Annotated in this window: 86 protein-coding genes and 1 tRNA gene (2 of these 87 cut by a window edge); 47 read left to right on the top strand and 40 right to left on the bottom strand. The window is 48.5% G+C overall.

Going from position 1 to position 115,343, the window contains the following annotated elements:
* Together LMG33818_RS04165 and LMG33818_RS04160 are read right to left on the bottom strand one after the other, a co-directional pair.
* Positions 1 to 924, bottom strand: the 5' portion of a protein-coding gene (locus LMG33818_RS04165) for a phosphotransferase family protein (RefSeq protein WP_442322084.1). Its footprint begins 99 nt before the window's first position; the window shows 924 of its 1,023 coding nt (coding positions 1–924); the start codon lies at positions 922 to 924; its stop codon lies beyond the left edge, outside the window.
* A 363-nt stretch (positions 925 to 1,287) separates the two neighbouring features.
* A complete protein-coding gene (locus tag LMG33818_RS04160) occupies positions 1,288 to 2,229 on the bottom strand; it encodes a tRNA dihydrouridine synthase (protein WP_442322183.1) in 942 nt (313 codons plus the stop codon).
* 856 nt (positions 2,230 to 3,085) lie between these two features.
* Here LMG33818_RS04160 and LMG33818_RS04155 point away from each other — a divergent pair.
* Together LMG33818_RS04155 and LMG33818_RS04150 are read left to right on the top strand one after the other, a co-directional pair.
* Entirely contained in the window at positions 3,086 to 4,099 is a 1,014-nt protein-coding gene (locus LMG33818_RS04155) for a DnaJ C-terminal domain-containing protein (RefSeq protein WP_442322083.1), read from the top strand.
* 5 nt (positions 4,100 to 4,104) lie between these two features.
* Positions 4,105 to 4,437 (top strand): chaperone modulator CbpM, encoded by a 333-nt coding sequence (locus LMG33818_RS04150; protein ID WP_442322082.1) that lies wholly within the window; start codon positions 4,105 to 4,107, stop codon positions 4,435 to 4,437.
* A 152-nt stretch (positions 4,438 to 4,589) separates the two neighbouring features.
* Here LMG33818_RS04150 and LMG33818_RS04145 read toward each other — a convergent pair whose 3' ends face one another.
* Together LMG33818_RS04145 and LMG33818_RS04140 are read right to left on the bottom strand one after the other, a co-directional pair.
* Entirely contained in the window at positions 4,590 to 5,216 is a 627-nt protein-coding gene (locus LMG33818_RS04145; RefSeq protein WP_442322081.1) for an IMPACT family protein, read from the bottom strand.
* A complete protein-coding gene (locus LMG33818_RS04140) occupies positions 5,216 to 5,692 on the bottom strand; it encodes a LexA family protein (RefSeq protein ID WP_442322080.1) in 477 nt (158 codons plus the stop codon). Before LMG33818_RS04140 ends, LMG33818_RS04145 begins: the two co-directional genes overlap by 1 nt.
* Positions 5,693 to 6,431: 739 nt before the next feature.
* Between LMG33818_RS04140 and ccmA the strand changes: the two genes are divergently transcribed.
* The 12 genes from ccmA (at position 6,432) to LMG33818_RS04080 (ending at position 20,252) form a co-directional block, all read left to right on the top strand.
* Positions 6,432 to 7,115 carry a cytochrome c biogenesis heme-transporting ATPase CcmA gene (ccmA, locus tag LMG33818_RS04135; protein WP_442322182.1) on the top strand — a complete coding sequence of 228 codons (684 nt, stop codon included), beginning with the start codon at positions 6,432 to 6,434 and terminating at the stop codon, positions 7,113 to 7,115.
* On the top strand, positions 7,116 to 7,814 hold the full coding sequence (gene ccmB, locus LMG33818_RS04130) for a heme exporter protein CcmB (RefSeq protein ID WP_442322079.1): 699 nt from the start codon (positions 7,116 to 7,118) through the stop codon (positions 7,812 to 7,814).
* A gap of 192 nt (positions 7,815 to 8,006) precedes the next feature.
* A complete protein-coding gene (locus LMG33818_RS04125) occupies positions 8,007 to 8,759 on the top strand; it encodes a heme ABC transporter permease (protein ID WP_442322078.1) in 753 nt (250 codons plus the stop codon).
* The gene (gene ccmD, locus LMG33818_RS04120) at positions 8,756 to 8,956 is read left to right on the top strand and encodes a heme exporter protein CcmD (RefSeq protein WP_442322077.1); all 201 of its coding nucleotides are present in this window, start codon (positions 8,756 to 8,758) and stop codon (positions 8,954 to 8,956) included. The genes LMG33818_RS04125 and ccmD overlap by 4 nt, the downstream gene beginning before the upstream one ends.
* Before the next feature lie 186 nt (positions 8,957 to 9,142).
* Positions 9,143 to 9,676, top strand: a complete 534-nt coding sequence (ccmE, locus tag LMG33818_RS04115) for a cytochrome c maturation protein CcmE (protein WP_442322076.1) — start codon at positions 9,143 to 9,145, stop codon at positions 9,674 to 9,676.
* 146 nt (positions 9,677 to 9,822) lie between these two features.
* Positions 9,823 to 11,802 carry a heme lyase CcmF/NrfE family subunit gene (locus LMG33818_RS04110; protein WP_442322075.1) on the top strand — a complete coding sequence of 660 codons (1,980 nt, stop codon included), beginning with the start codon at positions 9,823 to 9,825 and terminating at the stop codon, positions 11,800 to 11,802.
* Complete coding sequence (locus LMG33818_RS04105) at positions 11,799 to 12,329, top strand: DsbE family thiol:disulfide interchange protein (RefSeq protein ID WP_442322074.1); 531 nt, start codon at positions 11,799 to 11,801, stop codon at positions 12,327 to 12,329. Before LMG33818_RS04110 ends, LMG33818_RS04105 begins: the two co-directional genes overlap by 4 nt.
* Positions 12,329 to 12,865 carry a cytochrome c-type biogenesis protein gene (locus LMG33818_RS04100; protein ID WP_442322073.1) on the top strand — a complete coding sequence of 179 codons (537 nt, stop codon included), beginning with the start codon at positions 12,329 to 12,331 and terminating at the stop codon, positions 12,863 to 12,865. Before LMG33818_RS04105 ends, LMG33818_RS04100 begins: the two co-directional genes overlap by 1 nt.
* Positions 12,865 to 13,773 (top strand): c-type cytochrome biogenesis protein CcmI, encoded by a 909-nt coding sequence (gene ccmI, locus LMG33818_RS04095; RefSeq protein ID WP_442322072.1) that lies wholly within the window; start codon positions 12,865 to 12,867, stop codon positions 13,771 to 13,773. Before LMG33818_RS04100 ends, ccmI begins: the two co-directional genes overlap by 1 nt.
* A gap of 255 nt (positions 13,774 to 14,028) precedes the next feature.
* Positions 14,029 to 17,559 carry a chromosome segregation protein SMC gene (gene smc, locus LMG33818_RS04090; protein WP_442322071.1) on the top strand — a complete coding sequence of 1,177 codons (3,531 nt, stop codon included), beginning with the start codon at positions 14,029 to 14,031 and terminating at the stop codon, positions 17,557 to 17,559.
* A 226-nt stretch (positions 17,560 to 17,785) separates the two neighbouring features.
* The gene (locus LMG33818_RS04085) at positions 17,786 to 19,972 is read left to right on the top strand and encodes a cell division protein ZipA C-terminal FtsZ-binding domain-containing protein (RefSeq protein WP_442322070.1); all 2,187 of its coding nucleotides are present in this window, start codon (positions 17,786 to 17,788) and stop codon (positions 19,970 to 19,972) included.
* A 127-nt stretch (positions 19,973 to 20,099) separates the two neighbouring features.
* Positions 20,100 to 20,252: a GFA family protein gene (locus LMG33818_RS04080; RefSeq protein WP_442322069.1), complete on the top strand. Its 153-nt coding sequence runs from the start codon at positions 20,100 to 20,102 to the stop codon at positions 20,250 to 20,252.
* Here the strand turns inward: LMG33818_RS04080 and LMG33818_RS04075 are convergent.
* A complete protein-coding gene (locus tag LMG33818_RS04075; RefSeq protein ID WP_442322068.1) occupies positions 20,227 to 21,183 on the bottom strand; it encodes an alpha/beta hydrolase in 957 nt (318 codons plus the stop codon). The two genes, LMG33818_RS04080 and LMG33818_RS04075, sit on opposite strands and share 26 nt — an antisense overlap.
* Before the next feature lie 246 nt (positions 21,184 to 21,429).
* Complete coding sequence (locus LMG33818_RS04070; RefSeq protein ID WP_442322067.1) at positions 21,430 to 23,616, bottom strand: TonB-dependent siderophore receptor; 2,187 nt, start codon at positions 23,614 to 23,616, stop codon at positions 21,430 to 21,432.
* Positions 23,617 to 23,910: 294 nt separating this feature from the next.
* Between LMG33818_RS04070 and LMG33818_RS04065 the strand changes: the two genes are divergently transcribed.
* From LMG33818_RS04065 to LMG33818_RS04055, 3 genes are all read left to right on the top strand, one after another.
* Positions 23,911 to 24,495, top strand: coding sequence for a GNAT family N-acetyltransferase (locus LMG33818_RS04065; protein ID WP_442322065.1), 585 nt, complete (start codon positions 23,911 to 23,913; stop codon positions 24,493 to 24,495).
* 126 nt (positions 24,496 to 24,621) lie between these two features.
* A complete protein-coding gene (gene ligA, locus LMG33818_RS04060) occupies positions 24,622 to 26,661 on the top strand; it encodes an NAD-dependent DNA ligase LigA (protein WP_503128949.1) in 2,040 nt (679 codons plus the stop codon).
* A 2-nt stretch (positions 26,662 to 26,663) separates the two neighbouring features.
* The gene (locus tag LMG33818_RS04055) at positions 26,664 to 26,915 is read left to right on the top strand and encodes a YheU family protein (protein WP_442322064.1); all 252 of its coding nucleotides are present in this window, start codon (positions 26,664 to 26,666) and stop codon (positions 26,913 to 26,915) included.
* Positions 26,916 to 27,297: 382 nt separating this feature from the next.
* On the opposite strand, the gene LMG33818_RS04050 is transcribed toward LMG33818_RS04055, so the two are convergent.
* The 8 genes from LMG33818_RS04050 to LMG33818_RS04015 form a co-directional block, all read right to left on the bottom strand.
* Entirely contained in the window at positions 27,298 to 27,795 is a 498-nt protein-coding gene (locus tag LMG33818_RS04050; protein WP_442322180.1) for a DUF6990 domain-containing protein, read from the bottom strand.
* 174 nt (positions 27,796 to 27,969) lie between these two features.
* Positions 27,970 to 28,275 (bottom strand): hypothetical protein, encoded by a 306-nt coding sequence (locus LMG33818_RS04045; RefSeq protein ID WP_442322063.1) that lies wholly within the window; start codon positions 28,273 to 28,275, stop codon positions 27,970 to 27,972.
* Entirely contained in the window at positions 28,272 to 33,431 is a 5,160-nt protein-coding gene (locus LMG33818_RS04040; RefSeq protein ID WP_442322062.1) for a two-partner secretion domain-containing protein, read from the bottom strand. The genes LMG33818_RS04045 and LMG33818_RS04040 overlap by 4 nt, the downstream gene beginning before the upstream one ends.
* A gap of 51 nt (positions 33,432 to 33,482) precedes the next feature.
* On the bottom strand, positions 33,483 to 35,201 hold the full coding sequence (locus LMG33818_RS04035; RefSeq protein WP_442322061.1) for a ShlB/FhaC/HecB family hemolysin secretion/activation protein: 1,719 nt from the start codon (positions 35,199 to 35,201) through the stop codon (positions 33,483 to 33,485).
* A gap of 340 nt (positions 35,202 to 35,541) precedes the next feature.
* Positions 35,542 to 37,641, bottom strand: a complete 2,100-nt coding sequence (locus LMG33818_RS04030; RefSeq protein ID WP_442322060.1) for a S9 family peptidase — start codon at positions 37,639 to 37,641, stop codon at positions 35,542 to 35,544.
* A gap of 195 nt (positions 37,642 to 37,836) precedes the next feature.
* Positions 37,837 to 39,993, bottom strand: a complete 2,157-nt coding sequence (gene mnmC1, locus LMG33818_RS04025) for an FAD-dependent 5-carboxymethylaminomethyl-2-thiouridine(34) oxidoreductase MnmC1 (protein ID WP_442322059.1) — start codon at positions 39,991 to 39,993, stop codon at positions 37,837 to 37,839.
* Between the two features lie 418 nt (positions 39,994 to 40,411).
* Positions 40,412 to 40,711, bottom strand: a complete 300-nt coding sequence (locus tag LMG33818_RS04020) for a YciI family protein (RefSeq protein ID WP_442322058.1) — start codon at positions 40,709 to 40,711, stop codon at positions 40,412 to 40,414.
* Between the two features lie 56 nt (positions 40,712 to 40,767).
* Positions 40,768 to 41,325, bottom strand: coding sequence for a septation protein A (locus LMG33818_RS04015; protein WP_442322057.1), 558 nt, complete (start codon positions 41,323 to 41,325; stop codon positions 40,768 to 40,770).
* A gap of 336 nt (positions 41,326 to 41,661) precedes the next feature.
* On the opposite strand from LMG33818_RS04015, the gene LMG33818_RS04010 reads away from it, so the two are divergent.
* Positions 41,662 to 42,627, top strand: a complete 966-nt coding sequence (locus LMG33818_RS04010; protein ID WP_442322056.1) for a PHP domain-containing protein — start codon at positions 41,662 to 41,664, stop codon at positions 42,625 to 42,627.
* Positions 42,628 to 42,662: 35 nt separating this feature from the next.
* Positions 42,663 to 43,283: an L-threonylcarbamoyladenylate synthase gene (locus tag LMG33818_RS04005; protein ID WP_442322055.1), complete on the top strand. Its 621-nt coding sequence runs from the start codon at positions 42,663 to 42,665 to the stop codon at positions 43,281 to 43,283.
* Between the two features lie 296 nt (positions 43,284 to 43,579).
* Here the strand turns inward: LMG33818_RS04005 and LMG33818_RS04000 are convergent, their stop codons facing one another.
* Positions 43,580 to 44,488 carry a CYTH domain-containing protein gene (locus tag LMG33818_RS04000; protein WP_442322054.1) on the bottom strand — a complete coding sequence of 303 codons (909 nt, stop codon included), beginning with the start codon at positions 44,486 to 44,488 and terminating at the stop codon, positions 43,580 to 43,582.
* Positions 44,489 to 45,007: 519 nt separating this feature from the next.
* Here LMG33818_RS04000 and argA point away from each other — a divergent pair.
* The 3 genes from argA (at position 45,008) to LMG33818_RS03985 (ending at position 48,731) form a co-directional block, all read left to right on the top strand.
* A complete protein-coding gene (gene argA / locus LMG33818_RS03995) occupies positions 45,008 to 46,351 on the top strand; it encodes an amino-acid N-acetyltransferase (RefSeq protein WP_442322053.1) in 1,344 nt (447 codons plus the stop codon).
* 67 nt (positions 46,352 to 46,418) lie between these two features.
* Positions 46,419 to 47,912 carry a HAMP domain-containing sensor histidine kinase gene (locus tag LMG33818_RS03990; protein WP_442322052.1) on the top strand — a complete coding sequence of 498 codons (1,494 nt, stop codon included), beginning with the start codon at positions 46,419 to 46,421 and terminating at the stop codon, positions 47,910 to 47,912.
* 255 nt (positions 47,913 to 48,167) lie between these two features.
* Complete coding sequence (locus LMG33818_RS03985; RefSeq protein ID WP_442322051.1) at positions 48,168 to 48,731, top strand: hypothetical protein; 564 nt, start codon at positions 48,168 to 48,170, stop codon at positions 48,729 to 48,731.
* 122 nt (positions 48,732 to 48,853) lie between these two features.
* On the opposite strand, the gene xseA is transcribed toward LMG33818_RS03985, so the two are convergent.
* Positions 48,854 to 50,317, bottom strand: a complete 1,464-nt coding sequence (xseA, locus tag LMG33818_RS03980) for an exodeoxyribonuclease VII large subunit (protein ID WP_442322050.1) — start codon at positions 50,315 to 50,317, stop codon at positions 48,854 to 48,856.
* 562 nt (positions 50,318 to 50,879) lie between these two features.
* On the opposite strand from xseA, the gene guaB reads away from it, so the two are divergent.
* The 8 genes from guaB (at position 50,880) to LMG33818_RS03940 (ending at position 68,060) form a co-directional block, all read left to right on the top strand.
* Positions 50,880 to 52,346: an IMP dehydrogenase gene (guaB, locus tag LMG33818_RS03975; RefSeq protein ID WP_442322049.1), complete on the top strand. Its 1,467-nt coding sequence runs from the start codon at positions 50,880 to 50,882 to the stop codon at positions 52,344 to 52,346.
* A 57-nt stretch (positions 52,347 to 52,403) separates the two neighbouring features.
* Positions 52,404 to 53,978 carry a glutamine-hydrolyzing GMP synthase gene (guaA, locus tag LMG33818_RS03970; protein ID WP_442322048.1) on the top strand — a complete coding sequence of 525 codons (1,575 nt, stop codon included), beginning with the start codon at positions 52,404 to 52,406 and terminating at the stop codon, positions 53,976 to 53,978.
* Between the two features lie 199 nt (positions 53,979 to 54,177).
* Entirely contained in the window at positions 54,178 to 54,522 is a 345-nt protein-coding gene (locus tag LMG33818_RS03965) for a zinc ribbon domain-containing protein YjdM (RefSeq protein WP_442322047.1), read from the top strand.
* Positions 54,523 to 54,758: 236 nt separating this feature from the next.
* A complete protein-coding gene (locus tag LMG33818_RS03960; RefSeq protein ID WP_442322046.1) occupies positions 54,759 to 58,586 on the top strand; it encodes a hypothetical protein in 3,828 nt (1,275 codons plus the stop codon).
* Positions 58,587 to 58,897: 311 nt separating this feature from the next.
* Positions 58,898 to 62,149 (top strand): helicase-related protein, encoded by a 3,252-nt coding sequence (locus LMG33818_RS03955; RefSeq protein WP_442322045.1) that lies wholly within the window; start codon positions 58,898 to 58,900, stop codon positions 62,147 to 62,149.
* Positions 62,142 to 62,972 (top strand): DUF4391 domain-containing protein, encoded by an 831-nt coding sequence (locus LMG33818_RS03950; RefSeq protein WP_442322044.1) that lies wholly within the window; start codon positions 62,142 to 62,144, stop codon positions 62,970 to 62,972. Before LMG33818_RS03955 ends, LMG33818_RS03950 begins: the two co-directional genes overlap by 8 nt.
* 41 nt (positions 62,973 to 63,013) lie before the next feature.
* Positions 63,014 to 65,020, top strand: coding sequence for a site-specific DNA-methyltransferase (locus LMG33818_RS03945; RefSeq protein ID WP_442322043.1), 2,007 nt, complete (start codon positions 63,014 to 63,016; stop codon positions 65,018 to 65,020).
* Between the two features lies 1 nt (position 65,021).
* Positions 65,022 to 68,060 carry a type III restriction-modification system endonuclease gene (locus LMG33818_RS03940; protein WP_442322042.1) on the top strand — a complete coding sequence of 1,013 codons (3,039 nt, stop codon included), beginning with the start codon at positions 65,022 to 65,024 and terminating at the stop codon, positions 68,058 to 68,060.
* Between the two features lie 509 nt (positions 68,061 to 68,569).
* On the opposite strand, the gene LMG33818_RS03935 is transcribed toward LMG33818_RS03940, so the two are convergent.
* Positions 68,570 to 69,514 (bottom strand): bile acid:sodium symporter family protein, encoded by a 945-nt coding sequence (locus LMG33818_RS03935; RefSeq protein ID WP_442322041.1) that lies wholly within the window; start codon positions 69,512 to 69,514, stop codon positions 68,570 to 68,572.
* 167 nt (positions 69,515 to 69,681) lie between these two features.
* A complete protein-coding gene (locus LMG33818_RS03930) occupies positions 69,682 to 70,083 on the bottom strand; it encodes a hypothetical protein (RefSeq protein WP_442322040.1) in 402 nt (133 codons plus the stop codon).
* A 126-nt stretch (positions 70,084 to 70,209) separates the two neighbouring features.
* Here LMG33818_RS03930 and LMG33818_RS03925 point away from each other — a divergent pair, with 126 nt between their 5' ends.
* From LMG33818_RS03925 to LMG33818_RS03880, 10 genes are all read left to right on the top strand, one after another.
* The gene (locus LMG33818_RS03925; protein ID WP_442322039.1) at positions 70,210 to 70,416 is read left to right on the top strand and encodes a tautomerase family protein; all 207 of its coding nucleotides are present in this window, start codon (positions 70,210 to 70,212) and stop codon (positions 70,414 to 70,416) included.
* A 338-nt stretch (positions 70,417 to 70,754) separates the two neighbouring features.
* Positions 70,755 to 72,257 carry a glycine betaine/L-proline transporter ProP gene (proP, locus tag LMG33818_RS03920; RefSeq protein ID WP_442322038.1) on the top strand — a complete coding sequence of 501 codons (1,503 nt, stop codon included), beginning with the start codon at positions 70,755 to 70,757 and terminating at the stop codon, positions 72,255 to 72,257.
* A 145-nt stretch (positions 72,258 to 72,402) separates the two neighbouring features.
* Positions 72,403 to 72,921 carry a GNAT family N-acetyltransferase gene (locus LMG33818_RS03915; protein WP_442322037.1) on the top strand — a complete coding sequence of 173 codons (519 nt, stop codon included), beginning with the start codon at positions 72,403 to 72,405 and terminating at the stop codon, positions 72,919 to 72,921.
* 74 nt (positions 72,922 to 72,995) lie between these two features.
* A complete protein-coding gene (locus LMG33818_RS03910; RefSeq protein WP_442322036.1) occupies positions 72,996 to 73,877 on the top strand; it encodes a DMT family transporter in 882 nt (293 codons plus the stop codon).
* Positions 73,878 to 74,058: 181 nt separating this feature from the next.
* Complete coding sequence (locus tag LMG33818_RS03905) at positions 74,059 to 75,243, top strand: lactonase family protein (RefSeq protein WP_442322035.1); 1,185 nt, start codon at positions 74,059 to 74,061, stop codon at positions 75,241 to 75,243.
* Positions 75,244 to 75,742: 499 nt separating this feature from the next.
* Positions 75,743 to 77,125, top strand: coding sequence for an amino acid permease (locus LMG33818_RS03900; RefSeq protein ID WP_442322034.1), 1,383 nt, complete (start codon positions 75,743 to 75,745; stop codon positions 77,123 to 77,125).
* Between the two features lie 447 nt (positions 77,126 to 77,572).
* On the top strand, positions 77,573 to 79,438 hold the full coding sequence (locus LMG33818_RS03895; protein WP_442322033.1) for a TonB-dependent receptor domain-containing protein: 1,866 nt from the start codon (positions 77,573 to 77,575) through the stop codon (positions 79,436 to 79,438).
* A 165-nt stretch (positions 79,439 to 79,603) separates the two neighbouring features.
* Positions 79,604 to 80,533 carry a cobalamin-binding protein gene (locus LMG33818_RS03890; protein WP_442322032.1) on the top strand — a complete coding sequence of 310 codons (930 nt, stop codon included), beginning with the start codon at positions 79,604 to 79,606 and terminating at the stop codon, positions 80,531 to 80,533.
* Complete coding sequence (locus tag LMG33818_RS03885) at positions 80,533 to 81,513, top strand: FecCD family ABC transporter permease (protein WP_442322031.1); 981 nt, start codon at positions 80,533 to 80,535, stop codon at positions 81,511 to 81,513. The genes LMG33818_RS03890 and LMG33818_RS03885 overlap by 1 nt, the downstream gene beginning before the upstream one ends.
* Positions 81,510 to 82,280, top strand: coding sequence for an ABC transporter ATP-binding protein (locus LMG33818_RS03880; protein ID WP_442322030.1), 771 nt, complete (start codon positions 81,510 to 81,512; stop codon positions 82,278 to 82,280). Before LMG33818_RS03885 ends, LMG33818_RS03880 begins: the two co-directional genes overlap by 4 nt.
* 124 nt (positions 82,281 to 82,404) lie before the next feature.
* Here LMG33818_RS03880 and LMG33818_RS03875 read toward each other — a convergent pair whose 3' ends face one another.
* A complete protein-coding gene (locus LMG33818_RS03875; RefSeq protein ID WP_442322029.1) occupies positions 82,405 to 83,232 on the bottom strand; it encodes an EamA family transporter in 828 nt (275 codons plus the stop codon).
* A gap of 21 nt (positions 83,233 to 83,253) precedes the next feature.
* Positions 83,254 to 84,174 carry a LysR family transcriptional regulator gene (locus tag LMG33818_RS03870; RefSeq protein WP_442322028.1) on the bottom strand — a complete coding sequence of 307 codons (921 nt, stop codon included), beginning with the start codon at positions 84,172 to 84,174 and terminating at the stop codon, positions 83,254 to 83,256.
* A 174-nt stretch (positions 84,175 to 84,348) separates the two neighbouring features.
* On the opposite strand from LMG33818_RS03870, the gene LMG33818_RS03865 reads away from it, so the two are divergent.
* The gene (locus LMG33818_RS03865; RefSeq protein WP_442322027.1) at positions 84,349 to 85,395 is read left to right on the top strand and encodes a cupin domain-containing protein; all 1,047 of its coding nucleotides are present in this window, start codon (positions 84,349 to 84,351) and stop codon (positions 85,393 to 85,395) included.
* 112 nt (positions 85,396 to 85,507) lie between these two features.
* Here the strand turns inward: LMG33818_RS03865 and LMG33818_RS03860 are convergent, their stop codons facing one another.
* Positions 85,508 to 86,068 carry a YcgJ family protein gene (locus tag LMG33818_RS03860; protein ID WP_442322026.1) on the bottom strand — a complete coding sequence of 187 codons (561 nt, stop codon included), beginning with the start codon at positions 86,066 to 86,068 and terminating at the stop codon, positions 85,508 to 85,510.
* 440 nt (positions 86,069 to 86,508) lie between these two features.
* On the opposite strand from LMG33818_RS03860, the gene LMG33818_RS03855 reads away from it, so the two are divergent.
* Positions 86,509 to 87,705 (top strand): MFS transporter, encoded by a 1,197-nt coding sequence (locus LMG33818_RS03855; protein ID WP_442322025.1) that lies wholly within the window; start codon positions 86,509 to 86,511, stop codon positions 87,703 to 87,705.
* 87 nt (positions 87,706 to 87,792) lie between these two features.
* Here LMG33818_RS03855 and LMG33818_RS03850 read toward each other — a convergent pair whose 3' ends face one another.
* The 9 genes from LMG33818_RS03850 to LMG33818_RS03810 form a co-directional block, all read right to left on the bottom strand.
* Complete coding sequence (locus tag LMG33818_RS03850; protein ID WP_442322024.1) at positions 87,793 to 88,017, bottom strand: hypothetical protein; 225 nt, start codon at positions 88,015 to 88,017, stop codon at positions 87,793 to 87,795.
* Positions 88,018 to 88,690: 673 nt separating this feature from the next.
* Positions 88,691 to 90,217, bottom strand: a complete 1,527-nt coding sequence (locus tag LMG33818_RS03845) for a DHA2 family efflux MFS transporter permease subunit (protein WP_442322023.1) — start codon at positions 90,215 to 90,217, stop codon at positions 88,691 to 88,693.
* A gap of 3 nt (positions 90,218 to 90,220) precedes the next feature.
* Positions 90,221 to 91,474 (bottom strand): HlyD family secretion protein, encoded by a 1,254-nt coding sequence (locus tag LMG33818_RS03840; RefSeq protein WP_442322022.1) that lies wholly within the window; start codon positions 91,472 to 91,474, stop codon positions 90,221 to 90,223.
* Positions 91,474 to 92,937, bottom strand: a complete 1,464-nt coding sequence (locus tag LMG33818_RS03835) for an efflux transporter outer membrane subunit (protein WP_442322021.1) — start codon at positions 92,935 to 92,937, stop codon at positions 91,474 to 91,476. Before LMG33818_RS03835 ends, LMG33818_RS03840 begins: the two co-directional genes overlap by 1 nt.
* A gap of 388 nt (positions 92,938 to 93,325) precedes the next feature.
* Positions 93,326 to 95,125 (bottom strand): ABC transporter ATP-binding protein, encoded by a 1,800-nt coding sequence (locus LMG33818_RS03830; protein WP_442322020.1) that lies wholly within the window; start codon positions 95,123 to 95,125, stop codon positions 93,326 to 93,328.
* Positions 95,126 to 95,437: 312 nt separating this feature from the next.
* Positions 95,438 to 96,283, bottom strand: a complete 846-nt coding sequence (locus LMG33818_RS03825) for an aldo/keto reductase (protein ID WP_442322019.1) — start codon at positions 96,281 to 96,283, stop codon at positions 95,438 to 95,440.
* Positions 96,284 to 96,331: 48 nt separating this feature from the next.
* Complete coding sequence (locus tag LMG33818_RS03820) at positions 96,332 to 97,072, bottom strand: YebC/PmpR family DNA-binding transcriptional regulator (RefSeq protein WP_442322018.1); 741 nt, start codon at positions 97,070 to 97,072, stop codon at positions 96,332 to 96,334.
* Positions 97,073 to 97,224: 152 nt separating this feature from the next.
* Positions 97,225 to 98,538 (bottom strand): FAD-dependent oxidoreductase, encoded by a 1,314-nt coding sequence (locus LMG33818_RS03815; RefSeq protein ID WP_442322017.1) that lies wholly within the window; start codon positions 98,536 to 98,538, stop codon positions 97,225 to 97,227.
* 97 nt (positions 98,539 to 98,635) lie between these two features.
* Positions 98,636 to 99,535, bottom strand: a complete 900-nt coding sequence (locus LMG33818_RS03810; protein WP_442322016.1) for a LysR family transcriptional regulator ArgP — start codon at positions 99,533 to 99,535, stop codon at positions 98,636 to 98,638.
* 279 nt (positions 99,536 to 99,814) lie between these two features.
* Between LMG33818_RS03810 and LMG33818_RS03805 the strand changes: the two genes are divergently transcribed.
* On the top strand, positions 99,815 to 100,429 hold the full coding sequence (locus LMG33818_RS03805; RefSeq protein WP_442322015.1) for a LysE/ArgO family amino acid transporter: 615 nt from the start codon (positions 99,815 to 99,817) through the stop codon (positions 100,427 to 100,429).
* A gap of 193 nt (positions 100,430 to 100,622) precedes the next feature.
* On the opposite strand, the gene LMG33818_RS03800 is transcribed toward LMG33818_RS03805, so the two are convergent.
* Positions 100,623 to 101,174, bottom strand: a complete 552-nt coding sequence (locus LMG33818_RS03800; protein ID WP_442322014.1) for an isochorismatase family protein — start codon at positions 101,172 to 101,174, stop codon at positions 100,623 to 100,625.
* 346 nt (positions 101,175 to 101,520) lie between these two features.
* Here LMG33818_RS03800 and copM point away from each other — a divergent pair, with 346 nt between their 5' ends.
* The gene (copM, locus tag LMG33818_RS03795; protein WP_442322013.1) at positions 101,521 to 101,916 is read left to right on the top strand and encodes a CopM family metallochaperone; all 396 of its coding nucleotides are present in this window, start codon (positions 101,521 to 101,523) and stop codon (positions 101,914 to 101,916) included.
* A 99-nt stretch (positions 101,917 to 102,015) separates the two neighbouring features.
* On the opposite strand, the gene LMG33818_RS03790 is transcribed toward copM, so the two are convergent.
* From LMG33818_RS03790 to LMG33818_RS03770, 5 genes are all read right to left on the bottom strand, one after another.
* On the bottom strand, positions 102,016 to 102,864 hold the full coding sequence (locus LMG33818_RS03790) for a metal ABC transporter permease (protein WP_442322012.1): 849 nt from the start codon (positions 102,862 to 102,864) through the stop codon (positions 102,016 to 102,018).
* Between the two features lie 3 nt (positions 102,865 to 102,867).
* Positions 102,868 to 103,773: a metal ABC transporter permease gene (locus LMG33818_RS03785; protein ID WP_442322011.1), complete on the bottom strand. Its 906-nt coding sequence runs from the start codon at positions 103,771 to 103,773 to the stop codon at positions 102,868 to 102,870.
* Between the two features lie 208 nt (positions 103,774 to 103,981).
* Positions 103,982 to 104,770, bottom strand: coding sequence for a metal ABC transporter ATP-binding protein (locus LMG33818_RS03780; protein ID WP_442322010.1), 789 nt, complete (start codon positions 104,768 to 104,770; stop codon positions 103,982 to 103,984).
* Between the two features lies 1 nt (position 104,771).
* Positions 104,772 to 105,728 carry a metal ABC transporter solute-binding protein, Zn/Mn family gene (locus LMG33818_RS03775; RefSeq protein WP_442322009.1) on the bottom strand — a complete coding sequence of 319 codons (957 nt, stop codon included), beginning with the start codon at positions 105,726 to 105,728 and terminating at the stop codon, positions 104,772 to 104,774.
* Between the two features lie 446 nt (positions 105,729 to 106,174).
* Positions 106,175 to 107,350 (bottom strand): porin, encoded by a 1,176-nt coding sequence (locus LMG33818_RS03770; RefSeq protein WP_442322008.1) that lies wholly within the window; start codon positions 107,348 to 107,350, stop codon positions 106,175 to 106,177.
* A gap of 575 nt (positions 107,351 to 107,925) precedes the next feature.
* Between LMG33818_RS03770 and LMG33818_RS03765 the strand changes: the two genes are divergently transcribed.
* Positions 107,926 to 108,390 carry a phosphate-starvation-inducible protein PsiE gene (locus LMG33818_RS03765; RefSeq protein ID WP_442322007.1) on the top strand — a complete coding sequence of 155 codons (465 nt, stop codon included), beginning with the start codon at positions 107,926 to 107,928 and terminating at the stop codon, positions 108,388 to 108,390.
* A gap of 422 nt (positions 108,391 to 108,812) precedes the next feature.
* Here LMG33818_RS03765 and LMG33818_RS03760 read toward each other — a convergent pair whose 3' ends face one another.
* Both LMG33818_RS03760 and LMG33818_RS03755 read right to left on the bottom strand, forming a co-directional pair.
* Complete coding sequence (locus LMG33818_RS03760) at positions 108,813 to 109,712, bottom strand: polysaccharide deacetylase family protein (RefSeq protein WP_442322006.1); 900 nt, start codon at positions 109,710 to 109,712, stop codon at positions 108,813 to 108,815.
* On the bottom strand, positions 109,709 to 110,974 hold the full coding sequence (locus LMG33818_RS03755; RefSeq protein WP_442322005.1) for a purine-cytosine permease family protein: 1,266 nt from the start codon (positions 110,972 to 110,974) through the stop codon (positions 109,709 to 109,711). Before LMG33818_RS03755 ends, LMG33818_RS03760 begins: the two co-directional genes overlap by 4 nt.
* 868 nt (positions 110,975 to 111,842) lie before the next feature.
* Between LMG33818_RS03755 and LMG33818_RS03750 the strand changes: the two genes are divergently transcribed.
* Positions 111,843 to 112,754: a LysR family transcriptional regulator gene (locus LMG33818_RS03750; RefSeq protein ID WP_442322004.1), complete on the top strand. Its 912-nt coding sequence runs from the start codon at positions 111,843 to 111,845 to the stop codon at positions 112,752 to 112,754.
* A 93-nt stretch (positions 112,755 to 112,847) separates the two neighbouring features.
* Here the strand turns inward: LMG33818_RS03750 and nemA are convergent, their stop codons facing one another.
* Together nemA and LMG33818_RS03740 are read right to left on the bottom strand one after the other, a co-directional pair.
* Positions 112,848 to 113,957, bottom strand: a complete 1,110-nt coding sequence (gene nemA, locus LMG33818_RS03745; RefSeq protein ID WP_442322003.1) for an N-ethylmaleimide reductase — start codon at positions 113,955 to 113,957, stop codon at positions 112,848 to 112,850.
* Positions 113,958 to 114,555: 598 nt separating this feature from the next.
* Positions 114,556 to 114,632: transfer RNA gene (locus tag LMG33818_RS03740), tRNA-Arg, on the bottom strand.
* Between the two features lie 168 nt (positions 114,633 to 114,800).
* Here LMG33818_RS03740 and LMG33818_RS03735 point away from each other — a divergent pair.
* A protein-coding gene (locus LMG33818_RS03735; protein ID WP_442322002.1) for a methyltransferase domain-containing protein crosses the window boundary here: on the top strand, positions 114,801 to 115,343 show its 5' portion. 225 nt of this gene lie beyond the right edge of the window; the window shows 543 of its 768 coding nt (coding positions 1–543); its start codon is at positions 114,801 to 114,803; the stop codon falls past the right edge of the window.

The raw sequence follows: 115,343 nt of genomic DNA, 5'->3' as shown, positions 1-115,343 counted from the left end.
GTCGGCCAGTAATGCAAAAGACATCCATTTTTCAGGTAAAGGAAATCCTGCCCGGTTAAAAGCATCCCGAAGCGGGATGATAAACGTGTCTTGGTTGAGTGCCTGGATACGTAGCAAATTCCCCAAATCCGTTAGAAGGGAACCAAACGAGGCAAATTCCCAGTCTACCAATGCGGTAAGGTGTGTTTGAGTATCCCCCTGAGATACCAATAGATTTGATCCGCCGAAATCGCCATGTGCAATGCCATCCAGATGTACATAATCCTCAAGGCAGGAAGCGTAATGTTTCATTGCCTTTTCCAATGTATGCCGAAGGCTTTTATCCAGACGCTGTTTTACCCAAGTATTGGCCAACAGCGCGTCCATTGCCTCAGGCAATTGGGTTATGGACGATTGGGGAAGCTGGATGGGGCAGGATTCTTTTAGCTGAATACGGATGATACAGTTTTCGGCGATACTTTTTGCAAGGGCGCAACTATCAAAGGATGACCGTAGGGCTTGTGAGAGGGGCATGCCATCACGCCATTCCAGTATTTCCCACGGGTAGCCCAAGACGCTGTCTGGTTCATAATGCAAAAGAGCGGGAGCCAGCGATGCCTCAGTCAGCCATGCCAACAACCGTGCTTCCCGCCTGAAAGCGTCATGGTCGCGCGCGCTGACACGTAATACTCCTCTTTCAATCGTGGCCCCTGATGGTCCTTCTTGTGGCTTCTCTTGTAGATCCCCTGACGGCTCCGGTTGTTCCCAGCGAAGAGCCCAACTTCCATTTGCAAGCCCATCGGGTAACGCGGAATAGGCGCTCAATTCCCCACGGGGAGAATATTGCTTAAGACACCCCTCGATTTGCACCTGATCAAGCTCAGGCGCTGCTGTTGGCCGTTCCCACAGGGTTCTGTCTATCTCGGAATGGTCCTGGTGGCTCATAGGGGAATTGTCTTGTTGCTGAGGGATATGGGGTGCACGCGTAGACATTCAGTCTTCGCATGGGTTTGAACATCAATGAATAACGTTTTTGTATATAGTTTGTGCTGCAAGTGTACTACTGAAAAGTGACGCTGTTTAGTAATCCGAGACATTCAATGCATGTTTATCCAAATGACGATAACGTGGGAAAAATATCGTTACAGGCTTTTTGGGCGTCCGGTTAACAACAGGGAGAAGCATTCTTACAACCATGTACCCATACAGGATATTCCGTGATCAATAATCATGGCTGGAAGAAGGCAGGCATGGACAAACCCACCATCACGTATGATTCATGGATATTCGTGAGGCGAAAGGTGATGGTCACGATGAGCGAGGTGAATGTGCACTTTTCTCCAACGCATGAAGGAACTCAGGCAAATCCTTGATGCGTTTAAGGGTTAGAAAGTGATCATGTGCTTCTACGTTATGCTGCCGCATAATAGCCATCCACTGTTTCAGTAAAGACACGATTACCTTGTCGAGCGCTTCTGCTGACAAGGCTTCCGCAAACTTTATCAGTATTGCGGCTCTCTGCCTCCAGCGTGTTTCAGGTAACCGTTCTCCGTACTCTACCCAATGTTTTATGCGTTGGGCCAACCACGGATCGGCCAGTAAACCACGACCAATCATGACATCCTGACAACCCGACAGAGTGCGAGCCTTCCAGTAATCTTCCAATGTCCAAATATCACCATTAACGATCACGGGAATACTCACGTGGCGTCTGATATCTGCGACCCACTCCCAGTGTGCTGGTGGTTGATATCCCTCGCGTTTGGTTCGTGCATGGACGGTTAAATGATCTGCACCCGCTGAAACGGCAGCTTCGGCACAGGCAACGGCCAGCTGCTTATTATTAAAGCCCAGCCTGAGCTTGGCACTCACAGGAATGTCAACGGCGTCTGTAATACCCTTCAGGGCGGTATATACGTGTTCAGGATTCTGTAACAACATGGCACCCCCACCATGCCGATTCACCAGTTTTGCCGGGCAGCCAAAATTGATATCAAGATGCGTTGCGCCACACTTGACCGCCTGTTGGGCATTCTGCCCAAGTGCCTTTGGATCTGAACCCAATAACTGGAGTGTCACAGGCGTTCCGTTTTCCGTTATCGAACCCTGTTTGAGCTCGGGGCAAATGCGGGTAAATACGCGAGCGGGCAGGCGAGCATCCACGACCCGGACAAATTCAGTCACGATCCAGTCCAACCCCGGAATCTGACTCAGGAGATGGCGCGTGTGAACATCGATCACACCCTCCATCGGCGCCAATCCGATTCGTGCGGGTTGATCAGGGCGTGCGGAGAATGTCATCAGCGTTGTTTGGACCTTGTATGAGGCAGGAAGTGGATGAATCAATCGGCGTACCGTTGAGGGGGGGCATATTATAGGGCTTGAAACATTATTCTGTAAGGCATCTTTTGCCCATAATGTAATTATTGCACTAACTGCGTTGCCTTGTTGTTATAGAGGCTGTTGTTATATGGACTGTTGCTATATGGACTGTTATATGAGCAGTCTTTATATGAATGGCCATTATATGAGTTGTTGCTATACAAATTGTTGTTGCATGAAAAAGGTTGTATGGAAGAGTTAGTTGTATGGAATAGTTAAATGAAAAGGCCGTAAGGAAAGTTGATTGTAGGGGGAGTGGGTTGAACAGGAAGCAGTTGCAGGGGGGGATTGAGAGAGGTCCTCGCCTGATTTTAAATGCCAAACGTATATTGAATGAGCGTTAAGTATTGAGTTTTGCCTTGATCACACTCATATATAAAGATAGACACATAACAGAATGATACTCCGGATATGCCTGGACGTTGATTACCGGTTTTTATGTTTAAGCATTTTGGTATCACGCAAGGTTATCCTGATGGCTGTTTTCCCTGACTAATAAACGAAATGAGAAAAGCCAGCCATTCCCCTGCAATAGCATGGGGTGGTGGGCAATGTGATCCTTGAAAGACGAGGCATACGGGTAGGTTATTGGACAATTCGCTATCGATCATGATCGTAGGTGTTTTGAAATAATGTGTTCCCAGCATAGTATGCAAAAAAGGATCACCCCTATTGATGATCACGTTCGAGCAAAGAATGTGGTTCCAACGGAATAAGAGGGCATATGGAATTCAAGGATTACTATGCTGTTCTTGGTGTCGCAGAAGATGCCGATACCAAGGATATCAAGAAAGCGTATCGTAAATTGGCGCGCAAATATCATCCCGATGTGAGCAAAGAGGCGAATGCCGAAGAGAAATTCAAAGAGATTGGTGAAGCCTACGATGTCCTGAGTGATTCTGAAAAACGCGCTGAATATGACCAGCTGAAACGCTATGGCAACCGAGGTGGCGAGCAATTCCAGAGGCCGCCGAATTGGGAATCGGCCGGTGCGGGGCAGGGTGGATTTACTGGCGGTGCAGAAGATTTTTCCGACTTCTTCGAGTCCGTTTTTGGCGGTCGTGGTGGCCGTGCTGGTGCGCGAGGATTCGGCGGAGGAGGTTTTGGTGCCGAAGACTTTGGGTCAGCCGGATTCGGTGGTGGAGGGTTTGGCTCTCAATCTCGCTCACAGGCCGGGCAGGATGTCGAGCTTGAGCTACCGGTCTTTCTGGAAGAAGTGGTTTCCAATGAACCCAAAGAGGTGCGCTTCACGCTACGAACACAAGATGAACAGGGGCGCCCCAAGGATATAGAAAAAAGCCTCAAGGTTCGTGTGCCCAAAGGTGTCAGCGATGGTGAGCGTGTTCGCCTAAAAGGGCAGGGTGGCCCTGGTATCAACGGTGGTGAGGCGGGCGACCTTTATCTCAAGGTCAAGTTTGCTCCGCATCCCGTGTTCGACGTTAATGAGCATGATTTGATTTTGACCGTGCCGTTGGCACCCTGGGAAGCGGCATTGGGAACCAAGGTAGAAATTCCGACGTTGAGTGGTCACCTGCAATTGACTATTCCTCCCAATAGTCGCTCCGGGGCGCGGATGCGTTTGAAAGGAAAAGGATTACCGGGGCGCAAAGGGGATGGCGATCTTTATGCACAGCTGAAGATTGTGTTGCCTGAACGTGGTGCTGAAGGGGATGAAGAGGCCTGGAAGTCGCTGGCTGAACATCACAAGCACTTCAACCCACGTGAAAAATGGAGTTAATGGTCATGGCTTTTACATCTACAGATTTTACAACCTCAGTAGAGCGGGTTGATTTCGATGAGTTACGTCGCCGCACTGCGGTACCCAGCGCTACCCTCATTACTATCGTGGAGCACGGTATCATTGAGCCTGTCGGACACGAACCAGAACAGTGGACATTCGGTGTGGACGCTGTGGTAGTGGTACGTCGGGTGCTAAGGTTACGGCATGAGCTGGAGCTGGATTGGCAAGGGGCAGCGTTGGCCGATGAGTTGATCGAGGAGAACCGGCGCCTACGTATCGCCAATGAACGCCTGGAGCAACGTTTGTCCCGCTGGGTGGATTTATCCTCTGAATGAGAGGGTGCATGGTGCTTCTGATGCTATTGGAGCGAGGTTCCACCAGCGGTAGACGGAACCCACTAAGCTTATGAGTCAGGGGCCTTACCCGTATCAGGTATCGAAAAGCTCGAGGCAAAATGCTCGGGCTTTTTTACGTTTGGCCAGGGATATTACTCCAGCAATACGGCCGGTTGGTTTAATTCCAGATTGAGATCATTAATATCCATTGGCGTATCGCTGGGCCAAACGAGCTGTAAGGTAGCCCCTTGGGCCTGATAATCAACGGTGTTAATGATACCGCCGTGACGTTCGATCCAGCGTCTGGCGGTATATTCGTCGCTGAAATCTGTCAGGAGTTGTTTTTCTTCCCGGCGGACAAAAGGCACAAGGGGTAGTGTCTCAAGCGCCATCAGGGCTGCTTTGGTATAGGCACGCACAAGGCCGCCTGTGCCCAGTTTGATCCCGCCAAAATAGCGAATGACAACACAGCCTACCTGCCCCAGACCACTTCCTTCCAGCACCTGGTAAATGGGCCGTCCGGCGGTACCTCCGGGTTCACCATCGTCCGAGAAGCCAATAGCGGTTTGCTCCCCCGGAGGGCCTGCGATGAACGCACTGCAGTGATGGCGCGCATCAGCGTAATGTTCACGTGCCAAATGAAGCAGTGCATGAGCTTCTTCTACTGATTCACAACGCGCCACCCAGGCAATGAAATGGCTTTTATTGACTTCAAATGCTGCGGTATGCGGGGTTTCCACTGTTGCCCGGGGAACGTCAAATCGGTAAAGGGTACTCATCAAGCGGCCTGTGCAGGACGGCGCGCCACTCCCATTACCAGACCCAGCACCTGAATATCCCCATTTTTCAGATAAATGGGGCGCATGGATTGATTGGCAGGCTGAAGGCGAACGCCCGTCTTTTCGATATAAAGTTTCTTGAGGGTGACTTCCTGATTATTGATCAGGACGACAGCCGTTTCACCATTTTCGGCGGACTCTGTCTTTTCAATGATAATGATATCACCATCGAAGATGTTACAGTCGATCATCGAGTTGCCGCGCACTTTCAGGGCATAGGTATTTCGACGCACGAGCTCTGAGGGGACGGCAATACGTTCTTCATTCAGGCAGGCTTCAATGGGCATACCCGCCGATATCGTTCCCAATAACGGGATATCCGTCAATGTTTGGGCATCTATAGGGCACCATGCCTCAGCATTCAGGGGGACATTCTTTTTGCGGTTATAAAAAAGAGACTCAGTTGCCATGTTCATCAGATTCTCCATAAGGTGTAAACACTAAACCGGCGTCAAAAGCGCTGCGATTTACTGAAACCGTGTCCTGGCGGGGCAAATGACATGAATAACGAGTGCAGTGAGTGCCTGACACGATGCTGGAGCACGCTGGTAGAAAGAAGCATGCTGACAGGAATGACATGCTATGACGATCCTGTTTGAGATACAGAGTACTGTATGGGTAAACAGTTGTCGAGAACGTAAAAGTAAAAATTATGGGCGCTGGTTCCACGCAACTATCTTCATCGGCATTAAAGTCCTTATATATGAAAACGTTATGTTTTCTTTGGACGAAAAAAGCCTCTTTGAAAACATTCACAAAAATCATGGTCAACGTGCAGGATGTGAGAGGGTTCTGGAAAAGTCTGTTTTGGATAGGTGCCCATACCTACAAGTTCACGTCGTTGAAAGTAATCGTCCAGGCGACTTTGCTGAGTGATGACGTATGTATTTCATCAAGTATTAGCGAAATATAATCTTTTTTAAGTTAATGGCGCCTTGTGCATTTACATCGGGTAGAGAGCCGAGAAGAATAGGCGTATTATTGGCAGCCAATTTGAATTTATCCTGTTTTGAATCTGTTAGCTGTTGCCATGGTAGTTCATGTTTGGTGAGGTTTACCTGCTTTCATCATGCAGTGTGTGCATCTCGCAAAGTTCTGATACTGAGCTCCCTCTGTATGACTCAGCCTTTTTCCAGTGGAGTTTACCTTTTGACCGTGCATTTTCGTGCTGAGTCGTTGGGGTGTGAACGTGATGACCGTCCTCTTTTTACTGATCTGAATTTTACATTCGAATCAGGGCAGTTGTTATGGATCGAAGGGCCCAACGGAAGCGGTAAAACTACCCTGCTGAAAATCCTGAGTGGGCAATTTGCCGACTATCAGGGCACGTTGTTCTGGAAAGGAAAGCCGCTGAATCGCTACGCACAGGCACTGAAAAGTGACCTCCTTTATTTGGGCCATCACTCTGGTGTTAAAGGGGTATTGAGCCCGCTGGAAAACCTCGAGTGGTATCAGGCCCTTGGTGAACACAATCCATCCACGGCTGAAGCACTGCGCTGGCAGGCACTGGAAAAAGTGGGGCTTTTGGGGTTTGAAGAAGTGCCAGTTGAGCGGTTGTCAGCTGGGCAGCAGCGCCGTGTGGCTCTGGCGCGTTTGCACCTTGAGGAAAAGGCCTTGTGGATACTGGATGAGCCCTTCACGGCAATCGATATCCATGGGGTGGCGTTGTTGGAACGCTGGATTGCAGAGCACCGCGATAAGGGGGGGGCTGTGTTGGTTACAACACACCATCCTCTGGGGCTGGATGAACGAGTGGAACGGATACGGCTTGATGGACGAGGTGGACATACACTGGAAAACAGCCATTCCGTTCAGATTCGAGTAGGGGAGGCGCACTGAATGTCCACCTCCGAACCTCGAATGGGGCTCAGGCAAGCGTTTATTGCTGTGTTGAAGCGTGAGTTACTCCTCCGTTTTCGTCATCATCAGGATCTGGTCGGGCCTCTGCTGTTTTTTGTACTGGTGGTTATCCTGTTTCCATTGGGATTGGGGCCAGATTCTCATCAATTGAGGAATATTGCGCCTGGGCTCTTATGGGTAGCCGCCTTGCTCGCCATGTTGCTTTCACTTGATGGACTGTTCCGTTCGGACCATGAAGATGGCACGTTGGAGCAGCTATTGTTGTCGGCGCATCCGGTTGCGCCGCTGGTACTGGCAAAGGTGATAGCCCACTGGCTGGTAACAGGTTTTGTACTGGCGATTTTCTCACCCATATTCGGCAGTATGTTGGGATTGCCTTTCACTGATGGCTGGGCGTTGGTGGTAACGCTATTGCTGGGAAGTGCCACGCTCAGTTTGGTTGGGGCCATTGCGGCTGCGTTAACGTTAGGCATCAAACGGGGCGGTCTTTTACTTTCCCTCATGGTATTACCCCTTTATATCCCTGTACTGATATTTGGCGCGGGAGCCGCACAGTTGGCGATCGAGAATGTACCTATTGGGCCGCAATTGGCGATAATGGGGGCCATGTTTGCGATTGCGTTGGGGCTGGCTCCCTGGGCGACTTCCGCCTCATTGAGGCTAACGCTTGCCGATTGACAAGAGCGTATTTGTAGAAATTGATTCATAGAAAAAGGTATCGCATTGCTGTCGAGAGCGCTGCATGCCGAAGAAATAAAAGTGGAAAATAAAAAATTGCGGGCCGCAGCAGGCAACGCAAGAGACAAATCAATCCTTATAATGACCAGGATTGATAAAACGTGAAACTGGCAGCGCAGGATATGATGGTCGATGTGGCAATTCATACATAAATGGGGCTCTCCCAAATGGTTTTATACGAAAACGGGCCCCTGGTTACCGTGGTTGTGGGGAGCGTCCCTGATAACTATCCTGATCGGAAGTGTATGGGGGTTAGCGATCGCCCCACCTGATCGTTATCAGCACGATTCCGAACGCATACTTTATGTTCATGTGCCAACAGCGATGCTGGCGCAGTCCTGTTTTGCCGTAATGGCGGTCGCTGCGGTTATTTATCTGGTCTGGAAGATCAAACTGGCTGATGTTGCTGCCTACGTTGTCGCACCTTTTGGCGCCACGATGACATTCGCGGCCCTTTTCTCCGGCTCGGTGTGGGGTATTCCTACTTGGGGAACCTGGTGGGTATGGGATGCCCGGTTGACCTCCATGCTGATCCAGCTCTTCATTTATTTGGGAATTATCGGGCTTCGTGCCAGCTTTGCGAGCCGTGATAGTGGTGCCAAGGCGGCTGCCATTCTGACGCTAGTGGGGGTCGTCAACCTTCCGATCATCAAATATTCGGTTGTCTGGTGGAATACATTGCATCAGACCGATACTTTCAGCCTTACTCACAAGCCTGATATGCCTGCTTCGATGTGGTTACCTCTGTTGTTTACCATGCTGGGGTTCTATTTCTTCTTTGCGGCACTGACACTGACACGCATGCGCAATCAGATATTGAAGCGTGAATACCGGTCCCGTTGGGTGCGTGAGATTACTCTGCCCACAGAGAAGGGAGGAGCATGATGACCATTTACTTCAGCAGCCTCTCTGCCTTTTTGGACATGAATGGTTACGCGCCCTATGTTTGGCCGGCCTGGGGTATGGTATTGGGGCTATTACTTATTCAGGTTGTCATGGCGAAGCGGGAGCGGCGCCGTATTTTGACTGAAATCCGTCGTCTGGAGCGTCGCAAGAAGGCACAGCAGCGAATGGATACCTGAGTTGGATCGATATCACCAATGTTCGTGGAAGACAGGATGATAAGCTTTATGAGCACATTAAGGGCGCCACGAGCACTTTAAGAACACCGGATCGTATGTAAAAAGTCTGTACGATAAACACTGTATGACGAACACCACACGGTTATTCACCTACATACGTTACCGACACAACCACAGGGAAAGGGTATGAATCCCAAGCGGCGTCAACGACTTTTATTGGTAATCGGGCTGGTAGTTTTAGCTGCTGTCGCAATCGGATTAACACTGTATGCCTTGCGTTCCAATCTGAATCTATTTTATACACCCAAACAGATTGTAGCCGGACAGGCGCCCGTGGGGCGGACATTACGGGCGGGTGGCGTAGTACGCTTCAACAGTATCGAGCATTCGGCTCAGGGGGTGGATGTCAGTTTTGTCATTACCGACTTCGATGCCAATGTCAAAGTAGATTTCGATGGCATATTACCGGATCTCTTTCGTGAGGGATCGGGTGTAGTTGTGGTAGGTAAGCTTGAGCCTAATGGTGTTATCAATGCCTCGCAGGTGCTTGCCAAGCATGATGAAAAATACACACCGCCTGAGGTAGCTTCTGCACTGAAACAGGGCGGTCAGATTCCTGAAAAATACCGACTGCAAATGGATGCAGGATTTTCACCTCAGGCCATCAGAGGGGTTGCCCGAGTCGGTAATCTGGGGTCCGCGACCAACTCGGCACAGTGATAATGGATTTCAGGTGAGGTATGGATGCGTTTCTGAAGCGGTATGACGTCCGCTACTTTGTATGCCTCACCCTGTGGACGGCATGATGAATCAAAAATAAACCGGTTGTGACCGGATATTCTTACCGTTTGATGATGAGTGATTCGATGTTTTTAGCATGGTTACCGGAGTTGGGGCTGTATTCGCTGATACTGGCTTTTTTTGCCAGCCTGATGCAGGCCGTCATTCCCTTGTGGGGGGCCTGGAAGCGCAAGCCCTTATGGATGGCATTTGCCCAGCCGATGGCATTGGCACAGTTTTTCTTTCTGTTGATCGCCTACATCATTCTGACGATCTGTTTTCTGAATGATGTTTTCAGCGATGCGTACGTTGCCGAAAACTCCAATACGCTGTTGCCCTGGTATTACAAGATATGTGCCGTATGGGGGGCGCACGAGGGTTCCATGCTCCTCTGGGACTTGCTGCTCTCCTTCTGGGGCGTAGCCGTTGCCCTTTTTTCGCGTAGGCTCCCACGTGATTTTCTGGCCCGTGTGCTGGGTGTGATGGGGGTTATTTCGCTGGGCTTCCTTAGCTTTATTATTGAAACCTCCAGCCCGTTTCAGCGTATTTTGCCCAATCCTCCTCAGAATGGGGTGGATCTTAACCCCATGCTGCAAGACCCGGGGCTGATCGTTCATCCGCCCCTTCTTTATATGGGCTATGTTGGCTTTTCGGTGGCCTTTTCCTTTGCCATGGCTGCATTGCTGGGTGGGCGGCTGGATGCGGCCTGGTGCCGTTGGGCGCGCCCATGGACAACGCTGGCCTGGGCCTTCCTGAGCTGGGGGATCGCGTTGGGAAGCTGGTGGTCCTACTATGAGTTGGGCTGGGGCGGCTGGTGGTTTTGGGACCCGGTTGAAAATGCCTCCCTGATGCCATGGCTGGCGGGCACAGCGCTTATTCACTCGCTGGCGGTGACGGAAAAACGAGGTTCCTTCAAAAGCTGGACTGTATTGCTGGCTATACTGGCCTTCTCGCTATCACTGCTGGGCACCTTCCTTGTGCGCTCCGGTGTATTGAGTTCGGTCCATTCGTTTGCCAACGATCCAGAGCGCGGTAATTATATTCTAGTACTGCTCGGAATTACCGTTGGGGTATCGATGCTGATATACGCTTTGCGTGCGCCCAAGGTTAATACAGGCAGTAGTTTTACGTTCCTGTCGCGTGATTCCCTGCTGTTGATAAACAATATTATTCTGATGGTCATGATGACGACTGTCCTGTTGGGCACGTTGTATCCTCTGGCATTGAACTCACTGGGTTATGGTGAGATTTCGGTAGGGCCTCCCTATTTCAATATCATGTTTGTCCCTCTGATGAGCCTGATGGCGGTCTTTATGGGGATGGGGCCTGTCAGTCAGTGGAAAAACACCCCGCTAAAAACGCTGCGTAAACGTGTGTGGTGGGCTGCGCTTATTGCAATTGCCATTGGTATTTTGGCACCTCTCGTTTACTCCGGTGAATGGAGTTTTGGCGTTACCCTCGGATTAACCATTGCCTTGTGGATTGTCCTGCCCATGTTTCGTGACTATGTCGTGCAATTACGACGCGCCGGCTTACGTGGATTACGACGTTTTCCGCGAAGCCACTACGCCATGAACCTTGGACACTTTGGCTTGGCAGTCACTATTGTGGGGATTACGCTTGTTACGCATTACACAAGTCAACAGAATGTCAGTCTTGCACCAGGTACGACAGCTACCGTGGGCGAATATCAGTTCACCATGGAGTCCATGAACGAGATCAAAGGGCCCAATTGGGTGGCTGATCGCGCGACCTTAAGCGTGAGTCATAATGGTGATTTCGTTGGCATGATGTACCCCGAAAAACGTGTCTATATCGTTTCCCATCAGCCGATGACGGATACTGCGCTGGAATTCAACCCGTTCCGTGATCTTTATGTTTCTCTGGGTGGGCCATTAGAGGGGGAGGCGTGGTCGTTGAGGATCCAGATCAAGCCTTTCGTGCGCTGGATATGGGGGGGCGGTTTGATGATGGTGGCAAGTGGCATGTTGGCTGCCAGTGATAAACGATATCGGCGGAAATCAAAACAATTCAAACCCGGTATGGTTGTGGAGGGAAGCAAATGAAACGGCGACTCTACCTGTTTGTCCCACTGATTCTGTTTGTATGTCTGGCCGTGATTCTCTGGTATGGCATTGGCAGTTCGCAAAAACCGAGAGCATCGGCGCTGATCTCTACCCCTTTTCCTGAGTTTACTCTGAAGGGATTGGATAATCCGGCTGAGCAGTACTCGTCGACTATGTTCAAAGGGCATGTAACACTGGTGAACGTATGGGGCTCATGGTGCCCTACCTGTGTACAGGAAATGCCTCAATTACTTCAATTGCAACAGCGTGGTGTACGTATCGTCGGGGTGGATTACAAGGATGATCGCCAGGATGCTGATCAATTCCTGAATAACTATGGTGACCCTTTCCAAAGCATCATTGCAGACCCTTCAGGGTCATTGGGATTCAATCTGGGGGTTTACGGTGCGCCCGAGTCCTTTATTGTGGATAGCAATGGCGTTATACGCTACCACCATACTGGCTACATCACGCCGCAGGATGTCAATTCTGTCATTATGCCGACGCTGAAAAGGATTGCAGAATAATGTCTTGTCTCCGTCATTTTTACCATTTACGTGCTTTTATTTTTGTCATGTTGGCGGCCATTTTCATGTGCTTTAGCATGACAGCGAATGCGGACAACACGCCGACAGAGTTCAATAATCCGAAACTGGCAGTACGCTATGAAAAGCTGACCAACGAGCTACGTTGCCCTAAATGTGAAAATGAGAGCCTCGCCAGTTCACAGGCGCCCATTGCAGGTGATATCCGCAACCGGATCGGTTTATGGTTGAAGGCAGGCGAGTCGGATGATCAGATTCGTCAACAACTGGTTGCCCGTTTTGGTGAATATGTTCTGTACAAGCCTCGTATCGAATCCCGTACCTGGCTGCTTTGGGGATTTCCGGGTATAGCGGTCATATTGGGTGTTCTGATACTTGGCCTGTTTGTAGTACGACATCGGCGGAATCGAGTGACTGAGCTGGATGCCTCGGAACGCGAACACCTTGCTGAACTACTTAAGCGCCATTCCAGTGAAGATGGTGAAGGATCATCCGCCCAATCAGGGAGCTCGCACTAATGCTGGATTTTTATGTAGGCGCGATTCTACTGATAGCCTTTTTCCTGCTTTTTGTATTGGCAGCCTGTCGCCGCTCCGGCAAAGTGGCTGCTCTACAGTCGGATTTTGAACAGGCGGATCAGCTCAGTGCAACCAATGTTCGGCTATATCGACGTCAATTGGCTGAGCTGGAACAACAAAAAGCGGATAAACAACTAACGGAGGCTGAATACAGAAACGTTCAGCTCGAATTGGAACGTCAGCTTCTTGAGGACAGTCAGGTCGAACATCCCCGCTCGCCACTTGCTTCACCCTCCGCAGGCAAATGGCTGGCTATTGTGGGGACTCTTGGCTGTCTCGTGGCTGCCTGTGTTGTGTATCACCTGAAAGGCAGTAGTGAGGACGTTGAACTCTTCAATGTCCGTAATCAGGTGATGCAGAGCGCCCATCCGACGATACCGCACTATATTGCACGCTTTGAAGAACTGGCCCAAGAGCAGCCGGATAATCCGGATGTTTGGGCAATGCTTTACCCGTTGTATCGTGACTCCGGCCGTTACAGTGATGGTGTGGCCGCCTTGCGGCATATCATTGCGATTTCCGGTCATAATCCGGCGCTGGATGCCGAATTGGCACAGGCTGAGTTTTTTGCCTCAGGGCGTAAGGTAACACCGGAAATCAGCCAGTTGATTCACAAAGTAGAGCAGGAAGACCCACAACAACCGACGATCAATAGCCTGGCTGGGTTCATAAGTTTCCTGCATGGGGATTATGCGGGAGCCATCTCCCACTGGAGAATTTCTTTGGCAGGTCAGCAAAACCCTGACGATCAGAGCGCAATTCGTGGGGGTATTGAAATAGCCCAACAGCGCTTGCAGGCACAAAAGAACGCTCAACAGGCAACGAACGATACCTCGTCGGCTCACTAAGCCATTTTGGTTTTCATCGAGGGGTAGGACTCATTAACTCTTTGGAAGCCTCGAAAGCTTTGGCTCTCGGGGCGTTTCTCTATCCTGAGGCTCGCGTGTTGGTAAATGGGATGATAATCTTTGTCGATATACACCTGAATCCTCAGCATGATCATCATACGAATATACAATCGTATAAAGATGTGATCATGTGATGACATGATCATATAAAAAATGAAGGCGCGTTCGCGTCTGAATGTAGGTACTTGCGCGAACATGCGACTTAAATCAATCAAACTTTCAGGCTTCAAGTCATTTGTTGATACGGTCAACGTACCGTTTGAAAGCAACATGACCGCTATCGTGGGCCCTAACGGCTGCGGGAAGTCCAATGTGATTGATGCCGTACGTTGGGTCATGGGGGAGTCATCCGCGAAAATGCTTCGCGGTGAATCCATGGCCGATGTCATTTTCAATGGCTCAACCGGGCGTAAACCGGTGGGGCAAGCTTCTATAGAACTCACCTTCGACAATGATCCGGATGATCCGCAGCGTAAACTGGGGGGTGCCTATGCCCAATACGCAGAAATCTCCGTGCGTCGCTTGGTGACCCGCGACGGGCAATCCCTCTATTTCTTCAACGGTGAAAAGTGTCGGCGCCGTGATATCAGTGATCTCTTTTTAGGCACAGGTCTGGGGCCGCGTTCCTATGCCATCATCGGGCAGGGAATGATTTCCCGACTGGTAGAAGCGCGCCCTGAGGAGCTCCGTTCCACGCTGGAAGAAGCAGCCGGCATTTCCAAATACAAGGAACGACGTCGCGAAACTGAAAATCGCATGCGACGCACGGAAGATAACCTTGAGCGTTTGAATGATTTGCGTGAAGAGTTGGATAAACAGCTCGAACGTCTTAAGCGTCAGGCAGAGGCGGCAAAACGCTATCAACAGCTGAAAGAGCAGGAGCATCGCCTGAAAGGGGAGCTGGCCCTGATGCGTGGGCGAGCTTTGCGTAATCGCCAGCAGGAGGCCGAAGCTCGGATTCGCGATATCGAGATCGAGCGTGAGCGCAACCTTTATGGGGTTCGTGAAAGCGAAAGATTACTGGAAGAAGCTCGGCTTGAACATGACAAGCTGGCTGAAGAGCTGGACAGTAAACAGGCGCGTTTCTCCGAGACCAGTGCCTCGATTGCCCGCCTTGAACAGTGGCTTGATAATGCGCAAAGCCGCCAACGTCAGATCAGCGCTGATCTTGAGAGCGTTGCGCGGGAATTTTCCGAGCTGGCGAGTCTGGAGGAGCAGGATCAGGCGCGTTTGGTCGAGTTGCAGTCGCGCCTTGAAATGCTCGATCCGGAACGTGAAGCAGCCCAGGAGCGTCTCGAACAGGCTGAAGCACGGTTGGAAGAGGCCGAGCAACATCAACAGGGCCAGCAATCTGCCTGGGATGAAACCCTCGCGCAGCAGGGGCAACATGCACGGACCGTTGAGCGTTTGCAAAGTGAAGTGCAGGCGCTGGAGCGTGAATTGACCGCGCTGGCAAATGAAACGACGCGCCGTCAGCAGCAACAGAGTGAACTTCCTGTTGTGGATGAGCTGGAAAAAGAGCACAGCGCGCTTTCTGAGCAAAAAAATGAGCTCGCGTTGATCCTTGAGTCCCTGGCTGAGCAACAGGCTGAGTACCAGGAACAGCGTGCTGAAGAGGACGAGCGGCTGCGCCTGTTAAACGGTGAGCGGGAGAAGAAAGTCGAACAGCAGCACCAATTGCGAGGGGAGCAAGCCTCTCTGACGGCCCTTATTGATGCGGCATTAGCCTCTCAAAGTGAGGAATTTACTCGCTTTCTGGATGCCCACGGGATGAGTGGCCTGCCGCAACTGGCCGAGCAGCTATCAGTGACCGCCGGTTGGGAAAATACAGCGGCATGGGTATTGTCACCCTGGTTGGATGCCCGTGTCGGAAGCCACGATGTAGTGGCTCACATGGCAGCGTTTGGTGCGCTTGAATCGGGTGAATTCGGGATCATAACGGCAGACGAACCTGCAGCTGTCCCCGGCTCCTTGGGGGAACAGGTACATGGTGCGGGCGCTCTTCGTGAATGGTTGAATACCATTCGAACGATAAAACCTATTCAATCAGAAGAAGATGAGGCTTCTGTTCAAGCACAGTTAAAGAATCTTCCTCCACACCACAGCCTGATTACGCCAACGGGTACATGGTTGGGAGTAGGCTGGCGGCGCCAATTGGGGCAAACGGCGCAACAAGAGAGCATTATCAATCAGCGCCAGCGTCGTGAAGAGGTCGAGGCGATACTCGACACGCTGTACACCGATATTCAACAGCTGGATGAACACATCGCAGCAGCCCGTGAGGGGCTGGTACGTCTTGACGAACACTTGGCTGAAACCAACCGTCAGCAGCACCAGCAGGAAGCCGAGCGCGAGCGTGTTGCTATCGCAGAGGCCGCGGTCGCTTCCCGGTTGGAGCATCTGAATGGCCGTCGTGCCGAGCTGGCTGAAGAGTTGTCGCTCTTGCAGGAAAGGCGGGAAGAATCAGCATTAGCGTTGGAAGAACGGCGCGAAACCCTCGAACAGGCACAGGAAACCCTTGGCGAACATACCGAGCAGCGTCAACAATTGGAGCATGCACGTGCCTCCATGAGTGAAAGCGTGGCGCAGGCCAGGCAGGAAATTGCCCCGGCGCGTAATGCGCTGGCCGAGCTTGAACTTGAATATCAGCGCGTCAATACAGAACTTGCCGGTATGCAGCGCTCACAAGGGCGTGGTGACACCCAGCGTGAACATCTCGAAATGCGTCGCGAAGCGCTGGAAGAAGAGCGTGAAAACCTTGCTGAACCTTTCGAGGAGCAGCGCGCTGAACTGGATGAGCTGCTGGACCGCCGTAGCCTCGAGGAAAATGCGCTGTCTGCGGTACGCGAGCGCTCCCGTGAGCTTGGCGAACGCATGCGGGATCATGAATTGCATCGGCAAGGCCACGAACATGACCTCGAACAGTTGAGAACCCGCCTTGAAGAAATGCGACTTCAGGTTCAGGAGTTAACCTTAAAGGCTTCCGCACAGGATGAGCAGTTGGAAGAGGGCGGCCACAATCTTGAGGTGTTGGCATCACAGCTGGCAGAAGATGCCACCGAATCCGCCTGGCAGGAAGCGCTGGAAGCGACGGCCGAGCGCATTCGCCGACTGGGGGCCATTAACCTGGCGGCTATTGAAGAGTACGACCAGCAATCGGAACGCAGGAATTACCTTGAAGCGCAGCATCATGAATTGAGTGAGGCGCTTGACACCCTGAATCGTGCCATTCGCAAAATTGATCAGGAAACCCGCTCGCGTTTCAAGGACACCTTCGAGCGTGTGAATGCAGGCCTGGGTGAACTTTTCCCTAGAGTTTTCGGCGGGGGGGCGGCCTGGCTGACATTGACAGGGGATGATCTGCTTGAAACAGGTGTCGCTATCATGGCGCGACCTCCCGGCAAGAAAAACAGTACGATCCACTTGCTTTCGGGAGGAGAAAAGACGATGACAGCGTTGTCACTGGTTTTCGCTATCTTCCAGCTTAATCCAGCGCCTTTCTGCATGTTGGATGAAGTGGATGCGCCGTTGGATGATGCCAATGTGGGGCGCTATGCGAAACTGGTCAAGGATATGTCCGCTTCTGTCCAGTTCATCTATATTACACATAACAAGATTGCGATGGAGGCGGCGGATCGTCTGATGGGCGTGACGATGCAGGAGCCGGGTGTTTCCCGATTGGTCTCTGTGGATGTTGAAGCTGCTGCAGTGCTAGCCGAGGCGTAACACATAAATCGTAAATCCATAACGAATTTGTACGATTAAAGTGCTACGCTCACAATGGGTTACGCTATATCTATTCAAGAATGAGCAATTACATGTTTATAATTGAGCATTCAAGTTAAGTCGCGATCCTCTTTACGTTCGGGTACGCATTTTATTTTCAGAAGAAGGGGTGGATAGACAGGCAGTTTTTCTTGTCTGAGCCCATTTTAGAACAGGTCGAGACTCCATGGATTTACGTGAATGGTTGATTATTATTGGTGTAATTGTTCTGGTTGCGATCGGCATCGATCTTATACGGCGCCGTCGCAAACAGGATGAACTTTCACCTCTTGATAGCGGTGAGTCGGACACCGATTATCCTGTACAGGAATCTTCTGCCACTGATTGGGAATTCCCCAATGGTGGGTCTCGGGTGGTTGATTCCGAACGCGTGTCAACACCTGACGTTGCGGAATCTTCCTTCGAACGTCGTGGGTTGAAGACCAAATTTCCTACGCATCATAATGATCAAGAAGATGATCATCCGGAAACTGCACCTGAAGACCTGAATCATGATGACCTCGACCTCAAGCATGTTCAGGCGGAAGAGCAGTATGAAGAGCAGCAACTCGAAGAGCATGAACGTGAAGAACAACAGCGGGTCAAGTCAAAAAACGAAGACTCACGCCCCACTGATCATGATGTTGCCCATGAGACACCCTTAAATGCCACGGACGAACCTGAAGAACATCTCGATAATACGGAAGCGTTGAGCGCTTCGGGAACAAATGATGTTCCTGCTGGTGAAGAGGGTTCTGAAAAGAGCATAACGCATCATGCGCAAGCAGCAGAGCATGCTTCGGAAGAGCCGCGTGAAATAAAGGATGAAAATACTTCCACTGTTTCCGATACTGCTGATGCCTCTGCCGAAGATGATGATGAAAGCAAAAAGGGAACGGCTGAGGCGACACAAAGTAACGCTGTGAATGAGGGGGCTGATCACGATCACCCCGAGCAAAGCACTCCTGAGGGAAGTGTTGATGAAGAAAAGGCTCATGATGGAAATGACCACGAAGAGGGTGGTTATGAGGGCAATGATGACGAAGGCGATGAAGATGAAGAGAATGGCAATGGCCGCCACTATCATCGACACTTCAGTACGGAAGAAGAGCACGTCGACGACCCTCGTTACGAAGGCTTGTCCGAAATCTTGCTGCGTCGTCCGATGGATGGCGTAGCGCGGTTGCAGGAAGCGGCGGCAGAACGTCGTGAAAAACGTGCCATTAAGCGTGAGGAAGCACGCATCCGCCGTTTGGAAGATCGTGCTCGCCGTGCCGAAGAGCGTGCCAAGCGCCGCGAAGAGCAGGAACGGCAAGCTGAGATCCGTCGTCAGGAGCGCGCAGAGCAGCAACGCCTTGAGGCAGAAAAACGGCAGCAGGAAGAGCAAAAACGCCGCGAAGAAGACGAAAAACGGCGTCAGGCCTCACTGGAACGCCAGCGCAAGTTGCGTGAACAACAACAGCATGCATCCTATGATGCGCGCGATTCCCATGCGAATGCGTATTACGATGATGAAGAACGTGCTGAATACAAGCCTTCTTCCGATTATCGGGATGACCCTCAGGCCCACTATGCGCATGGAACACATCGTCCGCAGGAATCCTATCGGGATTATGACGATGAAAACGATCCCCTCTTTGCGCCGCCTCATCGGGGAAATGAACGTTACTCGGACAGTGTGCCTTATTTAGGGGCGGTAGATACGTTCGATGAAGAACGTTACGACAGCCGTGATCCTGAACCACGGTACTCTAATGACGATCATGGCATCAATGGTCGGCATGATGAAGAAGAATCCCTTTACGCAGATGATGCGCGTGATCATCCGTTGCGTGAGCCGGAGATCGCTGAGCCAGCACATCATCAATTCCATCCCATTATTGATAAAGCCCTGCGCACGCGTGTTGATGGCGATATTGTGATGGATGTGTTGAGCGATGCCGATGAACTCGTCATTATCAATGTCGTGTCCCGCGCGGGTGAAAGTTTCAACGGAATTGAACTTACCAGAATATTGTTGGCATGTGGACTGGTCTTCGCCGAAGAAGGTGAAATGTTCCACCGCTTTGAAACTGAAGACGAGGATAGTAACCTGCAGTTCTCGGTTATCAATGCGATGAAGCCCGGTCGTTTCCCCATGCTGGAGATGGAACGATTCTCGACCCGTGGGGTTTCCTTCCTGCTGCCATTACCTTCAGCGGAGGATCCCAGCGCGGCATTTGAAGCCATGTTGGGTACGGCCAAGGTATTGGTACACCACCTGAATGGCGACCTTAGGGACGAAAACCAAAGCGTCATGACATCCCAGACCATCGAGTTTATTCGCCAGAAGGTGCGTGAATTCGAACGCCGGATGCGATTGCATCGGTACTGATTATTATGGGAAAGAAAAAACGCCAGCCTTGTTACAGGCTGGCGTTTTGTTTGTGGGAGAGGTTTTCCTGTAGAAAATGTATAAATACCAAGGCTACAGGTTCAATTGAAGAGAGCGGAGTAATCAAATGTCTACAGCTGTGGCATGTTTATGTGGTGCCAATCAGTTTCAATTGAAGGGTAATCCCGCTGCAAAGGCGTATTGCCATTGCCAGAGCTGCCGCGACATGTATGGTGGAGATTTGCTTTCCTTCCTTATCTTTTCAACAATCCAAACCTGATCGCGTCACTCAATGCGCCCGCGATTTCCGTCCCGTGATCTTCATCAGGAAATATTTTGTACTCCACGTGAATGTCGGGCAGTGTCGATAATTGTTTGGCCAATTGGTGGCTGCGGCCAATCTGATCCCGTTGACGCTCAATTCGGGCCATGGCTGCCAGCGTTTTTCCATGGGGGGGTGTGGCCCATGGGGCAGGTGTTTCTTCATACTGACTGACCATTAGCAATACGGAGATTGGCGCTAGCTCCGAATTTTGCTGTGCCAGTGTATGGACGACAGCCTTGGCCGTTGTTCCCTTGTCCCACCATAGCGAGGGGCTGGCGACCATATATCTTGAATAGGCCTGTGGGTGATGAGCCAGTACGTATAGCGCCCACAATGCACCGAATGAGTGCCCAAACAAATATTGTTGATGTTGATTAATCTGCGTTTGTTTCTGGACCATCGGCTTCACTTGCGTTTCAACAAACTGATAAAAGCTTTCCGCCTTACCGTTTTCCCGTTGAGGATGCATTGTAACGGCTGATGCCTGTTGTTTTGGCAACGGAGGGGTTAGATCGCGTGAGCGCGCATTGACCACATTTTCTTCGGGCGGATAGCCAATCCCCACGATAACCATGCCAGCACCGCCTGAATGATCAGGCCGATGCCCAAAATTATTGGACAACTGACTCGCCAGGGGAAACAGGGCATTCGCATCGGTCATGTACATGACGGGGTAGCCTTCCCTGGGAGGTCGACCGGAAGGCACATACATGAAGATTCTATATCGGTGTCCGGTGGCAGAAGTCATGTCCCACTGGTGACTATTGGTCATCATTACAGGCTGTTCATGAATCTCCTGTGGCTGTTCGGCATGAACGGGCACGCTGAGCAGTGTCATTGCACATGAAAACAGGAAACACATCTCTTTTTTCAACAAATATTTCATCGGTCTTGATCCCCACTGTCATACAGGGTTGTTGTGATTGTTTTTTTATTGTTGTGGTTCTTGTCGGTGTAGCTCCAGTAGAACAACACTGTAAATTGTGGCTGTGTACCGCTGATGGATACCATTGTTGCCTCATGGATGCTTGCGACATTTGCATGCCATCGTTGTCGATCAAGGCTTTTCATCAATGTTATTTATTGACTCACGTTATCCACCAGCGGTCTTCAATGCCATGATGTCACTGAACTACAACTTGTAGGTTGCCGTAGCAAAAATGCTTCTTGGTTCCCCATACATGTCGAACGTGGATTTGCTGCCGACACGCTCATAATATTTTCGATTGAAGATATTGTTGGCATTCATTTGCAGTCGTAGCCTTGGCGTGACATCGTAGGCGGCCATCAGGTTGGTGACGGCATAGCCGGGGGCATGTACTTCATTGTTTTTGGTGCTGGAACTAAAGTCGCTCACCGCATTGATACCGGCACCTACCGTCAGATGATTCAACGGACCCTGATGGAAACGGTATGTTGTCCATAGATTGGCCATGTGTTTGGGCATCAGCGTAAATACCGCATCGTCATTGGAGGAACCTGAGGTTTCAACCTTGGTATTCAGATAGGTATACCCTGCGATCACACTCCAATAGGGCGTGATATTGCCGGTAAGCTCCAGCTCGACCCCCTGATTACGTGTTTTTCCCAACGCCGTGTATGCAGCCGGATTATTAACCAGTGGTGCCGCACGGTGCTTGTCATACATCCGATATAGGCTGATGCGGCTATTCAGGCGTCCATTCATGAATGAACTTTTGATACCGGTCTCATATTGATCGCCGGTACGGGGTTTGATCATGCTCCCCTGCGCATCCGTTTCAGTTTGTGGGTCATAGACTTGGGAATAGCTGGCATAAAGTGAAGTAGAGTCACTCAAGTCGAATACAAATCCTCCATAGGGGGTGACTTTCGCATTGCTTGAATGATGTACATTAACACCTGTCAGCGCATTGTTATTCTGTTGTTTGAATGCACTAACACGTGTGCCGGCAATCAGGGCCAGACGCTCCCATGGGCGGAAAGTCAACTTGCCATAGGCACCGTATTCATCGAGTGATGTGATGGTATGTGTATGTCTATAGCGAATCTTATTGCCATATGGCGACAAAAAGCTTCCCCGTGCAGCATTCAGGATATTAACGTACTGTAGATTGTCAAAATAATGATAATCAATTTGGCTTCCCGTCAGGCTTTGGGTCGCTGCCTGATCGGCATCGGTGCGATAGTGTTTGTAATCCGTCCCCACGACAAACTCGCTGACATGTCCAAACGTTGAAAACGGTTGGCTATAGCTGGCATCAGCAGAGAACGAATTCTGATTAACCCTTTCCCCCAATCCGGCAACCGACACCCTATTTGCGGCGGATACGCCAGTTCCACCGCCGTAGGCATAGTTGAAATAGGCATTACGATTGGAGTAGCGCCCTGCAACTCGACCATATCCTCCATTGGAGAAGTGGTGCGTCAGCTCGGCAATCCAGTCATTCGATTGGCTTTGGAAGCGGTTCCAATCAGCACCGAAATAAGTATGACGTGGATAATTCTTAAGATTACCGGCAGTATCGGTTGAAACACCGTTATTGGGGTGGATTCTTGCCTGTTGCCTTAGGAAGGAGAGATCCAGCTCGGTTGCCGAATCCAGATCAAAGGCCAGAGTGCCATAGAAAAGATTCTGCTTGTTATGGTTATGGTCAACAAACCCATTCGTACCCTCATGATTAATGACCATCCTGCCGCGAACCGAGCCAGACTGGTTGATGGGTCCTGAAAGATCAACACCGATGTTATTGTGATTCCAGCTACCATAACTGCCGCTGACATTACCCTGAAATTTGCGTGTGGGCTTCTTTAATACCATGTTGACGATGCCGCCCATTTCACTGGTACTGTCGAATAGTCCAGAAGGGCCTCGCATCATTTCTACACGGTCAAATGCTTCCAGTTGTGGAACCGATCCCGTGATGCTCGACATGGGAGCAGGTAAACCATCAATTTCGTAATTGTCATATTCATATCCGCGTGAATAGATGCTTGAACGCCCTGCATCGTTCGGTAATACACGGACCCCCGGTGTACTTCTGCCCAACTCGTCCAGCGTATGAAATGCCTGATCCCGAATAGCATCATGGGTGACTACGTCAACTGATTGAGGGATGTCTCTTAAAAGCGCGGGCGTTTTGCTCCCTACCGTCGCGGAATCCACAGAGTAACCACCACTCTGTTCCGAGGATTCCATACTATAGAGGCGGTTACCTTTCACTGTAATGGTTGAAAAACGCGCTGTGGATGAGGCATTTCCAACTGCTGCAGGTGCAGCGGGGGCTGGCGCAGCAATATGCGATTGTACGTTTCCCCTTGAAGACTGTTCGTCATCCATTGTGTCTGTTTGCTGTGCTAATACAGAGCAGGAGGCGCATAGCAGAGCCGAGCCAAAAAAACAGGGGATGTAGATATTCGCGTGAGTCCTTTTCTGATTATACTGCATGGTAGGTTCCCATTTATTTTATGAATTTTCGTGAATGATAATTATTTTCATTTATAAATGGTAGTCATTATTGATTGTATTTTTGAAATAACCGGTCAACGAAGTGTTGGAGAGGTAGATTGAGATGCCATCCCAAACACAAGCATTCGATCATCCGACGGTAAATAAAACAAAAAAGGAACCATCATGCCTGATTTCCACACCCTCCAAGCCTGGGGCAATGCTCTGTTTGAAGGCGAAAACGTTCTTTTACGAGAACTTCGTGATGATGACTTGCCGATACTGACCACATGGATGAACACCAGCGGTAATGCAATTCTGCAAACGTACCGTGTGGTAAAGCAGCCCACAGCATTACTCGATGACCTGTTGAATAAAGAGCACCGTAACGATTCTGCCTTTGCCTGCGGATATTGCATAACGGACAAAAACGGTCAATTAGTGGGCTCTTTCACTCTGGAAGCTCATGCGCCCATGTACCATATTTTTGAGCTGGGCATCATGATTGGCCCGGGTTTTCAGGGGAAAGGCTTCGGATTCGAAGCATGCCAAATGGCTCTGCGACTGGCGTTTGAGGAAATGCGTGCCTATAAAGTGGCCTTGAAGGTCTGGTCTTTCAACGAGCGTGCCATTCGTTTTTATGAGCGCCTTGGGTTCAAGGAAGAAGGGCGTTTGCGTGCGGTTGCCTTTCATCGTTCGGACTATTTCGATGAGGTGAATATGGGCATGCTGGCATCTGAATATCAGGCCTTGAAAAGTACCCATGAATAATCGGGTTATGCGGCAGTAATCCTGTGTATTGACTGCTAAAATAAGGGGATATGAAAGGAAGGTACATTCGTCCATTACCTTCCCCCAAGACTCTTTTTCATTGCTTCGCTGAAATTGGATATCACCGTGAATCAAGCTGCCTCACCTAACGACATTACCCAACGTGTCATGGAATTACGTCAGAATATCGACGATGCCAACTACCGCTACTATGTCGAAAATGAGGCCGCCATTCCTGATATCGAATATGATCGCATGATGCGGGAATTGCAGGCATTGGAAGCGGAGCACCCTGAGCTTCAGACGGCCGATTCCCCCACCCAGCGTGTAGGTGCGCCTATTTCGGACGGCTTCCTGCCGGTCGAGCATACTGTGCGGATGCTTTCGTTGGACAACGCTTTCGATGATGAGGAGCTGCAAGCTTTCGTGCACCGCGCCGCTGATCGCCTTCACCGTGATGCTGAGTCACTCTCTTTTTGCTGTGAACCCAAGTTGGATGGTCTGGCTGTCTCTCTCATTTATCGGGAGGGTATTCTGGTGCAAGGGGCAACGCGTGGCGATGGCAGCGTGGGTGAGGGCATTACCAATAACCTGCGTACCATACGTTCCATCCCGTTGAAACTACGCGTAGATAATCCCCCTGATGTGCTGGAAGTGCGTGGGGAGGTCTTTATTGGTCATAAAGGGTTCGCTCGGATGAATGAGCGGGCACGTGAAGAGGGTAGTAAGGTCTTTGCCAACCCGCGTAATGCAGCCGCGGGCAGTTTGCGACAGTTGGACCCATCAATTGCAGAGCAGCGTCCGCTTGAATTTTTTGCCTATCAGGTCGCCCAGCTAGAGGGAGAACCCTGGGCCGAGACCCATTCCGCGATGATGGCTCGCTTACGCGAATTCGGCTTTCGTTCCAACCCAGAGCTGGCCATTGTTCAAGGGGCCTCAGGCATTATTCAGTTCTGCCATCGCCTTGGCGAACGCCGCGCGGGGCTGGATTACGATATCGATGGTGCCGTGCTTAAGGTTGACAATCTGGAACAGCAGCGTGAACTGGGCTTTGTCTCACGTGCCCCTCGTTGGGCGATTGCTTTCAAGTATCCGGCACAGGAACAGATGACGCGCTTGAATGATGTCGAGTTTCAGGTGGGGCGTATCGGTACGTTAACACCCGTTGCCAAACTGGAACCGGTACAAGTGGCTGGTGTGATCGTTTCCAACGCGACCCTTCACAATATGGATGAAATACACCGGCTGGGGGTACGCATTGGTGACGATGTGATCGTGCGACGTGCCGGAGATGTAATCCCGCAGATCGTCCAGGTGGTCATGGATCACCGTCCGGAAGAGACACGTGAAATCGTGATGCCGACCCACTGTCCGGTATGTGGTGCAGAGGTCGAACGCCTGGAAGGTGAAGTGGCGGCCCGTTGTTCCGGCGGACTTTTCTGCCCGGCTCAGCGTAAGGAAGCCATCCGTCATTTCTCTAGCCGTAAGGCCATGGATATCGATGGTTTGGGCGTAAAACTGATCGATCTGCTGGTTGAACGCGAATTGATCAAAACACCGGCCGACCTGTTCCACTTACAACGTGACACCTTGGCTGAACTTCCCCGTATGGCGGAAAAGTCGGCTGATAATTTGGTGAACGCCATTGATGCCGCGAAAAAAACCACATTGGCACGTTTCATTTATGCGATCGGTATTCGTGAAGTCGGGGAGACCACGGCACTCACACTGGCTAATCACTTTGGCTCACTGGATGCATTGAAAGAAGCAAGTGTAGAGGCGTTGGTCAGTGTTCAGGATATTGGCCCGATCGTCGCGCATCATATTCATACCTTCTTCCATCAGGAAGAAAACCTGAAAACGCTCAATGACTTACTGGACGCTGGTATTGTATGGCCAGTGATTACCGTGGAAAAACGCGAACAGCCACTGGAAGGCCAAACCTGGGTGCTGACCGGTTCACTCTCGACACTGACCCGTGACGAGGCCAAAGAGCGTTTGCAAGCCCTAGGGGCGAAGGTGAGCGGTAGTGTGTCGAAGAAAACCACGGTGGTTGTGGCAGGTGATGCGGCGGGTAGCAAACTGACCAAGGCACAGGAATTGGGCATCAAGGTCATGGATGAACCAGCCTTCATCGAACAGTTAAGCACCCTGGAAGGTAAGTAAGCATGTCTGAGTCAGGGCGATTTATCGTTATTCCTCCCTCCAGCCTGCCGCAAGAGCTGCGTCATGCGTTACTCGCTGAGTTCGTGACGAGGGAAGGGTACGATACAGCCGACATTGATGAGGGAGTGAGCGTGTGGGTCCATCAGTTGGATGAGCGTGTTCGACGAGGGGAGCTGCTAATTGTTCACGACCTCAACACTGAAATGAGCGAAGTCATGACACCCGAGCAATTGACAGCATTTCAAGCGCAGTAGCCCTTCACAAGATACCGGTTTGGCGTGTGTGAATCATGCTTCCAACCCGCCTTCATGCAATATTATTGCTTTTTCATCATTATTGTTGCTGGCAAGGCAACACTGAATTTCGTATTAAGGTATTATTAATGTTCGGGTGAGTCGGTATACTGGATTCATCCAATCGAGAGTGATTGGACATGGATTAAAGGCTGCGAGAGAGACTTTAACCCAAGTGCTTTAAGGTGTATGTGCGTAATTTGGCCCTTCTTTGAAGGGCTTTTTTTTGGTTATATGAAATATTCTCTCTGAAATTCATCAATGATCATCTTGTTCAATAACAGTATGATCCCATGAAATACGCCATGGGATCATTTCTCATGAGTACTCCAAGAGCTGTTTCTTACCGTGTGATGGGATGATCCTTATACTCATAGGCTTTATCCAGCGCCCGTTTGATATAGTCCTGTGTAATGTAAGGGACAAAACCCAGTCGGTCTCCTTTCTCGAATGACTGGTTGTAGTGTTCCAGAATATCAACGCGCCCCAGCATGGCCAGGGCTGTCAGGTGTTTGACCGGGGCAGATCCTACTACTGTTGTAGGTTTTTTTGCCCATTCGACTATGCAGTCGTAGACATTTTGTTGTTTAGCCCAGCGGATGGCCTCTTCGGACATTTGGAGGACTGCCTTTTCGGTTATTTCAGGGGCTTTTATTCTTATCCCCGGTCTTCTTGCTTTAATGTGATCATAAGAATAGTTAGAGTCACTTATTATACTGTCGATGAGTGAAAATTCTTTTGTAGAAAAAGTTAGAGGACCTCTTAATATTTTCTCATTAGATAAATATTTTATATTGTAAATGATATCTAATATTTTTCCTTCGATTGAATAGTTTGCTATAAATTCAGTTGTTTTTTTTCGATTTTAATTGTCCAGCCTTCTTTTTTTAATATATTACCTATTTCTTGTCTTTTCATTTAAGGATTCCCGGAAATCTTATTATAGAGATTGGTATTCCACTACCAAGTTGCTGTTTTATAGATATTGATGGATCAAGCAATTCTTTCGTTCCTGTTATTCGGAACCATAAGTGTTACCTGCTTTTTCTCTTTCTTCTATCCAGGTGAGTAACTCGTTAACAAGAATTGCTGCCGATTTATACTCTTCTTCCCCATTGTCAAAAAGATAAATTTCTTCAATATCGCCATCATATCCTAATACTTTTTCACGAATATCTGCTTCTTCGATTGCAACTATGGAATGCGCTGAATTTGACAATATAAATTGTAGGTGATGTCCGTCTATTTCTTTAGATAAAAATCTTTTGCAGGCATTCTTGATTTCGTCAACAGAGCTTTGGTATATGAGTTTGTTATTCATTTAAATCTCCTGATAGTTATAATAACTTTTGATGATTTATCTGTTACTACACCTAGGTTGTCCGATGTATATATATACCTTGATTCATTTTTTTGCATGCTAATCCTTTTATTCCCATTGTTCAATATGGATTCAATTAGATTAGGAGATATGCTAAGTCCCACTTTATCTGATCCTGCAGGAGTGCCCAATCCTGATGGTTGCATTCTATCAACAGCATGGCGTGTATATAATAAGTTTCCTATTTTTGCATAAGTTTTATTATCTATTATTACCTTCGGATAATGAGCCCAGCTTGTCCATAAGGAGGGGGTGTAATTTTGGTTTTCTATTGATAATATTCTTATCGCTTTAATTGATGAATTGGTTGCAAATTTCAATAATCCGGCACCATCTGCTCCCGTAAGAGCAATATCAGTTAATAGCTTTCCTGTTTCGAGTCCAGTATTATAAGCTCCTTGAATGCCTGCATGTTCATAGTTGTTTCGTAAATTATCTATTCTCTGCAGATATTCTTGTTTAATGGCATCGCCAAAGACTATCCACCTATCATTTTGGATGATATTTACTAGGCTAGAAAATAACTGTTCTGGATCAGATACTGTATTTAGTATGTTTAATTCGAAATCTACAAAATCTGTAGGAACACCAGCGATAACACCAGCAGCCATAGCACCATTTTGTGTTTGACTTGTAAGTCCCCACTGTATCTCAACTGATGCTTTTTCTTCTAAAGTTTTTGCTTGAGCTAACTCTTGATTCTCTAATTCTTTCTGATGGTGACTTAAATAGTTGTACCTGAAAGTATTTTCCGCTGCTGTAGCCCCACTGTTTGCTCCGCTTGAGGAGTTAGTAAAAACTGCTCCAGCAGTCCCTCCTAATGCTTTTACAAGTTCAGCTTCTTCGTTAGATTTTTGTTCCCAATCTTGGGCTGCAATGACATTATCACCCATTGAGATAGTTGCTAGTTCTGCTGAAAGACTCCCTGCTACAGCTCCTTTGACATTACCTTCGCCAATTTCGGCGCTCATCCCCGCTAGTACTGCATGTGATATAGCTCGTTGAGCAGATCCATCTGCTCCGAAGACCTGCCCATTATCTCCAATAATATTGGCGCCCTCAGCCTGTACCTGGCTGCCGATATTGCCCAATAGAGTATTAACCAGCTCGTTCTTGTAACTACCACCATAAATTGTATGGTTAATGCTGGCCTCTACAAAGGATTCGCCGGCAACCCGTTCGGTTGCATTATCCCAATTACTCAGCATGGGACGTGTCGCGGAGCCGGGCGTAGGAGCCTGATTGAAAAGCGTATTATCCAGTGCCGATAGTGAACCATTAATCGCCATGGCAGAAATGATCGATTTAACGGAACTGCTGCTCCCAAGCTGCTGGAATGTTTTGGAAAGGTTACCTTTATTGCTGACTATATCGACCGCCGCTTCGGAGGTTAACGCAGACATCCCTGCCATACCTGCGCCAGATAGAGCTGCCCCTGTTACCCCTTTAAGCCCGAAGCTTAAGCCGGCACCCAATGTTGTCGTAGATGTTGCAGCTGCGACGGCAATAGCTAGTACTGTACTAACTACAGGATTAAGACTTGTGTGGGTGTGGTTCCAGCTAGTGTAGGCATCCTGGACTTTATCCCACTGAACATCATTGCGATGATTAAGGTCTTTTAGCCATCCAAGTCCTGGCGTGGTAGCCAGTGCATTGACTGCCTGATCAAGGGTTTGACCATCTTTTTGCTTGATGTCGGCAGTTATACCTTGAGCAGCATCAATGGTCAGCTGTCCTCCTGTACTTATATGTGGAAGTTCCCAGGTCTGGTTCTGATAGCCTTTGTTGGTGCTTTTGATATAGAGGCCGGATGTTGATGAGATTGTTTGGTCAAAATCCGTATTTTTCACTGCCTCAAAGTTTATTTTCCCTTGTTGGCTGATGAGCTGTGCATTTTTACCTGCACTAATTTTGCTTGCCTGGTAGGTACTATCATCTTTACTAAGTAAAGTTATATTTTGATTAGCCTTGAAAATAGCAACATGATTTACAATGTCATCATGAGTATGTTCGTAGTGCTTATGTCCAAGTACTCCTCCCAGTATTTTCTTCTTTTTCTTTACCTGATAGTGACTGGTATCTTCCTGGGCCTGAGCAAAAAGAAACCCACCCTGGGCTGCAGCATTAAGATTGCCACCTGTTGAAATTATTTTACTCGCCTGAAATAAAAGGCTTCCCAATGATGTTATGTCTACATCATTTTTTGCCCTAATAAATACAATATTTTGGTTGGTACCTTTCGTATAACCTTTGGGAATGACATGATAATTATGTGCAACGACACTAAACAGTGACGTATCAGCACCACTTGAAATATGAGTGCTACCATCTGAAATAAGCTGCCCACCATGAATATGAATCGATCCATTGGCTGACAGTGTGGTATCTCCTACCGAGTGCAGATGAGTTGTCAGAACGTGGTCATCATAGGAGCCATCAGGACTTTGTGTTCTATATACCAGACTGCCAAGGGTCTCATTCCGTCCGGCAATAAGATTTAGGTTACTGGATGAATTGATATTGCTTGCAGGTAAACTTAGATTTCGACCTGCATCAATATTCACCCCATCACGGCCATAGAGTGTACTAATTTCTTCTGGCGTGCGTGTGATATTGAAATATGACGAGAAGGCCGGATCTGGCTGATAAACAGGTAGGGAAATATCTTGTCCGGCATTTAAATTCAGAGTTCCTTGTGCATTGAGATTTGCATGTGTGAAATTAAGATTATCGCCTGCTGTCAAGCTGAGATCATGATCAGTACTTATTGCATCAGCATTTGAATAACGTTCATTGAAAAGATTCTGGCGATTTGGGTGGGTTAACCCGGGGGCACCCGCCCACTTTTTCAAATAATCGTTGTCAGAGGTGATATTGATATCATCTCCAGCGATCATGGAAAGACTACCTACATGTGTTGCTCCCATATCCTTGAAAAAAATACTTTTTCCTGCCTGAAGAGTCAGCCCAGCTGGTGCGCTTATTTCAGGCATTGATGATTCCTGAGTATCATCAAACATGTTATCAGCACTTGAGAGTGTCAAATTGTCATTACGACTCAAAATATCAATTTGATTACTTGAAAGATCGCTTTGATTGACTGACACCCATCGATCGCCGCTAATCCATAAGGCCTGCCCCGAATGAATATTTGCGGCATTGATATCTACAGGACCTGTTGAGATGATATTGGTGGCATTTGAGGCATTCATCCCGGTGGTGATATGAACATAGCCACTATGCAGCAGTATGGAGTTGGCAGAAACTGAGGTTGAGGGTGCTGGAAGATGTACTTCTCCACCTGGAAGGGCTTCGCGTTCCTGCAAGTGGATTGAGTCACCAAAATCCATGGCGAGTTGATTACCTGCATGAATTGTAGCTGGTAACACGCCTGTTTGAGTCCAGGTCTGATATTGTCCTATTGTGTGCCAGGGAACATATGTCGGATGGTTCTGATAATGAATGAGGGTTTTGTTGGGAACTGATGTTGTCCCTGCCGCCATGGTGTAGGTATTTTCTTGCCCTAGTTTCCATGAATTATTGGTAAGATTTTCGCCTGCTAAATAGAGGTTATTGTTGGCTGTGATAATACTCGCGTCGTTGTCAAGATTGGTTGCATTGATATATGCACTATTGCCCGCTGAAATTTGTGCGGGATTTGTTTGCTGAACGACGACATCCTGATTCCTGGCTGTATTGAAAACAGGATGGCTAGCCATATCGACCTGACCAAACCAGTTGCCTCCAACATTTACTACACCATCTAAAGGCTCTTGATGAACAACTTCGCCATGACTATTAACAAAACTTATTATTCCAACCTGTTTATTCACATTATGTGAATGGGGGACTACACGTTGGGACGAGATTCTAAGTGTCTGTCGCTTGTTATTAAGAGAACTTGTTCTAATTACTACATCGCCAGCTATACTTCGAATGATGCCCGATTGATTGGTAACACTGGTACTTTTATCACCTGTACCATCCTTTTGAATAGTTAGATTATGCTGAGCCTGAATGAGGGCATTATTGCCATTATTATTGACATTGTCAGCTAAAAGGCGGATGTCCCCCTTGGATTTCAGTACCCCATTATTGTTTAAAGACTGTGATATCAGGGTCGCATCATTGTTGGACTGTAGTGTACTACTTGTGGGAATGTTAATAGAGGGCGCTCGGATATTGATATCCTGATTGGATGTCATATTTCCTGCTTGAACAGGGCCAGCGCTTTCAATAGTGATATCATCTTGAGCGGAACTTAAGTTTCCTGTATTGACACCCACGCCATTTTCTGTCGCTATCAATCTTATACGGTCTGCATACATTCCACCTATCGCTGTACTATCAAGTGCTACAGAAGGAGGTTTATACCCTTTTTCGCTACCTAAATCGGTTATTGTTCCCGTACCATAATCCAGATGGTTATGGCCTAGTGTGACATTGAGTTGATGGGCACTCAGGTGTCCCTCTATCTGAGCTACATGAGAGATTAGTTCGATGTAATTTGGAGAGGATCCGTCACGTGATTTGTAGGTTCCTTGAAGTCCATTTGGACCGATAACAATAGTGCCGCGATGGACATCCAGAGCAGCGAGAGCCCCTTGGTTGTCATATGAAGGCTGACCTGTTGTTAATGTTACTCCAGGGGTATTGGTAAATTTACATCCATTACAGGTAATTCCGTTGGGATTCGCTATTAATAAAGCTGCCTTCTGTCCCGCTATATCAACTTGACCGTCGAGTTGAGTAGGGGTATTGCTACTCACTTCATTTATAATTAAATGAGCTGCCCCATGCCTTAAGTTTGGATTTTTAGCAATATTCCCTGCGAGCGCTGAATTACCTGAATTCTTAAGATTGTTAAGAACAATTCCATTTGAATCTATATTGAATTGTTGGTAGGTGTTATGGGAAATACCCTGCTTATTAGGTGTTGCAATATTGACGATTGTATGACCATTTTCAACACGAACAGAAGTATTACTATTTATAGGTGTAATAGCTGCTCCCCATGCAGCTTCAGTATATTGCGAGGTCATTGTTATAATGAGGATGGTCCCCATAAGTCTACGCCAAATATATCCCTGTGCCATCTTTTTCTCTAGTAATAATATGTAGTTAGTTTAATGGTTTGTTTAATTGAGCTAAATTGTGAAATTTATTTGCCAGTACGAAATTAAATGACTGGGGTGCAGAGTAGAGGGGTACGCTATCGGGAATCCAATAGTGATCGATTGGCTTGCATACTTATTATCCAAAGAAACTGAGATAGAAGTACCAAGTATACCTCCGCCCATAACTTGATTTTTTTGAGAATCGATCCATCCGCCATCTAGGGCTGCAGTGATTACAGGCTGACCTATATAATTCGGTATGAAAGAAGGAATCCAGTCTAATTGATTGCGCCAATATCCACCTCGATTGCCAGATAAATACTGATTTATATAACCTCTAACAGAATAATCACCGCCAACAGATAATTGCTGGATATTGTATAAACGTTTTGCAGTTGTTTGAGCTGTTAATGAGGTTGTATAATCCAAATTTTCTTCTATTGGATAGTAGTAGCTGGCCGATAGGGTCCAAATAAGAGGGTGGTTGCTTGGCAATTGATTATTTGATGGTTTTGATATTCCTAATCCACTTATCCCCTGAGTTATTGACGGGTCTAATGTTAGATACCCATTTTTAATCGTTGTTGAGTAGTCAATGCCGACAGTATTTAGCAGTAGGTTAGGGCTGCTTACTGTTAATTTTTGGTGGGCTAGTTCTGTATCAGTGAGTATATGTTGTAGTGAGTCTGTAAAAGTTAATTTTTGATATTTATCTCTAAATAATAATTTATGAATATAAAATTGTTGAGAGTAGTTTTTTTCACTATATGGCCAGGAATGGTCATATTCATCAATGGATTCCAATGAATTACTATTATTCATCTCTAGTCCAAAGGTCCATGCCCCGTAAGGAATCGAAACGCCAGCACTGATATATCGATTATGTGCTTTGGACTTAAATTCCAAGTCACTACCAGCACCCACATTCCATTGGTCAAAGATACCTAATGGAGAGTCCCAGATTAAGTTAATGTTTCCCTCATTAACACCAGTACTCTTTTGTCCCTTGTTATCTGTATCTAGTTCGACTTCGATAGGTATCTTTCTTGATGTTCTTTTAAGGTCAATGATTGAATATCCTGGCCGTGTTCCTGGTTCTATATTGATCGTTACTTGTTCTGAGGGTAGGCGATTAATCTGGTCTAGGCCTTGTTCAATTTTCCTTAAATTTAGTACGTTTCCTTTACTACCAGGAAATAGCATTTTAAGACCAGAGCTAATATGTCCATCCAGCATTATTTTTTCTATGTATCCGGCATCAACATCAAGTGTTAATATACCGTTTTTAACCTGTTGTGGAGGTAAAACTACACGAGAGGTTACGAAGCCTTGAATAATAAGATCATTCGTTGCCTTATTTGCTAGCTGTTGCATATCACCAATAGTGAGGCATCTATTTATATAGTTTTTCTCCCATCGTTGATGCCATCTGTTACCACTATCTATTCCTGCAGTATCATTCCAGTTGAATGTCGATATTTTTTCACAGGGAGAGTTGGTATTATCTAGGACAGAAAGGACATGGGGAGTTGATAATGTTGAGGACGCTAATGATTTTCGTTGTTGTTCAGAGTTTTGTAAAATTGTCTTTTGTCTTTGTTGAATCCACTGTTGATTAATATTATTTAGTAAGGTTTGTCCATATGCTGGAATAGCATTGTATAGAACTAAGAACAATAAAGTGAACGATCTTTTTAATTTCATGAATGTTATGTGAGCTAGGGTTACATTTTTCCACGCTACCGCCATCCACTATTATTCAAGTGGATTAGTGGTAATATGATATGGTCTGTTAGATAAAATCAAGGCGCAGTACTTTATGCATAAAAATGGTATTTAATGTGCACGAAGTATGTAAAAAAATGGAAGGGGCGTATTACTTTATAATATTACGATATCAATCGTATTCAATTAATTGGGTGTTGCACGAGTTGTTTTTGGATTTTAACCAATAGATTATGTAGTGCTCGTCAATTCTTGCTACAGGCAGCCAGGGTCTATGCAAGATACGTTCAATGGGACAGATCCCTAATAAAAAGCACCACTTCAGCAAAATAAGCCGAGTGATGCTTCATAGAATAAAATCGAATTACTGATTTACCCCCAATTGATCCAACACAAACGCATAGGACTCTGCCTGTTCTTCATACCGCTTGTATCGCCCAGACTTTCCGCCATGGCCGGCTTCCATATTCACACGGAAGACAATAGGGTGATCTCCTGTGTTTTCATCACGCAGGCGCGCGACCCATTTCATCGGTTCCCAATATTGTACCTGTGAATCCCATAGGCCTGTGGTGATGTACATGGCAGGGTACATTTGAGGTTTTACGTTATCGTAAGGTGAGTAGCTGAGGATGTAGTCGTAGAACGTCTCTATCTCGGGGTTTCCCCATTCATCATATTCATTGGTCGTGAGTGGAATACTGGGGTCCAACATAGTGGTGACCACATCGACAAAAGGAACATGGGCTTCGATAACGCGATAGTCTTCCGGTGCCTGATTGGCAATCGCGCCCATTAGCAGGCCGCCCGCACTTCCGCCCATGGCAGCCACGCGTTTGGGATCTGCGTATCCTTGTTGGACCAAGGCTCGCGTCACATCAACAAAATCATTGAAGGTATTTTGTTTGTTAAGCAAACGCCCCTGATCATACCAGTGGCGGCCAAGCTCCTCGCCACCTCGAACATGGGCTATGGCGAAGACGACGCCACGGTCGAGCAGGCTGACAATACTGGCGCCAAACGTTGGGTCCATGGAGGCGCCATAGCTTCCATAGGCGTATTGATAGAGTGGGGCGCTGCCGTTTTTCTCAAGATCCTTTCTATAGACCAGTGAGACAGGAACAGACGTACCATCCCGTGCGTCTACCCATACGCGCTCAGTTAAATATTCCTCAGGATGGTAACCGGTGACACTCTGCTGTTTCAGTTTTCTTTGTTCTTTTGTTTTGAAGTTGATTTCGTAAACGGTATTAGGTGAGGTGAGTGAGGTATAGTTGTATCTCAACCAGTCGGTGTGCGCTTCCGAATTGCCGGAAGGCCACATGGAATAGACAGCCTCCTGAGTCGGTACGTAATACTGTTGCCCATCCTTGAGAATAATCCGGATGCGTTCGAGGGCCTTGGAGCGTTCCGAAATCACCAGCGCCTGATCGAACAATTCAATATTTTCTATTTTGATTTCAGGGTCATAAGGGATAAGTGTCTCCCACTGTTTGCGAGAGCGGCTATTTGTAGCGGCGGTCATCAACTTGAAGTTTTCAGCATCATTCGCATTTGTAGTGATAAACCATTTACCATCGAAATGGTCGGCAAAATAGCGCAAACCGCGTTCCCGTGGTGTCAGGGAATTAAACGCTTCGGGCGTATCTGCTGAGGTGGCCTTGACATCGATGGTATCCGTACTGTGGCTCACCAACGTAATGAAACGGTCGTCACGGGTACGGGACAAATGGAGGTAGTAGCTGTGGTCCCCCTCTTCATACAGAAGAATATCGTTTGTGGCCTCGGTCCCTAGTTCATGCTTTTTCACCCGTGTTGTTAGCAGGGTATTGGGATCGTTTTCTATATAGAGCAGGGTGTTGTTATCGTTTGCCCAGACCACATTGCTGGATACCCCAGTAATCTCTTCGGACCACTCTTTCCCTGAAGCGATCTCTTTGATATGAATATGGAACTGGTTACGGCCTACGTCATCTTCGGTCCAGGCCAGTAGCCTGGTATCCGGGCTAACGACGAGGCTTCCAGCTCTGTAAAAATCCTTCCCTTCGGCGCGCTTGTTAAGATCCAGCAGTACCTCTTCTGACGAGAAATCGCCGGCATTGTTCGCCCACATAACCGTCAGGGCATCGACATCATCGGTGGCTTTGCGCCGAGCGACGATTGGATAGTCCTTGCCATTGATGACGCGGTTGTAATACCAGTAGCCATTTCGAAGTGTGGGGACGCTGGTGTCGTCCGGTTGGATACGACCTACAATTTCGTCATACAAGGTCTTTTTGAAGCTGGCCAGTGGAGCAAGAACTTCATCGGCATAATGATTTTCGGCGTTCAGATAGTCGATGACATCCGGGTTTTTACGTTCATCATCACGCATCCAGTAGTAAGGATCATTGCGTTCTGCCCCGAAAGGGGCGGTGACGGTATGGGAATGACGCACTGCATCAGGAGGCGTTATATCAGCCATTTCAGCCGTATCCTTTGAATGAAGGGTGAAAATATTGTGTTTTTTATACTGCAATAAATGGGTGTGAGCCTCACCCTGTTAATGGGTCAGCAATCTGATGTGTTAAAGGTAAATGACCACGTAGTCAGTGTAGCCCAATGGTAAGCCCTCTGATAGTGAGTCATGAAGATTATGCCGATGAAGGCAAAGACGGTCTTATACGGGGTTTCGTGCGTTTTGCTCACGCGTAATGATGTCTCGAATAATGCGCCTGCCGGGATCCAGATGATCGACCAGTGCCAGTTCCATTGGGCTCGGTTCTCCGTTAATGCGGGAGGCAATCAGTTCCCCGCACAAGGGCGCGCTGACCATCCCTCTGGAGCCATGGGCAACATTGATCCACAGGCCTGGGAGCCGCGGCCCCTTTTCAGATGGAATGCGCGTGGCATCCTTGGCTAGCACTGCGTAAAGCTCTTCCCAGCGCTCCTTGTCAGGTGCTGCGCCTGCAAACGGTGATTTATCAGGACTTGCGGTGCGAAGGCTGACGCGGTTGTCAAAATCTGTCAGTGGCCTTTTTGTAATATCCAATGCTTCACACAATACCGGTACTGCCTGGTTGATCGTCTGGATATTGTATTCAGTATCTTTGCTACATGGGGTTATATCGGTGCAATTGGGCGTGAATGTAGCGCCAAATATTAGCCTGTGTTGATACGCTGGAGGAAGGTATCCTTTCCCGCAAATTACACTTTTCAGTGCAGGTAAGCTTGCTGAGGTTTGCCCCTCTATTGCCTTTTCAGTATTTCCCTTTTTTTCCCTATCCAACGGCAGCTCGGTGACCTGCCCGCGAATGGGTTGTAGAGGCAAGTGATTCATTTGTTCGACCTGCGTCGCGGCATACGCAGTGCAAACGACGACTTGATCGAACCTCATGGTCTGCTGGTTATCCAGTGTGAGTACCCATTCATCTTCTCCGCGGGTAAGCCCTGTGATCGCGTGCTGCTGAAACGTGATGTTTGGATGCAGGTGCACATCATTACTGGACAAGGCGTCTTCTATCGATGAAATGGTGTCCTGCCTTGCAAAATCATGGGTGGGAGAGGGTGCAGACAGCAGTCGCTTACAAAAAGCACGTGGTGACAGCCATCCGCCCAGTGGATAAAAAAGTGCCTGCCGGATATGGGAGAGATCCGTATTGGCAATTCGTGATGCTTCCTTCGCGCTGACACCCATGACAATGGCATCGGGCAATGACTGTCTGAGAAAGCGTTGCTGGCGCTCTGCCTGCTGGTCATTTGTGGCGATATCAAGCGTTCCACAGGCTTGCCACCATGTGGCGTGCGGTGCCAAACGGTGTAACAGGCGATTTACATAGAGCAAGCCTGACAAATAGAAGCGACTTTGCAGGTTAGGTTTGACCGCCAGTTTGATATAAAGCGCTGCCTGGTGATTGCCAGATGCTTCATGTGCAATCCCCTTGGGATCGAATAAGGTGACGTGATGCCCTCGCTGTACCAGTGCATGCGCGGTACTGCACCCTGCAATTCCGGCCCCCATAATGGCAATATTTTGGGGGCATTGTGCTGGGCCGGGAGTATCATCGAACCAGGGCGTTTTTTGCCTGCGCGAGTCTTCAGTGGGGTGAGAAATGTAGCCTCTCAGCATTTCCCGCTTTCGGCCATAACCCTTTACCTTCTCGACTTCGAATCCAGCGCTTTTGAGCCCCCGTTTGACGATGCCCGCCGCCGTGAAGGTTGCGAAAGTGGCCTGTGGTTGACTCAGTCGCGCCATTGCCTGAAAGAGGGTGCCCTGCCACATGTCAGGGTTTTTGGCAGGGGCGAAACCATCCAGAAACCATGCATCAACTCGCCCATCCATTTGAGAGAAACGCTCACTGGCTTCACCAAAATAGAGATCCAGTGTAAAACGCTCATTTAATGTTAATCGATGAACGCCCACCACCGCGGGCGGCCATTGGGCAACCAGCTGTTGTGCCACTTCTGCATATTCGGGCCAGGCATCAAGGGCACGTTGAAGGTCTTCTGCTGTCATTGGAAAACGTTCCACCGAGACGAAATGCAGCCGCGCATTGGTGGGTGCCTGCTGTTGGAAGGTTTCCCATGCGCAAAGTGCATTTAATCCGGAACCAAAACCAGTTTCTGCTATCACGAAAGGACGTTGTTCATTCCACGCGGCAAACCGCTCATCCAGATGATTATGATGAATGAACACATGTTCCGTTTCACGACGACCATCCTCGCGGGAAAAGTAGACGTCATCAAAATCGATGGCTTCGGGTGAACCTTCCTGCCAACGCAGATTCGCGTTTTCGAGCGTTTCCAACGGGGCAAGGGGAAGGGAAGAGTGAGTCATGGAGATACTGACACCGGATTGGATTCAAAGGAGCGAAGTTCGCGTTGGCACATGATCCTCAAAGGACTTGGCTGGATGGAATTGTAAGAGATTGATACTCGAAAGAATAGAATATCGCGCGAAGAAGAAAGAATGGCAGCTACACAGTGAGGGCATCGTGGTTGGTTTCGAGGGGGCATGTTGAAAATGAATGTCTAAAAAATAAACACTTTCTGCGAGCCAACCACCACTGCCTGCTCAGGAGAGTTATTCCGTGATGCTTTCACAAGGTTATCCACAACTAATGTGCATAAAGCAAAAGGTGTGTACAAACACCTGATCAAAAGCATGTGTACACACCTGGTATGCCTCTCATGACGGATTTTCTCCGGGATGACTACCGGCTAAAGAAGGCATCCGAATCCATACTGACCACTAGTTAAGGCAATGCAAGAATAAAGGGTTTTACGCTGGTAGATGCATAGACCCCCGCATCATTGTAGGGATCAGCATCGGCCCATTTCTGAGCATCTTCGAGGGAATCAAACTCGGCGATTACCGTGCTTCCAGTAAAGCCGGCATCGCCGGGCGTAGTGCTGTCAATGGCAGGATTAGGTCCAGCCGCAATCAAACGCCCTTCCTCTTTCAGTTTTTCAAGACGTGCCAAATGTTTTGGACGTGTTTCGAGGCGTTGTTTGAGCGTATCTTTTTTGTCTTGACTTACAATGGCGTAATACACAGTGATGTCCTCTTGAATGGATGGGTTATGGCAGCAACGGACTGAAGCGTTCAGCCTCAGCTTCCACTATTATTGGGAGCATGCCGCGCGATATAGATACCCTGGCCAATAATAAAAAGAAAAGTAAGGCCAAGCATGCCGAATAGTTTAAAGTTTACCCACACATTTACGCTAAAGAAGGTAAAGACAAGAATATTGACGATGCCCAGAATGACAAAAAACAGCACCCAGGCCATGTTCAGACGTGTCCAGACTGCTTGAGGAAGGGTGACACTCTTTTCCATCATTCGCTGCACAATGGTCTTGCCACCGTGTTCTCCCCGATTCCACAGGGGCGCGATTAAAAAGGCGAGTGCAAACAACCAGTTCACTACCGTGGGCTTCCATTTGATAAAATTGCCATCATGGAAAATGACGGTCAGCCCACCCAACACGATGACTAACCCCAGCGTGACAAGACTCATCTTTTCTACACGCCGCTGCCACCACCAGGTAAAGAGTACTTGTAGCAAGGTAACAGGGATCAGCACCGCCGTAGCCACTATCAGATTCTTGGTGAATTGATAGACGATGAAAAAGACAATGATTGGGAGGAAATCAACCAACAATTTCATTCTGAGAGATTCTCCTTGCGCCCTCGCGCATTAAAACAAATGATAAGGTAGCGTCTGGTATGGTCAGGGGCATGGGCGTGGCGGCCCAGCGTATATTCTGTAAAGGCTGTGTTCGTGCTTTTATTCAATGAATTTTGCAAGGTTTGTCGTCAAGACCCTATGCGCGATTGATAAAATGCCTGAACGAAGTGCCTCGAAAGGGTAACATTTTACCCCAAGTGCTGCTCGTGTGTGAGACAACAGAATGCAGATTAAGGTTCTCTTTATCCTGACCCCACGCCTTTCTGTATACTGGATACTATGAAAGAGCGACTTTTCCCCAACAAAGTTGATGTGATGACTGATTCCGCTAGCCTTATAACACCTCTTCCTCCCTTACCTTCTACTATAGGGCCCGCTATGCCGGCACTGGATCTGCATATGCACAGTACGGCATCGGATGGCTTGCTGGCGCCTGCAGCCCTTGTACGCTACTGCGCAGAGCATCAGGTACGTTGGGTGGCGTTGACGGATCACGATACGCTCGACGGCATACCGGAAGCCCGCCAGGAGGCGGAACAGCAAGGGGTAGCTTTACTGGCCGGGGCTGAAATCTCCTCCCAGTGGGGGAACATGGGTATTCATGTAGTGGCATTATTGCCTCAGGGGGAGTCTGCCGCATTGGCGCCTTCCTCTGTCATGGCTCATGCGTTCACGATTTTACAGTCAGCACGCGAAGCTCGCGCAGAAAAAATTGCCCAGCGCCTGGAGAAAAAGGGGTTGCCCGATGCCCTCGAAAAGGCACGTGCTCTGGCAGGTGGGCGAAGTGCTGTTGGGCGTCCCCACTTTGCGCAGGCCATGGTTGAGGCAGGTTTGGTGCCCGATCATAAAGAGGCGTTCAAACGCTATCTGGGCGCCGGTAAAGTGGGGGATATCAAAACCTTGTGGCCGAGCTTGCAGCAGGTGGTGCAGTGGATTGTTGAAAGTGGTGGCATTGCAGTACTGGCACACCCTCTGCGTTATGGGCTAACGCGCCGCCGCCGCGGGCTATTGCTGGATGATTTTGTGGCGGCCGGCGGTCAGGCAGCTGAACTGGTGAGCGGGTTTGAAAACAGTGACAAGATTCGTGATCTGGCACGCCAGCTTCATGAGCGTCAGCTTTATGCCTCCTTTGGCAGTGACTTCCATCGCTTTCAGGGGCCTTTTGCGCCGGGGCGCTATAGCCCGATACCTGAGGTAGCGGTACCGCCTGTATGGACGCACCCTCTGCTTGCACCGTGGTTCGAAGCGCATACGACTACCTTTGAAGGGAAAGGCATTTGATCACGAATGAACTTTAACAGCTTGAGGAAACCGTTATGAGCCAATACGTTCAGATCCACCCCAAGAATCCGCAGCCTCGTTTGATTGATCAGGTGGTTGATCAGGTACGAAAAGGCGCTGTCATTGCCTTCCCAACGGATTCGGGATACGCGCTCGGTTGTTCATTGGGAGAGAAAAAAGCGATTGATCGTATCAAGCAGCTGCGTCAATTGGATGATAAACACAACTTCACGCTGGTATGTGCAGACCTTTCGGAGATCAGTACCTACGCGAAAGTGGATAATGCGGTGTTCCGACTCCTCAAGGCACATACTCCGGGAGCTTATACCTTTATATTGGAGGCGACCAGCGAAGTACCACGCCTCCTGTTACATCCCAAGCGCCGCTCTATCGGTGTGCGTATCCCTGAAACGCCCATCGTACGCGACTTGATTGCCACACTGGGTATGCCCTTGATGAGTGTGACTCTTATTCCCCCGGGTGAAGAACTCCCCATGACAGATGCCGAAGATATTGAAGAACGCTTTGGGCATCAGATCGATATCGTCATCGATGGTGGTGCCTGCTCGTTTGATCCGACTACCGTGGTGGATCTACGTGAGTTACCGCCGGAAATTCTGCGTAAAGGAAAGGGTGATACCACTCCCTTTGAATAAAGGCGGGTTTGCAGCAGTTATCTGTAAACACAGTTATGTGGAAATACAGGCCAGTAATAGACAGCCTGCCAATCACGGAGGCTATCCCTCTCCCCGGGTATCAGGGGAGAGGCATGAGCGCTGGTTATTGTTCGCCCGTGTTTATGAGCCAGAGGACAGTGACCAGGGCCAGGCCATGGCGCCCAAATGGCTGGAAATCTGACATCCCAGGCTTTTGAGCATCGGGTACCATGGGTATGGCTCAGCTCGAACACAGCCTGTTTCAAGGATTGTTCGTTAGGTATCCGGCAGGGGCTTCAGGAGGCCAAACGTCGAGCCAATGACATCATCTTTTCACCGAAAGGCTGCTTTAACTGCCAATCGGTTACCGCCAGTTGACTGGCCAACCATTCGGCTTCTGCATAATGTTTGTTCTTGCCGAGTGCTTCAAATGCAGCTTTGGCAAATGCAAGTGCGGGTTCCGGTTGGGCGCTATCCTGCGCGGTATCCAATCCGGCGATTGCGGCAGCAAATAGTGCATTGACATCGGTGGGAAGGCTTTCCGGTAATGGTAATGGTTTCATCAGGGCGGCAGCACGGCTGGCCTTGCTTGCATTGGCAGGGCGTGCGGCTACCTGATGGGTGATCTCTTCAGCCAATGACCATAAAATGTCGGGTTCGCCCTTTTTCAATTCCAGCTCGACTTCATTGATAGCGCGATGGGTATCGCCCACGGAAATAGTCCCCTGATCAATGGCTAATTCGACAAGCGCGCCTTTCCACTCCAGAGTATAGGCGAGTCGTTTGAAATCGGTAATAAACACAGGTTCGAGCTGTTCAAGTACTGTTGAGTCAGAGAGTATTTGAAGCGCGGGTTGCTCATTGCCCTCACTTTCCGCCAAGGCTTTTAGCACATCAAGATTCAGCACATCCTTTGTTGTTGCCCATTGCCACTCACCTCGTTGGCTAAGCCCCCCTGTGCTTCTGCCGGCGCTTTTCAGCGTCTGAGTAAAACTGTCGTATTCACCTTTACGTAGCCTGAGGGCCAGTTTGTGATTGCGTAAGGCTGAATCAGGTGTATCGAAGTAACGGTTTCCCAGCGTCATACGTTTCAATGTGGCGGATGCCAATAAAGAGCTATGAGCCAATTGTTCAGCCGCGTCTTCCCCAAGCGCCAGTTTTAGCTCGATCTCTTCATTTGTTGCATTCGTATGGGGGCTTGTCATGGTTCTGGCTCCTTTGAGCAGCTGCCTTGTGTGGAATTTTCAACGATATACAGAATGGGGCCTATTATAGAAGCTATTGAATAGCGATTGGCAGAGGGCCAGTCGATCCGACCCTTTAACGCGACGAGCCTCATGTCCGGTATGATGGTGTGAAGTTTTGCTCTAAAGATTTGCTGTGAAAATTTTTGTGAAAACGCGGGTATTAACGTTTCATAATAAATTCGGCGTGGTGAGTTTTTGCAGTATAACGAATGCCCGGAACAGATAAACCGTTGGTATTGTGAATGTCTAGTGAGTTTTGGGTGGCATAAATAGCGAGCTGACGATACGCCTGCATGGGATATATATTCACTTTGCCAGTGTTCATGTAAGATGATCCAGTATTGCGGCATTCCGGGTGAGCCCCCCTGTTAATAGGGTAGAGCATCACATGAAGCACTCAGGTATGACTGCTGATGGTGTCATCCATCAGGTGTCCTCCTGAAGTCCGTTCATCCTCTATGTAAAAGAGCCTTATTCGTGGAAGAATCGTTCGACTTTGCTGCCTGGTTTAGGGGTAGTGCTCCTTATATCGACAAGCATCGTGACAAAACCTTTGTTGTGCTGATAGAAGGCGATGCCCTGCATGGCGGTGGTATCGATCTTCTGGTTCAGGATATCGCCTTGCTCCACACGTTAGGGGTGAGGCCCGTGCTGGTTTATGGTGTACGTGAAGCCGAATTTCAGCAGGCGCTCTGTCATAACAGCAGGGATGCTGACGCTCGGGAGGCAATTGATCGCCGTATCCAACATGCTGTGGTGGATGGGGAGGCCATGAAACTTCTTGAAGCCGAAGCCAATCATATGCGGACGGTGTTGGAGTCGCGTTTCTCTGTTGGGCTGCCCAATACGCCCATGCATGGGCTTGATATCGTTACCATCAGTGGCAACCTGGTGATGGCAAAACCGTTCGGGATTCGTAACGGAATTGATTTTTCCCACGTGGGCGAAGTGCGAGGGGTACGTACGCAGGCCATTAAGCAGTTGCTCGACCAAAACATGGTGGTGCTGATCCCCCCCTTGGGACATTCAAGTACAGGCGAGCTTTTCTATATTGATCCGGCCGATGTCGCTTGTAGCGTTGCTGTTCAGCTAAAAGCCGAAAAACTGATCCTGCTTGGGCGTGATGAAGGCTTGAAAACACCGGAAGGGCATTTGATTCGTGAATTGGGTCCGCGCGATGCCGAGCAGATTCCTCCGCAGGAAATCACTAGCCCTGAGTTAGCACGCCATTTGGCCGCTGCCTGCTCCGCTGCACAACAAGGCGTGGCACGAACTCACCTGTTGAGCTGGCATGACAGAAATGCCCTGTTGAATGAATTGTTCACCCGTGACGGTGTGGGCACGATGATCAGTAGTGAGCGTTATGAGCAGCTCCGAGGCGCACGTTTGTCTGATGTGGCCGGTTTGCTGGAATTAATGCGTCCATTGGAAGAGAAGGGGATTTTGATTCACCGCTCACGTGAACGCCTCGAAGAGCAAATCCATGATTATCGGGTGATCGTCAAGGATGGTATGACGATTGGGTGTGCCGCCCTGCATCCTTATGATGCAGAAGCCAAAGGGGAATTGGCCTGCCTGGTGGTACACCCCGATTATCGTGGTAGCACCCTGGGGGAGCGTCTGCTTGGCTCGGTGGAAGAAGAGGCGCGCCAGCGGGGCATCACAGCCCTTTTTGCATTGACGACCCATACCAGCCACTGGTTTCTTGAGCATGGTTTTGCCGAGGGTAACGTGGATGATTTACCCCCGCGGCGTTTCGCCAACTACAATGTTGAGCGAAATTCCAAGATTCTCTTGAAGCATTTGTCACCGTCATCATGATTCACGAAACGACTATTTACGCATCCCTTCTGGCAGGGCAACGCTTTTCGTATTTGAGGAGAACCTGATGAGTAACACCTCGCGTGCGCAAAGCACCCGCAAAACCAACAGTAATGCCCCCAGCCGTTCCTTGTTACGTTTGGTACTACTCGGCTTTCTTGTGGCTATTTTGCCAATCCTTGTACTGATCTATAGGGCAGGGCACGACATCTCCATGCTCTCTTCCCATGGTGAAATGACGGCGCGTCAGTCTGTCAACGATACCCGCCGTGCCCGTACACTGGTCAATATGGGGTACGAAATTGAACGTATCATTCGGCAATATGCTGTAGTACAGAATACCAGCCTTTTGCAGACCTACCGTGATCGCGTGGTTCAGTTCAACAGCATCTATACAGAGCAAATGAAGCATATCCATACGTTTGATCATCAAGAGGATATCGAAAATGCGATCAGGCAAATGCAGGATTTTGCCCAAACGCCGACCAATGTTCAGTCCGTGTTATCACTGTTTCCCGCTATCAACAACCAATTGTATGAGTTGGAAATACTGACCAATACCCAAGTCGATACGCACCTTCAGAACATGCGCCTGCGTGCGCAGATGACCTACTCAGCGCTGTGGATTTTACTGGCGATCACCCTGTCACTGACGTTGGCCGCCATCATCTTTTTCACTTGGCGCATAACCCGCCCGATTCAGCAGCTTGAGTCTCGTATTCTCTCCCTTGGCACCAATCGTCGTACTGACCGGGGGGAAATCAAGGGCCCTGCCGAATTCTCGCACTTGGGGCACCGTCTGGATTGGTTGGGCGATCGTCTGGATGAACTGGAAGCACAAAAACGCCAGTTTTTACGCCATATGTCGCATGAATTGAAAACACCCCTGGCAGCGATTCGTGAAGGGGCAGGGCTGTTGGAAGAAGGGATTGTAGGCGAACTGACGGAGCGCCAGCGCGAAATCATCATTCTGATCGATAACAGTAGTGCTGAACTTCAGATCATGATCGAGCAATTGCTGGATTACAATCGTGTCCAACAAAACCAAATGCTTACGATAACCCGTTTCGATGTAGTAACATTGGTTCACGAAATTATAAACAAGCATCGGCTGGCCCTTGAGGGTAAACGGCAAAAACTGGAAGTCCCGCGTCGGCCGGTGTATTGGCAGGCTGACCGTATCCGTACAACTCGTGTCATCGACAATCTGATCTCCAACGTCGTGGCATATGGCGATGATCAGGGCATATTGTGGGTGCGTGTCTGGACAGATGAACATTCGCTTCATCTGGAAGTGGCCAATAGCGGTGAGCCCATTGCCAAGGAAGATGGTGAGCACCTGTTTGAACCTTTCTATCAGGGGAATTCTACCCGTAAAGGGCCATTGAAAGGGTCTGGTATCGGGCTTTCGGTGGCGGCAGAGTGTGCTCAGATTCAGGGTGGTACTTTGGAATTGGTCGAGGAGGCAGAAGAAGACGTCTGTTTCCGGCTGACATTGCCCAAGGCAGAGCTGGGCGAACAGGCGACTTCACAAGGCAACCTGGAAGAGAAAGCAGGGTAGAGCTTATCCACAGCCTTGTGTTTATGGCGGCTTTCCCTTGCAGTTGGTTTTAAAAACTGTTTTTCGAACAAAATGTTGAGCAAAGTCGCCCCATGTTGTTCGCACATTCAAATACTGATAGGTCCTAAAAACGGCCGGTTGAGTTTGGATGAAACACGAAGCAATGTCCGCTGAGCACCCCTTTTATTGTTCAGTTCTGGATTGCTCATCAACACTCACATCAAACGCACAGCATTTATTATCAAGAGATTGCTCATGTTTTTACATCAATATCTCAAATCCTGTACTTCAGTCGCCGTTATTGCGGCCAGCGCTGTTTTTCTTGGCGGTTGTCAGACCATGTTTTCGGGGGGAAGTGGCTGTGAATCTCGTGGTGTTCCCACTCTAAATGAAAATCAGTGTTTACTACCCAGTTGGGTGAATTTTGCGCGCCAATCACAACAAGCGGATGATCACTGGCGTAGTGTCGTGTTGTCACACATGAGCGACAACAGCGTGCGCGCGCAGCTGGTGCGGGCAGTTGCGTTGAGCTGGGCACCACAACATCGCCAACTTGTAGATGCCAACCAATTGTACCGTCATGTAGAAGATGACGTACCTGATGCGCTGACGCCATTGGTAAAGCTACTACACCACGATGTGAATGAGCGTGTTGATATCAATACTCAGCTCAACAACGCTCGATACTCCCTGAGCTCAAACCGACAGTCACAGGCAGCACAAATTTCAGCACTTCAACAGAGTAATGAAGAGTTGAAACACAAGCTGTCTGAAATGGCGAATATTGAGGCCTCGATGGATAGACATCGTACCCAATAACTGCAAAGGAAAGGAAAAATAGCTTACCTTTTATTGGTACAGGTAAGCGTGGTATCGGTTTGTCATGGGTTCGGTTTCAATATTCAATAGTGACTTGTGTACCTGACTCATGATGAAGGGGATCAGTGGTTCTCTTTATCGATATCTACTTTCTTGTCTAGAACGGTCAATCTGAGCTTTCCGCTTCCCAACCGTGCAGTGACATACTCCCCAACCTCGACCTCTTCGGCCTTGCGAATGATATGATGGTGTTCGTTTTCGAGTACCGCATAACCGCGTTTCAGGGTTGAAAGAGGGCTGGCAATATCCAACCGTTGAATCAGATTGCCTAACCGTGTGGAAGCCGCTTTCAACGAGACATCTTCAGCACGTTTCAACCTTTCATCCAGTTGAGTCAATATTCTTCGCTCACGTAAAAGAATCGCTTCAGGCGTATTCATCAATCGATGATATAACTGTGTTAGCGTTTCCTGCTGAGCACGCAACAGGCGAAGAGGGGATTGCCGTGTTAACCGCTGCGACCATTGATCAACCCTGCGGCGTTCCTGTTGCAAACGCCTTTCCTGCGCACGGTGAAGCCTTAGTGCGAGAGAATCCAGCCTCAGGCGTTGCTGTTCCAACTGATGCTTTGGATGGCGAAGGCGGGCGGTCAGGTAATCGACCTGTTGCTGATAGCGATCCAGCTTTGCCCGCTGAGCATTCAGCAACCGGTGGGCGAGTTGAGCCAGGCGGCGGCGATAATCACGCCGATCCGGTGTTAATCGCTCTGCTGCAGCCGAGGGCGTTGGCGCACGTGAATCCGCAGCAAAATCAGCGATGGTGGTATCGGTTTCATGTCCAACCGCCGAGATCACCGGAATGGCAGAAGCATGTATCGCGCGGGCCAATTGTTCATCATTGAAACACCATAGGTCCTCGAAACTCCCCCCGCCACGCGTGATTAATATGGCATCGTATCGCCCCACACGATTGGCTAGTGCCAGCGCCTTAACCATCTGCTCGGCGGCCTGAGTGCCCTGAACCTGGACTGGAATCAGCGTGATCGAGAGCCATGGCCAGCGAGCATTGACCACGCTCAGGATGTCCTGAAACGCGGCCCCCGTCGGGGAGGTAATCACCGCCAGCTGGTGCGGAGGGTAGGGAATATCCCTTTGATGAGCGAATATACCCTCGCTTGCCAGCTTCTCCTTCAATTGTTCCAAAGCTGCCAATAGCGCGCCGCGACCGGCTTCCTTGATTGCTTCGACGATCAGCTGATAATCACCCCGTGGCTCGAAAAGGGATACCTGTGCATGAACGCGGACTTGCTGACCTTCACGCAAGGGAGCACTGACCTTGTGAGCATGTTGGCGAAAGAACGCACAGCGCACCTGCGCCTTGTCATCCTTCAAGGTGAAATAGGAGTGCCCGGAACGGGGCTGAGAGAGTGAGGAAATTTCCCCTTCAATCCATAACCGTTTGAATTCCCCTTCCAGAAGCATCCTGGCACGCTGGTTGAGCGTGCTGACAGTAATGGCATCGGCGTCCTCGGTAGCAGAGGCCTCTGTCAGCGCAGGATCACGGAAGCGGTCAAGGAAGGAGGGCATGGGAAAATAAAGCCTTTAAGTGTGGCTGAAAGAGGACTCAATTTTGGCAACGAGTCATCCTGCTTCATCTTACAGCGAAGTATGCCGTATGGCACGCTACTGGTACAGGTGTATAAGCCCTAAATTATTCGATCACCTGGAAGTAGGGGCTGCGCACTGATAAATAGACCAAAGGACTTATAATCCTCTGCCCAACGATTGAGAAACCCTGCCTGTTTCGTTATAATACGCCATTAACTTTTATATTGAATATGCCCATGACGACTCAGGCCACTTATACATGCTTCCCATTGCCCGGCAAGGCTCGGGGGGAAGGCGTGCGGGGCCTGAGCAGGCACCCAGAGGTGCCGCGCCTCCCTTCGGGGCGTGTGGTCATGGGTCACCACGAGCCGGTCACTTTCCTTGCGCCACTACGCGCCTTGAAAGCTGACCGGCTCGCTGCATTAGCCCCCCGAATTTTTGGTTATCAGTGGCAGCGATGGCCCCACGGTTCTCCACCGCCGCTGATCACCCAGCCGTTTTACAGACACTGAATTTTAACCACTAGCATTGGACCTCTATCATGTTACGTATAGCCCAGGAAGCTCTTACGTTTGACGACGTATTACTCGTACCCGGTTATTCCAACGTTCTGCCCAAGAATGTCAGCCTTAAAACGCACGTAACCCGTGGTATTGCGTTGAATATCCCGCTGCTCTCTTCTGCCATGGATACCGTGACTGAAGGTCGCCTGGCAATTGCCATGGCGCAGGAAGGCGGGCTGGGTATCATTCACAAGAACATGACCGTGGCTCAGCAGGCCGCAGAAGTGCGCAAAGTGAAGAAGCATGAAAGCGTTATCGTCAAAGACCCCGTCACGGTTTCTCCTTCTTTGAAGCTGAAAGAACTGCTGGCCATGGCTGATGAATATGGCTACTCCGGCTTCCCTGTGATTGACGGTGAGAAACTGGTCGGGATCGTCACTGGTCGTGACATGCGCTTCCTGCCGGAAGAGGGCGATGACGTAGCCGCCATCATGACAACGCGTGATCGTTTGGTCACCGTCGAAGAGGGCACCTCTCTCGATGTTATCAAAAGCAAACTGCAAGCGAATCGTATCGAGAAGATTCTTGTGGTGAACGGCGATCGCCTCGTCGGGCTGGTCACCGTTCGTGACCTTGAAAAGGCACGTACCTACCCGAATGCAGCCAAGGACGATAATGGCAGCCTGCTGGTCGGTGCAGCTGTTGGTACCGGCGCGGATACCGAAGACCGCGTCAAGGCACTGGTCGAAGCAGGCGTTGACGTACTGGTCGTTGATACGGCACACGGTCATTCACAGGGCGTACTTGATCGCGTGAGCTGGGTGAAAGAACACTTCCCGCAAGTCCAGGTCATCGGTGGAAACATTGCGACCGCCGCCGCCGCCAAAGCGCTGGCTGAAGCGGGCGCAGACGGTGTTAAAGTCGGTATCGGCCCGGGCTCGATCTGTACCACACGTATCGTGGCAGGGGTGGGTGTTCCACAGATTACTGCGGTGGCTGACGTTGCCGAAGCTGTCAAACCTTACGGTATTCCGTTGATTGCCGATGGTGGCATCCGTTTCTCCGGTGATATCGCCAAAGCGATTGTGGCAGGGGCTCACTGCGTCATGGTCGGAGGCCTGCTGGCCGGTACCGAAGAAGCACCCGGTGAAGTCGAGCTCTATCAGGGGCGTACTTACAAAGCCTATCGTGGTATGGGCTCCATGGGCGCCATGTCCCAGAGTCAGGGCTCTTCCGACCGTTACTTCCAGGACAAAAATGCGGGCGTTGAAAAACTGGTGCCAGAAGGTATCGAAGGGCGTGTTCCTTACAAAGGTGCCATGACAGCCATCGTTCACCAGTTGATGGGTGGACTGCGTGCTTCCATGGGGTATACCGGTAGCGCTTCCATCGAAGATATGCGTACCAAACCCGAGTTCGTCAAAATCAGTGCGGCTGGCTTCGCCGAGTCCCATGTTCACGACGTACAGATCACCAAGGAAGCACCCAACTACCGCGGCGCCTAAGCGCTGCGGGTTTCGCGCCCCATTGGACATCTCTTTTATCATTGAACGGACGCTGACATGACCGACATTCATTCCGACAAGATCCTGATTCTGGATTTTGGCTCCCAGTACACCCAGCTGATTGCCCGCCGTGTGCGTGAAATTGGTGTTTACTGCGAAATTCACCCCTTCGACATGACCGAAGAGGATATCCGTGCCTTTGGACCGAAGGGCGTTATCCTCTCCGGTGGCCCTGAATCCGTCACGGATCTGGGTTCCCCCCGCGCACCTGAAAGTGTGTTCGAACTGGGTGTCCCCGTCTTCGGCATCTGCTATGGCTTGCAGACCATGGCCCAACAGCTGGGCGGTGAAGCGCAGGGCTCCAACAAGAGCGAATATGGTTATGCTCAGATCGAAGTTACTCACCACGATGGCCTGTTGCATGGCATCAATGACCATTCGGATGAAGAAGGGCGCCCACGCCTTGACGTCTGGATGAGCCACGGCGATAAGGTCGCCCGTGCACCCGCAGAATTTACCGTGACTGCCTCTACCCCCAGCTGCCCGATCGCGGCCATGGCATGGGAAGAGAAAAAATTCTACGGCGTCCAGTTCCACCCCGAAGTAACACACTCCCTTTCAGGCAAGAAGATCATTGAACGCTTCGTGGTCGGCATTTGTGACTGTGCCCAGTTATGGACACCTGCCCGCATCATCGACGACCAGATCGCCCGCGTACGCGAACAGGTCGGTGATCGCAAAGTCCTGCTGGGCCTCTCAGGGGGTGTTGATTCTTCCGTCGTTGCCGCACTCCTGCATCAGGCGATTGGCGACCAGCTGACATGCGTCTTCGTCGATAATGGCCTTCTGCGCAAGAACGAAGGTGATCAGGTGATGAAAACCTTCGCCGATCACATGGGCGTTAAAGTCATCCGTGCAGATGCCGAAGATCTCTTCCTGGGCAAACTGAAGGGCGTTAACGACCCTGAAGAGAAACGAAAAATTATCGGTAATACCTTTATCGACGTTTTTGATGCGGAAGCCGAAAAACTGACGGATGTTGAGTTCCTCGCGCAGGGCACTATCTACCCCGATGTAGTGGAATCTGCCGCCACCAAAACCGGTAAGGCCCACGTCATCAAATCCCACCATAACGTGGGCGGCCTGCCTGAAGACATGAAAATGCAGCTGGTTGAGCCACTGCGTGAACTGTTCAAGGATGAAGTCCGCAAAATTGGTGTCGAACTCGGCCTGCCTCACGACATGGTTTACCGCCACCCCTTCCCGGGACCGGGCCTTGGCGTACGAATTCTAGGCGAAGTGAAGAAAGAGTATGCCGACATCCTGCGTGAAGCCGACGCTATCTTTATTGAAGAACTGCGTAACTCCGGATGGTACGAGAAAACCAGTCAGGCGTTTGTCGTCTTCCTGCCGGTGAAATCCGTCGGTGTCGTCGGGGATGGTCGTCGTTACGAGTGGGTAGTATCACTGCGTGCCGTCGAGACCATCGACTTCATGACCGCACGTTGGGCGCATTTGCCCTATGAGCTGCTGGAAAAAGTCTCCAATCGCATTATCAATGAGATTAGCGGGATTTCACGAGTGGCGTATGACGTGAGTAGTAAACCGCCTGCCACGATTGAGTGGGAGTGAGGGGTTATCACGGTTTGTTGAATGATTAAATAAAATACCATTGATGATGGAGCGTCCATTGTCAGTGGTATTTTTTATGATATGCAGAAAGCTTTCTGTGCAAAGAAAATATCAGTGCCAGAACTAGGGTAGGTGATGCCAACCCAGGTACTGAAATCGCTTCCGTTATACATCGAAGCACCTATTAGGATCTATTGTTATGAGTACTCTTCCTCCCTGCAGCCAATGCCAATCTACCTATACGTATGAAGACGGCAGTGGCCTGTATATTTGCCCTGAATGCGGCCACGAATGGCCGATGAATGCCGCGTCTGAAAGTGAGTCCGATGAACGTGTTCACCGTGACTCTGCAGGCAACATCCTGCAAGACGGCGATACCGTTACTGTTATCAAGGACCTGAAACTCAAAGGCTCCAGCGGTGTTGTGAAGGTGGGTACCAAGGTCAAGAATATTAGGCTGGTGGATGGCGATCATGATATTGATTGCAAGATTGATAAGTTTGGGGCTATGAGTTTGAAGTCCGAGTTCGTGAGGAAGGTGTGAGAGGGAAGTGTATTGTTAATACTGAGGACTTAATATTTTATCGAGCATGAATTTATTTAATTGACAGAGTTGTAGTCCGGTACAGTTGACGATGGATGTCTTTTTGAAGCCTTCTCGATTTGTAAATGAATTTTGTCGGAATGAAATAACCCGTTTGTGTCGACTATCAATTGGCAGTGGTCTGATTAAATTTTTACAGTAAACATAAGTGTAATATGTTCTCCTGAGGTGATGTGGTGTCAATATTTGATGTCGACAAAGACGAATTACCTAAATTATCAGATATCCAATTGGAGGAGATGATTGCTCGTCTTTGTGAGGCTGAGGTGGCTGCACAAGGATACAGTCCTGCTTGTGTTAGCTGGTCCGGTTCGATTAATGCCTCGGATGAAGGAATTGACATTCACGTTCAAGTTCCTGTTGATGCTTTTAAAACGGGGTTTGTTCCAAGGTCTGATACGGTGTTTCAGGCCAAGAAACATTCGATGTCGAGAAAAAAAATTACTGGTGAAATGATCATTGGTGAAGATCTATCAAAGACTATCTCAAGACAGGCTTTGAAAGGAGGGGGTTATATTATCGTAAGTTTGGGAGATGATTGCTCGCCTAAAAGTAAAGCTCAACGTCTCTCAGCAATGAAGGATGCAGTCAAGCTTGATCCCAATGAATCTAACATCTACCTTGACTTTTACGATCGCGCGAAGCTTGCCCAATGGGTGCGTCAGCATCCATCCGTCTTACTATGGGTAAAACAAAAACTTGGTCAAGGCTATTCTGGTTGGCGACCATATGGTTCTTGGAGTAATCCTCCCCATGGGGTCGATGATACGTTAATTCTCGCTCCTGGCGTAGTGGTTATGCTGCCTTCAAATGACCAAAAGCTAAGCATTGAAGACGCACTTGAACCAATGCGAAACCTCATCCGAACCTCGTCTAAGGCGATTCGCATCATGGGGTTATCTGGCGTTGGGAAGACCAGAATAGTCCAAGCACTTTTTGACGATAAGGTTGGAGCAAATGCTCTTGACCGAACTATTGCTGTGTATGTCGATACGGGAGATGAACCAAATCCTTCTGCGGCAGCGATGCTGGATAGGCTCATTGCTGAAGACCGCAAGACTATCATGGTCCTAGATAATTGTCCCCCAGAACTTCATTCCGCTTTGGCTGGCAAAGTTTCCGCTTCATTCAATAAGGTAAGTCTTATTACCGTCGAATACGACATTAGAGACGATAAGCCTCAAACAACTGAAGTAATCCACATAGAAGCTGTTGGTCCAGAGGTGGCTGAACAGCTTCTAAACAGCCGCTTTCCTAGTATCGGTCAGAAAAATACCCGTCGGATAGCCGAATTTGCTGATGGAAATACAAGGGTAGCTCTAGCTATCGCTGAAAGAGTATTAGAAGGTGAGAGTTTGGCTCAGCTTTCTGATGCTCAGTTGTTCAAACGCTTGTTTGTTCAGCGCAATCATGCAGACGATGATTTGCAAGATCAGGCTGAAATATTATCGCTAGTGTATTCGTTCTCTGTTGTAACCCCTGACACTGGCCAAAAAGAATTGGAAATTTTAGGCTCTATCTCCGGCTATTCGTCACAGAAATTACGTCGATCCGTCAAAAAACTGTTAGATCGTCATATTGTGCAAAAGCGATCTCATTGGCGGGCTATATTGCCTCAAGCCATCGCGAATAGATTGGCAGCCTCTGCACTCGATAGTATTCCTGTTGATGAACTTAGAGAAACTTTCGAGGCATCTGGGCGCGAACGCTTGTTAATGTCGTTTGCACATAGGCTGGGACTATTACACGATCATCCTGTAGCGCTTGAGATCGCGGAAGCTTGGCTCCAACCAGATGGGCTTTTAGGGCAAATTTTAGAATTGGATGATACAAAACTACGTATGCTGAACTATGTTAGTCCAGTTGTACCGGCAGCATTGCTTAATAGAATTGAATCAGCGCTCACTGCCCCCGAATTCATTGGGTGGAGGCCTCGTTATGATGCAAGCCGGACGATCATCCTTAATCTTTTGCGGTCATTAGCTTACGAGCCAAATGTTTTTAGCCGTTGCGTGCGACTCCTGATTAGAGTGGCAGATCATGAAGATGAAAACAACAAACATGATTCAGTTCAAACAAGGATTACACGTTTTTTCCAAGCCTATCTCTCTGGAACACATGCTTCTTTGCAGCAGCGCGTTGACATTCTGAATGAATGTCTATTGTCAGATGTGGCTGGTCGTAGAGCGCTTGGATTCGAGATGCTTACTGTCGCCTTGGGACCACACTGGACAAGTGGTGAGCTGAATGAATTTGGTGCGCGTCCCAGAGACTTCGGTTTCAACCCCACCTATGATCAATTCGTGGAGTGGCGTAGCGTCTTCATTGATATTGCTGTGCGATTTGGAACCTCCGGTGATACTAATCTTGAAAATTCCGCACGACAAATCCTTGCAAAATCATTCAGTGGGTTATGGTGTCAAGAAGCGATTAGAGACAAACTCATAGATGCTGCGCGTAAGTTGAATAATTATCAGTATTGGGAAGCAGGTTGGCAAGCTGCACGTTCCATAATTTATTTCAGTCATGTTAAGCGTAAAAATGAGGATACTCACGAGCCATTATCAAAAGATCTTCTGAACCTCGAGAGAGAGTTAAAACCGAATGGCTTGGTCCCAGAGATAATGGCCTATGTCTTAAGCAATAGTGGACAAACTTGTGCACTAGATTCTGGGTTTGATCATTATGAATCTATGTTAAGACTTGAAGCAAAAGCACTCAAATTGGGAGAGGGTTTCGCAGCGTCTGATCACGAACTTAACGAGTTAGGCCCCAAACTTTTTTCTAATCATACGAAGTCCCGAGGAGCTGCATTTGGACGGGGATTGGCAAAGGGGGCTTATGATCTGAGGGCTAGCTGGCAAAACCTTATCGCTCAATTGAAAATCCAACCTGAAACCACTGAGAGCTTGGTAATATTTGAAGGCTTTATCGAAGAGGTGGATTCTGTCGACCCAGTTTTAGCTCAGGAATTACTTGATCAATGTGCTCTTCACTCTGAATTTCGCAATGTATTAGTCGATATGCATCCCCGGCGCACTTTCACAGAAACTGACTTGGATCGTTGTATGAAGTTGCTGGATGATCCCGATACTCATGCTTATATGTATGAAAGCATCTTGTGGCGACCCGCGTATGCAAATTTGCCTGAAGACAGAATTGTTAATCTTGCTCAGCGGCTTCTAAATAAACCGAATGGCGATGACTTGGTTTTAGATGCTCTCAGTATGAAGCTTCATGATAAAGAGACATGTAGGGACCTCCTTGGCTTGAACCTTCGGACTATAGGCCTTAGGGCTGCTATTCAAAGGCTACAACGCGACCATATGTTCCCTATAGCAAATGGGGAATATAACATGGAATGCGTAATTCGTGCCGTTTTGAGTTTCGATGATAACGAGAGCGAGAAGCTTGAATGGCTAGACACCATCGTCTCTGTTATTGATAAGCACTATGGTCATATTTATACATTTGAAAGTGCAATTGAAACAACTGTCGCATTGATGCCAGAAGCATTTCTCGACCGTGTCTTTGCGCGCACTGATGATGAACAATACCGGCGTGTATTCTTGACTCGCTATAGTGATAGGCGCCAGCCTCTCCTTGCGCAAATAGATATAGGCACTTTAATTGAGTGGTGTCGTGCAAAAAATGATACTAATGTATGGGCCTCTGTTGCCGGAGGTATCAATCTTTGGATAGATAATGAAGACAAACGCTCAGTTACTATTTCTGGGTCAGCTGTAAAATATCTTGAAAGTTCCCCTCACCCTGAAGCTGTTTTAAGGACATTCGCAGGACGTGTTATGCCGTTATCTTGGTCTGGTAGTCCAGTGGGTGTGATGCAAGCCAGAGCAGCTGCCATTTATGGGTTGGTTTCGCATGAAAATAGCAAGATCGCTGAAGCTGCCGGATTAATTCATGCACAATTGGTTAAAGATATTGAGGATGAAGAAGTACTCCAGCAGAAAAGGAATGAGGAGCGCGAGCAACGGTTTGAATGAGGTAATATTATTAGTAGTAATTTGATACGAATAATATTTCTTGATCTTGTTTTTTGAACAGTCAATCGATTATTTGTTGCGCAGTTTGGTAAGGAATAAATGATCTTGGTTGCAAAGATGAAAATATCCTATTGTTCTGTATTTGTGAAGGTTTTTAGTAAAAATAATTTATATTTCTTTTTTGAATTTTGTTGTATTGATATTTATCGGTCGTGATTTATATTTATCGATGGTTTTAAAAATTGATATAGTAATTAGCTAGAAAATGATAAATTTATTCGAACGATAAGTAATAAATTAGGTTTTTAAAAATGTTGCTTGATAACAAAACCAGTGGTTACGTTGGTAAAGAACTAAAAAAATATTTTCTTTCGAAATCCAGACTTTCTGTTCTGTCGGGTCTGTTTACCCTATACGGTTTTGCCTCGCTGAAACACGAGCTAAAGCAGCTGGAGTCAGCAAGGATCATTTTCACCGAATGGGACTCACTCAATCTGCAAAACCTGATTGGTTCTGAGTCAGACATTCGCCTTCTAAATCAGTTGCAACAAAAACGCATCGCTAACGAGTTTTCACAATGGTTGACAAACAAGGCTGAAGTGAAAGCCAGCGTGCGACCTCAGCCGGGTCAGAACATTATCCACCTGGAGTCATCCGAGCAAAGTTTTGCCATCAGTGGCAGTGCCACACTCAGCCCAACCGGACTGGGTGATGTTCGATCCGACTCATTACACATGAATATGGGCTTGTCTGATCCGGAGAGCACCCGACAGCTTCTAACATGGTTTGATAGTGTGTGGGCTGATACACACAATGTTCGTGATGTTAAGAATGATCTCCTCGCCAGGTTGGACACCATTTCTGCTGATCAATCTGCCAGTTTTATCTATTTCCTAACGTTATTTCATCTGTTCAAGGATTTTCTCGAAGATATCGACGAAGACAACATTATCCGTAGTAAAACTGGGTTTAAAGATACACTGGTCTGGAACAAACTTTATAAATTCCAGAAAGATGGTGTACTGGGTGCGATAGACAAGCTCGAAAAACACAACGGCTGCATCATTGCTGATAGCGTAGGGTTGGGTAAAACCTTTGAAGCGCTGGCAGTCATCAAGTACTACGAACTACGTAATGATCGAGTGCTCGTTCTTTGCCCGAAAAAGCTCCGTGATAACTGGACCATGTACACAGTGAACGACAAGCGTAACTTGCTTGCGGCTGACCGTTTCAACTACGACGTGCTGAATCACACTGATCTGACCCGACTAAAAGGCTACTCCGGCGAAATCAACCTAGAGACACTCAATTGGGCCAATTACGACCTAGTGGTCATCGACGAATCCCACAACTTCCGTAACACACCAAGTAAGAGGGAAGGTAAAAGCCGTTACGAGCGTCTGATGAATGACATTATCCGTTCAGGTGTCAAAACCAAGGTGCTGATGCTTTCAGCTACTCCAGTAAACAATCGTATGAACGATCTGAAAAACCAAGTCGCCTTTATTACTGAAGGGCGAGACAATGCCTTCGTTGAACAGGGTATTAAAAATATTGAGTCTACCCTAAAGCTTGCTCAGAAGCAGTTCAACCAGTGGATTAGTGAACCGGCCGAAAAGCGCACTACGGCGGCGCTGCTTGATATCATGGGTTTTGATTACTTCAAATTGCTCGATATCGTGACCATCGCCCGTTCGCGAAAACACATTGAAAAGTACTACGGTACTGAAGATATCGGGCGGTTCCCAACCCGTTTGCCACCGAAAAACATTTATGCCGACATCGACTCATCCGGTGAGTTTCCATCGTTAAAAGAAGTCAACAAAACTATACGGAGATTATCCCTAGCCGGTTATTCACCTCTTAAGTTTGTGCGTAAGGATAAAAAAGCCGAATACGCCCGCCGCTACGATAAAGCTGTAGGCGAGGGCAAAGGGGTATTTAAACAAGTAGACCGTGAAGAAAGCCTGATTCATCTCATGCGCGTTAACTTGCTCAAACGAATGGAAAGCTCTATTCATTCCTTCACGTTGACGGCGACCAAGCTGGCACAGCAGGTTGACCGGTTGATAGCTAAAATTGATGTACATGAATCAGAAGAACTGACCGAGCTAAACATCGAAGACATTCATGACATAGAGTTGGAGTCCACCGAATTGGAAAATTTCATGGTGGGCAACAAAACCAAAGTGTTGCTGCAGGATATGGATCTGATCCGTTTCCGGCAAGAACTGGAAGCAGACCGCGAGTTCCTAACTCACATTGCCAACATCGCACAAAGTGTTAATGCAGGTCGTGATGCAAAACTGGAGCGGCTAAAGCAGACCATTGTCAGCAAAATGGTCAACCCGTTGAACCCGGACAATAAAAAGGTGATCATTTTTACGGCTTTCGCCGACACAGCTCAATACCTGTACTCCTATCTGGCACAATGGGCGCATTCCGAACTGGGTATTCACAGTGCATTGGTTACGGGTGGCGGTACCAATAAAACTACCATTCCGGGGTTAGGCTCAGACCTCAACAATATTCTTACAGCCTTCTCGCCAGTATCCAAAGAGCGCAGCAAAGTAGACCCAGCCGCCACCACCGAACTCGATTTACTGATTGCTACCGACTGCATCAGTGAAGGTCAAAACCTGCAAGATTGCGATACGCTCATCAATTATGACATTCACTGGAACCCTGTACGTATCATTCAGCGCTTTGGTCGTATCGACCGCCTTGGCAGTAAAAACACACAAATCCAGCTGATTAACTTCTGGCCCAACATGGAACTGGATGAATACATCAACCTGGAAGCGCGTGTCTCCGGGCGCATGGTGTTGCTGGATATCTCAGCAACGGGTGAAGAAAATGTCATTGATGAAAGTGCCAAAGACATGAATGACCTGGAATACCGGCGCAGGCAGCTCCAGCAGCTTAAAGATGCCGTAGTCGATCTGGAGGACATGAGCGGGGGGGTATCCATTACAGATCTCACCCTCAATGACTTCCGCATGGACCTATCAGGCTATATGAACGACAAGGCCCGCCTGGCAGCACTGCAACAAGCCCCCCTCGGGCTATATGCCGCAGTCAGTATTGACGATGATCTTGCCGCCGATAGCATTAAACCGGGCGTCGTCTTCTGTCTGAAAAACATTCGCAGTGGTAAAGAGGCGGTTCAAGTCGATGATAACTACCCTCTGTCACCTTACTTCTTGATCTACGTGACCTGTGATACCGAAGGCAGCACTTTGGTTGAACTGAACTTCACCCAAAGTAAAAAAATCCTCGATCTGCTCAAGCGTGAAGCCTTTAAGCACAAAATACCTGATCAACCCGCAATTACTGAAGTTAACCATATGACACGCGATGAACGTGATATGAGCCACTTCCAGCATTTGCTGGCAGTTGCCGTCGACAGCATTGCGGGCAAGAGTGAAGAGAAAGGTATTGAAAGCCTGTTCACTAAAGGTGGTACCGTACTGACCGCTACCTCCAGTCAGGGAATAGAAGACTTTATGTTGGTGTCATACCTGGTTCTGACAACCAGCGCTCAAGGAGACGGAAATGTCTGAACTGGGTTTAGGGTTGCCACACTTCGAAGCTTTCCTGGAAGGCTTGAATGTGCCCAATAGCTGCGTGCTCAATAAACCTCTGTTTAAGAAGATGTTTCAGGAACACGCCGACCTGGACGTCAAAGACAAAAAGGCACTGAAAGACGATGTTGATAAAATCCGCTGGCTCTACACCTTAAAGCCTAGCACTATCAATATCGCGCCCTACAGTGACGATCTTCGCGACTACGGCGAGTTGGCTTTTCTGTACATGGAACTCAGTAGCGCTAAGAATGCGGAACGTATTGGCCAACTGATTAATCGGGCGATACCTTACCCTACCGTCATTTTCTTCGTGTTTGCTAAAAACAGAGGGATAGAAGCAAATGGTGAACAGGATGAAAAAGAATGCACCAACGAACAACTGGCTATATGTCTGGCCGATAAACGCATAAACAAAGCAGATAAAGAAAAGTGGGTTATTGAAGAGTTGCTGCTATCGCCTTGGCTACCGGTGGATCATACAACCGATATTGCTCAAGTATTTTTTAATAGCCTGACCTTTACAGGCTTGCCGCACAGTAACTTCTTGCATTTCTATCAGTCCTTAATGGACAGGGCGCAGGCGCTTCAGTGTGCTGAAGTCAGTGGACGTTTCAATGTAGTGGATGGTGACGCTGCTGAACAGCAACGGCTACAATTGCAACACTACCGTCAGATAGACCAGGATATTAGAAAACTGCGTGTTCAGATCAAACAGGCCGAGTTTAATCAGCAGGTTGTTTTGAATACCCAGATTAAACAGCAGGAACAGCGGCTCAAGCAAATCGCTGAAAACCTGTAATTGAATTGTTGCAGTACGTAGAAGAAATAAGAGGGAACACAGTGAAAAACGTCATTCCAGAAATGGAAAGCAAAAGCATGGATATCGTCACTGAAAACATCAGTAAACTTAAAGAGCTGTTCCCGGAAGCCTTTACCGAAGGTAAAGTAGACTTTGATGCTTTAAAAGAAGTGTTGGGTGATTACGTTGATGGTCGAGAGGAGCGCTACAGCTTTACCTGGAATGGAAAAAGGAAAGCCCGCATGCTGGCACAAACCCCAAGCACTGGCACCTTACGCCCCTGCAAAGAGGAATCGGTTGATTGGGATACTACTCAGAACCTGTTTATTGAAGGCGATAACCTCGAAGTGCTTAAGCTGCTGCAAAAGAGCTATTACAAAAAAGTCAAAATGATCTATATCGACCCGCCGTATAACACAGGCAAGGACTTTGTTTATAAAGATAACTTCAAGGACAATATCAAGAACTATAAAGAGATTACTGGTCAGGTGGATGGCGAGGGGCGAAATTTATCTAGCAATCCTGAAACCAGTGGTCGCTACCACACCGACTGGTTAAACATGATTTACCCGAGGTTGAAACTAGCGAGAAATTTGCTCACAGAGGATGGCATTATTTTTATCTCTATTGACGATAATGAGCAAAGTAATTTGAAACACATATGCGACGAAATATTTGGTTCTGAGAATAGATTGTCAACACAGCATATTCAGGTTCGGTATGCAAACAAAACTCTTAACGAGAAGAATGATTGGCAACCTGTAATGGAATACATATTTGTATATGCAAAGAACGCAGATGTCTTTATTCCTCAGAAAGAATATGAAGATTACTCAATTGAAAAATTTAGATTCGAATTTAAAGAGCTAGGTCCAGGAAAAGAAATTATTGTAAAAAATCGAAAAGTCACGGTTTTTGCAAGTGGTGAATGGGAAGCAATTCAGCATGATGAAGGTCGGTTAAATCTACTAAAAGAAACTTGGGTTTCGGGTTCAATTTATAGTGGGACTGGAAATGGGGAGATGGTCCAGGCAGTTATTGAACCTAGGTTAGACGTAGATGGCTATGGTGCTCTATACAAAATAGATGGCCTTGGAGAAGATGGTCTTGGGTATCGATATTTTATGGGGCCCCAATCACAAGGTGCAACTAGATCTAAAATGTTCTCTGGGGTACCGCTAATCAAAGTCGAAGAATTAAAAAATGGAACTGCGAGGAAATACAAATCAATTTCAAACCTGAGTGTCTTCGAAGATCACTCTCCTGATTTTGGTAATATTGCTCATGAAGGAGGTATAAAATACAACAGTGGGAAAAAGCCAATTAAATTACTACGCAGTCTTATTTCAATCGCGAATTTGAAAAAGAATGATATCGTTCTTGACTTTTTTGCAGGATCCGGATCTACGGCTCATGCTGTGATGCAAGAAAACGCTGATTTTGAAATTGGACTGAAGCATATATTAGTACAATTACCTGAGCCTGTATCTGATAGCATAAAGGAGCAAAAGGACACGTATAACTTCTTAACATCAATAAATAAAAAACCATTCTTAACAGAGCTTAGCAAGGAAAGAATAAAGCGATCATCAGAGAAGGTTAGATCTCAAGCCAAGTATAAATATTTTGATGGCGGTTTTAAGGTATTCAAACTCGATTCCACCAATATCAAACCTTGGGAACTGGACTTTGATCTGACTGAACAAGATCTGGAAGATCAGATCTCCAATATCAAACATGATCGTAAAGAAGAAGATGTGCTTTACGAAGTTCTGTTGAAGTACGGCCTGGATCTGACCTTGCCGATTACTAAGCATATTGTGGCTGGTCATAAGGTATTTGATATCGGCTTGGGCGCATTGATGATCTGCCTATCGGACGATATTACTCTCGATGTAGTCGAAGGGATTGCTAAGCTCAAAGACGAGCTTAACCCTGAAATCATGCGGGTAGTCTTTAAAGACACTGGTTTTGCCGACGACGTGGTAAAAACCAATGCGGTACAGATTCTCAAACAGGCGGGTATTGAAGACGTAAGGAGTCTGTAAGATGAGTATGAAGATTCAGTTCGATGCCAATTTGGATTATCAGCGTCAGGCGATTGAGTCGGTGACGGGCGTATTCGCGGGTCAGGAAATCTGCCAGACCAACTTCACCGTTGCACCTTTGCAATCCTGGGAGGAAGGCGCGCTGTTTCACGGTACTCAGGAAAATACTTTGGGTGTTGGCAACCGTCTACGGCTGCTGGATGAAGACATCCATGCCAATATTCGTAAAATACAGCTGAAAAATGGTCTTGCTCCTTCAGAGTCCTTCGACTCGAAAGACGGCATTCACTTAACCGTGGAAATGGAAACGGGCACTGGCAAAACCTACGTTTACCTGCGTACAGTCTTTGAGATGAACCGTCTCTACGGCTTTACTAAATTCATTATCGTGGTGCCGTCCATTGCAATTAAGGAAGGGGTGCAGAAGACACTTGAAATTACGGCCACTCACTTCAAAGAGCTGTACGAAAACGTAGCATTCGATTATTTCACTTACGATTCTAGTAAGCTGTCTGATGTGCGCAATTTTGCAACCAGCCCTGATATTCAGATTATGGTGATAAATATCGATGCCTTCCGGAAAAGCTTCACCGATCCGGAGCAAGAGAGCAAAGCCAACATCATTCACCGGGCACACGATCGTATGACTGGTGCCAAACCGATTGAGTTTATCCAGCAAACCAGCCCGATTGTGATTGTCGATGAGCCACAGAGCGTTGACACCACCGATAAAAGTAAGGAGGCCATCTCCTCGCTTAACCCAATGTGCACGCTGCGTTATTCGGCTACACACATTGAAAAGCACCATATGCTCTACAAGCTGGACTCTGTTGATGCCTACGAGCAAAAGCTGGTTAAGCAGATTGAAGTGGCGGGTATTGAGGTGAAAGACGGCTACAATAAGGCCTATATCAAGCTGATCAGTGTGAACAACAAAAAAAGCCCGATCAGTGCTAAAATCGAAATAGATGCTCGCTTAAAGAATGGCAGCATTAAGCGTAAGGAAGTCAGGGTGACCAGCGGTGCGGATTTGCTGGATGCCAAGTATAGTGGTAGCCGCGATGTATACGACGGCTATATCATTGAAGACATTTACTGCGAACAGGGCAATGAATACATCAGCTTTACCAGCAACTCAGATATTCTGAAACTAGGACAGGCATTGGGCGAAGTTGATCCTGATGAATTTAAACGCCTACAAATCCGCAAGACCATTGAAGAACATCTTGATAAGGAAATGCGTCTACGCCCGAAGGGCATTAAGGTGCTGAGTCTGTTTTTTATCGACAAGGTCGCAAACTACCGCTGGTACGACGAGGACGGTAACCCGCAAAAGGGAAAGTTTGCCCTGATGTTCGAAGAAGAATACGATCGCGCCATGCTCAAACCCAAATACAGTCAGTTAATTGAAGGTACTGATCTGGATACGCTGGCAGAGGGTGTGCATAATGGCTATTTTGCTAACGATAAGAAAAAGGATTCGGCAGGAAAGGAAATGCTCAAAGAATCCAAAATGGCAAAAGATGGCAAGGCTGCCAATAGCGAATCTGATGGCAGTGCTTACAACACCATTATGAAAGACAAAGAATGGTTGTTGAGTTTTGATTGCAAACTGAAATTTATCTTTTCACACTCGGCACTGAAAGAAGGCTGGGACAACCCTAATGTCTTTCAGATATGTACTCTGAATGAAACTAGCTCCGTGATCAAAAAACGCCAGGAGATTGGCCGTGGGTTACGTATCTGTGTTAATCAGAACGGGGAGCGAGTGCATGGCTTTGCAGTAAACACACTGACTGTGATGGCGAATGAATCCTATGAGAAATTTGCTGAGCAGTTGCAAAAGGAAATCGAAAAAGAAGAAGGTATACAGTTTGGCGTGGTAGAGAAACATCTATTTGCCAATATCGTTGTGCCGGTTGACGATCATAATAATGCATATTTAGGCACCGAGGCGTCCAAACAGCTTTGGAATCACCTGCAGAGTAAGGGCTATATTGATATCAAGGGCAAAGTCCAAGATAGCCTCAAGGTGTCATTAAAGAACGACACTCTGACTTTGCCTGAGGTGTTCCAGCCTCATTCGGTACAGATAATGTCGGTACTGAAAAAAGTTTCCGGAAACCTAAACATTAAAAATCGAGATGACAAGGCCAAGGTTTCCCTAAACAAAGCAGTTTATCTGAGTCCTGGGTTTCAGGCGCTATGGGACCGTATTAAATACAAGACCTCTTTCCGCGTGGACTTTGATTCCAATGCACTGATTGAAAAGTGCGCCGAAGAGATAAAAATAAATCTGCAGGTGGGCAAGGCACGCTTCACTTACCGCAAGGCGAAGACTGAAATTGATCGGGGAGGCGTGCAAACAGAGCAGGTTCAGGAAACAACCAGCCTTTACGAAATACGCGCGTTTAATTTGCCGGATCTCATCACATACTTACAGAATGAGACCAACCTGACGCGCCGCACTATTGTTGCCATCATCAACAAAAGTGGTCGTTTGGAATCATACAAGAACAATCCGCAGAAGTTTATAGAACAAGCTGCCAACATCATTAAAAGCCAGATGCGCCTATTTATAGTCGACGGCATCAAGTACCATAAAATCGGTGACGATCAGTTCTATGCTCAGGAATTATTCCAACAGAACGAGTTGTTTGGCTACCTGAAAGACAATATGTTTAAAGCTGAAAAGTCAGTCTTTGATCACGTGGTTTACGACTCCGATATCGAACTGGAATTTGCCTCAGCTTTTGAGCGAAACGAGGATATCAAACTCTACGCCAAACTCCCTGGCTGGTTCAAAATCGATACTCCATTAGGTGGTTATAACCCAGACTGGGCGGTACTTATTGAAAAGGATGGAAAAGAAAAACTCTACTTCGTTGTCGAAACCAAGAGCACGCTCTTTTCAGTGGAGCGCCGCCCAGAAGAAAACGCCAAAATCAAATGTGGTTATGCACATTTTGAAGCACTGGGTAATGACGTCAAGTTTACGGTATCTAATTCGATGGATGAGTTTGCAAGCAGATATATTTGAGTGGTGCTGAGTGAGGGCTGCGGCATAGTGTCTCAATTTTTAGCGCTAAACAACACAGATTTACTGCCCCTACCTTTATTTCAATGAGTCAGTAATTTTATCTAAAATGATCAATTAGAGTTATAGATGAGTCATTATTATTGGACGATTAAATAAATTTGTTAGCTCCATACCCCTGTTTTGTAATCAGTGTTGGCAGCTGATGTCATATACAAGTCTATATGGTGTCATTTTTGTAAGACTTTTCAGCTTTGTTAGCATTGAATCTGGTTTCACCCAATATACAGGGGTGGAAAGAGAATATTGTAGATATTCATCGGTCACGGTATGTGTCATTCAAGAACTGACAAAAGATTGAGGATGCGGTGATAGATGGCCTCTTGTCATTGAGATGCATTACGGAGACAAGAGGTCGTGTTGATTAAGCGGGGTATGTTCGTGTCATCCCCATGCGGGCTGACACATGACTAGCTCTAAATATTGGGTATAAGTCGTTTTCGTATTCCTGCTTATCTATGTTTTTCCCTATCCAATCTTTTGCTCTCTTTAACCGGATGCCGCTTCCAATACGCTGCCAGTAACGACCCCGAAATATTGTGCCATACCGAGAACACGGCTCCGGGTAACGCTGACATGGGGGAGAAAAACGTGGCGCCCAGTGTCGAGGCGAGGGCGGAGTTCTGCATCCCGACCTCAAACGCGAGGGCGCGGCACTGGCGTTGGTCCAGCCCAAGCAGGCGGCCACCCCAGAAGCCCCCCAGCAAGCCTATGCCGTTGTGCAGCACGACCGCCACCGCCACGATGGGTCCCAGTTTTGCCAATTGCCCTGCATTTGCCGACACAATAACGCCGATGATTAAGAGAATCGCCAGTACCGCCATGCTCGCCAGCATGGGTTCGATACGTTTGATATAAGCGGCGATAAACTGGTGGACAATCACCCCCGCTATAATGGGCAGAAGTACGATCTCGGCAATATTCCACAGCATGGGTACGACGGGCACATGCACACCTTGCCCGGCCATTAGCCATATCAGTAAGGGTGTGACAACAACAGAAATCACGGTAGAGACGATAGCCAGGCTGACGGCGAGGGCAACGTTACCCCCTGAAATCCAGGTCATGACGTTGGACGCTGTGCCGCTGGCAACACTCCCTACCAATAACACGCCCACCATGAGCTCTGTGGGGAGCCTGAGTAAATGCCCAATTGCGAAGGCCGCCAGTGGCATGACGGTATAGTGTAGCACGAGTCCAAGAAAGAGGGCCTTGGGTTGACGGAAGATACCGGCGAAATCCTGACGGGAAAGTGTGACGCCCATCAAAAACATGATGAGCATCAATAAAGGATTGACGGCGAATTTGATGGAAAGCAGTGGGGCAGGGTCATACACAGCAAAGAGTGTGAATAATACGGCCCACAGTGGGAACAAGCGATTGAATGATTCGAACATGGGGAGCGGATGACCTTGCGGGATGATCGTCAATAGGGGATTTAACCGAAGTTCAGCGACAATACCCTAACCGGAGAATTCCGTCACCTGTTGCTTGATAAAGGTTAACGCAATGAGTGATTGAGTAGGATATGGTTTGATGATGATGCACTGAAGATTCATCAGTTTTAATCCAGATGCTCGATTCTATCCCTCTGAACGCTGAGTACTTCCGGTACGTGTTGTAACTTTTCGATGGTTTCCGCTGTAGATTCTTTAGGCACCTTCACCACAATGGCATGCATGATCTTCAGCCGATAAACCAACGAGGCACCGTGGGACGCTGCCTTAGCAATCAACGTATTTACATGAGTGTTGGCGTCGTAATAAATAATCAGAGTATGAGTTGTTTTTTGAGTATTTGGGGAGGCTCTTTTGTGAACGTGGCTGGGCCCTTGAAATGAGTCTATTTTGGCGGATGAAGTGTCGGCTGCATAGGCTGACACAAAGCCCACAAGTGTCGGTAATAGTAGTGTGGAGCAACCTGTAAGAAAGAGTAACCTTCTTTTTGAAATAGATGTTGTCAGCATGTCGATGTCTTCACCTTCTCTCGGTTATATCGTAAACGATGCACAAGTTGCATGTATTCAATGAAGAGACATGATGGGTTGATAAAAAGTGCCCTGTTTGTAATTTATTAAACTGGAGATAATCTCATGCCCATTATTACCATTCAACAATCTCCCCGATCCATTGAATTAAAAAGAGAAGCGGCCCGTAGGGTGACAGACGTAGTGGCAGAAGTATATGGAATGCCGCGGGATGCGATACAGATCTTTTTCGATGAATATAACCACGAAAATTGGTCTAAAGGAGGTTTGTTGGCAGTGGATAAAAAAGCTGGAAAAAAAGAAGATAAATGAACCTCTTTTTGGAAAACCGCCCCTTCTTTGCGGCCCTTCAACGTTGGGTGATGGGTACCGTGCTGGCAGTGCTGGCAGTACGAATGCTGACGGAGGCGCGTCGATAATATTCAATAAAAGTTGGGATACATATAGTTATATTTCTCTCAGTGGGGAAGTTCTGTCATGTTGATTCTGTAATGTTTCGGATATTCGATAATGAAACATGGAAGAATTGTAGAAGCCTGCGCAATGGGCGCGAAAAAGGGTGGTTTGGCTAGGATTTACGTCAGTGGCTGCTATAGTAAATGAGGTGACTTCAATAAAAAAATAACCGAACAATACTTGGAACACTGATTATGACCAGTATATCTGCAGGAAGTCCTAAAAAAAGAAAAACAAAGGTACTTGCCCTGGACGATGTTACGCTCATTGAAAAATCCTCTATCAAACGTACCATCTGCGCCACTGCGCTCGGCAATGCGATGGAGTGGTATGACTTTGGTGTCTATGCCTACATGGCGACTATCATTGGCAAGGTGTTCTTCCCCGATGGTAGTGCGACTGTGCAATTGCTGGCTACGTTCGGCACACTGGCGGCCGCCTTTTTGATGCGCCCCATAGGGGGCATTGTACTGGGGCCCTTGGGTGACAAGCTGGGGCGGCAGCGGGTGCTGGCGATCACCATGATCATTATGGCGTGCAGTAGTTTCTGTGTCGGCCTTATACCCAGTTATTCCAGTATCGGGATTATGGCGCCCATCCTTTTGTTGATCCTCAGAATGGTGCAGGGCTTCTCGACCGGGGGCGAATTTGGGGGTGCGATGACGTACCTCAGTGAACATTCGCCTGACCGCATTCGTGGGTTTCTGGCGAGTTGGCTGGAGTTCGGTACCTATATAGGCTACGTGCTAGCTGCATTGGTGGCTGCTGTGCTCAGTTCAGTGCTGAGTAGTGAGGATCTATACAGTTGGGGATGGCGTATTCCCTTTTTCATTGCGGGGCCCATAGGCATGATCGGGCTTTACATGCGCATGAAACTGGAAGAAACACCGGCATTTGAAGGTCTTGAAAAAGAGGAAGAGGAAACGTCGGCCACGCGTGAATTGAAAGCCATGGTATCCGGGCATTGGCGTCCGTTGCTTTTATGCATGGGGCTTACCCTGATCTATATGGTCGCCGACTATATGTTGTTGACCTATCTTCCTACCTATATGTCAGCGGTGCTGCATCATCCGGCAAGTTATGGTAACTACCTGATCATTGCCGTGATGCTGGTCATGATGGTGATTGAGCCCTTTGCCGGTATGGCAAGCGACAAATGGGGGCGTCGTCCGGTGATTTTTGTGGGCTGTCTCGGATTCTTCGTCTTCACCGTGCCGTGCTTTCTGTTGCTTGGTAGCTCCAGTCTTGTCTATATGTTCCTCGGCCTGATGATTATGGGAGCCTTCCTCAATACCTTTAGTGCGGTAATGGCTTCCACGTTGCCCGCGCTTTTCCCCACGGCCATTCGCTACGGTGGAATTGCTGTTGGACTGAATGTTTCTACCTCTCTTTTCGGCGGAACAACTCCGTTGATTTCCACATGGTTGGTGGATGTAACGGGCAGTATTTTATCTCCTGCCTATTTCCTGATGATCTGTGCGTTGATCGGCATGGTGGTGATACTGCTGACGGCTGAAACCTCGCGTAAACCACTGATGGGCTCAAAACCAACGGCATATGATCGGGATGAAGCCAAGGAAGTTTTGGCGGATCACTACAAGGATATCGAGAGTCAAATCCACAAGCTGGATACCGATATTTCAGAAATGCAGAAGCTTCGGAGTACCCTGGCGGATCAGCATCCCAAAATCAATTAATGTTGGTACACCGCCAATGTTCTTCAAAGCGGCTCTTCATGTAGAAGTCGGTTATTAATGAGGTATGACCTGAAGCTGAGTTCGGTATTGATCGGACTCAGCTTTTTGGATGTTAACCGGATTTTATCGATAACGGGAATTCACGATGGCTGTTTCATCTTCAGTACCTGATGTCATTCTACGTGCATACACTCCTGAAGATGCACATGCGGTTGCAGCAATCTTTGCTCACCCTGAATGTTATAAAAATACACTCCAACTCCCTTGGGAAAACAAGGTCACGCCTGAAATTTCCCCGGAGCAGGGCGTTATGATCGTGGCGGAGTGGGAAACTGACGACGAAAAAAAAGTGATCGGTTCGGCGAATATGATACGTTCGCTTCGCGTTCCAGTATCACATGTCTTCGGTATAGGGATGGCCGTACATCCTGACTATCATCATCAAGGTGTAGGTTCGCGTTTGCTCGAAGCGCTGATAACAACCGCTTTCGAGTGGTACAACGCACACCGGCTTCAGCTGGAAGTCTTTACTTATAATCATGCTGCAATCAGGCTTTACGAAAAGTATGGATTTGCTGCTGAAGGTATCCGTAAAGAGGCTGTATTTCGTCAGGGGCGTTATGTTGATTTACAGGTTATGGCGCTTCTCAATCCAAACCATTAAAAACAAGGTCAATTTCAGTTCAGTTGATTACACTCTATTTCCAGTATGCATCTGTGAAGTGGAGTATGTGCCCTATGTATAACGCTTTGTTGTACCTGATCTGTGTCATGGTGTGGGGAAGTAGCTGGTTTGCCATCAAATTTCAAGTAGGCGAGGTACCCGCTGTCCAAACTGTGTTCTATCGCTTTGCCTTGGCAGCGCTCATTATGTTTGTGTTGCTATTCCTCACAAAAACGCCTCGACGTTATGCATTTAAAGAACATGCAGGGTTTCTGGCTCTGGGCGTTTGTATGTTTTCGATTAATTATTTGCTCTTTTACATCAGTATTTCCTATGGATTAACGACGGGGTTGGAAGCGGTTATTTTTTCACTGTTACCGTTAGGCAATATTATTAACGCCCGCCTTGTTTATAAAGACAGAATGACACCCTCGATTTTATTAGGGGCTCTGGTGGGTATCACAGGTATTATATTGATCTTTAGTAGTGAATTGGGTGCCCTGTTTACACAACCTCGCATATTGCGAGGCGTGGCTCTTGCGCTTATAGCCACATATATTGCTTCCCTGGGGAATATGGCGGCCCGTCATCTTCATGCCAGGCATATCAATCCCATGGCAAGTACGGCTTGGGGAATGACTTATGGGGCGATCATTCTTTTCGTGATTGCTCTTGTCTCGACGCCGCACTTCCGTTTTTCAACGTCCCCTTCATTCCTGATGAGCTATACGTATCTGACCGTTTTCGCTTCAGTGATTGCGTTTTGGGCCTATATGTCATTATTGGGAAGAATAGGGGCTTCACGTACAGCTTATGCAGCTATCCTTTTTCCCATTATGGCGTTGGTGCTTTCGAGTATCTTTGAACACTATCAATGGACCGGTTGGGCCATGGTCGGTGTTATGTTGGCCGTCTTGGGAAATCTGATTGTGATGGGTAAGTTGCGATTGAAATAACCATGCCTGATAGAGGCGTTTTTTATTATATAAATATTAAATTAAATTGTGCTCAACGTGGCTTGTATTTATCGCATCTTATGGGATACTGCCAGCGTTATTGATTGTAGTATGTTGAATATTAAACGCGCGCACATCCTTCTTGCCATCTATTAAAAATAAAGCTCAGAGAGAACAATTAATGTTGAGTTCATACCATAAAAAAATGCCTTTCATCCGCTTATTGGGCACTGTACTCCTTTCGTCGTCACTGCTCTCCGTTGCTGCACAGGCCTCGGCTGAACAACCTGTCCGTACGCCTGATAAACAGGTGCAACCGGCTATCCATCCAGAGCGTTACGCTATCTATGTTTCCAATGCCGAGGGCGGTACGTTAAGTGTTCTAACGCTCAATGAAAAAGACAAGACATTGAAGCCCCTGGAAACGATAAAAGCAGGTAAATCCATGGCGCCCCAAGTGGTATCGCCGGATGGCAAAGTGCTCTATGTGGTGGACGTTGATAAAAATGCAATCGTTTCCTACGATATTGATCCCCAAACAGGGGCACTGAAATATCGCCAAACAACCGCGGTACCTGCTCAATACGTTTATCTCAGTATTGATGCCTCTGGTCGTTATGCGTTAGGTGCTTCCTACTTTGGCAATAAGGTACAGGTTTTCCGGGTGAGCGATCTTGCTAAATCGAAAGCCGTGCCTATCTCTACGGTTGATCATATCCCCCATGCACACTCGGTTATCCTGAGCCGAGACGGACATTTTGCCTATGTCGCTTCACTAGGGTCGGATCGCTTGTTTGCTTTTGCCCTGAGTGATGAAGGAAAACTCTCACCGGTCAATAGTGTCTTCATCGGTAAGAATTATGGGCCGCGTCACCAGTATTTATCGCGTAGCGGTCAGCGCCTCTTTGTCGTGAGCGAATTCAGTGGGCGTGTTGCAGAGCTGAAACGGGATACACAGACAGGCCGCATTTCCTTGCTACGTATTTCCAAACGTCCTACTGTGTTGAATCATTTGCAGGATGGCTTTGCCGATGCCGCTGACTCCAAGCGTGGTACACACGGTTTGCGTTGGGCGGCTGATCTTCATGCTTCACCGGATGAGCAGTTTTTCTATCTTTCCGAACGTACCTCCAGCAATATCATTACGCTGGACCACAATCTCGAATATGTGGGGGCCATCGGGACGAGCAAGCAACCACGCGGCTTTAATATTACGCCGGATGGTCGGTTCCTGATCTCCAGTGGTGAACGCTCTCCCGAAATTGACATGTACCAGATCAATAAGGTGACGGGTAAACTTACACTCGTCGCCAAATCCAATGCGGGTGGTGGGGCCAATTGGGTAGGTATTTACCCTCTGAGATAAGTCATCAAGGCATTGTCCAGTAGGTTGAATCTCAGGGCAGTCCTGTCAATCAGTCGCAATAGAAGACGGTCATTCCTTCGTTGGGAATGATCGTTTTTTTATCCTGAAAATATACTCGACCAAACCGACACCGATTGTCGCAAAAACGACCTGTTTCTTTATGTTGCCACTTTTCCTTTTTTTATTGCGCGACTCTCTTATTCATTAATTGTATATTGCCATGCAGCCTGGATTGGCAGTATTGTCCAGTGGAATACCTGATTCGGGATGGCTTTACATTGCACATACAGCCTCTTGATGCATGGATACCCGGATAGTTGAATATCTGGATCATTGCATCAGTGCCATTCCCGCGTCAGTAAGCTATCAATCAAAACAGAAGTGGTTGGAAGTCCAACCCCGTGCCAAGTGCTGATTATGATCGAGAGAGACAGCCTTTTTACGGCAACAAGTCGGTAACAACGCTTGATGGCTTCATTCTAATAAAAAGGGGATTGTTATGTCTTCAATACCAGCAGATCGGCATTTGCGAGGACAGCTGAAAACCCGGCAAGTGACGATGATTTCTATGGCCGGCATCATTGGCGCGGGTCTCTTTATCGGTTCGGCGAGCGCTATCGCATTGGCAGGGCCGGCCGCTGTGTTGGCCTACCTTTTCACAGGGACGATTGTAGTACTTGTGATGCGAATGTTGGGTGAAATGGCGGTGTCTCAGCCGGATTCGGGCTCCTTTTCAACCTATGCAGACCGTGCGATCGGGCACTGGGCCGGTTTTTCCATTGGCTGGCTTTACTGGTGGTTCTGGGTGTGTGTGTTACCTGTCGAATCGATTGCCGGAGCAGCGATTATCCATAGTTATATTCCTGACGTGCCTGTGTGGTTGATCTCCCTCGTCATTGTTCTGGTTCTGATGTGTACCAATCTGATGAGTGTCAAGGGCTATGGTGAGCTGGAATTCTGGTTCTCTCTGATTAAGGTGGTTGCCATCATTGCCTTTATCATTATCGGTATTCTGGCTGTCTCCGGTGTTTTGCCTGTCCCTGACCAGGGTGGGTTTGGACGTTTGACCCAACTGGGTGGTTTCGCACCGCACGGAGTAAGCTCGATCATCTCTTGTATCCTGATTACTGCGTTCTCCTTCTTTGGCGCGGAGATCGTGACGATTGCTGCGGCGGAATCCCGTGATCCTGTCAAGCAGATTACTCGCGCAACCAATCTGGTCGTGTGGCGTATCATGATTTTCTATCTGCTCTCTATTTTCCTCGCTGTTTGTATTGTCAATTGGAATGATCCTCAATTGGTAAAAGTGGGCACCTTCCAGCGGGCATTGGAGGTGCTGCAAGTACCGGGGGCCAAGGTGATTGTCGATATGGTGGTATTGACCGCCGTCACCAGTTGTATGAACTCGGCACTCTATACTTCTTCGCGCATGATGTTCTCTCTTGGTCAGAGGGGGGACGCACCGAAGGCGATGGGGCGTTTGGCGAAAAACGGTGTGCCCCGGAAAGCGGTGATGGCCTCTACATTGGTGGGCATTATTGCCAGTCTGTGTAATTTCCTCTTTCCCGGAGAAGTCTTTCATACCCTGCTGGCGACCACGGGTGCGGTGGCGTTATTGGTGTATATCGTGATCGCGGTTTCTCAGATTCGCATGCGTTATCAGATGCAGGCCGAGGGCAAAGTGCCGAAATTGAAAATGTGGCTCTTCCCGGGCTTAAGTTACGCAACCATTCTGGCGCTGTTAGCGGTGCTGGGGTACATGGTGTGGGCACCGTCGTTCCATACTGAAACGGTAATGACAGGCACTGTTGCGGTTATCGTTGTTGTCGTGGGGCTGTGTAACGGAGCTCGCAAGAAAAAGTTTACTTTAGAGCAAGCCTAGTACCCAAAAGCCCTCATTTGGTTTTGCTGAATGAGGGCTTGTCTTTGTGTCGTTTCCCTTTTTCTATTCTGCCTACTCTACAAATGACCACCAGTATTCATGGAATGTATTTTATGAAAGGGTGGCTCCCGCCTTGTTTATTTGTCAGCACAGTGGCTGAAATAACGCATATTTGATAGCACATGGATATGAATCAAATCGGTGTTGAAACTGTATTTTTTTCAGGATTCAACACCGATTGATTACGTTAGAATACGCTATATTTTTATCTTTCGGGTGCGTGATGGGGAACCGCGGCTCCTCGGAACGAAGCGCCGCAAGTACATACATCCATATAAAACACATACATCTATATAAAAACAGAAGAAGAGCAGCATGATCCCTCGGTTTCAGAGGGTTTAAAATGTGCTGTTTTTTCATCAAGGGTTTTTGGCAGGGATTCTTTCAATGAAAAAAAGCATGCCCATTATGTTTGGGTTATTGGTGGCCTTGTATGCATCGGGAGTAGCTCACGCGCAGCCATCTGAACACACAGGTGCGCCCGACAAGGTGCGGTGGCCGGACAGCAGTAGCCTCCCTCAAGCCCTGAACCCCATCGTGGTCACGGCTGGCCTTACGCCACAATCCGTTGCGCAAAGCCTCTCCTCTATATCAGTCATTAATCGTAAAACGATAGAACGCGAAGAGCCCATCAGCCTTGCGCAATTGTTGCGGGGATTACCTGGTGTAAACATTGCCGATAATGGTGGAATAGGGACAAACACCAGCCTTTATATTCGGGGGGCGCCTGCAGCAGGTACGATGTTATTGATAGATGGTATCCGGCTTCGTTCTGCTTCAGTGGGAACACCGGCATTGCAATACCTTGATCCCATGCTGTTCCAGCGGGCTGAATTGGTACGGGGGCCAAGAAGCAGCCTTTACGGGGCGGATGCGAGTGGTGGTGTGCTCCAGCTTTTTACCCTACAGGACCAGCGTGAAGGGGTTCACCCGCGTTTCTCCCTCGGCTATGGCTCTCATGCGACACGTCGGGGCAGTGCTTCATTGAGCGGGCGGGAAGGAAATACCTATTATTCCTTTGCCGCGAGTGCCTTGGATTCCCACGGTACCAAAGTGCAGCCACATACCCCCAATCTTTATTATCGTAATGTGTCCAGTTTGGGGAGTATCCGCCACGATTTCAGTAATGGCGCTCAAGTCGGGGTAATGAATCTGCGTGCCAAAGGACATAATCTGAATGCATACGGTGGCGGTAAGAGTGATTATATTCAGCAGGTATCCGGTATCTACGGTGAGATTCCCATTACCGATAACTGGCGCAGCCGTCTGACACTAAGTGAATCGAAGGACAGGCTTTCAACCTACGCTGATTACGGAAATTCAGCCATTAATACACGCACTCAAACGGCCCGTTGGCAAAACACGGTGGATGTAGGTCCCCATCAATGGATCAGTGGTGCCGAATACAGTGAAGACCGTATGACGGGGTCGGAAGAGTATGCGCATTCGCACCGCTATAACAAGGCCCTGTTTACTGAAGGATTGCTTGATTTTGATCCTCTCAGTCTTCAGGGAAGCCTGCGGTATGACGATAATGAGGCCTATGGTCACAAGGTAACAGGCGGCGTGGCGGCAGGTCTCAAACTCGGTTCTGTCTATACCCTGCGTGCCAGTTATGGCACTGCATTCCGAGCGCCTACATTCAATGACTTATATTGGCCTGCCGGATATGGCTATCAGGGCAATGCCCATCTGAAGCCGGAAAAATCACATACTACCGAGTTGGGGCTACATGCATCTCATCGTCAATGGTATTGGGATCTGGCGCTCTATCAAAGCCACTATCGTGATCTGATTGCGACAGGTTCAGCACCGGGCAATCCCTATCTCAGTATGCCGATGAATATCAATCGTGCGAATATACGGGGTGCAGAGCTGTCGGCGGGAGCAAACTGGGCGCGTTGGCATGTCACCGGTGCGTTGACGCTGAATAACCCGAAAGATCCCACCACTGGCAAACGTTTGCCACGACGCGCATCCCAAACGGCGCGGGTGGATATCGATCGTGATATCGCCCAAGGGTGGAGCGTTGGCGGTACCCTTAATGTACAGGGTAAGAGCTACAATGACGCTGCCAATCAACAACGTATCGGTGGCTTTACGACGGTGGATGCACGGGTAGGATGGCATTTTGCGCCGCAATGGCGAGCCCACTTGTCACTGGATAATCTCACCAATCGCCATTATGAGACCATTCTGGGATATTATGAACCCAAGCGGACAGTCATGCTGGATATCAGTTTTGCGCCTTGACGTTACGAATGATCATACCGAACGCCCTTGCAGAAGTGGTCTCTCCTTCATTGAACAAGGGGGCTGTTGGAGGAGATTCAAGTGGACCAAGTGCTTGTTGAATACAATCTTCGGTAACGTAGAATTGATATCAAGCGCCACTCACACGAGAGAGGAAGCGAACTCATGCCTCTAAAACGTTGGTGTAAAGCGCTGTCCTACTGGGGCGCTCTGTGTCTTGGGTGTCTTTTTCTCTGCACCCTAATGGGCTCTTGTGTTCATGCAGAAACCTGTTCGGTAGATGATACGAAAACCCGTGTCTGCTTGCCTCATTCCGCTCAGCGTATCATCGCGCTTTCTCCCGGTGCAGCAGAGCTGGTGTATTCAGTTGGGGCTGGCGCGCAGATGGTGGCCTCTGTTGACTATACGGATTATCCGGAGGCTGCTCGCCATTTACCGTCCGTAGGTGGAAGTTCTGAACTCGACCTTGAACGTTTGTTGCAGTATCGCCCTGATCTGGTCATCGCCTGGCAAAGCGGAAATTCTCCTCAACAGATACGTCAGCTCAAGCAATTGGGGATTCCTGTTTTTACGTTGGAGCCTCAAGAGCTTAGAGATGTAAGTACCTCTCTTGAGCGATTGGGTGTTTTAACGGGACATGCTTCCGAAGGGCAAGATAAAGCGGCACAGTTCAGTAATGGCATTGCGCAGTTGCGCCAGCACTATTCAAACCTGAGCCCTGTACGTATGTTTTATGAGGTGTGGAATCAGCCGCTTATGACGATCAATCATCAGCAAATCATCAACCAGGTGATCGAACTGTGTGGTGGTCGCAATATCTATGCGGCACTCACACCGCTTGTTCCTCGAATGAGCAAGGAAGCTGTACTGGCCGATAATCCGGATGCCATCGTCAGTGGTGGTGAAGGGGAGCACAATGACAGCTGGTTGAATGATTGGAAACAGTACTCCCAGCTGAGTGCGACGGCGCATCATAATCTCATCTTTATCCCACCGGATCTTCTGGATAGGCCAACGCTTCGCCTACTACAAGGGGCACAAATGCTGTGTCAGCAATTGGACGCTGCCCGTCATCGCCTGGCAGGAAATCCCTGATGTTACGTTGGCAACAGGGAAGCGTGCTTTTGGGATTGATGTTCCTGCTGGTACTGACATTCCTTGCATCACTGGCGATTGGCAGTGTATCGATCCCACCTTTCCAATTGTGGGGCATCCTGATGGGGGATCATCAACCGCTTGCTAGCACGCTGGTCTTGCAACTCCGTTTGCCACGGGCGTTGAATGCGATGGCCGTTGGTGGGTTATTGGGGCTCTCCGGCACCTTGATGCAGGTATTATTGCGTAATCCCTTGGCGGACCCTTATATATTGGGGGTCTCGGGCGGCGCTTCTCTGGGGGCGCTGGGTGCGATGTTACTGGGCGCAGAGGGGATTTTCCTTTCGTTCAGTACCTTTGGAGGCGCGTTGGTCTCTATTCTGCTGGTCTTCGTTCTGGCACAAAAGGGGATGCAGTGGTCCTCATCACGCCTACTGCTGACCGGAGTAGTGATGGCATCAGGGTGGGGGGCTCTCATCGTTCTGTTGTTATCGCTGGCACCATCGGATCAATTACCCGGAATGCTTTTTTGGCTAATGGGAGATCTCGGTTATGCGGGCTCACCCTGGCCGGGGTTGGTGATTCTCTGTGTGGTGACATTGGCGATACTTCCCTTGGGGCGTTCTCTGAATCTGTTATCACGGGGAACGTTACAGGCCATGGTATTGGGTGTTTCTGTCCGTTCACTAGGCTGGGTCCTCTATCTATTGGCCAGTTTGCTGACCTCAGTGGCCGTTATGTCCGCAGGAAGCATCGGATTTATAGGCTTGATCACTCCCCACGTGTTACGCCTGCTATTGGGTAACGATCACCGATTATTACTGCCTGCCAGCGTGTTAACCGGTGCCATTCTGTTAATGATTTCAGATGTATTGGCGCGCACGGTGATTGCGCCTGAACAACTGCCTGTAGGGGTAATCACCGTGTTGTTGGGCGTTCCTGTATTTATCTTTCTGCTTCGGCGGGAGGGGCGTTCATGAGCCGTTTACGTACCCGGGCTCTTTCTCTGAATATTCCCGGAAAGCCCTCTGGTGATGCATTGTCGTTCTCTCTGAACGAGGGCGAGCTATGGGGCGTACTAGGTCCCAATGGGGTAGGCAAAACAACATTGCTTCATACAATGGCAGGTCTACGCTCACCTCGTCAGGGAAGTATTGAGCTCGAAGGAAAGCCTCTATTGAGCTGGCGTCGCAAACCATTGGCACAGCAAATGGGACTACTGTTTCAACATCCCGCAACCGCCGTGGCTACGCGTGTTGCCGAAAGTGCCATGATGGGGCGTTATCCATATCTCAATCTCTGGCAGCAAGAGAGTGACCGTGATCGAGCCCTTGTGGACAATGCATTGGCACAGGTGGGGTTACAGCATTTTAAGCAACGTCTGGTGGAAACTCTCTCTGGAGGAGAACGTCAGCGGCTTGAAGTAGCCACCCTGCTGGTTCAGGACCCAACCCTTTGGTTGGGAGATGAACCCACGAATCATCTGGATTTACAACAACAACAACGCATCATGCAGTTGCTCAGTCAACAGGCAGTTAATGGCAAAACGGTATTCCTCGCCCTGCATGACATCAATCTGGCAGCACAATGGTGCTCACATATTCTTTTACTTTACCCCAGTGGTAAAAAACAGTGGGGGACATGTGCGGAAATGCTGACCCAGCCCTTGCTGGAAGCCCTCTATGAACAGCCGTTGATTCAGTTGGAAGCTGAAGGGCGCCCTTGTTTCGTGCCACGGCGCCGTTAACGTGTGAGGCTGAGAGGATATCCTCTTGTGTTATGCGGGAAGTCGGTGGACCTTCACGACAGGTTATTACAACGCTTGATCTGGCTGCTTATTAGTAAGTGGCAGCTAGTCATAAATGACGTGCTTACCCGATCAATAAAATACCCGCGACGATGATGCTTCCGGAGGCAACACGTTTTAAGGAGAGATGTTCCTTGAAGAAAAAGTGCCCGATCAATAGAGCAAACAGGACACTGGTTTCCCTCAAGGCTGACACCATGCCCATGGGCGCCTGTGACATAGCATAAATCACAGTACCGTAAGCAAGCAGCATGAGCTGGCCGCCTATCATTGCCATTCCTTTACCGGGGAAGGGGCGCAATAGCTCCTGCGGTGAGCGTAACAGGCAATAGGTCAGCACCATAAAGAGACCTTCAATACAGCACATCCAGAGGATATAACTCAAGACATTCCCTGCTGATCGTGCCCCCATTCCGTCAGTCACACTATAAGCGGCAATGAAACATCCTGTGCCTAACGCATAGGGGAGTGAGGGCAGTGCTATTTTTCGCCCTTTAAACGCGAGCGATATAATACCTGCTGAAATCAGGAGAATGCCAAACAGAGCTACGGATGTAATGTGTTCCCCTGCCATGAGTGCGGCGCCTAGTGTGATCAGGATTGGAGAAGAACCGCGAGCAATCGGGTAGACCTGCCCGAATTCTCCAGCACGATAACTGCGTACCAGAAACAGGTTATAACCCGTATGCAGGATGCCCGAGGCCAGTAGGAAAAGCCAACTTTCCTGTGCAGGAGTAGGGAAGAAAAGAGCCATAATCGCGCAGCTGACAAACACGGAAATGCACATGGTTGTCATACTGGTCAATCGGTCTGAACCACCACGAAGTAACGCATTCCAACTGGCATGCAAGAGTGCCGCCAATAGCGTGATCAGGATAATGTGATAGGGCATCAGAAATATGTCTTGTTATAGTCAGTCTGTTTTCAATACGGCAGAGAAATAGTCAATAAATGCTCTCACCTTGGATGAGACCGTTTTCTTCTGCGTGTAGACGACCCATACAGCACTGGCATCCCCCTGCCTGGACGAGCTACTTCCCTCCGTTACGTGCCAATCCGATAGTATTTGAATCAACATGCCTTTGTGGAGTGGTTGGGCGACCAGCCATTGGGGGAGAAGTGCCATTACTTTATTCGTCATCACCAATTGTAAAATAGCTTCATCATCCGTGACACGCAGGCGCCCATGTAAATGAAGAGGAATCCGCGTGTTATCTGGTTGACTTAACCACCAGTGTTCCTCATCCATGGAACCCAAACGCACTGCAGGGAAGTCAGCTAGCTGATCCGGATGCTGTGGAAGACCGTACTGCCGTGCAAATGCAGGGGTGGCACAGAGCACTCGATGATGAGGGGCCAGTTTTCGGGCGACCAGCCGTGAGTTATTCAATCGCCCGACACGGACAGCGAGATCCAGCTCTGCATCGATCAGGTTCAAGGCATGGTCACTGAAGACGATATCAAGATCAATATAAGGGAATTGTTCCATAAACGCTGACAAGTGCGGCACAATCCACAACTTGCCATAGGCTCGTGGAAGGGCAATACGCAACTTTCCCTGTGGGGCCTCATTCAGCCGTGATGTTGCCGAGCGCGCTTCCTCAAGCGTATCCATCACTTTAAGTGCATGGTCATGGAAGCGGTGCCCACCTTCGGTAAGCCGGATACCACGCGTGGACCGATTGAAAAGCGTGATACCGAGATCCTGTTCCAGTGCATTGATCTGGCGTGAAATAGTCGATGTTTTGACCTCAAGGCGTTGTGCAGCCTTGCTGAAACTGCCCAATTCAGAGACCTGTAGAAAGGCTCTGATAGCGGCAAAATAGTCCATCATGATAAACGCTGTGTCCTGATCATTGTATTTTTACGGTGGCAGGTATCTGTCTCATGAATCGAATGCCTCAGGTGTCATGATCCCTCCAGTTACCCCTTTTATGCAATACTCCTTTCGATTCCCGGCACTTCCTGTCGATCCCGTTGCGCCGTATCGTGAATGCCATGGTGATGAATGATTGAGGCCCATGATGATGTGTATGGGGCAATAACATCATCATCCGGGGCAGGAAATTACATTGAAAAAAACAGTGTTGTCGAGAGAGGTACTCCCATGGAAATCGCAGAACGTCATGACAGTGCGTTAAACACTACTGAAACAGCATCCCGTGATGCACGCTTTTATGAGTATACAAAAGCGGCAGACCCTATTGGGGCAGGTTTGATCCCTCAGGTGCCATACCACAACTTCATGCCGGATTTGTACGATAGTGGCCCAACACGTGTCGTTCCACTCGATCTCTCCAATGAAATCGGTACACCTTACGCGGCTACTGGCCCGGGCATGTTAGCCAACTTCCTTCGTATTGTGAGTGGTGAAGAAGTCAGTCTTGATCCCAACGCCAGTTCTCAAGTCTTTTATGTATTGGAAGGTGAGGGGAGCGTTCAGCAGTCAGGGGTTCAGTTCAATTTTGGTCAGGGTGATTTCTTTACCTTGCCGGGAGGGAGCGAAGCGCGTGTCAGTGCTTCTGTAACCGCACGCATTTATTATGTTCATGATGCCCCCCTGTTTGATTATTTGGGTGCAACGGTGTCTCGTCCACGTTTCGAGCCAACCCTCTATCCCTCCCATGAGGCCAAGGCTGAACTTTACAAAGCGCTGAATGATCCGGAAAGCAAAACCCGTAATCGTGTCAGTATTCTTTTGGGGAATGCACATTTCCCTGAGACCCGAACCATTACCCAAACGCTATGGACCATGTTTGGCATTGTGCCGAAAGGCGCGGTACAGAAACCGCATCGCCACCAATCACTGGCGCTTGATTTCATTGGCGAATGTAAGCCCGGTTGCTATACCCTGGTAGGGACTGAAATCGATGGGCAGGGCAATATTGTTAATCCAACACGGGTTGACTGGCACCCTGGCATGGTTTTCGTTACACCTCCTGGATATTGGCACGCTCATTATAATGAATCGGGTGAAGAGGCTTACGTTATTCCCTTTCAGGATGCTGGTCTGCATACCTATTTACGGACACTGAATATTCAGTTCAGCAAATAATCGATGACATTTCAGTAGGTTATCAAGCCACCCAATGGTATTACCCGTTGGGTGGTTTTTTATGCATCTCTCCCGCTTTTTCCATCCGTCTTCCTCGAGTTGAGTCATTCCTTCACTCGTGTGGAAAGAGGCGAGCTGTATCTGTCTGATTCACCTTGCCGCTGTGATGACCCTGTTGGTTGTAGTAACGATCTTCTCGGCAGAGTTTTTCATGTGTATCACAGAAAATACCGTTTTCGAATGTGAACGCTGTCATATCAAAGTTGCCTTCGTCATGTAACCGGCTGGCGGCCTTCTTTCCTAAAAAATGCAAGGTGAGGGAATAGGATATGCCATTGGGATCAGCGCAGAAAAAATGATCGCAAAGTATACCCGGGTGAGGTGAATACAACGCCCCTTTATGAGTATCGGCTCTATCATGATTCATGGAGGAAGCGGTCTGAATTCGCGTAGTCTTTTGAGTATTGAAATCAGTCGTGCTATTGGATGCGTTAAAGGAGGAGGGGCCAGCGGACAATGATGGCAAGGACGATGAATTTTGCGATGAGTGGGCAGCAGGTACCACGGTTTTGTCTATTTGTGGTTGGCAACCCATCAGCGGGAAAAGAGTGGATGTGGCAAGAAGAGTCACGGTTACAGTGAGGGGCAAGGGGCTTTTTACATTGCGTATCATAGCGCTCGTCTCGTCGTTAGTCAGGGCCATATGATCAGATCATGGGACTGTTTTATCCACCAGAAAAGAATAAATCCCTACTACAATTTACAATGTATACCTTAATGAATTACCATCGCGGAAAATTCCAGGGAGTAATCCGACCAAGTCCATCACTTGTACATGAGTAGATTCAACATTCCACCAAGCATCGACCCTCAGCGCGAAAAAATAACACTCGCATTGGGCTCATAAGCTGGAACCATTGCTCATAGCTCATCCATCCCTGCCGTAATACATCCATGATGTTGTACTGATACCTCGATGTACTGATACCCCGAGCTCTTGTTTAGTGGCCCTGGGCGAACATCTTTTTCAGTGTTTGCCTGTAATCGGCGTTCACTCACAGCGAACACATGGATACATACTGCACATTCACGTTTGTTAATAAGGTTTTATCGGTGACTGATTCGCTACCGCCAGGTCGTTCTTCCCCCAAAGCGGGTTTTTCCATCCTGTTACTGGCCATCGCTGCCTTTGTGACAGTGACGAATGAATACATAGTGGTTGGGCTATTGCCGGAACTGGCACAGAGCACTCACACCACTATTGCGCAGGCGGGCCAGTTGGTCACACTTTTTGCAGTGGCCATGATGTTTTGTGGCCCTGTTTTGGCAGTGATGCTATCTAAAGTAGAACGTAAACGTCTTTTTGTTCTACTACTCTTCAGCTTTGTGATCTCCAATGCGTTGACGGCTATCGCCAATGATTACTGGGTGTTGGCGGGTGGGCGTATCCTCTCGGCATTGGCCTTATCGGCCTTTTGGGGGCTTGCCAGTGATACTGCTGCCCAGCTGGCGGGGCCTGAACGTGCAGGGCGTGCAGTATCACAGTTCTATTTTGGGGTTGCGTGTGCATTGCTCTTCGGTTTGCCTTTGGGAACGCTACTCTCTCATGCTCTGGGTTGGCGTGCGGTATTTTGGACGCTGTCACTGTTGTCTCTGGTGACTACCGCTTTATTTGTATTTTTCCTCCCCAGAATGGACGATATGCAGACAGCGCCGATTCGTCGTCAGCTGGGAATTCTGAAAAAACCATGGTTTGTGGCTAACCTGCTGTTGTCCGGGATGGTCTATACCACGCTATTCACAGTGTATACCTACCTGACAGACATGATTGTCCACGGTGGGCATATTCCCGCGGGGCAAGTGGGCTGGTGGCTGATGGGCTTCGGGGGTGTGGGGCTTGTGGGGAACTGGGTGGCTGGGCAATTGGCCGACCGTAGCCTATTGCGTACCACCATGCTGTTAATGTCCATAATGGCGCTGGCATTGGCGACTATCTTGCCGCTTGCATCCATTTCCATTGTTTTGTTTGGCATCATGTTGGGTTTGTGGGGCACGACGCATACCGGGCTGTTGCTGATTTCTGTTGTTCGTGTCATGAAAGCAGGGGCAAAAGCGCAGGCTTTTGCAGGTACCCTCAATGTATCTGCTGCCAATGCGGGAACTGCCTTTGGTGCGATGATTGGTGGACTTGTCATTTCACAGTATGGGATAACCCGCGTTGGTTCCTTTGGCGCCTTTTTAGCACTTTTCACAGTGGCAATAACTTACGGAGTGATCATGCTCAAGCGTAAGGAAATGGGGCGTACCTGATGGCATGTAAAAGCGAAACTCGTACAGGTTAGCTTTATAAGGTTTGTAATGAAGTCGCGGGCCATGGTGTTTTCCATGGCCCGTTTTTTATCTTATAAGGGGGAAATTTCCAGCAGGTACAAGTTGGGCCCGATGATAAAAACAGAGGACATGCTGCCCATTGTCACGGTGGAAAAAACCGGGATATTCTGCCACAAAGATACGTTCCTGAGTGGCTTTCTCGACCGTTGCCAATTGGCGTGTCTCCCCCTGTTGAATGGTGACACGACTTCCTTTATGCAATTCTGTTAGCCAAGTAGTGATCTTTTTCATCTCTCTTGTCCTTTGTAATTATGTTTTGATGAATGCTATCTACTTATTGTGTAACCCTGTGGCTCAATAGGTTTGGCATGCTACATGCCAAATAGAGGTTTTTGTTCTATATATGGAACACTATAGTCTATTTACTGGCTGTTTTACCACCCATGTCCCCAGATACTTTTGTTGTATCTCTATAAAAGTTTGGTATTGAGCGTCCTGATCCTCTTACGAACATAATGAGCGCGATAAGGGGAACGCTCCTGTGAACTTTGGCGCTTTATGGGGAAATAAAGGTTTGGAAAGCACGTATCTGGAGAAATGAAGCCACAAACAATAGGAGGTGAAAGGAGAAATCGGCGATAGGGCACTGTAGAAGAGAAACACAATCGTTGGAAGAGAGCGCTTTTTTGAGTGTAGCGTGTGGGTAATAATAGCCCTTGAAAACATGACCTTTGGCACCATGCTCTATGGCGATAGAGTATGTGAGTAAGCTGTTTCAGTGCAACAGATACCCGAGAAGCAGTATTCTTGAAAATATTATTGAAAAACAGTTATTAAAGAAAAGTTGTTAAAGAAATAGTGATATGAGAAATGGCTATTACCGAATTGGGCGCTGGCAAGCCATGCTTCGTTCTTTATAAAGACAAGTAACAGCCATGCGGGGCCGTAGCCCCGGAACAACAGGCTATGTTGTTGCGTTCGGTTTAGAGAACCAAACGACGATCACACAAAAACAGAACAACACGCCGAATAACCAAAAGATATCATTCAAGGCCAGGGTTGAGGCCTGGACGTTCACCACGTTATTCATTTCTGCGTAACGCGATGATTGTGGTACACCTGCTGCCTGTAGAGCATTCAAGTACTGCTCCGTTGCAGGACTCCCTGCACGAACATTTTCGACCAGCGTTGCATGGTGGAAGATTGTCCGGTGAGAATACAACGTTGTGCTGATCGCCGTTGAAATACTGCCCGCAATAGTACGGCAAAAATTGGAGATACCCGATGCAGCGGCGACCTGATCATCCCTGAAGCCTGCCAATAGCAATTGGTTGATAGGCACGAAGAAAAGGGCAATACCTATACCCATGAAGAAGCGAGGTTCGGCAATTCGAATATACTCCATGCCGTCTCGTGAGGAAGCCATCCAGAAATTGCAAACGGCGAAGGTTGCGAGTCCCAGCGAAATCAGAATTCGCATATCGAAGCGGCGGATATTGGCGCCTACAATGGGGGAAAAGATCATTGCCAGAATCCCGATGGGGGCCACCGCCAACCCGGACCACGTCGCATCATACCCTTCTGTTTGTTGTAGCCAAGTGGGCAATACAACCGTCCCACCGAAAAAGCAGAACATCCCGGTACACAGACATGTTACCCCTACGGCAAAGTTGCGGTTTTTGAACAGTTTTAAATCCACGATAGGGTTTTCATGCATCAGTTCCCACGCAATCAGGAAGGTGAGACACACGGTTGAGATGATCGCGAGTACAAGAATCAGGTGTGATGAAAACCAGTCGTAGTCATTTCCTTTATCAAGCAAAAACTGCAGGCTACCAACACCGACCGCCAATAAACCAAGACCCACGACATCGATAGGCAACTTGACCGTCTTGGTTTCACGTCCACGCAATACCACCATCGCAATGATTGCTGTGATTATGCCGACCGGAATATTGATAAAGAATATCCACGACCACTGGAAGTTGTCACTGATATATCCTCCCAATACAGGCCCGAATATAGGGGCAACCACGACCGTCATGGCCCAGATGGCAAGGGCAATGGGGCGTTTTTCCGGAGGGTAGTTGGTCATCATCAGCGTCTGCGACAGGGGAACCATCGGCCCTGATACCACTCCCTGCAATAACCGGCAAATGATCAGCATGTTCAGATTGGTGGAGAGCCCACACATCATCGATAGGAATGCAAAGAGCATAACCGAGATCGTGAAGGTTTTTACTTCACCTACTCGACGTGAAATCCACCCTGTCAGCGGCTGAACAATGGCACTTCCCAATGAGTAGGCGGTGATTGCCATAGTGCCCTGATCGTAGCTGACCCCAAGGTCACCCGAGATGGTGCGAACGGATACATTGACGATTGATATATCCAGCACCTCCATGAAGGTCGCGAAGGACACGCCGATTGTCAGTGCGATCAGCGCCAATCCCTTCAGGGGCGGTTGGGGAGACTGCTGTGCCGCTGCCATGGGTTAGTGTGCCCCTCTCATCAATGATGATGTCGATGAGACACTAGAGGCTCCCGACGGGTGGGCAGTGGGGCCCATATTCTGCTCTATAATGCGCTCAGCTGCGGCATTGGCTTCTTTCAGTTCCTGTTGGTAAACATCGGTCTCTTGTACAGGAGTAGTCCGCGGTGCATCAGGTAGCACTGCACCATTTCTATCAGTGGTATTCACATCGACATTGGTAGACAAACCTACACGCAACGGGTGTTTTTTGATTTCATCAGGATCAAGCGCGATACGTACAGCCAGACGCTGTACAATTTTTACCCAGTTGCCTGTGGCATTTTGTGCTGGCAGCAGGGAAAGGCTGCTTCCTGTCGCGGGCGTTAATCCAACCACATGGCCGTGATAAGTAATATCCGGGTACATGTCAGCAGTCACTGACGCAGATTGACCAATACGAATGTTCTCCAGCTGAGTCTCCTTGAAGTTGGCATCTACCCAAAGATTATCCAATGGAATGACACTCATCAGGCTTTGTCCGGGCTGTACACGTTCGCCCACCTGAACCTGACGGTTGGCAACATAGCCATCAATGGGGGATACAATCGCATCACGGACATGATTGATCCACGCCGAACGGAACTGGGCTCGTGCCTGAATGACACTTGGGAAGGAACGAATATCCGTATTTCCGACGCGCGCGTGCTGTTCTTTAGCCTGTGCCCGCGCTTCATCAACGCTGGCAGCAGCAGCTTTCAGATTCTGTTGATTGTTCTCGACATCCTCGGGCGATACAGCCCGCATTTGCAACAGGGGAGAACGCCGCTCAAAGTTGGAGCGTTGCATTGCATATTGCGCTTCCCGCTGGATAACGGCGGCATCTGCTTGCATCGCAGCAAACCTGGCCTGACGGGCATCCCGAACCGCCTGTGCCAACTGGCCTTCGGCACTGAGTAGCTGGGTTTCAGCGTCTACAGGGTCGAGTCGTACCAGTACTTGCCCGGCAACGACTCGCTCGGTGTCATCGGCATTAATACCAATCACCGTTCCCGATGTCTGAGGCGAGATAGTGACCATATTGCCCTGTACATAGGCGTCATCTGTTGACTCTTCAAATTGCAGAACCAGATAGTAGTAAAGCAGCCAGGCCACACCGATAACGACAAAGATCAACCCAATAATCAGTAGTACTTTCAGCCGTTTACGGCGGTTTTTCCTTTTCTGTTCCGTGGTCAACCCAGGGGTTTCTTCTGTGTTTTTTTCTTCATCTGCCATTAATGCATACTCTTGTCATCGGTAGGCAAGGAGGGTGTCTGACCGTTATTTTGATAACCACCTCCCAACGCATGAATCAGGGCGATATGTGAACTGAGTTCAGCACCACTCAACTGTGTTAATGCATCTTCCTGCTGTACCAACTGGATCAGACCACGGTAGTAGTCACGATCATCGATGACTCCTTGAAGCCGCTGATGGGCAATCCGTTGGTTTTGTTGATGAACGGCTGCATATTCCTGTTGTTGCTGTTGTTTTTCCTGCGCCAATTGTTGCAGCGTTAACACCTGACGCGAAATATCCTGTGCTGCATTGACGACCGTCTGATTATAACTGGCAACATTGGCATCCAACTCGGCCTGTGCGCTGCGGTCCTGCGCTTTCAAACGGCCGCCACTAAAGAAGGGTAGGGAAATGGATGGCCCTATATTTCCTATCAGGGAGCTACCATGGCCACTGGAGCCAAGATCCGGGTAAAGGCGTAAAAAGCCGCCAAGTCCCGTTAAGCTGACATCCGGATAATAGGCTGCACGTGCCGCATTGATATCCTGTAGTGCTGATTCGATTTGCCAACGTCGTGCCACAATGTCAGGCCGACGGCCCACCAGATTCAGGCTGGCATCCGCGGGAAGCTGTGAAGTGATTTGAGGTAATGGTCGCGGGATCAGTGTGCTGAGGTTTTCAGGAGAGACGCCGATAATCGCCGCCAACTGAGCCAAATCCAGTGCCGCATCACCTCGGAGTGTCGCCAGATTCAATCGCGCAGCGGCAAGCTCACGGTGGCTGCTGTCCAACGTTTGTGGGTCATCCAGTCCGTGGGTAACACGGGCGCTGATCAATGTATTGAGCCTTGCTGTATATTGCTCAATCCGCTCCGCCAGGGCAATACGGGCCTGCAGCGTTTGCCAATGATAATAGGTATTGACGAGATTGTTCTGGAGTGAATTGGCCGCTGCCGCATGTTCTGCTTGCGCGGCTCGTGCTTGTCCAATTCGGCTTGCAACTTGTGCACGCTGCTTGCCCCATAGATCCAGATCCCAGGTGGCCAACGCTCCGGCACTCAATGAGCCAGCGCTTGAATGCGAACTTTGATCCAGACTGTTTTGGTCAATATTGATATGGTTATGCCCCACATTAGCAGACCCATAGCCGGTGACTTTCGGGTTTAGCTGGGCTTTTTCCACATTCACTTGAGCAAGCGCATTTCGATAGCGCGCTTCAGCTTCCTCAACGGAAGGGGCGGACTCCATGGCTTCAGAGATCAGTTCATTGAGCTGAGGGTCATGGAAAGCACGCCACCAGTCTGGGTTTGGCCAGCCGGATTGGCCGGTGGGGAGGCCGGCCAGGGGGACTTTCTCAATGGGATGAAAGATGGGGGGCTTGATGGCGGGCGCACATCCCGCCATGGCGATGAGGGAGGTTGCAAGCGCAATTCCTTCCAGATATCGAATCTTCTTTCTCATATGCGTATACGACTCGGCCCTTTCTGTCGCTCTGATTACCAGAGATGCATGACATCGGTAATGGTGATGATAGCGCTGGGTAGTGGAGTGACAGTAAATAGTGGGAAAACATACATCAATGAATGTATGTTAGGTGATAACCTATGCCATGGTCAACGAACACTGTTTTTTAAAGGATGAATATTGGGTTTTCGCGCAATAACAGGGTGATTAGTGTAATGTTAAAACCGAAGGGAGCACTTGTGCGCCTCGTCCCCCCTCGTTCCAACATGACGATATTAAAAGATACTGCGTACAATTCCCTCAGCGCTATCAACAATGATAGCGCTGATAGTTTTAACATTTATCCCGGCTGTTCAATTTTTTTTTCGAATCCCGTCGATCAGAATTATGCCTGCCCGGCATTATCAATCAGGTCCAGCGCTTGCCGTTCATACAACCGGCGATAGATGCCGCCTTCAATAGAAATCAGGGCCTCATGTGGGCCTTCTTCCCTGACTTCACCGTGGTCCATCACCAGTAATCGATCCAGCGAGCGCACGGTTGAGAGTCGATGGGCCACTACGAGTGTGGTACGTCCGACCATTAAACGTTCGATCGCTTCCTGAATCTGACGCTCACTTTCACTGTCCAGACTGGAGGTGGCTTCATCCAGAATCAGTATGGGCGAGTTGGCCAAAAAGGCACGAGCGATCGCGATACGCTGACGTTCACCGCCCGATAATTTTACGCCTCGTTCACCGACTAACGTGGCATAGCCTTGGGGCTGTGCACGAATGAATTCATCTGCGTTGGCAAGGCGGGCAGCTTCTTCTATTTCTTCCTGAGAAGCAGAGGGGCGTGCGTATGCGATATTTTCTGTCAACGTACGGTGAAAGAGGATCGGTTCCTGTTGAACAATGGCGATCTGGCTTCGCAGTGAACTTTGCTGAACACGGGAAATATCCTGACCATCAATGAAAATGGTGCCGCCCTCAATATCGTGGATACGTTGGATCAGCTTGATAAAGCTGCTTTTACCTGAGCCGGAATGGCCTACTAACCCGACCCGTTCCCCGGGCTGAATCGTGATCGAGAAATTGTTGTAAAGGTTCTGTTCCCGGTTAGGGTAGCGAAAGTCCACATGATCAAACACGATCTTGCCCTCAGTGATCGCGATGGGCCGGGCATTGGGAATGTCTTCTACACCAAAGGGTTGGTGCATGAGGTCTACCAGTTCTTCCATGTCATTCACCGCGCGCTGCATGCCTCGTATTTGCATGCCGATATCACGTAGATAACCCTGCAATACGAAAAATGCGGACATAACGTACGCAATATCGCCTACATTGGCTTCATGGCGATGCCATAACCAAAGCCCTGCTCCAAAGATAATCAGCTGAATTACCCACATCATACTCTGTTGGGAAACGCCATATACCATCATGCGTGACCACCAGCGCAATGTACGGCGCTGCCATTTGGACACAACGCCATGCAAGCGTTCATCTTCACGGCGTTCGGCCCCGAATGCCTTCACTACCGCATTACATGTGATGGCATCCGCTAGCGTACCGCTCATCCGCGTATCCTGTGCATTGGCAAGACTCGCAGCGGGCGACATGTAGAAGAGCGAAAGTGAAGACACCACAACGATATAAATGATTGAAAGCGCTCCGACAATAAGCCCCATCATCAACCAGTGGAATGCCAGCATGATTGAAGTGCCGAAAAGCATAACGATGCAAGGGAGCAACTCAACCAACAGGATGTCATCAAGCGAATCCACGGCCCAACTTCCGCGCGTGATTTTGCGTACAGTTGAACCAGCGAAGGTATTGGCATGCCAATCGCCCGAAAAACGCTGGATACGTGCAAAGGCATCCTGTATGAGTCGTTGCATGATGCTCAAGGTCATCGTAATCACCAGTCGTATTGCCGCTGTCTGTAGCAATATACCGATGATGCCAAGCCCCAGCAGCGTTCCCAATAACCAGAGGGCCTGATGCCACCCTTCATTGGTGCTTTCGGAGAGAGTATTGATCATCTTGCCGGTAATGGCGGGGGTGAAAACATCGGTTATGGTTGCCATTAACATCAGAAACGTAATACCGCATGCTTTGAGGGGATATTCACGCCACCGCTGAATGATAAACCCCAGCACTTTGATAATGGCCTGACGACTCAAGCCTTGTGATTTATTTGCCATGATCCCTCTATTCTTTTTTTCGTTTTGATTATGGTGCGATCCAAGGGGGACACTGGAATGTGTCGAAGTCGATTTATTCCTCCCTGACAATTACTCTATTTGATTGTGGATATATGGTGCTGTTATTGAGTACCTGATGCCGAAAGAGCAAAGACGGCATTGCCAGTGACAATACTAGTTTGGTTTATTAAGAATGTTTTATAAAGCATTATCGAGCCGATAGCGCTTGTGCCATTATTTTTTGGCAGGGAAAAAATCGTTTTTTATATTCATATAAAAAAACCCCTCATCAGGAGGGGCTTGACTCTGTGCTTAAAACTCTTCGTAGGTCGCTGGATCCTGATCATTGGTTCTGCCATCAGGGGTGGCAAGCCTGGCGATTTGAGCCATTTCATCATCACTCAACGAGAAATCAAACAGATCAATGTTCTCTCTCTGACGCTCAGGGGACGACGCTTTAGGAATGGCCACTACCCCTAATTGATAGTGCCAACGTAGAATGACCTGTACGATGCTTTTTCCCTTGGCCTTGGCGATCTGTTCAATCGATTTGTCTTGCAGGAGCTTACTGGCACGGCCCAATGGACTCCATGCTTGCGTAATGATTCCATGCGACTTGTCATACTCGCGTTGAGCATCCTGTGGGAAATAAGGCGATAGCTCTACCTGATTGATCGCCGGTGTTACCCCGGTTTCCCTGATTAGAGTGTCGATATGTTCAGGCAGAAAATTACTCACCCCAATCGTTTTGACTAACCCTCGCTTCCTGGCTTCGATCAACGCTTGCCATGCTTCGACGAAATGACCCTGCCTGGGATTAGGCCAGTGGATCAGATAGAAATCGATATAATCCAGCCCGGAACGATACACCGACTCTTCAATAGTCACGATGGCTTCATCGTAGCGGTGGTGACGCCCCGGGAGCTTGGAAGCCATCTGCAATTCATCACGTGGGAGCCCGCTTGTTCTTAAAGCGTTACCTACTGCACCCTCATTTTCATAGTTGAAGGCAGAATCAAACAGGCGGTATCCACGGGATATGGCTCCCTTGATGTCTTCAACACCCGGCGTGCCATTGAGTTTGTAGGTCCCGAAACCGACAACAGGAATCGTATTGCCATCGTTCAGCGTAAACGTGGGGATCGGTGATTGACTCATGATCTTGCTCCTTGTGGTAAAGGGCGCGTGCGTGAATGAATCGGTGAATTATTCTGCAACGTTTTCCTGTTCCACATTGTGATAAATGTTCTGAACATCATCCAGATCATTCAACATGTCGATCAACTTCTCGAATGTGGCTACGTCATCCCCTTCCAGAGTCATGGTTGTTTGCGGCAGGAAGAGAATTTCTTCAGTATCGAAATCGATTTCGCCGAAGTTGTCGGTCAATGCCTGCTTGGTAGCACCAAATGCCGTCGGAGGGACGAACACGTTGATCTGCCCGTCATCTTCTTCAATATCGGTCACATCTACATCGGCCATCATCAATGCTTCCAGTACCGATTCTTCATTACGGTCATCACTGGATTTGAAAGAGAAAACGGCGCTGTGATCAAACATGTGTGACACCGTACCCTGCGTGCCCAGCTTGCACTTGGTACGTGAAAAACAACCCCGAATATCGCCAAATGTGCGGTTGGGGTTGTCTGTCAGGCACTCAATAATCACCATGCTACTGTTGGGGCCGAACCCTTCATAACGAGCCGGTGCATAGTCTTCGCCGCCCACGCCCTTGGCTTTTTCCAGCGCTTTATCGATGACGTGAGCCGGTACCTGATCCTTCTTGGCTCGTTCGATCATGCTGCGCAGAGAAAGATTGTGGGAGGGGTCAGGACCACCTTGCTTGGCGCATACGTAAAGTTCGCGACCGTATTTACTGTAGACCTTGGTTTTTGCAGCAGCCGTTTTGGCCATTGACGCTTTGCGGTTTTCGAATGTCCGTCCCATCGGTAATTCCCAAAATTAATGACCCGAGCAGTTTACTCGACCTGAGCCCAGCTTTGCAGCCTCTATCGTGTATTCATTGAAGTAAATGGCGTGTTAATAACACTATGTCATAAAACTATGGGCATTACTGACGATTTCAATGGGGCCGGCGTTTATGGTGGGGTACCTGATCTGTCGCTGGTGGTGCCGGAGGGAGCATGTCGAATTACATCAGCCACATGTTCAGGGCGGAATCCCAATCCCATCAATCGGCCAGCCAGACGCGACAATACTGGCAGGCGAGCGATCGCCTTGATGAACCCGGGCGGCCCCTGTCGAGTGGTTCCACCCGCTGCCGCGTCTTGCTTTGCTGAGGGCTTTCGCTTCATCATCAGCTGCATGCGTTGGGTCGCATGTGTCGGGAAACGACGGCGTTTTTCCACCTTCGCGAGATAAGGTGGGAGCGGTTGATGTTCACGCAGCGGACGGGCCAGAATATTTGCAGTTGCCACTGCATCCTGAATGGCCAGATTCACCCCGACACCTCCAATCGGTGACATTGCATGCGCGGCATCACCAATGCACAGTAGCCCTGGTTGCCACCACGTGTTCAATCTATCGATGCGAATTTGCAACAAGTGAATATCCTGCCAGCCCGTCAGCTCCTGTAGTCGTGATTCAGGGAGAGGTAAGGACTGGGCCAGTGTGGCCTTGAATGCTTCAAGCCCCTGTTCCCTGACCGCATCGAATGAGCCTTTGCGGACCACATAGCCACATTGCCAATACTCCCCGCGGTCGATCATGACGATGCCCATTCGTGGGCCGCCATGGCCCATGACATACGGCGGATCTTCCGGCTGATGGCTAAAGCGCATCCATAAAACATCACTGGGGCTACCGAATTGCTGTATCTCGAAACCTGCCTGTTGACGGATTTTCGAATGCCGACCATCAGCACCTACCACTAATGGTGCGCGTAGGGTTATTTCTCCCTCGGGTTGCATGGCCACTACTCCTGATATGCTTCCGTCATTACGTAGCAGATGTTTAAAATCCGTGTTCATCATCAGGCGGAAATTCGGATATTTCTCTGCTTCTTGTGCTAGAAACGAGAGGAAATCCCACTGCGGCATGAAAGCGATGTAGCGGCAAGTGATCGAAAGATGGGTGAAATCAGCCATCGTTATCTGCTTGCCATCCACTTCGGCATATAATTTGTCAGCGCGTGTATGAGGCAATTTAAGCAAGGCCGGTAACAAGCCCAGTTCATGCATGACTTCCAGTGTGGAGGGATGTACGGTATCACCACGAAAATCCCGCAGAAAGTCCTTGTGCCGCTCAATTACTGTTACCTGTACACCAGCCCGCGCCAATAGTAGCCCTAACATGAGGCCACCAGGTCCCGCTCCGACCACAATACATTCCGCATCGCGGGTGGCGTCGGTGTTCTTTGCTGTATCTATTGAATCGGGATGAACAGGCGACATGGTTTTTTCTCAGTATGGTATTTTGTCAGTAAAGATGGTGAAGCTGTGTCAGGCATTGGAATACCTAAATTAGATGAGAATGTTTCTCATATGGAGCCTAATGTAGTACTTTACTGGCGGCGTTGACAAGTGCCCGTGTTAATTCATCCAGTGTAGACGAACTCACCCTCACAACCTGCCAATACAGGGGAACTTCCAGGTGCGTATGGGGGGCTATGTCTATGATACTCCCCGTCTTTAATGCCTCTGTCGCCATGATGTCTGGCACTAGCCCCCATCCGAGCCCTTGTATGGCGGCTTCTACAAAACCGATCGCTGTGGGGAGGTACTGTGTTGGTGGTGAAAGAGCGTGCTGCGTCATCCGCTCAATAAAATCGATTTGCAACTCATCCTTCCGGCCAAACTCCAGCATGGGGGCGTGGCTCAGTGTTGCCGCATTCAGCCCTTCACTGAAATATTTTCGCTGGAATGCTGGTGACGCAATGGCTACATAGCGCATGGCACCGAGAGAGATGGAACGACACCCTTGAAGAGGTTTTGCTTCTGAGCTGATGGCCCCAAGTACCGTGCCATTTCGAATCATTTCAAGTGTATGTGCCTGATCGTCCATACGGATATCAAACAACATGCCCCGCCGGCGGTGGAGTTCCCCGAGTACCGGCAAGATCCAGGTTTGTAGGGAATCATCGTTTAGCGCAATTGACACAGGCCGCGTGAATGGACTGGCGTTATTTGTGGTAACGAACTCCTGCGAGGCTTCTTCTTCAATCGCCTGCATTTGGCGTACCTGACGCAGTAGCCTGCTACCAGCCGAGGTGGGTTGCGCGGGCGTTTGTCTGACAATCAATGGTTGCCCCAGACGGTCCTCCAATGCCTTGATACGCTGTGAAATGGCAGAAGGCGTGACGGATAATCGAAGAGCGGCTGCGTCGAAGCTTCCTTCTTCTATCACAGCAATAAAGGCGCTCAGTTGTGGATGAAGCAGATCAATAGCCATACCGGGTCCGTTCAGTCTTGCAACCAGATTCATTCAATGAAAAATGCGCGAGGTAATCAACGTGAGACCTCTACCATTTTAGAAACACGATTATTTACAACCGCTGTTATTCCTTTACAACTACTGTCATTTTACAAAACGGTACGATGGTTATTCTACATTAGAAAATCTAATGCTGTTTTAAAATATTTAGTTTGTTTCATGTGGCTTTGATAGGCATTCTGCTTCCAATAATTCACACCTCTATGGACGGGGCAGTTTCACCGTTGGAATGCAGATATGATTTTTTCAGCACTTTTTACAGGATTGATCACAGGACTTGGCATTATCGTAGCCATTGGTGCTCAAAATGCCTACGTCCTTAGGATGGGGCTGACGCGCCAGCATGTGGGCCTTGTGGTGACGATTTGTATTTTGAGTGATGTCGTTATGATGGGGGTAGGCATTGGTGGGGCGGGCGCCCTGTTCCATAATATGCCACGTTTTGCTGAGTGGGTAAGGCTGATTGGTGCTGTTTTTCTGATCACTTATGGCGTTATTTCCCTAAGACGTGCCTTACAGGGAGGGATGAGCCTCACTGCAGCGCAAACCGAATCACAGGGATGGTTCCATGTCACGCTGACATGTCTGGCATTTACTTTCCTGAACCCGCATTTTTATCTGGATACATTGGTGCTGATGGGGAGCCTTTCATTGAATTACAAGGGGGGAGGGGCGCTTTCCTTTTATATTGGTGTAAGCTGCGCCAGTATTTTGTGGTTCCTGATGCTCGGCTATGGGGCCCGATTGCTGATACCTGTTTTCCGAAAACCCAGAGCCTGGCGTACGCTGGATAGCGTGATCGGTTTCCTGATGCTGGGGTTATCCATGGTATTGATTACTGAAGCCATTTAACGTGTATCACGCCAGAATGATGTAACTGATATCAAAAGTCCATAACGATGAACGGGCTCCCAAAAGTGGGACGGTTAGCCAAGCTGATTTCATCAAGGGCTGAATTCGGTATTGTACCGGGTTCAGCCCTTTTAGTGTGCCTGGATACGTTCATCGATTCACACGCGCTTTAGACACTCTTTATCAGATGATGTTAATCCAGCGTAATTTCATCGGTGGTAGTCACAACCGAAATCTGTTTGAGAACATTATTGATCGAAAATTCATGAAGCTCTGCGTTACGGGATGTACAGGCATCTTCAGGAATAACAACATCGTAGGACAGTTCCCAGGCACTTCGCGCCGTGGATTCGACACCAAAGTTGGTCGCAATTCCCCCAATAACGACTGTTTTAATACCATGGCGGCGTAGTTGGAGGTCCAGTTCAGTTCCGGTGAAGGCGCCCCAATGGTGTTTTTGTATCACGATGTCGCCATCATGCTCCAAATCAGGCACGAGTGTATCGAAACCTTCGGGGGTTTGCTCCGGCAAGGAAGGGTTGCTGACGTTACGGCTGGGGCCTTCACCTGCTTTGAAACCTACCTTGATGAGTACAACGGGGGCGCCAGCCTTGCGAAATGTTTCTGCAAGCGCTTTGCCTTTAGTGACTATCTCATCAGCAGAATATGGGCCTTTGTCACTTTTTACGATGCCTGCTTGAAGGTCGATGAGGATCAGCGCGGTAGATTCCTTGCTTAAGGACATGTCGATGTTCCTGTTCAGGTTAGTGAGAGTTCAACGTAAAGCCTATCAGGGAAAAGAAGATCGTAGTAGCTGTAATTATCGGTTGAAAATGTTGGCAGTCAGTCTTTTCATCATCCCATGGTAAGGAGATTAATGACTGAATTGTGCCTGCCAAAGTTCATATCGAAATGCGGCTAACCCTTGCGAATATGAGCGAGCCTCCCGAATTGCTTGCATACGCATTTCAGCGGGAACACACTTTTCTCTTTGACAATACGATGAGGGTTGACCTTGCCATGGTGGCAAGCCTCATTCTTTTTCGTGATCAGATTATTTTCAATTGTTTTGTTATTGAGAGATTTACTTCATGAATACCATACTTACCCAAAAGTCACTGATCAAGAAAACGCTTCTCACTATGGGGGCGGCTCTTTTTGCAGGTACTTTCAGCGTATCAGCCCTGGCGGCCAGCGCTCAGCCTTTGAGTAGTTCACAGGATAATCAGATGCATGAGCAGTTGGATTCGTCCATGAAAACAATGCATATGAACATGATGAAAGGTATGGAAAGTGACAGCCCTGACCTTGCCTTTGCCCAAGGCATGTTGCCTCATCATGTAGGTGCCATCAAAATGGCACAAGTGGAGCTAAAATACGGAAAAGACCCTCACATGAGGAAGCTGGCGCGTAACATTATCAAAGCGCAGGAGCATGAAGTGGGGATTCTCAAAAAGTGGATTGCCACTCATCAGCAGCGTAAATAATACCTGACATCGAAGACATTCTATTGGCGAAGTTGCCAGTGTCGGAATAGGAAGTCACGGGATGGATAATGCCTTCCCGTGATTTTTTATTATCGAACATCAATCAGCGTTATGTATTGAAGGGTGTGGCTTGTTGCCACCAGGTTGCTCGTCTTTCAAGAATATCGATGCGAACCGCCGCGCCGTCCTTGCCAATATATAAATGCCCGCTCCCAAAGCGCCTACATAAAAACCGATTGGCCAATTGGTGATATAAGATAATGCAATAGAGCACCAGATAATCACCAAAGCAATAACGATGGAAAGGACCAATGCGATAAGTGGGCGTTGCGTGAGCAAGCGAGCACTGGCAGGTGGGGTAATCATCAGGCTAAAAACCAGTAACGCACCCACCACAGGGAGGGCGACGATGGTCGCCAGTGCCAGGGCGATCAGAAAACCCAGTGAAACGACGCTCGTTCGGACGCCACGGGCAAAAGAGAGCTCAGGTGAGACAGCCATCAGAAGTAGTGGACGATAGAGCAGGCAAACAATAACAACGGCTATTCCCCCCAATATCAGAACGGGCAGAATTTGTTCATTGCTAACACCGAGAATATCACCGAACATCAGCCCGAAAACGGCCTGTGCATATGCGCGGGTCATGCTTAAACACAATGCACCTGTGCCAAGCAATGCGACGAGTGTGAGGGCTGTTGCCACTTCATGACGCGTCGTTTTGCGCAGAAGCGTTATAATAGTAATACCCAGCAGTGCAAACAGGGTTAGACCGTATAGCTGATTGATGCCAAGCCAGGTAGCGGCGGCTGCACCTGCAAATGAGCTCATGGGTATGGCATGTGCATCGAAGGGGGCCTTTTGCAAGGTCACAAAAAAGCCGATGACTCCCGCTATGATGGCGACAATGGTGCCTATCACCCAGGCATTGGTCATGAAACTTGAAAACATGGGCTATGACTCGTAACGAGTGGGCGTGAAACGGCGAGTGACGCAGGTACGAAAAACGCGGTTAAGCGTTGGCAGGAATGCTGCCATCAGGTAGCAAAGAAAAATCAGCACAACAACAAAAAAACTGACAGGCCAGCCATGTTCGGGCGTCCAGTAAAAACTGTCGTAGGCCAGAATGATACCTGCAAAGGTACAGAATGTGCCGATCAAACAGGCAATCACAATTGCCCAGCCGGGGCGTTTGCAAAGATGTAGTGCTGCAGAGGCAGGGCCAATCAATAGGGCGGTAGAGAGTATGGCGCCGATGGTCAGTGCTGAAAGCGCAGTGGAGAGAGCCAGTACAACAAGATATACAAGGTTAATAACGGGCACATTTATTCCCCTGATGCGTGCAAGATTCACATCGACACAACTCAGCATAAGAGGGCGATACAGCAGTAACATTAAGCACAGGGCGATCAGGCCCGTGGCACATATCCACGGGATCATGGAAGGATTGACACTCCACATGGAGCCAAACATGACTGTAAATGTGACTCCCGTCGTGCTATGGATTTCACTGTTTAAATAGAGGAAGAGTGCTGAAAGGGAGAGCCCTGCGCCTAACGCGATACCTGTCGCCATGGAGCGGTCTGTGCTCTTTCTTGAGGAAGCCAACTCAATTCCCATTGCCCCTAAAATGCCCATGATGGCAAAACCCGCCAAGGGATTGAGCCCCAGCAGGAACGAGGCAGATCCACCCACGCCACTGATATCCGAGAGCGCATGCCCAGCAAAGGTATTGCCGCGTATAATGGTAAAAATGCCCACCACAGCGGAGACAATGGCAGCCCCACCGCCCAGAAGCATCGCCACATGGACAGGCTGACTGCTCCAAAGGCCGGGTTCAAAGAGACTCTGCAATACCATTAATGTGATTTCCTGTGCTCAAGCATCTTGCGGTCTAACGTATGGCGATAATTTTCTTATATTGATGATGGACCACTGACATAATCATAAATCAGTGTCGGTAGCCGGTGCTGCATAAAACAAGAGGCTGTAAAAGTATATGGTGAAAACAAGGGGCTTGGCAGTGTAAATAAAGCAATGTAAATGTGCTTTTCTACGGGGGCCTGGCTCACTCAGGGGGTGCTGCGGCTACGAAGACCTGCCCCTGACTTCTGACAACATTGATGGGATACCCATAGAGTTTGGTTAACACCTCTGGTTGAACGACGTCAGAAGTTTCTCCACTGACTGCTTTTCCATTCGCCAGATAAACCGTTCGCGTCATCATTTTCATGAGTGGATTCATATCGTGTGCCGACAACAACAGGCTGACTTCATGTTGGTGGCAAAGCTCACCCAATGTATGCACGATATCGGCAACACTACTGATATCCAGATTGGCCAACGGTTCATCCAACAGAAGTAACTTTGGCTGTTTGATCAATGCGTGGGCGATCAATATGCGTTGTTGTTGACCGCCCGAGAGATTGCCTATGCGTTGATCGGCAAAGGATTCAGCCCCTACCGCATCCAATATCTCGTCCACACGTTGCTGACGATGGCTTGATCCCAATGGAAGTCCAAGGCGATTTCCATCCAATCCCAATGCGACAAGATCACGAGCGCGTAGTGGGAGATCCGGATCAATCGAACTCTTTTGTGGTACATAGCCTATTTCGGCGCTTCCGGACCTCAGCGGTTTTCCGTTGAAAAGAACTTGCCCCTTGGAGAATGTCTGCAATCCAAGAATAGCTCGTAGTAATGTCGTTTTACCCGCCCCGTTGGAGCCAATCAGCCCACAGAAATCCCCTGGCCCGAGTTCAAAGGAAACGTTATCAAGTACAGTTCGCCCTGAGAGGGAAACATTCAGGTTGTCGACCCTTAGAAGGGACGGGGTATTTACAACATCTTCTGGCATATTAATGAGATTCTGCGTGCAATTGCTCGGTTGAGGTGTGGTTCACCACCGCGCGTTCAAGTGCGTTGGTTTCTGCCAGCATCCAGGATTGATAATGATAGCCTACCGGCATCGTTTCATAAACGCTTACCACAGGAATATTGTGAGCGTGCGCATTCGAAAGGAACGAGCTGGTTAATGAATCGGTGACCTGCTGGTTATAGACAAAGGCATGCACCTGATGCTGACTCAAGAGCGTGTTTTGTGTACTGACATCCTGCGGAGAAGGATCTACGCCATTCATCACTGCAGTTTGAAGGCCCTTCGGAGTTTTAATGGAGATGCCCATCGCCTCCAGGAGGTAGTCGCTGACAGGTTCAGTGACTGCAACGGCTGTATGCGGGTGTGCTTTCTTAAAGCTATCTATAGCGTTGTACCAGGGGGCAAGCGATGCCTTGAATGCTGTCGCATTGGCCTTGAAAACGGCAGCTTCACTTGGCATCAGAGCGGATAGCTGTTTAGCAATCGCATCGGCCACTGCTGGCATCGTTTTCACATTATACCAAAGGTGAGGATTCCACGTATCATCAGGTAATTTGAGCAAATGTTGAACATTGATCACTTTTTGTGAGGGGGTGGCATGTGCTTTGATCAGCTTGTCAGCCCAATCATCGTAACCGACGCCATTCTGCACAATCAGTTGAGCCTTGGAGAGCTGGCTTGCTACTCGAGGGCTGGCTTCAAAGGTATGTGGATCGGTGTTTGGATTGGAGAGAAGGGCTGTGACATCAACATAAGGCCCACCAATCTGCTTGATGACATCCGCGTATTCGTTTTCGACACCAATCGCATGAATGGTGGAATGTGAGGCAGCATTCGCTGTGTGTAACGTCGTTACAAAAGCCGCTCCCAATAGTACGGCGGTGAGGCCCGCCTGTCTGATCCTGATACCTGCGAGTGGTTTTAATGGCGATAGCATAATCGGCTTCCCTTGAGGTTATGATGCATTCACATGATAGCTCGTAGTAGTTCAAGCAAGGCCATGGCTCATGCACTTATCCACTCGTGCCTTGTGAGCTTTCCTGAGAGCTTGGAATTATATAATGTTATAGTATATCAATTATGGCGAGCAACAGTAATTGCTTGTTTTTGGCAAAATTATTTTATGGGTGAGTAGGAAGCATGTGTGCTTGCGAATCCCGGATCTTTGCCAACGATAGGTAAATATCCGGTTATGAAGCTACATATCGTCAATACACATCGTAACTACTCCACAATCAAGTAGATGTAACCCTTTCATGTGCACATAGGCCTATCCTGAATTCGAGCTTTTCGAACGGCGGTTAGGTTCTTCGGCGGATAGACTGCACAGAATGTCTTCTCCTGTGCAGTCCTGTACTTGAAGGGTGATGACTTCAGCTTGCCTTAGAAATCATATTCAAGACGAATATGTGTGGCCGCTGGATCGTTCTTCCCCGTGTTGTGTGTAAATTGATGTTCCACAGCCAATGAGAGATTGTCTGTTAGTGAAGTGCTTACACCGAGAAATTCATGCCCGACATCGGCTGTTTTACCATGAATGGAATCACCCGCCACATAGGGTTGGATACTTTTAAGCATAGGCAGGTTGATTGGGAATGTATAACCCGCAAAGTATTCCCAGCCAATGGCTGATTTATCGAAATAATCACGTGCATTGTTCGCTTTGCCGACGATGAAGTGCTTATAGGAGCCTATCATGGCGGCTAGGGTCCAATTACCGGGTGTCCAGCTGAAGCCCGTTCCCAACAATTGCTGGTTATAATTCTTTTGGCTGGCATTTTGCCCCGTCTGGAAGATGCTCGCACGCGTATAGCTATACGCGACACCCCATGAAAGCTGATCGTTAATCTGATAATTGAGTGCCAATGCCGCACCATGCTTGCGTTTGTAGCGCCCAAAATCCTTCAGATAATAATTCGGCGCTGGCATGATGTAACTCGCATATAACGTGACTGGCCCCCAGTTATTCGTATAGTTAAGAAGTCTTTTTGCACGGAAAGAACCATCATAAGAACCATCATCTACCCCATCACTGGAGCCTTGGCCCTGTTGGTCCATCACCCAAATATCGGTCTTGGCGCCCACGGCTCGATAATAGGCGCTGAGCTGCTTGCCATAGGTCAATGTACCGTATTTGTCATTGGAAATACCGGCATATAATTCGCGTTGGTAGGTGTCTGTACCTTCACCCCCCTTGTTTTTGTAAGTGTGATGATTCCACCCAACAGCTTTAAATAAGCTGGCACCCAGTTCGTAGTAGCCCAGCAGCTTCCACCCATTGGGTAATTGATACGAGGCTTTGGCAAAATAGTTGGAATCATCAGCATATCCGCGGTGTTCAACCGCGCCTCTATCGCTGCCGCCCATTGCATTTTCAAAACCGAGCTCGGCGCTTCCTCCCACACTTAATTCTAACGGTTTTAGAAACGAATTGGCTTCTCCCTCCCTGATGAGGGGAATATCGGCCATTGCATGGGTGCTGAACGTCATGCATGTAGCTACGGTGGTGCTGGCTAGTGTTAATACAAGAGCGGAAGGTGTAAGTCTTGATAATGGCATAGGTCGTTCCCTGCGGCCTTTGGTCAAAGTTTTTTCAAGGTGGCCACGTCATGAGTTTCTATTGTTATTCGCTACTGCTGAAAAGATGCCTTTTAGAATGAGCACCTCCGTAAACAGTAATCGGTGTCCTGGACGGCCTTCCTCCTGCGATACTGCTATTGCGCCATTGCGATTCATACTGAATCCGCCGTCGAGAAACGGTATTCTAAATGTTATATTATAACAAAATCAATAGTGGATAACTTACTTTTACACAGAACCCGCCTGGCAACAAATGCTTTTAATTTAATTTTAAGAATGAAGCTCTCAATAATGGACATGGAAGGGATAAGAGGGCGTTTCCTCTTCTCAAATGAATTGACGCTAGCTAATATGCTGTGCCCTGAAGCTCCGATACGACATGGCAGATACTGGCAAGGTGAAGAAGCATTTATGCTGTTGTCATTGAAAATACGATGCCAACTGTGTCTAATCAGGAAGAAAACAGGTTTCCAGGCCACATACGTTGATAGCATTGTAGGTTCTCGGTGTGGCAGTGTTGATTATCTAGAGATTAAAGAAGGGATAGGGTAACAATGCCCAAAAACAATGCATCTAATCGCAAGGGTAACCAATGGATGGCGAAGTGGGGCGACAGAACGTCTGACTTTTTACATTTTCTTGGACTCTTTGGCCTGGGATTCTTCAATCTATGGGCCGCCATCAGCTTTTTCGTTCACTGCCTAGAACGGGGTCACATCACTATTGATGAAATTTTGCTGTTGTTCATTTTCCTTGAAATCGGTGCCATGATCGGCATTTATTTCAAGACACACAAAATGCCGGTCCGGTTTCTAATCTATATCGGGATTACTTCCCTGACGCGTTATTTGATCGGTGATATTTCCCACCATGATGAGCCCAACTATTCAATGCTTTATCCGTGCCTGGGAATACTATTGTTAGCTATCTCGGTAGTCGCTGTCAGGTTTGCTGCACATCAGTTTTCTACCGACCCGCTGGAAGAAGGTAAGCAGGTACAACAGGATGAGACCGCATAATTCAGTGCGTTTCACACTTTTCATTCAATAGTGATACTCAAGAAAAGTGGAAGAGGATGATGAAGGGACAAGTTGCTCCCTTGTCATCCCACCGGTTTTGTCAGAGAAGGTGAGTGGGACGCAAGCGGTGTACCATTTCGGATGAAAAACCAAAAAAAAGCCCAGCAAGGGGCTGGGCGTCAAGGATCATTCAAGGGAACACTCATTGAGACTTCTGTTGCCAGATAAAGTTCCCTTTTGCTAGGTGCTGGAGAATGATTTCTTCGCGATCATGGCCAGCCAGCGTATTGGTTTATCACCGGATTCGGTCCCGTCGCTTACAAGCCCAATAAATTGGGCTTGCATGCTAAAGACGGGGTTCACTATCCTAATACGCCGACTGCTTTTCCATGGTAGATTTTGTCTCGTTCGAGTTATTTGGCCTATTTTTCTACCATCGAGGTATATGCAGCTGCAATGTGACCTGGTGTCGTGATCCAGATTTCCTCCCGGTGCTCCATCAAACGTTTTAGTACCTTCTTCAATTGATGAAAGCGGAAAGGTTGCCCTGCTATATAAGGGTGGAGTGCAATGCCCATGACTTGTGGGGAGGATTTGCTTCTTTCCATGAGTTCAGCAAACTGGCTCTCAATCATACTGCAGAACGTTTCTATACTGGCGCCATTGGGAACAATCGTTGGTATATCATTTACCTCTTGCGGATACGGAACCGAGAGAAGCTCTCCTGTAGAGGTATGAAGCTCTGTCGGCAGATCATCATGAGCCCAATTCAACGTGTAACTGAATCCGTGCTGGGCAAGTAATTCTGGCGTTATACTGCTTTCTGAAATCCATGGGGAAAGCCAGCCTTTTACCTCTTTTCCAGAGTATGATTGCAGACGTTCACGACAATAACGAATCATATCGCTTTCTGCCTCAGTACTCAGCTCCCCCTGGCGCTCACTATTGGTGTGCCCGTGACCAATCAGTTCAACCCCCGGGCAAGACAACCATTCATCAGCCAATGCCGGATAGTCATCAAGGATAGCCGTATTCATCAACAAGGCAGGCGGGATATTGAGTTTTTTGAACAAGTCAGCCAAATACCAGCCACCTACACGGTTACCATAATCCCGCCAAGCGTAGTTGAGTATATCCAACTGATTGGGAGGCGCTATTTTGGCGCCTTCTGGATCACCAAACGAGAAGTGTTCGAGATTCATGGCCACATAAAGTGCCAACCGCTTGCCATTGGGCCACGTATGCTGCGACCAGAGATCCACGGGACGCGTTTCATAACGATGGTGATGGGAAAGGTGGTGCTTCCATTCCGTATCGGTCATGACTGGCTTCTCTTGTTTTCTGAAATGCTGTGTTGTTCTGAATAAACATTCGTTGGCCGACTCATCCGACTACCGATGAAGGAGATACTCAGGGATATCAGAATGACCACGACGGCAGTACTCAGTTCAGGCATCCAAACATTCACAATAAATCCGATCAGAATGGAAAGTATCCAGGCCAGAGCCATGATTTTAGGTACGTAATGACGAACACGGGAGATCATCCAGCCCATAATGGCACCGCCGATTCCCGGGACCAGAATACCCAATAGCTCCAACCAGTTGGTAAGCCAGTTTGTAATGCCTGAAATAGCCAGCACGAGTCCTATTATCCCCAATGTGATGGTCATTGACTTGAAGGATAGGGGAAAGAGAGCGCTCCAACCGGCGGTTGCGTTATAGAGACCATGCACCGCAACCGATGAGCAGTTCACGACAAAAAAGAGTGCTCCAAAAGCAGCCATGGCCGGCCCCCATTGGCTGAGGAGGTGTGAAAAATCACCACTGGAGGAGTTTTGGCTGGCTACAACTATCCCTCCAAGAAGCATTGGAATCATATTGCCGAACGGGAATGCACAAAGAGAGGCAATCACTGCCTGAGATGGCGTTTTTGACCAGCGCGTGAAATCTGCAGTGAGTGTACCTGAATCGATAAAACAGGATATCACCATCGTTAATCCGATACCGAAAGACACAGTACGATGATTATCCGGTTGAAAAGCCACCATTTGCTGAGCGCTGCTATGGGTGAAGTTGATGATCAGGCTCACTATAGCGACAACAGCAAAAAGCAGGATGGAGATAATACTCAACGGTTTCAGGATACGCATACCTGATAGAGACATAATAATGAAAACGATGCCAATCAGTAGCGTGGAGATCCAGGCGGGTAAGCCCGTTAATTGCACTACACCTGTGCCTGCCAATCCTGTTTGCACTGCAAACCATCCTACCACTAGTGTGGAGAGAGTGATTGAGACAATCTTCGCGGTTATTGGGCCGAAAAGATGTTTAGCACTTAATCCGAATGTTTTGCTCTCCCTCGCCGCAAGAGCGCTCAAAAAGGCAACATACACAGCTAGTATTAAATTGCCTACTGCAATCGCTTCCATGCCGCGTAAAAAACCCAGTGAGTCAACGATCTCGCCTCCTACAAAGGCGCCGATCATCACGAGTGGGAAGCCGGTCCAGACAGCTGCTACCGAAAAAAGACTACGTTTTGCATGTGCGGGCACGGCCTCGTGCTCATACTCTGCGGCCATCGGACGTTCCTGTTCTTTGTTGTTGGGATATGAGTGAATGAAGAGGCAAGAGCATTCTCTTGTGAATTCTGCTACCAGTCATTTGTTAAAAAATGCCATGAATCGCCAATTTAGTCATCGATGGTGGGTGATTTCAAGGCAATAGGGGAAATGAGTGATACAACGCAATATTCAGCCTTTGCATTGTGGTATAGAGGAAAGTTGCGGCGCTCAATGGCGGGGCCTGAATCGTGGGAGGGTACGAGTGCGATATAGCGTAGACGTAACTGCTTCTTACCTCATTGATGTACAGGTTACCTGTTTTTTCACTTAATGCATTAAGGTCGACGGCCATTGTCGATATCAAAGCCTATAGCCGCTTCAAGCAAAGATTCAGATAATGGATGAATATCAGATAAAAATAGGGCTATTGCAAAATATGAGCATCGTAGAATGATCCTTTAAGTATTCGTTTTATTCTGGGATATAAGGATTGGATCAGTTTTTAATCGGCTGGGATTATTGAAAGAAAAGGTGAGTGTAATAAAAAGGACATTGTCGAATAATGGAAACGACACATTTTAAGCACAGTGAGAAAATGCTGGATTATCCCCTAAAAGAGAGTGCAGTAAAAAACGTTAAAATTCATTGAGCTAGTGGCGCCCTCAGCAGGATTCGAACATGTTATACAGTTGTTGTTAATAATGATTTTAAATTGTTTTTCGTGTCTGATTATACCTTTTATTATACCCGGTGGTTTCCAGCTCTAAGTGCAACACAGGATTATTGAACTGGTGTTTTTGAGTATATTTAACGGGCTCATTAGCCCATATGCAGCCATTCAGTTAACATGGCAGGATAATCCCAATGCCTTTCAAGGAAAGCGTGCATGGACAAGGAACGCCTGGTTGATATCGAGACCTTTATCACCGTTGTAGATACTGGAAGTTATACGAATGCTGCACGCAAGCTGGGCCTTTCACGCTCAACGGTGGGTAAACGCATTCTGCGTCTGGAAGAAAGATTCGAGGTACGCCTTCTGAATCGTACCACCAGGCAACTTAGCTTGACGGATGAAGGGGATGTTTTCTACCAGCGTTGCCGCCAGATTACTTCCGAGCTGGAGGATCTGGAAGACACCATGTCCCAGCGTAGACAAGCGCCAACAGGCGTGCTGAAAATCTCGGCACCCCAAGCATTGGGGAATCGCTATATCTATCCGTTGCTGGAAAGTTTTCTTCGCCGTTGGCCTGGCTTGCGGGTGGAAGTGTCTTTTACTGATCGCTATGTAGAGCTGATTGAAGAGGGCATTGATATTGCCATTCGCATAGGCGAGCCACTACAGGATTCCCGTATCCTCTCGCGAACTGTGGGGACTCAGGAGATGATTACTTGTGCGTCACCGGCGTATCTGGAACGAAAGGGAATACCTGTATCGCCTGATGAGCTTGAGGGGCATGACACCATCATGTTCCTGAACGCAAATTATTATCGAACCTGGAGTTTCAAATCGGCAGATCATTCCTGGCAACATACTGGCCCGGTAAAATTAAACATGAATGATGCAGAAGCCATGTTAAAGGCTGCTTTATCAGGGCTTGGCATTACCTATCTACCGTCTTTCCTGGTCAAGGACGCACTTAAATCAGGCGACTTGGTTCCCTTGTTGGAAGACTATGCGGAACAATCAGAGCCTATTCGTGTTATTTATCCCAGTAGGCGATTCTTGTCGCCACGCATTAGGCTATTTATTGATTTCCTGGTAGAGGAATGGCAACCAATCCTGCCATGGGATAAATAATATCCCGGTGATAATAACCCTTGGCGCTAACCAGGATAAAAAAGAGGAAGGTGGTCAGTCCCACCTTCCTCTTTTTTTAGATAAGCAAAGCTTTTATTGATCCAAAGTTGGGTAATCGGTATAGCCTTCCGCACCATTGGAATAGAAGAGTTCTTTCCTTTGTTCGTTCAGGGCGGCATCGGCCTTGAAACGCTCGGGCAGGTCGGGGTTGGCAATGAAGGGACGACCAAACACAGCTGCATCGATCAATCCCCTGGAAATCAGGTCTTCGGCTTTCTCTGGCGTATATCCACCAGCACCGAGGATAGAATGGCTCCAGCGAGCACGAAGGTCTTTCCTGAACTCATCGGTTACTGGCTTGCCGCCTACCCAATCGGGTTCTGACAAATGCAGATAGGCGATCTGACGTTTTTCCAGATTATCTACCAGATAGAGAAATGCCTTGGCATTTTCCTCGCTTGATTCATGTTCGACCCCATTAAAGCCTCCAAAAGGAAACAGGCGGATGCCAATGTGTTCAGGCCCCCAAGCCTCAATCATGGCATCGGTTACCTCCAGCACTATGCGGGCACGATTCTCAATGGAGCCACCATATTCATCCTGGCGCTGGTTGGCTTCGGGTGAGAGGAATTGATGAAGTAGATAGCCATGAGCAGCATGTATTTCAGCAAGGTCAAAACCTGCTTCCTTTGCATTGATTGCTGCTTGGCGGTAATCGGCAACCAACTGCTGGATATCAGCCTTGGTCATTTCTCGTGGGCGTGAAGTGGGAACACGCAGTACATTTCCTTCGATATCGCGCAGGGTAGTGCGTGCATCAGCAGTAATAGCTGAAGGTGCTATGGGCGCAGCATTGTTTGCATGCAGGGAGCTGTGTGAAACACGGCCCGTATGCCATAGCTGAACGGCAATTTGGCCACCCTTGCCATGCACATCATCAGTGATTTTCTTCCATGCATCAATTTGCGGCTGGGTATGCAGCCCCGGGGCACCGGAATAGCCCTTGGCAGAAAATGAAACCTGGGTCGCCTCTGTGATGATCAAGCCGGCTGTAGCACGTTGGCTGTAGTATTCCTGCATCAGCTCAGTAGGAACATCGCCTGGCTCACGGCTTCTCAAGCGTGTAAGTGGCGCCATGAATACACGATGAGGGACAGTGATAGGGCCTATTTTCAGAGGCTCAAACAGATGTGGATAGTTCATGTTATCTCCTGAATTCCTTCCCGTTGCATTAGTGCAACAATGAATATGGGGAGAAGTTATGGATTAGAGGGGATAACATCAAGGGGGAGTACGATTGTGTTGGAATTATATCTATAACTATATGTTTTTAAAGGGATATATATGGTCTCATAATATGGGGCGATAAATCTCCAATACATCTTCCTGGAGAGGCTCCCCACAGCTGATCAACACGCTCAAAGGCCTTATCAAGATCCTCATCCGTATGGATAGGGAAAATATTCATTAGATAGTCTCCGCGTTGATTTATTTAAAATAGGCAAGCTCTAGGCTTTCTATCTATGCCTGATATGCCTTCAACTACGTTGCTCGGTTAATCCCCGGCCATCAGTGAGTAAGAAGGTTTTCTCACGAGGTTTGGTAAGTTGTACTACACGGGCGGTAAGAGGCATGGATGGGTAGAACCTCAATATCTAACTGAGCGGTTATACCCGAAAGTATACACATTAGAATGGGGAAGCTTTTGGATGCTTCAGGATGGAGTAAGATGAAAATATATTTTAAAATGCTGATTTTTATGGAGTTTTTGGTTTTTATAGAGTTAAGGAAGAGGAGTTAGTGGCGCCCTCAGCAGGATTCGAACCTGCGACCTTCCCCTTAGGAGGGGGACGCTCTATCCAGCTGAGCTATAAGGGCACTTGGAGGATCTGCTCAATACAAAAAAGAGTAAGCAGACTTTTTCGGGTGGGGATTATAGGATGTTGAAGGCACAAACGAAAGTCGGAATTTACATGGAATGGACCCTACGTTGCTATTGCGAGTACACTTGTGCGCCCTTGAGTCACCATCCTGAGCCAATTTCCCATGACAAAAACCGACCGCCATTTCACCGGACCGATGGTCGATAAGTTTGAACGCACGCTTTATGGGGCTTCTAGAGGCCAGTTGCGGCTAGCCCTTTTGCAGCAAACGATCGAGCGGGAGATCCCTTTCTCCAGTGAGCCGATTCTGGATGCAGGGGGCGGTCTTGGTATTATGGCTCGATGGGCCGCTGAACGTGGGCATGATGTCACACTGGTGGAGCCAGCGGCTGATATGTTAAAAGCCGCCCGGCAACGCGTTGAAGGTTACTCTGTGATATGTCGGCAGGGGGATTTGCAAGCGTTGGGTACGTTGGCACTGGGTCCGTGGCCACGTATTTTTTGCCATGCGGTATTGGAATGGCTGGCAGATCCGAAGGAGGGCTTGCAAGCGCTATTTGATCAATTACAGCCGGGGGGCTGGTTGTCACTAATGGTCTTCAATAAAGATGCGCTGTGCTTCTCCAATATTGTGAAAGGCAATCTAAAACGGGTGCTCAAGGGTGGCCTAGAAGGGAAGGGAGAGGGGACACGCCTTACCCCTATC

This window comes from Cernens ardua, assembly GCF_051251085.1.
GTDB lineage: Bacteria > Pseudomonadota > Gammaproteobacteria > Pseudomonadales > Halomonadaceae > Cernens > Cernens ardua.
Note: the sequence above shows the minus strand (reverse complement) of the source record. Positions and strands in the feature narration are given on the sequence as shown.

Excerpts from the sequence above, each read along its gene's own strand:
- LMG33818_RS03780 (WP_442322010.1), bottom strand. The coding sequence starts at position 104,770 with ATGCCAGAAGATGTTGTAAATACCCCGTCCCTTCTAAGGGTCGACAAC.
- ccmI (WP_442322072.1), top strand. The coding sequence starts at position 12,865 with ATGCTGGATTTTTATGTAGGCGCGATTCTACTGATAGCCTTTTTCCTG.
- guaB (WP_442322049.1), top strand. The coding sequence starts at position 50,880 with ATGTTACGTATAGCCCAGGAAGCTCTTACGTTTGACGACGTATTACTC.
- LMG33818_RS04075 (WP_442322068.1), bottom strand. The coding sequence starts at position 21,183 with ATGAAATATTTGTTGAAAAAAGAGATGTGTTTCCTGTTTTCATGTGCA.
- LMG33818_RS03850 (WP_442322024.1), bottom strand. The coding sequence starts at position 88,017 with ATGAAAAAGATCACTACTTGGCTAACAGAATTGCATAAAGGAAGTCGT.
- LMG33818_RS03940 (WP_442322042.1), top strand. The coding sequence starts at position 65,022 with ATGAGTATGAAGATTCAGTTCGATGCCAATTTGGATTATCAGCGTCAG.
- LMG33818_RS04160 (WP_442322183.1), bottom strand. The coding sequence starts at position 2,229 with ATGGAGGGTGTGATCGATGTTCACACGCGCCATCTCCTGAGTCAGATT.
- LMG33818_RS03790 (WP_442322012.1), bottom strand. The coding sequence starts at position 102,864 with ATGTTTTCAAGTTTCATGACCAATGCCTGGGTGATAGGCACCATTGTC.
- LMG33818_RS03935 (WP_442322041.1), bottom strand. The coding sequence starts at position 69,514 with ATGTTCGAATCATTCAATCGCTTGTTCCCACTGTGGGCCGTATTATTC.
- LMG33818_RS03860 (WP_442322026.1), bottom strand. The coding sequence starts at position 86,068 with ATGATACGCAATGTAAAAAGCCCCTTGCCCCTCACTGTAACCGTGACT.
- LMG33818_RS04085 (WP_442322070.1), top strand. The coding sequence starts at position 17,786 with ATGGATTTACGTGAATGGTTGATTATTATTGGTGTAATTGTTCTGGTT.
- LMG33818_RS04100 (WP_442322073.1), top strand. The coding sequence starts at position 12,329 with ATGTCTTGTCTCCGTCATTTTTACCATTTACGTGCTTTTATTTTTGTC.
- LMG33818_RS03955 (WP_442322045.1), top strand. The coding sequence starts at position 58,898 with ATGTTGCTTGATAACAAAACCAGTGGTTACGTTGGTAAAGAACTAAAA.
- LMG33818_RS04065 (WP_442322065.1), top strand. The coding sequence starts at position 23,911 with ATGCCTGATTTCCACACCCTCCAAGCCTGGGGCAATGCTCTGTTTGAA.
- smc (WP_442322071.1), top strand. The coding sequence starts at position 14,029 with ATGCGACTTAAATCAATCAAACTTTCAGGCTTCAAGTCATTTGTTGAT.
- LMG33818_RS03885 (WP_442322031.1), top strand. The coding sequence starts at position 80,533 with ATGTTACGTTGGCAACAGGGAAGCGTGCTTTTGGGATTGATGTTCCTG.
- LMG33818_RS04070 (WP_442322067.1), bottom strand. The coding sequence starts at position 23,616 with ATGGATGACGAACAGTCTTCAAGGGGAAACGTACAATCGCATATTGCT.
- LMG33818_RS03820 (WP_442322018.1), bottom strand. The coding sequence starts at position 97,072 with ATGGGACGGACATTCGAAAACCGCAAAGCGTCAATGGCCAAAACGGCT.
- guaA (WP_442322048.1), top strand. The coding sequence starts at position 52,404 with ATGACCGACATTCATTCCGACAAGATCCTGATTCTGGATTTTGGCTCC.
- LMG33818_RS04145 (WP_442322081.1), bottom strand. The coding sequence starts at position 5,216 with ATGAGTACCCTTTACCGATTTGACGTTCCCCGGGCAACAGTGGAAACC.
- LMG33818_RS03910 (WP_442322036.1), top strand. The coding sequence starts at position 72,996 with ATGTATAACGCTTTGTTGTACCTGATCTGTGTCATGGTGTGGGGAAGT.
- LMG33818_RS03765 (WP_442322007.1), top strand. The coding sequence starts at position 107,926 with ATGCCCAAAAACAATGCATCTAATCGCAAGGGTAACCAATGGATGGCG.
- ccmD (WP_442322077.1), top strand. The coding sequence starts at position 8,756 with ATGATGACCATTTACTTCAGCAGCCTCTCTGCCTTTTTGGACATGAAT.
- LMG33818_RS04110 (WP_442322075.1), top strand. The coding sequence starts at position 9,823 with ATGTTTTTAGCATGGTTACCGGAGTTGGGGCTGTATTCGCTGATACTG.
- ccmB (WP_442322079.1), top strand. The coding sequence starts at position 7,116 with ATGTCCACCTCCGAACCTCGAATGGGGCTCAGGCAAGCGTTTATTGCT.
- LMG33818_RS04150 (WP_442322082.1), top strand. The coding sequence starts at position 4,105 with ATGGCTTTTACATCTACAGATTTTACAACCTCAGTAGAGCGGGTTGAT.
- ccmE (WP_442322076.1), top strand. The coding sequence starts at position 9,143 with ATGAATCCCAAGCGGCGTCAACGACTTTTATTGGTAATCGGGCTGGTA.
- LMG33818_RS03890 (WP_442322032.1), top strand. The coding sequence starts at position 79,604 with ATGCCTCTAAAACGTTGGTGTAAAGCGCTGTCCTACTGGGGCGCTCTG.
- LMG33818_RS04105 (WP_442322074.1), top strand. The coding sequence starts at position 11,799 with ATGAAACGGCGACTCTACCTGTTTGTCCCACTGATTCTGTTTGTATGT.
- LMG33818_RS03845 (WP_442322023.1), bottom strand. The coding sequence starts at position 90,217 with ATGGCAGCGGCACAGCAGTCTCCCCAACCGCCCCTGAAGGGATTGGCG.
- LMG33818_RS03760 (WP_442322006.1), bottom strand. The coding sequence starts at position 109,712 with ATGACCGATACGGAATGGAAGCACCACCTTTCCCATCACCATCGTTAT.
- LMG33818_RS03840 (WP_442322022.1), bottom strand. The coding sequence starts at position 91,474 with ATGGCAGATGAAGAAAAAAACACAGAAGAAACCCCTGGGTTGACCACG.
- LMG33818_RS04040 (WP_442322062.1), bottom strand. The coding sequence starts at position 33,431 with ATGGCACAGGGATATATTTGGCGTAGACTTATGGGGACCATCCTCATT.
- LMG33818_RS04080 (WP_442322069.1), top strand. The coding sequence starts at position 20,100 with ATGTCTACAGCTGTGGCATGTTTATGTGGTGCCAATCAGTTTCAATTG.
- LMG33818_RS03785 (WP_442322011.1), bottom strand. The coding sequence starts at position 103,773 with ATGGTATTGCAGAGTCTCTTTGAACCCGGCCTTTGGAGCAGTCAGCCT.
- LMG33818_RS03755 (WP_442322005.1), bottom strand. The coding sequence starts at position 110,974 with ATGGCCGCAGAGTATGAGCACGAGGCCGTGCCCGCACATGCAAAACGT.
- LMG33818_RS04030 (WP_442322060.1), bottom strand. The coding sequence starts at position 37,641 with ATGGCTGATATAACGCCTCCTGATGCAGTGCGTCATTCCCATACCGTC.
- LMG33818_RS03750 (WP_442322004.1), top strand. The coding sequence starts at position 111,843 with ATGGACAAGGAACGCCTGGTTGATATCGAGACCTTTATCACCGTTGTA.
- LMG33818_RS03905 (WP_442322035.1), top strand. The coding sequence starts at position 74,059 with ATGTTGAGTTCATACCATAAAAAAATGCCTTTCATCCGCTTATTGGGC.
- LMG33818_RS04000 (WP_442322054.1), bottom strand. The coding sequence starts at position 44,488 with ATGACAAGCCCCCATACGAATGCAACAAATGAAGAGATCGAGCTAAAA.
- LMG33818_RS03895 (WP_442322033.1), top strand. The coding sequence starts at position 77,573 with ATGAAAAAAAGCATGCCCATTATGTTTGGGTTATTGGTGGCCTTGTAT.
- LMG33818_RS04035 (WP_442322061.1), bottom strand. The coding sequence starts at position 35,201 with ATGGCGGTAGCGTGGAAAAATGTAACCCTAGCTCACATAACATTCATG.
- LMG33818_RS03775 (WP_442322009.1), bottom strand. The coding sequence starts at position 105,728 with ATGCTATCGCCATTAAAACCACTCGCAGGTATCAGGATCAGACAGGCG.
- LMG33818_RS04055 (WP_442322064.1), top strand. The coding sequence starts at position 26,664 with ATGTCTGAGTCAGGGCGATTTATCGTTATTCCTCCCTCCAGCCTGCCG.
- LMG33818_RS03830 (WP_442322020.1), bottom strand. The coding sequence starts at position 95,125 with ATGGCAAATAAATCACAAGGCTTGAGTCGTCAGGCCATTATCAAAGTG.
- LMG33818_RS03925 (WP_442322039.1), top strand. The coding sequence starts at position 70,210 with ATGCCCATTATTACCATTCAACAATCTCCCCGATCCATTGAATTAAAA.
- LMG33818_RS03965 (WP_442322047.1), top strand. The coding sequence starts at position 54,178 with ATGAGTACTCTTCCTCCCTGCAGCCAATGCCAATCTACCTATACGTAT.
- LMG33818_RS04140 (WP_442322080.1), bottom strand. The coding sequence starts at position 5,692 with ATGAACATGGCAACTGAGTCTCTTTTTTATAACCGCAAAAAGAATGTC.
- LMG33818_RS03815 (WP_442322017.1), bottom strand. The coding sequence starts at position 98,538 with ATGTCGCCTGTTCATCCCGATTCAATAGATACAGCAAAGAACACCGAC.
- LMG33818_RS04010 (WP_442322056.1), top strand. The coding sequence starts at position 41,662 with ATGACTGATTCCGCTAGCCTTATAACACCTCTTCCTCCCTTACCTTCT.
- LMG33818_RS03900 (WP_442322034.1), top strand. The coding sequence starts at position 75,743 with ATGTCTTCAATACCAGCAGATCGGCATTTGCGAGGACAGCTGAAAACC.
- copM (WP_442322013.1), top strand. The coding sequence starts at position 101,521 with ATGAATACCATACTTACCCAAAAGTCACTGATCAAGAAAACGCTTCTC.
- LMG33818_RS03835 (WP_442322021.1), bottom strand. The coding sequence starts at position 92,937 with ATGAGAAAGAAGATTCGATATCTGGAAGGAATTGCGCTTGCAACCTCC.
- LMG33818_RS03985 (WP_442322051.1), top strand. The coding sequence starts at position 48,168 with ATGTTTTTACATCAATATCTCAAATCCTGTACTTCAGTCGCCGTTATT.
- LMG33818_RS03805 (WP_442322015.1), top strand. The coding sequence starts at position 99,815 with ATGATTTTTTCAGCACTTTTTACAGGATTGATCACAGGACTTGGCATT.
- LMG33818_RS03915 (WP_442322037.1), top strand. The coding sequence starts at position 72,403 with ATGGCTGTTTCATCTTCAGTACCTGATGTCATTCTACGTGCATACACT.
- xseA (WP_442322050.1), bottom strand. The coding sequence starts at position 50,317 with ATGCCCTCCTTCCTTGACCGCTTCCGTGATCCTGCGCTGACAGAGGCC.
- LMG33818_RS04015 (WP_442322057.1), bottom strand. The coding sequence starts at position 41,325 with ATGAAATTGTTGGTTGATTTCCTCCCAATCATTGTCTTTTTCATCGTC.
- LMG33818_RS03950 (WP_442322044.1), top strand. The coding sequence starts at position 62,142 with ATGTCTGAACTGGGTTTAGGGTTGCCACACTTCGAAGCTTTCCTGGAA.
- LMG33818_RS03825 (WP_442322019.1), bottom strand. The coding sequence starts at position 96,283 with ATGAGTCAATCACCGATCCCCACGTTTACGCTGAACGATGGCAATACG.
- LMG33818_RS03990 (WP_442322052.1), top strand. The coding sequence starts at position 46,419 with ATGAGTAACACCTCGCGTGCGCAAAGCACCCGCAAAACCAACAGTAAT.
- nemA (WP_442322003.1), bottom strand. The coding sequence starts at position 113,957 with ATGAACTATCCACATCTGTTTGAGCCTCTGAAAATAGGCCCTATCACT.
- LMG33818_RS03930 (WP_442322040.1), bottom strand. The coding sequence starts at position 70,083 with ATGCTGACAACATCTATTTCAAAAAGAAGGTTACTCTTTCTTACAGGT.
- LMG33818_RS04155 (WP_442322083.1), top strand. The coding sequence starts at position 3,086 with ATGGAATTCAAGGATTACTATGCTGTTCTTGGTGTCGCAGAAGATGCC.
- LMG33818_RS03865 (WP_442322027.1), top strand. The coding sequence starts at position 84,349 with ATGATTGAGGCCCATGATGATGTGTATGGGGCAATAACATCATCATCC.
- mnmC1 (WP_442322059.1), bottom strand. The coding sequence starts at position 39,993 with ATGACTCACTCTTCCCTTCCCCTTGCCCCGTTGGAAACGCTCGAAAAC.
- LMG33818_RS03770 (WP_442322008.1), bottom strand. The coding sequence starts at position 107,350 with ATGCCATTATCAAGACTTACACCTTCCGCTCTTGTATTAACACTAGCC.
- LMG33818_RS03880 (WP_442322030.1), top strand. The coding sequence starts at position 81,510 with ATGAGCCGTTTACGTACCCGGGCTCTTTCTCTGAATATTCCCGGAAAG.
- proP (WP_442322038.1), top strand. The coding sequence starts at position 70,755 with ATGACCAGTATATCTGCAGGAAGTCCTAAAAAAAGAAAAACAAAGGTA.
- LMG33818_RS04005 (WP_442322055.1), top strand. The coding sequence starts at position 42,663 with ATGAGCCAATACGTTCAGATCCACCCCAAGAATCCGCAGCCTCGTTTG.
- LMG33818_RS04125 (WP_442322078.1), top strand. The coding sequence starts at position 8,007 with ATGTGGCAATTCATACATAAATGGGGCTCTCCCAAATGGTTTTATACG.
- LMG33818_RS03875 (WP_442322029.1), bottom strand. The coding sequence starts at position 83,232 with ATGCCCTATCACATTATCCTGATCACGCTATTGGCGGCACTCTTGCAT.
- LMG33818_RS04045 (WP_442322063.1), bottom strand. The coding sequence starts at position 28,275 with ATGAATAACAAACTCATATACCAAAGCTCTGTTGACGAAATCAAGAAT.
- LMG33818_RS03800 (WP_442322014.1), bottom strand. The coding sequence starts at position 101,174 with ATGTCCTTAAGCAAGGAATCTACCGCGCTGATCCTCATCGACCTTCAA.
- LMG33818_RS03870 (WP_442322028.1), bottom strand. The coding sequence starts at position 84,174 with ATGATGGACTATTTTGCCGCTATCAGAGCCTTTCTACAGGTCTCTGAA.
- LMG33818_RS03810 (WP_442322016.1), bottom strand. The coding sequence starts at position 99,535 with ATGGCTATTGATCTGCTTCATCCACAACTGAGCGCCTTTATTGCTGTG.